The following is a 107,934-nucleotide window of genomic DNA, read 5'->3' as shown; positions in this document are numbered from 1 at the left end:
ACCACGCGGACGCCGACGCGGTCGGATTCGTCCTGCACATGGGCGATGCCCTCGATCTTCTTCTCGCGCACCTGTTCGGCGATGATCTCGATCATCCGGGCCTTGTTGACCTGATAGGGCACCTCGTCGATGATGATCGCGTAGCGGTCCTTGCGGATCTCCTCGATCCGGGTCTTGGCGCGGATGATGACCGAGCCGCGCCCCTCGAGATAGGCCTTCCGCGCGCCGGAGCGGCCGAGGATGGTGGCCCCGGTCGGGAAGTCCGGCGCCGGGATGATCTCCATCAGCGCTTCCATCGAGATGTCGGGGTCTTCGATCATCGCCAGCGTGCCGTCGATCACCTCGCCCAGATTGTGCGGCGGGATGTTGGTCGCCATGCCGACGGCGATGCCACCCGCGCCATTGACCAGCATGTTCGGGAAGCGCGCGGGCAGGACGGTCGGCTCGCGGTCCTTGCCGTCGTAGTTGTCCTGGAAATCGACGGTTTCCTTGTCGATATCGGCCAGCAGGAAGGCCGCGGGCTTGTCCATCCGAACTTCGGTGTAGCGCATGGCCGCCGCGTTGTCGCCGTCCATCGAGCCGAAGTTGCCCTGACCGTCCAAGAGCTTGAGGCTCATCGAGAAGGGCTGCGCCATCCGCACCAGCGCGTCGTAGATCGAGGCGTCGCCATGGGGGTGGTATTTCCCCATGGTGTCGCCGACCGGACGGGCCGACTTGCGGTAGGGCTTGTCATGGGTGTTGTTGGTCTCGTGCATCGCGAAGAGCACGCGCCGATGCACCGGCTTCAGCCCGTCGCGCAGATCGGGGATGGCACGGCTGACGATGACGCTCATCGCATAGTCGAGGTAGGCCGTCTTCATCTCTTCGGCGATGGAGACCTGCGGGCCGAGGACGGGCGCTTTGCCCATTTCTTCATCGTTGTCAGTGTCTTCAGGACGATCTGTCACGTCGGGCGCTCTTTCTGCAACGGCTCAATATCTAGTCGGCGGGACTATAGACCATCGCGGATATAGGGTGCAATGCCGGGTCTTCTCTTGGGCGGGGAGGAGGAATGAGCAGCCGGGGGCGATGAGTGCCAACACGTTGTTCTTGTTGAAATTCTGCGGAACTGGCGCATCATTTTCCCTGCAAGAAACCCCACAGGGAGCCAGAGATGCGCGAGACGGAGCTGATGCTGAAGGGTTACGGGCTGACCACGGCGGAGTTCATCTACCGGATGCCGGATTACCGCAACGTGCTCAACACCTATCTCTGGCAGGAGTATGACGTCGCTCCGGATTACCCCGCGCTGTTCCGCTTCATCGAATTCTGGCAGGAAAAGCTGGAAGGCCCGCTGCATTCGGTCCGCTTCACCCACCGCAAGCTGATCGCGCCGGGCGAATGGCGCAACGTGGTGGGCGAGTTCCGGCTGCACTGAGCCGCCGGAAGCTCGCGGCCCGATCAGCCGAAGCTGCGGGTCGGCCGGTCGAAGACCTTGCGTCCCATGGCCGAGGCCACCAGATCGACCATCAGCCGCGCCGTGCGACCGCGCTCATCGAGGAACGGGTTCAGCTCCACCAGATCGAGCGAGGTCATCAGCCCGCTCTCGTGCAGGAGCTCCATCACCAGATGCGCCTCGCGCACCGTCGTCCCGCCCGGAACCGTGGTGCCGACGGCGGGGGCATGGGCGGGGTCGATGAAATCGACGTCGAGCGAGACATGCAGCAACCCGTCCGCCGCCCGCACCTTGTCGAGGAAGCCGCGCAGCGGGGCGCAGATGCCGAACTCGTCCAGCACCCGCATGTCGTTGATCGCGATGTCATGCAGCAGCAGCGCCGCATGTTCCTCGGGATCGACCGAACGGATGCCGAAGAGGCAGATCTGCTCGGCGGGCAACGGCGCCGGGAAGGGCGGGAAATCGTCGAACCCCTCGCGCCCGGCGATATAGGCCACAGGCGTGCCGTGCAGGTTGCCCGAGGTGGTGGAGAGCGGCGTGTGGAAATCCGAATGTGCGTCGAGCCAGAGCAGGAACAGCGGGCGCCCCTGCGCCTTGGCATGGGCCGCGGCCCCCGAGACCGAGCCGAGCGCCAGCGAATGATCGCCGCCGAGGATGATCGGAAAGCCGCCCGCCGCAAGCGCCGCTTCGGTCGCCTCGTGCAGCGCCGCCGTCCAGCCCAGCGTCTGGGGCAGGGAATGCACCACCGGGTTGGCAGGCCGCGCCTCGGGCAGGGCGCCCAGGGCCAGGTCGCCGCGATCCTGCACCTGGTGGCCGAGATCGGTCAGCACCTGCGGCAGACCCGCGACGCGATAGGCGGCAGGCCCCATCAGGCAGCCGGGACGGCGCTGGCCGGAATCGATCGGCGCGCCGATCAGGATGCAGGTCTTCTTCATCGGTCCCTCCAGTTGCAGGCCCCGCCGTTACAGCATGAAACTCCGCCGACCGCACCCGGCATAACATATTCAAAATCGCATGATGGGCGGAAAGCCCCATTTCACCCGCGCCACTTCGAAGGTAAGGTCTCGCCAAACCGGAGGATTGCCGATGATCGTCGAGCTTGGACATTTTGCGCTGATCCTGGCGCTGGCCGTGGCGCTGGTCCAGTCGACGGCGCCGCTGATCGGCGCGCACAAGCGCTGGTCGGGCTGGATGGCGGTGGCCGAGCCCGCGGCGATGACCCAGCTCCTGCTGATCGGCTTTTCCTTCGCGGCGCTGACCTATGCCTTCGTCACCTCCGACTTCTCGGTGCGGCTGGTGGTGCTGAACTCGCATACGCTGAAGCCCTTGATCTACAAGATCAGCGGCGTCTGGGGCAACCACGAGGGCTCGCTGCTCCTCTGGGTGCTGATCCTCGCCCTGTTCGGCGCCTGTGCCGCGGCCTTCGGGCAGAACCTGCCGCCGACGCTGCGGGCGCGGGTGCTGGCGGTGCAGGGGATGATCGGCGTGGCCTTCCTCGCCTTCCTGCTCTTCACCTCCAACCCCTTCCTGCGTCTGGCCGAACCGCCCTTCGATGGCGAAGACCTGAACCCGCTGCTGCAGGACCCGGGCCTCGCCTTCCACCCGCCCTTCCTCTACCTCGGCTATGTCGGCCTCTCGATGGCCTTTTCCTTCGCCGTGGCCGCGCTGATCGAGGGCAGGGTCGACGCCGCCTGGGGCCGCTGGGTGCGGCCTTGGACGCTGGCCGCCTGGATCTTCCTGACCATCGGCATCGCGCTGGGAAGCTGGTGGGCCTACTACGAACTGGGCTGGGGTGGCTTCTGGTTCTGGGACCCGGTGGAGAACGCCTCCTTCATGCCCTGGCTGATCTCGGCGGCGCTGCTGCACTCGGCCATCGTGGTGGAAAAGCGCGAGGCGCTGAAGAGCTGGACCATCCTGCTCGCCATCCTCGCCTTCGGCTTCTCGCTGATCGGCACCTTCATCGTCCGCTCCGGCGTCATCACCTCGGTGCATGCCTTCGCCAACGACCCCGAGCGCGGCGTCTTCATCCTGCTGATCCTCGGCATCTTCATGGGCGGGGCGCTGACCCTCTTCGCCGCCCGCGCCAGCGCCATGGAGGCGAAGGGCGTCTTCTCGATGGTCAGCCGCGAATCCGCGCTGGTGCTGAACAACCTGCTGCTGGCGGTGGCCTGTTTCGTCGTCTTCATCGGCACGATCTGGCCCTTGGTGGCCGAGCTCGTCTGGGGCCGAAAGCTCTCGGTCGGGGCGCCGTTCTTCAACGCGGCCTTTACCCCCTTCATGGTGGTGATCGCCATGGCCATGCCACTGGGCGCGGTGCTGCCCTGGAAGCGGGCGCAGCTCGGCAAGGGCATGGCCTCGCTCTGGGGCGCGCTGGCTTTGTCGGTCGCGCTCGGCGCCTTGATCTTCGCGCTGCAGACCGGGCGCTCGGCGCTTGGCCCGGTGGGGGCGGCGCTCGGCGCCTGGGTGGTGTTCGGCGCGCTCTCCGAGCTCTGGCTGCGCACCGGGCGCGGCAGCATCGGCGCCCGCATCGGCCGCATCGGCCGGCTGCCGCGCGCTGACTGGGGCAAGGCGGTCTCGCATTCCGGGCTCGGCGTCACGGTCTTCGCCGTGGCCGCGATCAACGCCTGGCAGGTCGAGGATATCCGCGTGGTGCAGGAGGGCGAAAGCTTCCCGCTGGGCAAGTACAGCGTGACCCTCGCCGATGTGCGCGAGATGCAGGGTCCGAACTACATGACCACCATGGCCGCGATGGAGGTCCGCGACGGCGACCGGCTGATCGCCACGCTGCACCCCGAGAAGCGGATCTACCCGGTCGCCGCCATGCCCACCACCGAAGCCGGGATCGACTATGGCATCACCCGCGACCTCTATCTGGTGATCGGCGACCCGCAGGCGAACGGCGGCTGGGCGGTGCGCAGCTACATCAAGCCCTTCGCCAACTGGATCTGGGGCGGGGCGATCCTGATGGCGCTCGGCGGCGCGCTCAGCCTCAGCGACCGGCGCTACCGCGTCGCTGCCGGGGCCCGGCACAAGGTCAGCGCGGTGCCCGCCGAATGAGACTGCGCGCCCTTCTCCTCGCCCTCTGCCTCGCCACCCCGATCTTCGGGACCCCGGTCTTTGCCGTCCAGCCCGACGAGATCCTCTCCGACCCGGCGCTGGAAGCGCGCGCCCGCGACCTGTCGCAGGGCCTGCGCTGCCTCGTCTGCCGCAACGAGAACATCGACGACAGCAATGCCGAGCTTGCCCGCGACCTGCGGCTTCTGGTGCGCGAACGTCTGGTGGCCGGAGACACCGATCAGGAGGCGCTGGATTTCATCGTCGCGCGCTACGGCGAATACGTGCTCCTGAACCCGACCAGCGGCGGCGCCAACCTGATCCTCTGGATCGCCGGTCCGGCGATGCTTCTGGGCGGGCTTGGCCTCGCCGCCGTCTACCTGCGCCGCCGCCGCTCGGCCTCGGATGCCGGCACGGCGAAGCTCACCCCCGAGGAGCAGGCCCGGCTGAACGAGATCCTGAACGACTGACGCACCGTCGCGCTTTCCCGGGGGCACCCGACGGCTATGCTGGCGGGCAAACGGGGGCCCCATGTATCAGACCATTCTCCAGACCGAAGCCGACGGCATCGTCACGCTCACCCTCAACCGGCCCGAGGTGATGAACGCGCTCTCCTCCCGCCTGCGCGAGGAGTTGCTGCAGGCAATCACCCGCCTCCCGGAAACCGCCCGCGTCCTGGTGCTCACCGGGGCCGGGCGCGCCTTCTGCTCGGGCCAGGATCTGGCCGATGCCGCGGCCCTCGGCGCCCCGGATTTCGAGCGCGTGCTGCGCGAGGAATACGAACCGCTCCTGCGCGCGCTCTCCGACTGCCCGCTGCCGACCATCGCCGCGGTGAACGGTGCTGCGGCGGGGGCAGGGGCCAATCTCGCGCTCGCCTGCGACGTGGTGATCGCCGCCGAGAGCGCCAGCTTCATCCAGGCCTTCACCCGCATCGGCCTGATCCCCGACGCGGGCGGCACCTACTGGCTGCCGCGCCAGATCGGCGCCGCGCGGGCGATGGGCGCGGCACTCTTCGCCGAGAAGATCCCGGCGCGGCAGGCCGCCGACTGGGGCATGATCTGGGAAGCGGTGCCCGACGCCGATTTCGCGGCCCACTGGCAGGCTCGCGCCGCGCATCTGGCCAAGGGCCCGACCGCCGCCTATCGCGCGGTGAAACAGGCGCTGCGGGCGAGCCAGTCGAACGACCTCGACGCCCAGCTCGCGCTCGAGGCCCGGCTGCAGGGCCAGTGCGGCGCGACCGACGACTTCCGCGAAGGCGTCGCGGCCTTTCTCGAAAAACGCCCGGCGAGCTTCACCGGGCGCTGAGGCTCACAGCCCGCGGGCCAGCGCAGCCACCCCGGTCCGCGCCATCTCGCGCAGGCCTAGGGGGCGCATCAGGTCGGCCAGCGCGTCGATCTTCTCCGGCGTGCCGGTGATCTCGAAGACGAAGCTCTCCAGCGTCGAATCCACCACATTGGCGCGGAAGATCTCGGCCAGCCGCAGCGCCTCGATCCGCGCCTCGCCCTTGCCCGCCACCTTGAACAGCGCCAGTTCCCGCTGCACCGCCGGCCCGTCCACCGTCAGGTCATGCACCTCATGCACCGGCACCATCCGGCCAAGCTGCGCCTTGATCTGCTCGATCACCTGCGGCGTGCCGGTGGTCACCACGGTGATCCGGCTCAGGTGGCCGGCATGATCCACCTCGGCCACCGTCAGGCTCTCGATGTTGTAGCCCCGGCCCGAGAACAGCCCGATGACCCGGGCTAGAACCCCGCTCTCGTTGTCCACCAGCACCGCCAGCGTATGGGTCTCGATCACCTCGGCATAGGGATCGCGCAGGTCATAGGCCGAATGGCTGGTCGAACCCTGCTTGATGTTGAGCGGCGACATCGGCCCTCTCCTTCATTTTCTGTCGAAAAATATCCCACGGGGGTGCGGGGGTGTGAAACCCCCGCTCCGCGCTCTCACACCAGAACCGCGCCCTTGGCCCCGATCGCCCCCTGCGTATCCGCATCGCCCAGCAGCATCTCGTTATGCGGCCGCCCCGAGGGGATCATCGGGAAGCAGTTCTCGTGCTTCTCGACCAGACAGTCGAAGATCACCGGCCCGTCGTAGCGGATCATCTCCATGATCGCATCGTCGAGATCGGCGGGGTCGTCGCAGCGCAGGCCCTTGGCGCCGAAGGCCTCGGCCAGCTTCACGAAATCGGGCAGGCTCTCCGACCAGCTCTGCGAATAGCGCTCGCCGTGCAGGAGCTCCTGCCACTGCCGCACCATGCCCAGCCGCTCGTTGTTCAGGATGAACTGCTTCACCGGCAGGCGGAACTGGATGGCGGTGCCCATCTCCTGCATGTTCATCAGGAAGGAGGCGTCGCCCGCCACGTTGATCACCAGCGCCTCCGGATGCGCCACCTGCACCCCGATCGAGGCGGGCAGGCCGTAGCCCATGGTCCCGAGCCCGCCCGAGGTCATCCAGCGGTTCGGCCCCTCGAAGCCGAGGTATTGCGCCGCCCACATCTGGTGCTGGCCGACCTCGGTGCTGATGTAGCGGTCCATCCCCTTGGTCAGCGCTTCCAGCCGCTGCAGCGCATGTTGCGGCTTGATCAGCTTGGTGGAGTTCTTGAAGTCGAGGCAGTCGACCGCCTTCCACTCCGCGATCTGCTTCCACCAGACGGCCAGCGCCTCCTTGTTCACCTTGCGCCCGCGCGCCTTCCACAGCCGCAGCGCATCCTCCAGCACGTGACCGACGTCGCCGAGGATCGGCACATCGACCCGGATCACCTTGTTCAGCGAGGAGGCGTCGATGTCGATATGCACCTTCTTCGAGCCGGGCGAGAAATCCTTCACCCGCCCGGTGATCCGGTCGTCGAAGCGCGCGCCGACGTTGATCATCAGGTCGCAGCCATGCATCGCCAGATTGGCCTCGTAGAGCCCGTGCATCCCGAGCATGCCCAGCCAGCCCTTTCCGCTCGCCGGGTAGGCGCCCAGTCCCATCAGCGTCGAGGTGATCGGGAAGCCCGTGGCATCGACCAGCTCGCGCAGCAGCTGGCTCGCCGCGGGGCCCGAGTTGATCACCCCGCCGCCGGTGTAGAACACCGGGCGCTCGGCGGTCTCGATCATCTCGACCAGCTTGGTGATCTGCTCGATGTCGCCCTTCACCTTCGGCTGGTAATGCGACACCCGCGCCTTCTGCGGCCCGGTATAGGTCGCGGTGGCGAATTGCACGTCCTTCGGGATGTCGACCAGCACCGGCCCAGGCCGGCCGCTCATGGCGACGTGGAAGGCCTGATGGATCACCTCCGACAGCTTGGCCGTGTCCTTCACCAGCCAGTTGTGCTTGGTGCAGGGCCGGGTGATGCCGACGGTATCGGCCTCCTGAAAGCCGTCGGTGCCGATCATGAAGGTCGGCACCTGACCCGAGAGCACGACCAGCGGGATCGAATCCATCAGCGCATCGACGAGGCCGGTGACCGCGTTGGTCGCCCCCGGACCGGAAGTCACGATCACCACGCCCGGCTTGCCGGTGGAGCGGGCATAGCCCTCGGCCATGTGCACCGCGCCCTGTTCGTGCCGCACGAGGATGTGGCGGATGTCGTTCTGCTGGAAGATCTCGTCATAGATCGGCAGCACGGCGCCGCCCGGATAGCCGAATACGGTGTCCACGCCCTGATCCTTCAGGGCCTGAACCACCATCCGCGCGCCGCTTATCACATCGTTCATCGTTCTCTCCATCCGTTGCCGCCCCGCCGGCAGCCTGTCGCGCAACAAAAAGCCCCCGGGTTTCAATCGGGGGCGCATGGGAACCTGATGGTCAACCGTTACCGGCCCATGCGCGTCTGTCCTACAAGAATTACGACATCAGCCATCACTGGCCCTTTCCGTTGCGGTCGGGGGCGACACTAGGATGCGCCTCAGGGGGCGTCAATGGCGAAATCATGCAGAAAGTGTCGCGGCGGCTCACTTTGTCGCACATTTCTTTCGTGCATCGGCTGATCGTGGCAACTTCACGAAAACGAACAGCCGGTGTGAGCGGATGCAGGGGCAACGACTCGGCTCGGTGCTGGACGCAAGGCCCGGTCTGAGGGAAAGTTGCCCGCGCGGCGCCTGTATTCGCGCCAACCTTGATCCAAGGAATGTCCATGAAACTCTATTACTCTCCCGGCGTCTGCTCGATGGCGTCGCATATCGTCCTGCACCAGACCGGCAGCACCTTCGAGATCGAGAAGGTGGATCTCGGCACCAAGCAGACCGAGACCGGAACCGACTACCGGACGGTGAACCCCAAGGGTTCGGTCCCGGCGCTGGAGACCGCCGAGGGCATCCTGACCGAGGGCCCGGCGATCCTGCAATTCGTGGCCGACAAGGCCGGCGACACCACGCTGTCGCCGCCCGCCGGCACCATGGCGCGGGCGCGGATGCAGGAGGCGCTGAACTTCGTCGCTTCCGAGCTGCACACGGCCTATTCGCCGCTGTTCAATCCGGCGCTCGACGACGAGCGCCGCAGCGCGGCGCGCGGCGTGGTGGCGAAGAAGCTCGGCTGGATCGAGGGCCTTCTGGCCGATGGCCGCGACTTCCTGACCGGGAGCGCCTTCACCGTGGCCGATGCCTATGCCTTCGTGGTGGTGAACTGGTCCGGCATGGTCGGCGTCGATCTGACGGATTTCCCGAAGATCCGCGCCTTCGCCGCCCGCGTCCAGTCGCGCCCGGCAGTGCAGCAGGCGATGCAGGCCGAAGGTCTGGCCTGAAATGAAAGAGGCGGGCCGAAGCCCGCCTCATCCCCCGGCCCGTTTTACCGGCTCAGGCCATGAGCGACAGATAGCCGCCGTAGATCAGCAGCAGCACCGCTCCCGCCCAGCGGGGCACGCCGGACAGCGCCGCGGCCATCGCGACGAGTAGCACCGAGACGCCCATCACCCAAGGCATGTCCAGCGCGGCGAAGCGCGGCTCGACCTCGGTGATCGGCACGATCAGCGCCGTCAGGCCCAGGATGCCCAGCACGTTGAAGATGTTGGAGCCGATGATGTTGCCCACCGCGATCTCGGAATGCTTGCGCCAGGCCGCGATCAGCGAGGTGGCAAGCTCCGGCAGCGAGGTGCCGACGGCGACCACGGTCAGCCCGATCACCGCCTCGGAGATGCCGAAGGTCCGCGCGATCTGGGTGGAGCTGTCGACCAGCAGACGCGCGCCCACCATCAGCACCACCAGCCCGCCCAGCGTCATCAGTGCCGATTTCCACACCGGCGCCACCGGCGCCGCATCCGCCTCGGGCTCGACCCGGCCGGAGAGGAAGGACATAGCCAGGAAGGCGATCAGCCCGGCGAAGAGGATCGCGCCCTCGATGCGGCCCAGACTGCCGTTCAGCAGCATCACCCAGAGCAGCGCCGTCGCCCCCAGCATCACCGCCAGATCGCGCCAGCTCTGCCGCAGCGACATCACCACCGGCGAGACCAGCGCGGTCAGCCCGAGGATCAGCACGATGTTGGCGAGGTTGGAGCCGAGCACGTTGCCAATGGCAATCGCCGGCGCGCCCTGCACCGCGGCATTGAGCGAAACCAGCAGTTCCGGCGAGGAGGTGCCGAAGCCGACGATGGTCAGGCCGATCACCATCGGGCTGATCCGATAGGCCATCGCCACCCGGCTGGCCCCGCGGACCAGAAACTCGCCGCCGAAGAAGAGGCCCATGAGGCCGAGGATAAAGAGAAAATAAACCACGCCGTGCTCCCGTTGCTTGGCAGCGAGGTGGGTTCTGGATCGGTGATTGCAAGGGCGGGCCGCGAGAATATGCGGCATGTTGCCGCAGCGCCCGAAAACACCCGTCGTCAACCGCCCGGAGGCTCAGTCGCGCAGCAGTTTCGGGTCGGCGGGCCGCGCCTCGGGCAGGTTGATCCGGGCGACCTGTTCGGCGATGGGATCGACGCTCAGCGGATGCAGTTCCGCCCGGTGATCGGAGGGCGCGCCGATATCCTGCCAGCGCCCGCCCTTGTAGATCTCCAACGCGGAATAGCTGGCCTTGTAGCCCATCTTCCGGCTGCCCGGCACCCAGTAGCCGAGATAGACGTAGGGCAACCCCGCCTCGCGGGCGATCTCGATATGGTCGAGGATCAGATAGGTGCCGAGGCTGCGCATCGCGAGATCGGGGTCGTAGAAGGAATAGACCATGCTCAGCCCGTCATCGAAGATGTCGGTCAGGCAGACCGCGGTCAGCGGGCGCTGCCGCTCGGTCTCGGCGGGGCGGGAATATTCGATCACCCGGCTGCGGATCGGCGTTTCCTCGATCATCGCGGCGAATTCGAAGATATCCATGTCCGCCATCCCGCCATCGGCATGCCGGTCGTCGAGATAGCGCCGGAACAGCGCATATTGATCCTCGGTCGCCCAGGGGCTGGTGGCATTGCGGCGCAGGTCGGCGTTCTTCTTCTGCACCCGGCGCTGGGTCCGCGTCGGCTCGAAATCCGCGACGCGGATCCGGGCCGAGAGGCAGGCCGAGCATTCGGCGCAGGAGGGGCGGTAGAGCACGTTCTGCGAGCGGCGGAAGCCCTGTTTCGACAGCGTGTCGTTCAGCTTCTGCGCATGCTCGCCCTGCAGCGCGGTAAACAGCTTCCGCTCCAGCCGCCCGTCGAGATACGGGCAGGACTGGGGGGCCGTCACATAAAACTGCGGCGCAATGGGAAGTGTGTGGCGCATGACCGGATCTTGCCTGAACTGGCCGTTACGTTAGCAAGCCGATTGTCCGGCGCCAAGCGAGAGTTTTCGCGGATAAGCCGCAACTTCGGCGGCATTTGCGCTCAATAGCGGGAGGCGCGGTTCAGCGCCACCGTGCCAAGGACGTAGTCGGTCAGCCCTTGACCCCGCTCGGTTACCAGCATCAGCGCGACCGAGATCACCTGCGGCACCACAAACGCCACCGAAATGCTGTAGCCCAGCGTGTGCAGGAAGGCCTCGCCGAACTCCAGCGGACGCCCCTCGCGGTTGCGCAGCTCGATAGACATCAGCCGCATGCCGGGCGTGGCCGAGGACCGGCTGAGGCTGACCGTGCGGTAGCAGAAGCCGACGCAGAGGAACAGGAACGGCAGGAAGAACAGCGCCGTGAAGGCGGTGAAGGGCACGATGATCGCCGTGATCAGCGCGATCAGCACCATGTCGAAGATCCAGGCCAGCCCGCGCCGGAAGGGCACGCCGTCGTAGAACTCGGCATGCCGGACGGGATCGGGCAGGGGATCGACGCGGTCGGTGGTCCAGGTGTTCGGCGGGGTCTGGGTCATCTGAGGCTCCGGGCGGAAAGGGGGCGGCCCCCGGGGCCGCCCTGTGTCAGATGGCGACCCCCGGCCCTTGATGCAAGGTTCGGGGGCCGCCGGGAACGGTCAGGCGTCTTCGCGCTGGCTTTCCGGCGCGGCCGGCTTGTTGCGGGCGCGGTCGTCCATGAAGGCGTCGAACTCCGACTTGTCCTTGGCTTCGCGCAGGCGCTGCAGGAAGCTCTCGAAGGCCATCTGCTCTTCTTCCAGACGGCGCAGCGTTTCCGACTTGTAGGCGTCGAAGGCCGAATTGCCGCTGGAGTTCCAGGCGACCGAGCGGCTCATCGAGCGTTTGCTTTTGCAGGAACGGCTGAACATGCGTTTGCTCCAGATCATGTAGGCGAGAAGCGCCAGGCCGACCGGCCAGACGAAGATGAAGCCGAGCACCATGGCGGCGATCCAGGCGGGCTTGCCGCGCTCGTCGAGCCAGGCTTCGGCGCGGGCGGGCCAGGAGGTGATGCCGCCGATGCGGACGGAGGCAGGGGCAGGTATCATAGCAGCGGTCTCCCGTGTTGGATGGATGTGAAGCTCTTTCACATTACGCAATATGGGGAGGGCCGGGCCGCTCGCAAGAGGTGATGTTAAAGATCTTCACATTTTTCCGGTCGACAGGGCGGGGGCGTTTGCCGGGACAGGCAGCCGCACCCGCCGCTGCACATTGACCGCGGCACCGGCCCCCGCCATGGTGCGCCGATGACCGCGCCCTTCGCCAGCCGCCTGACCCGCTCGCCGCTCCCGCACGATCCGGCCCCCGCCGCCGAGATCGCCGCGCAGTTTTCCGATCTCGGACCGGAGCTTGCCGGGTTGCTCTCCGCCACCGCCGGATGCAGCCCCTTCCTGCGCGGGCTCATGCTGCGCGAGGCGGGCTGGCTGCGCCCGGCCCTGTCGCTCGCCCCGGAAACCGCGCTCTCCGACGTGCTGACCCCGCTCGGCGATCTGCCGCTGGCCGATCTCGGCGCCGGGCTGCGCATCGCCAAGCGCCGCGTGGCGCTCCTGACCGCGCTCGCCGATCTCGGCGGCGTCTGGCCCTTGGAGACGGTGACCGGCGCGCTCACGGCGCTCGCCGACCGCGCCACCGACCTCAGCCTCAAGCGGCTGGTGGCCGACGAGATCCGCCGCGGCAAGCTGCCGGGCGCCACGCCCGAAGATGCCGAGACCGCGGGCGGCATGGTGGCGCTGGCCATGGGCAAGATGGGCGCGGGTGAGCTGAACTACTCCTCCGACATCGACCTCGTGATCCTGTTCGACGAGACCCGCTACCCGGGTGCCGAGCAGGAGGCCCGCGCCGCGCTGATCCGCGTCACCCGCAAGATGACGGCGCTGCTGTCGGACCTCACCGGCGAGGGCTATGTCTTCCGCACCGACCTGCGGCTGCGCCCCGACGCGGCGGTGACGCCGGTCTGCCTGTCGATGGCGGCGGCGGAAAGCTATTACGAAAGCGTCGGCCGCACCTGGGAGCGCGCCGCCTATATCAAGGCCCGGCCCTGCGCCGGCGATCTCGCGGCGGGGGAGAAGTTTCTCAAGACCCTCACCCCCTTCGTCTGGCGCAAGCACCTCGATTTTGCCGCCATTCAGGACGCGCATGACATGCGCCTGCGCATCCGCGACCACCGCCGACTGCACGGCCCGGTCGTGCTCGAAGGCCACAACATGAAGCTCGGCGTCGGCGGCATCCGCGAGATCGAGTTCTTCACCCAGACCCGCCAGCTGATCGCCGGGGGCCGCGACCCCAGCCTGCGCGACCGCACGACCGTCGGCGGGCTGCGCGCGCTCTCCGCCGCGGGCTGGCTGCCGGGCGAGGTGGCCGAGGATCTGATCGCCCACTACCGCGCCCACCGCGAGGTCGAGCACCGGCTGCAGATGGTGAACGACGCCCAGACCCATGACCTGCCGGTGACGCCCGAGGGCGTGGACCGCATCGCCCATTTCATGGGCGAGCCGCCCGAGAGCTTCCGCGCGGCGCTGCGCACCCGGCTCCTGCGGGTGGAGGAGCTGACCGAGGGCTTCTTCGCGCCCGGCGAGGCCGAGGACGGGCCGGAGCTGTCGGAGACGGCGCGCGGTATCGTCGATGGCTGGAGCCATTACCCCGCGCTGCGCTCCGACCGCGCGGTGTCGATCTTCACCCGGCTGCGCCCGATGATCCTGAAAAGCCTGCGCCGCGCCGGCAATCCCGACGAGGCGCTGGTGGCCTTCGACGGCTTCCTCGCCGGGCTTCCGGCCGGGGTGCAGATCTTCGCGCTCTTCGACGCCAACCCCTCGCTGGTCGATCTGATCGTCGACATCGCCGCCACCTCGCCGATGCTGGCGCGCTATCTCGCGCGCAACGCGGGCGTGCTCGACGCGGTGATCGGCGGCAGCTTCTTCGCCCCCTGGCCCGGCACGGCAGCGCTGACGGCGGAACTGCGCCAGCAGCTCGGCGATCTGCCGGATTACGAGCGCAAGCTCGACACCGCGCGGCGCTGGATGAAGGAATGGCATTTCCGCGTCGGCGTGCATCATTTGCGCGGGCTGATCGACGCCTTCGAGGCGGGCAAGCTCTACGCCGATCTGGCCGAGGCGGTGGTCGCGGGCATCTGGCCCGCCGTCAGCGCCGAATTCACCCGCAAGCACGGCCCGGCGCCGGGGCGCGGCGCGGTGGTGCTGGGGATGGGCAGCCTCGGGGCGGGGCGGCTCAACGCGGGCTCCGACCTCGACCTGATCGTGATCCACGACGCGCAGGGGCAGGAGCAGAGCGAGGGGCCGCGCCCCTTGGCGGCCCGGCCCTATTTCGCGCGGCTGACGCAGGCGCTGGTCACGGCGCTGACCGCGCCGATGGCCGAAGGCCGGCTCTACGAGGTCGACATGCGGCTGCGCCCCTCCGGGCGGCAGGGGCCGGTGGCGACGGCGCTCTCCTCCTTCCGCAGCTACCAGCTGGAAGAGGCCTGGACCTGGGAGCATCTGGCCCTGACCCGCGCCCGGCCGCTCGCGGGCGATGCGAGCCTCGCCGCCGAGGTCGAGGCCTTCCGCCGCGAGGTGCTGGCGGTGAAGGGGCAGGGCCCGAAGGTTCGCTCCGACGTGGCCGAGATGCGCGCCCGGCTGCAGGCGGCGAAACCGGCGACCGCGCCCTGGGATGCCAAGAACGGGCCCGGGCGGCTGATGGATGTGGAGCTTCTGGCCGAAACCTGCGCCCTGCGCGCCGGCGATCCGGCGCGGCGGGTGGAGCAGCAGCTGCGCGCTGGCGTGAAAGGCGGGCAACTGTCGCAATCGGACGAGACGGTGCTGCTCGAAGCCTACAGGCTCTGCTGGCGACTGCAGGCGGGGACCCGCCTGCTGACCGATGGCGCGCTCGACCCCGACCGGCTGGGCGAGGGCGGCTGCGCCTTTCTTCTGCGCGAGCTGGAGGAGGCCTCGCCCGGGGCGCTGACGGCGCGGCTCGGACGGGTGGTGGAGGCGGCGGCGGCACGGGTGACCGCGCTGCTCGGGACGGGAGACGATGGAAATGGGGAGACGGGCCGTGCGGCTGACTGAGGCGGACCCGAAAGGGCTGGTGCGCGAGAGCTACGCGATCGAGGGCATCACGCCCGGCGAATGCCGCTCGATCTTCATGGACTGGGCGCTGAGCCTGCCGGTCGGGCTCTCGACCCCCGACGCGCTGCGCGCACTGATCGCGCATTACGCGCTGGACCTGCCGGACCATCCGATGAGCCAGGTGCTCTCCGACGCGCTCACCGCCCCCGAGCAACCCCGCCGCCGCGGCGGCCGCGCCGCACGGGTGCCCGGCCAGGCCTGAGGCTGGCGGGACGCCCGGGAGTCGCCCCACGCTCACCCGCCGCAAGGGCGGGATCGCGCGGGGCGTCTGGCGCCCGGATCAGCCGTTCAGCGCGGCGGCTTCGCGCGCGAGGGCGGTGATGCCTTCCCAGTCGCCGGCCTGCATCATCGCTTTCGGCGCGACCCAGCTGCCGCCGACGCAGACGGTGTTCGACAGCGAGAGATAGTCGCGCGCATTGTTCAGCCCGATCCCGCCGGTCGGGCAGAAGCTGACCTGCGGCAAGGGCGCGCCGATCGCTTTCAGCGCCGGGGCGCCGCCCGAGGCCTCGGCGGGGAAGAACTTCTGCACGGTATAGCCGCGCTCCAGCAGCGCCATCACCTCCGACGCGGTCGCGGCGCCGGGCAGGAGCGCCAGCCCCTCGTCCTCGCAGGCGTCGAGCAGCCGGTCGGTCGCCCCCGGCGAGACGCCGAACTTTGCCCCCGCCGCCAGCGCCGCCCGCACATCGGCGGGGGTCAGCAGCGTGCCGGCGCCGACGATGCCGCCCGGCACCTCGGACATGATGCGGATCGCTTCCAGCGCGATCGGCGTGCGCAGCGTCACCTCCAGCGCGGGCAGGCCACCGGCCACCAGCGCCTCGGCCAGCGGGCGGGCATGGGCCAGATCGTCGAGCACCAGCACGGGGACGACGGGGGCGCGGCGGCAGATCTCCAGCGCGGCGCGGCTTTGTTCGGCGGGGGTCATGGGCAGTCCTTTCGACGGAGCGCGTGTGGGAAGGGCAGGAGCCTCCGGCGGGGATATTTAAGCGAAGATGAGAGGGGAGGGAAAGGGCGTGTCCTGCCTCGGGCGGCAGAGGGGCCGGAGAGGCAGGACAGCCTCACCTTCGACGGTCATCGGCGTCCCCGCCTGTACCGCCCCCTCTCCCTACGCCCCGACCTCTTTCATCCTGGTTAAGAATATCCGCGCCAAAGGCCGAAATTTTGTCTTCAGACGACGACCGCCGCGCCCTCGGTCGAGGTGCCGACCGTCAGGCGGAAGGCCTCGAAGAGCTCGCGGCCGATGCCGTGGCGGTTGGCCGAAAGATCGGCCTCGACCGGCGTGCGGTCGTCGAAATCCGCGGCCAGCACCTCGAGCCGACCGCTGACCGCATCGACGCGCAGCAGATCGCCGTCGCGCAGCCGAGCGAGCGGGCCACCCATCGCCGCTTCGGGTGCCACATGGATCGCGGCGGGCACCTTGCCCGAGGCGCCCGACATCCGCCCGTCGGTGACCAGCGCCACCTTCAGCCCGCGGTCCTGCAGCACCGAGAGCGTCGGCGTCAGCGAATGCAGCTCCGGCATGCCATTGGCGCGCGGCCCCTGGAAGCGCACGACCACCACCGTGTCGGAGGTGAACTCCCCGGCGCGGAACGCCTGTTTCACCGATTCCTGATCGTGGAAGATGCGGCAGGGCGCCTCGATCACATGCCGGTCGCTGGCCACGGCCGAGACCTTCATCACCCCGCGGCCGAGATTGCCCGAGAGCTGCTTCAGCCCGCCGGTCGGCTGGAACGGATCGGCGGCGGGGCGCAGGATGCGGTCGTTCAGCGTCTCGCCGGCGCCGGGCTGCCACTGGATCGCGCCATCCACCAGCTTCGGCTCCTGCCGATACATCTCCAGCCCGTCGCCGAGGATGGTCTTGGCGTCGCCATGCAAGAGCCCCGCATCGAGCAGCTGGCCGATCATGAAGCCCAGGCCCCCCGCGGCGTGGAAATGGTTCACATCGGCCAGACCGTTCGGATAGACCTTGGCCATCAAGGGCACCACGTCGGAGAGATCGGCGAAATCCTCCAGATCGAGGATCACCCCCGCCGCCCGCGCCATCGCCGGCAGGTGCAAGACGAGGTTGGTCGAGCCGCCCGTCGCCATCAGCCCGACCAGCCCGTTGACGAAGGCCCGCTCGTCGAGGATCTCGGACACCGGGCGGAAATCGTTGCCGAGCGCGGTGATCGAGGCTGCGCGTTCCACCGCCGCCACCGTCAGCGCCTCGCGCAGCGGCGAGCCGGGGTTGACGAAGCTGGCGCCGGGCAGGTGCAGGCCCATGAACTCCATCAGCATCTGGTTGGTGTTGGCCGTGCCGTAGAAGGTGCAGGTGCCCGGGCCGTGATAGCTCGCCATTTCGGCGGCCATCAGCGCGTCGCGCCCGACCTCGCCGGTGGCGAACTGGTTGCGGACGCGGGATTTCTCGTCATTGGGCAGGCCCGAGGTCATCGGCCCCGCCGGAACGAAGACCGCCGGCACATGGCCGAAGGTCGCCGCCGCGATCACCAGACCCGGCACGATCTTGTCGCAGATGCCGAGATACATCGCGGCGTCAAACGTGTTGTGGCTCAGCGCCACGCCTGCCGCCAGCGCGATCACGTCGCGCGAGAAGAGCGACAGCTCCATCCCCGGCTGGCCTTGGGTGACGCCGTCGCACATCGCCGGCACGCCGCCCGCCACCTGCGCCGTGGCGCCGACGCGGCGCGCGGCCTCGCGGATCTTCTGCGGATAGGTCTCGTAGGGCTGATGCGCCGAGAGCATGTCGTTATAGGCGGTGACGATGCCGATGTTCGGGCTCTTGCCCTCGGCCAGCGCTGGCTTGTCCTGATCCATCGCCGCATAGGCATGGGCCTGGTTGCCGCAGGTGAGATGGCCGCGCGCCGGGCCGGCCTGCGCCGCCTGCCGCATCCGCTCGAGATAGCCGTCGCGCGTCGGGCGCGAGCGGGCGCGGATACGGTCGGTGACGCGGTCGATGGTGCTGTTCAGGGTCATGGGTGCCTCTGGCGAAAGCTGGGGAGCATCGGGGCAGGCGCATGCCGCCCCGCGGTCTCGCTGCGTATGTTAGCGGTAACAGCCGCAGATGGAAAGGGTAGGCGGCGGATGATTAGGTCAGCATTGTTGCCGTAGCCTTGCGCGGGGCGCATGGCGGGGTTTCCGTCAGCCCCCCTGATGCCGCAGTGATTTTTCCGCTATCTACCGCTGCAGGGAGGGCATGACCATAGGAGTGGACCCATGACCCAAGTGACTCAATTTAGTGCGATGCCGTCGTCTGTCGATGTTGCCGCGATCGAACGCGAAGCGCGCCGTCTGCGGGCCGAGATGGTCCGCACCGTGGCCGGGCAGTTCGCCGCCTACCTGCGTCGGCGCTTCGCCCGCCAGCCGGGCAAGGTGCAGGCCGCCTGAGCGGCCAACCGGACAGGCCGCTCATGCGGCCAACCCTGCCGAGGCTTTCCACGCCGGGCGGAACCAAGTAGAGGGAGGGCATGACGCCCTCCCTTATTCATGAGCCCCGCCCGATGACCTATCCCGCCGTCCGCCTGAAACCCAAGGCCGAGGCCCGCGCCATCCGGCACGGTTTCCCTTGGGTCTATGCCGACGAGCTGGTGACCGACCGCCGCACGCAGGCGCTGGCCCCGGGCGCGCTCGCCGTGCTGGAAGACGACCTGCGCCGCCCGCTCGGGCTGGTGACGGTGAACACCGCCTCCAAGATCATCGCCCGGATGCTCGACCGCGACCCCGAGGCGGTGATCGACGAGGCCTGGTTCGCCGCCCGTCTGACCCGTGCGCTGGCGATGCGCGAGCGGCTATTCTCCGCCCCCTTCTACCGCCTGATCCATGCCGAGGCCGATGGCCTGCCCGGCGTGGTGATCGACCGCTTCGGCGACACCGCGGTGATCCAGCCCAACGCCGCCTGGGCCGAGGCGCATCTCGACGCGCTGGTGGCGGCGCTGGTCGCCGTCACGGGCGTGACCAATGTCGTGAAGAACGGCACGGGCCGGGCGCGCGGGCTCGAGGGGCTGACGGAGGAGACGGTGATCCTCACCGGCGCCGTCGATGCGCCGATCCCGGTGCCGATGAACGGCGCCACCTACATGGCCGATCTGATGGGCGGGCAGAAGACCGGCCTGTTCTTCGACCAGCGCCCGAACCACGCCTTCGCCGCCGCGCTGGCCAAGGAGGCCCGCGTGCTCGACATGTTCACCCATGTCGGCGGCTTCGCCCTTGCGGCGCTGGCCAATGGCGCGGTCTCGGCGGTCGGCGTCGATGCCTCCGCCCCGGCTCTGGCTCTGGCGGAAGAGGGGGCCAAGGCTTCCGGTCTCGCCGAGCGCTTCTCCACCCGGCAGGGCGATGCCTTCGCCGTGCTGGAAGCGCTGGGGACCGAACAGGCGCAGTTCGAGCTGGTGATCTGCGACCCGCCCGCCTTCGCCCCGAACAAGCCCGCACTGGAGGCCGGCCTGCGCGCCTACGAGCGTCTCGCGCGCCTTGCGGCCCCCTTGGTCGCGCCCGGCGGCTATCTCGTGCTCTGCTCCTGCTCGCATGCGGCCGACCTCTCCGCCTTCCGGAACGCCTCAGCCCGCGGCATCGGGCGCGGCGGGCGGCGGGCGCAGCTCCTGCACACCGGCTTCGCCGGGCCGGACCATCCGGCGCTGCTGCAACTGGCGGAATCGGCCTATCTCAAGGCGCTGTTCTTCCGGCTCGACGGGTGAGGCTCGTCCTCGACGCCTGCGTGCTCTACCCGACCGTGCTGCGCGAGATCCTGATCGGCGCGGCGCGGGCAGGGCTCTACACCCCGCTCTGGTCCGAACGCATCCTCGAGGAATGGGCCCGCGCCACCCGCAAGCTCGGCCCCTTGGCCGAGATCGAGGCGCGCGGCGCCATCGCCCTTCTGCGCGACGGCTTCCCGCAGGCGGTGGTGCATCCCAAGGCGGGGCTCGAATCCCGCCTGCACCTGCCCGACGAGAACGACATCCACGTGCTCGCCACCGCCATCGCCGGCAGCGCCGATGCCATCCTCACCTTCAATTCCGCCGATTTCCCGCGCCACAGCCTCGCCGCCGAAGGGCTGGAACGCCGCGAACCCGACGGCTTCCTCTGGGAGCTCTGGTCCTTCCACCCCGAAGCGGTCAGCGCCATCGTCACCGCCGTCCATGCCGAGGCCGAGCGCATCGCGGATCAGCCGATGTCGCTCAAGGCGCTCCTGAAACGCGCCAAACTGCCGCGTCTCGCCAAGGCGCTTCAGGCCTGATCCCAGCGCGCCTCCCGCGCCTCGATCGCCCTGATCCGCTCCTCGGTCTTCGGGTGGCTCAACAGCCACGCCGGCGCCGCGGCGCCATTCGCCCCGGTCAGCGCATTCAGCTTGCGGAACAGCGACTTCTGCGGCGCCGTTCCGATCCCCGCCTTCACCAGCAGCGCCGAGGCATAGGCATCCGCCTCATGCTCGTCGCGCCGCGACAGATGCGCGGCCAGCGTCCGGGTGATGAGCGAGGCGATCATCGGCCCCAGCCCCGGCAGGAAGCGGTTCAACACGGCCGACAGCATCATCACCCCGGCATTCTGCCCGGTGAAATCGATCATCCGCCGCCGCGCATGGCCCAAGGCCACATGCCCCAGCTCATGCGCGATCACGCTGGCCAGCTCCGCCGCCGTGACCTCGCCCGCCTTGTATTTCCGCAGGAAGCCCCGCGTCAGGAAGATCCGCCCATCCGGCGAAGCAAGCCCGTTCACCGGATCGACATCGAAGACCCGCACCGGGATGCCGGGAATATCCAGCGCCCGCGCCATGCGCGAGGCCAGCGCATTGATCTCGGGCTCGTCCAGCGGGCGCGATTTCTCGTCCAGCATCCGCTTGGTGCGCCAGGCCGAGAAATGATACATCGCAAGGCCGTAGCCGATGGCGAGCAGAAGGGGGAGAAACTTGAGCATGCTGCCAATATGGGCCGTCGCCGCTCAAAGCAAAAGCAGCAATGCGTGATCTCGGCCCTGCAATCTCAACGCCCCAAATCTCAGCGCCCCAGCGCCGCGACGCCGCGGGTGATGCCCTCCAGCGTCATCGGCACCATCTGCCCCTCGAAGATCTCGCGGATCATGCCGATGGTCGGCGTATAGCCCCACTGCGGCTCCGGCACCGGGTTGATCCAGAGCGAATGCGGCCATTGCGCCCGCGCCCGCCGCAGCCAGACCTCGCCCGCTTCGGAATTCCAGTGCTCGTTTGCCCCGCCCGGATGCAGCACCTCATAGGGGCTCATCGAGGCGTCGCCGACGAAGATGCACTTGTACTCCGCCCCATAGGTCCGCAGCACCTCCGCCGTCGCCGTCTGCGCATCCCAGCGCCGGGCGTTGTCGCGCCAGACGCCCTCATAGAGGCAGTTGTGAAAATAGAACGGGATCAGGTGCTTGAACTCCGATCTTGCGGCAGAGAACAGCTCCTCCATCACCCGCACATGCGGATCCATCGAGCCGCCGATGTCGAGGAACAACAGCACCTTCACCGCATTGCGCCGCTCCGGCCGGGTCTGCACGTCGAGCCAGCCGTGCTCCGCCGTCGCGCGGATCGTGCCCTCCAGATCCAGCTCCTCCGCGGCCCCGTCGCGCGCCCATTTCCGCAGCCGCCGCAGCGCCACCTTGATGTTGCGCGTCCCGAGCTCCACCTGATCGTCCAAATTGCGGAACTCGCGCTTGTCCCAGACCTTCACCGCCCGGCGATGGCGGCTGTCCTCCTGCCCGATGCGCACGCCTTCGGGGTTGTAGCCATAGGCGCCGAAGGGCGAGGTGCCCGCCGTGCCGATCCACTTGCTGCCGCCCTGATGCCGGCCCTTCTGCTCCTCCAGCCGCTGCCGCAGCGTCTCCATCAGCTTGTCGAACCCGCCGAGCGCCTCGATCGCCGCGCGCTCCTCGGGCGAGAGGTGCTTTTCCGCCAGCTTCTCCAGCCAGTCGCGCGGCAGATCGACCGCCGCCAGCACCTCGTCTGAAGAGATCCGCTCAAGCCCTTGGAAGGCCTCGGCAAAGGCGCGGTCGAAGCGGTCGATGTGCCGCTCGTCCTTCACCATCGCCGTGCGGGCAAGGTAGTAGAAGCTCTCGACGTCATAGGTGGCGAGACCCGCCGCCATCCCCTCCAGAAACGCCAGATACTCCCGAAGGGAGACCGGAACGCCGACCCGGCGCAGCGTCTCGAAGAAGGGCAGGAACACCGGGCTCAGGCCATGTTTTCGATGAAGATCGTCAGGAACAGGCCGAGGAGCGCGAAGGCGATGCCGTATCCGGCGGCATATTGCAGCTGGTCCAACCCCTTGCCGCCATGTTTGCGCGCCTGATACGCGCCGATGATGATGCCCAGAACGGCTCCGGCCACTACGATCATTCCGCCTCCTCTGCGGACGATGCCGCCTCAGCCCCTGTTGACCGGAGGCGTCAGCACGGCGATCTCGGACAGTCGCGCGCGCACCTCGGCATCCGGGCCGAAGCCATAGCGCGCCCAGCCCAGACTGTCGAGCCGTGCCGCCCGCGCCTCCACCGGCCGCCCCATCAGCCCGAGGACCTCCGACCGGATCATCAGCAGCGTCGCCAGCAGCGCCGCATTCTCGGCCGCACGGACCACCGGGATCGCCCGGTCGCAGAGCTCCATCGCCTCGGGCAGCTGCCCTGAAGACAGCGCGAAAGCCGCCATCTGCATGTCGATATGCGCGGCATGGATCTCGCCTTCCGGCAGGCCGCGATAGATCCGCGCCGCCTCGGTAAAGCCGATCACCGCCTGCTCGACCTCGGAAGCGAGGCTGAGCCGCGCCAGCGCGAAGTAGCTGAAGGCCAGACGGCTGTCGCGCCAGCCTTCTTCCCGCGCGATCCCGAGCGCCTGCGCCGCCGCCTCCCGCCGCCGGTTGCCCGACCCGCTCGGCCCCAGCGCCACCTCGACCGCATCGATCCAGGGCCGCGGCGTGGGCAGGGGCGGCGCCACGCCGCCGCGCCCGCCGCCCGGGTTCAGCCGGGCGAGGATGCCGGGCAGGGCGCGCGCCACCTCCTCCCGCGTCATCCCCGAGCGGAGCTCGGGCGCATAATAGGTCCGCAGGATCAGCATGTCGAAGCCGGTCAGCACCGTGTGGAAATTGTCGTCGTTGAACACCGAATCCGACAGCCGGTAGAGGTCGTTCAACGGCCCCAGCGCCTGCGCCAGCTCCTCGTGCAGGCAATCGCGCACTTCCTGCGGGCTGGTGTCGGACGGCACGAAGATCGCCACCCGCTCGCGCCTGGTCAGCGTCGTCCAGTCCACCAGCGCCTTGCGCCGCGACGCACGGTATTCGGCGAAGGACGAGACCCGCGGCACCACGAAACAGGCCGCCATCGGCACCAGCCCCTGCATCGTGCCCCGCGGCACGAATTCGATCGTCACCGCCGCCGGCCCCTCGACCCGCCTGAGGTCGATCCCCGCCTCGGCCCGCAGCCGCGCCTCGAGCCGGGCCAGATCCGCCGCCGCCGTGGCAGGCACCACCCCGGTCAGCGCCAGCGTCACCGGCTCCTCGAAGCGCGTCAGCACCGGCACCGGCCGTCCGCTCTCCATGGCGAAGGCCAGGTCGAGGAAGTCCCGCGCGATCTCGGCGTTGCTGCGCCGCGTCGAGGGCATCCGCGCGGTGGCAAAGCTCTTCATCCGCGGCAGCGGATCGACCACCAGCGTCGGCGGCGCGCTCTTGCTGACAAGGCTCTCGCCGGAACAGGCGGCGAGCAGGAGGCTCAGGGCGAGGGTCGCGGCGCGCATCAGAGCGGCCTCATGTAGCGCACGAAGGGCGATTTCACCGCCACCTTGTCGTAGAGCGTCCGCGCCGGGTAATTGTCCTCCGCCGTCAGCCACCAGACCCCGGGCGAGCCCTCGGCATCGGCGGCGGCATAGACCGCGCCGATCAGCGCCCGCGCCACGCCCTGACCGCGGGCGGCGGGCGTGGTGAAGAGATCCTGCAGATAGCAGATGTTCTCGATCTTCCAGCAGCTTCGGTGGAAAAGGTAATGCGCGATGCCAACCGCCTCGCCCTCCTTCTCCGCGATCAGCCCGTGGAACTCCCGCGCCTCGCCCGAGGTGAGCCGGGCGAAGGTGCTGGCAAAGACAGCCTCCGGCAGCCGGGTCTTGTAGAAGGCGAGATAGGCCGTCCACAGCGGACGCCACGCCGCCTCGTCGGCCTTGGCCAGCGGACGGATCGTCAGGGCATAGGCGTCGGTCTTGCTCACGGGATGGCCTTCCTCATGCGTCCCCCCATGTCAGGCGCTGCGGCGCATCCTGTCAATCCCACCGGGCGGGCCCATGCATGCACCGCCCGCCGCAAGCGCCGCAAAATCCGTCGAAGGATCTTGCCGCCTAGCGCTGCCCACGCGCCATGAAGGCCAGCCGTTCGAACAGATGCACATCCTGCTCGTTCTTCAGCAATGCCCCGTGCAGCTTCGGCAGCGCCGATTTCCCGTCGCGCCGCAGGTCTTCCGGCCCCAGATCCTCGGCCAGCAGCAGCTTCAGCCAGTCCAGCACCTCCGAGGTCGAGGGCTTCTTCTTCAGCCCCGGCGTCTCGCGCAGCTCGTAGAACTGGGTGAGGGCGGTGGTCAGCAACGCCTCCTTGATGCCGGGAAAGTGAACGCCGACGATGGCGCGCATCGTCTCGGCATCGGGAAAGCGGATGTAGTGGAAGAAGCAGCGGCGCAGGAAGGCGTCGGGCAGCTCCTTCTCGTTGTTCGAGGTGATGATGACGACCGGGCGATGCCGCGCCTGCACGGTCTCGCCGGTCTCGTAGACATGGAACTCCATCCGGTCGAGCTCCTGCAACAGGTCGTTCGGAAACTCGATATCGGCCTTGTCGATCTCGTCGATCAGCAGGACCACCCGCTCCGTCGCCTCGAAAGCCTGCCAGAGCTTGCCCTTGCGGATGTAGTTGCGCACGTCATGCACCCGCGCCTCGCCCAGCTGGCTGTCGCGCAACCGGCTGACGGCATCGTATTCGTAAAGCCCCTGTTGCGCCTTGGTGGTGGATTTCACATGCCACTCGATCAGCGGCATCTCCAGCGCCCGCGACACCTGCCGCGCGAGCTCGGTCTTGCCGGTGCCGGGCTCGCCCTTGACCAGCAGCGGGCGCTGCAGCGTCACGGCGGCGTTCACGGCCACCGTGAGATCCTGCGTGGCGACATAGGAGGCGGTCGAGGAAAATTTCATTTACGCCACGTCATGTTGGGTCGGCTGCGGCGGCGACGATACCACAGGTTGAATCCTCCGCAACCCACGCGCGGTGACTAGTGACATTCCAATTGGCATGGAGTAATGGACGCGCATTAAGGGAGCGCCGGATGACACTAACGCACAGCTCGGAGCCTTCCGGCCTGCAAGAGAGAGCAGCCATGAAAGCAGAGATCTTTCTACCAGACGATTATCGCCCTGCTGAAACCGAACCATTCATGAATGACCGGCAGCTGGAATATTTTCGCCGGAAGCTGATTAACTGGAAACAGGAGCTGATGTCGCAGAGCGCCGAAACGATCGAGGGTCTGCAGGAGTCGGGTCGCAACGTGCCCGACATCGCCGACCGCGCCTCGGAAGAGACCGATCGCGCCCTCGAGCTGCGCACCCGCGACCGTCAGCGCAAGCTGGTCTCCAAGATCGACGCCGCGCTGCGGCGGATCGAGAACGGCGAATACGGCTATTGCGAGGTGTCGGGCGAGCCGATCTCGCTGCGCCGACTCGATGCGCGGCCCATCGCCACGATGACGCTTGAAGCGCAGGAAAAGCACGAACGCCGTGAAAAAGTGCACCGCGACGAGTGACCGCAGCGGCGCATCGCGTCTTGCCTCCGGCAAGACGGGCATGAAACATGACGCCGGGCCCTTGCGCCCGGCGTCTGCATTCAGGGGGAACGGATGAGCCTGGTCGGAACCGAGGTGACGGTGCTGGGGGCAGGCGTCGCCGGGCTCGCCGTGGCGCGGGCGCTGGCGCTGCACGGGGCCGACGTGACGGTGCTCGAGCAGGCCGAGGCGATCCGCGAGGTTGGCGCCGGGCTGCAGATCTCGCCCAATGGCGCGGCGGTGCTGCGCGCGCTGGGGCTGGGCGAGGCGCTGGAAGCCGCCTCGATGCGGGCGCAGGCGGTGCAGCTGCACGATGGCCGGTCGGGCGCCCTGGTGATGAAGCTCGATCTGGCGCGGCTGCGGCCGGGGCAGGGCTATCACCTGATGCACCGCGCCGACCTGATCGACCTTCTTGCCGAAGGCGCCCGGGCGGCGGGCGTGCATATACGCCTCCTGCAGAAGATCGAGACGGTCGATGTCACCGGCCCCGCGCCGCGCATCGTCACGGCGCAGGGCGCGGAATACGCGCCCGCGCTGCTGATCGGCGCCGACGGTCTGCATTCGCTGGTCCGCTCGGCATTGAACGGCCCGTCAGAGCCCTTCTTCACCAATCAGGTCGCCTGGCGCGCGATCATTCCGGCGACGCCGGGCGAGCCGGTGATGGCCGAGGTGCATATGGGCGAGGGGCGGCATCTGGTCAGCTACCCGCTGCGCGGCGGCACCCAGCGCAACATCGTCGCCGTCGAGGAACGCCGCCGCTGGGTGCAGGAGGGCTGGACCCTGCGCGACGATCCGGTGGACCTCCGCCTCGCTTTCTCCCGCTTCAACGGCCGGGTGCGCAACTGGCTGGAGCAGGTGCCCGACGTCTGGCTCTGGGGTCTCTTCCGCCACCCGGTCGCCCCGGTCTGGTATCGCGGCAATGCCTGTATCCTCGGCGACGCCGCCCACCCGACGCTGCCCTTCCTCGCCCAGGGCGCCAACATGGCGCTGGAGGATGCCTGGGTGCTGGCCGACTGCCTCGCCACCTACGGGCTGCAGGCGGGTCTCGCCACCTACGAGGAACGCCGCGCCCCGCGCTGCCGCCGCGTCGTGCAGGCCGCCAACACCAACGCCCGCGCCTACCACCTGCGCAGCCCGCTGAAGGAGGTGGCGCATCTGGGGCTGAAGCTCGGCTCGAAACTGCTGCCCGGCCTGCCGCTGAACCGCTTCGACTGGCTCTACGGCCACGACGTGACGAGGCTCGACATCACCAAACCTTAGGCGTCCAGCTCGATCCAGACCGGCACATGGTCCGAGGGCTTGTCGCCGGCCCGCACCTCCTTGTCGATCCGCGCGTCGAGCAAGAGATCCGCGGCCTGCGGGCTCAACAGCAGATGGTCGATCCGGATGCCGTTGTTCTTCTCCCAGGCGCCCGCCTGATAATCCCAGAACGAGTACTGCCCCGGCGCCGGCTGCCGCGCCCGGAAGGCATCGGTCAGCCCGAGGTTCACCAGCCGCCGGAACGCCGCCCGCGTCTCGGGCAGGAACAGCGCATCCTCGGTCCAGAGCTCCGGCCGCGCCGCATCCTCGGCCTGCGGGATCACGTTGTAATCCCCCGCCAGCACCAGAGGCTCCTCCAGCGCCAGCAAGGCCTCGGCCCGCGCCTGCATCCGCGCCATCCAGGCGAGCTTGTAGTCGTATTTCGGCCCCGGCGCCGGATTGCCGTTCGGCAGGTAGAGCCCGCAGACCCGCACCGCGCGCTTGCCGACCACCGTCGCCTCGATCCAGCGCGCCTGCAGATCCTCATCGTCGCCGGGCAGCCCCCGCACCACATCCTCCAGGGGCAGCCGCGACAGGATCGCCACGCCGTTGAAGCCCTTCTGGCCATGGGTCTCCAGCACCCAGCCCGCATCCTCGAAGACCGCGCGCGGGAAGCTCTCGTCGACCGACTTGATCTCCTGCAGCAGCACCACGTCGGGCTCTGCCGCCGCCAGCCATTCCGGCAGCGCCTCGATCCGGGCCTTGATGCCGTTGATGTTGAATGTCGCGATCTTCATGGGGCGCCTCCGGCTTTGCCCCTGTCTAGGAGGCAACGCGCCCGCGTTCAACCCGCGCCGCCGCGAGCCACAGCGCATCCACCGCGTCGAGTGCCTGCGGATCGAAGCGCGCGGCCTCCTCCCAGTACCGCCCCGAGGGCACCAGATAGCCAAGCGCCGCCTCCAGCGCCAAGGCTTCCGCCGCCCGCCGCTCGTCCACTGCGGGCACCCGCACAGCCCCAAGCCCGCCCGGCGCACAGCGCGGAAACACCAGGCGCGACGGCCCGCCCGACAGGTTCACCATGGCGCAGCCGTGCAGTGCCGCCAGCACCATCAGCCGCGCCGCCTTAGCCTCGAGACAGCGCAGCGTGATGTCATCCCGCAGGGGGTCCGCCGTGCCCGTGCCATAGAAATGCGTCTGCCCCTCTGCCGGATAATGCATGTCGCAACCCAGCATGGCGATCACCCGCGGCTCCTGCGCCAGCGCCCAATAGCCCGCGGTGAAGGCCATCGTGCCCCCGGCATAGACGAAACCGCCATAGCGGTTCTGCGCCGGCACGAAGGCCTCCTGCGTCACCAGCCGCTGCCCCGGCCCGGGCCGGGGCCGGCGCTCCTCGGGGAAATCCCAGGGGTGGATCAGCGCATCCCAGTCGGGCCGCACCCGCCAAGCATTGTTGATCGCCAGCAGCCGGTCAAAGTCGCGCGACCAGTCGCGCGCCGCCACCACCCCCGGACCGGACCCCAGAACCACATATTCCATCGCATCCCCGCATCCCTGCCGAACAGGGATATAGCGGCAGGGGCGGGCAGGGCGAGGGGTAGCCGGATTTTTCCGCGCGGACGGGGGTTTGTCCGGACGGGGGGTGTCAGATCGAGAAGGAGGTGCCGCAGCCGCAGGAGCTCGAGGCGTTCGGGTTCTCGATCACGAAACGCGCGCCGATCAGCTCCTCCGAGAAATCGATCACCGCATTCGACAGGAAGGGCAGCGAGACCTGATCGACCAGCACCTTAAGCCCGTCCTTCTCCAGCACCAGATCGTCCGCCGCCGGATCGTCGAGCTTGATGTCATATTGAAAACCCGAGCAGCCGCCGCCCTCGACAGCGACGCGCAGCGCGCGCGCCTCGCCCGAGGTTTCGGCAATCTCGGCCAGCCGGGCGAAGGCCCGGTCGGTCACGCGGGGGGGCAGGGTGAGGCCGTTCATGCGAAATCCCGTGTCAATCGGTTACCAACCCCATATAGGTTGCACAAAACAGGTCACAAGAACAGGCAGATCAATGTTGGCCCCCTATGCCTGCCAGCCCGGCGCCAGCCGCGGTCGGCTCCACCCCGAGCGCATGTCGAGCTTCCGCTCGCCGTTCCAGCGCGACCGCGACCGGATCATCCATTCCTCCGCCTTCCGGCGGCTGAAACACAAGACCCAGGTCTTCGTGGAACACGAGGGCGATTACTACCGCACCCGTCTCACCCATTCGATCGAAGTGGCCCAGGTCGCCCGCACCATCGCCGGGGTGCTCGGGCTCAACACCGATCTGGCCGAATGCATCGCCCTGGCACATGATCTCGGCCATACCCCCTTCGGCCATACCGGCGAGGATGCCCTCGGCCTCCTGATGCAGCCCTATGGCGGCTTCGACCACAACGCCCAGGCGATCCGCATCGTCACGAGGCTGGAACGGCACTACGCCGATTTCGACGGTCTGAACCTGACCTGGGAATCGCTGGAAGGCATCGCCAAGCACAACGGTCCGCTTGTCCGGCTCGGGCCGGACGGGGGCCCTGTCGAGGCCGAGCTGCCCTATGCCCTGGCCGAGGCCAATGCCGCCTGGGATCTCGAACTCGATACCTATGCCAGCGCCGAGGCGCAGGTCGCGGCCATCGCCGATGACGTGGCCTATTCGCATCACGACCTGCACGACGGGCTGCGCTCGGGCCTCTTCGACGAGAACGACCTGATGCAGCTCCCGGTCACCGGCCCGGCCTTCGCCGAGGTCGACGCGCTCTATCCGGGGCTGGAGCCGATGCGCCGCCGCCACGAGGCGCTGCGCCGGGTCTTCGGCCGCATGGTCGAGGATGTGATCGCCGTGGCGCAGGGCAGGCTCGAAGCCGCCCGCCCGCAATCGGTGGAAGAGATCCGCGGCATGGGCGCCACGGTGATCCGCTTCTCGAAACCGCTCTATCAGGAGCTGAAGGCGATCCGCAGCTTCCTGTTCCACCGGATGTACCGCGCGCCCTCGGTGATGCGGGAGCGCGCCAAGGTGACGCGGGTGGTGAACGACCTCTTCCCGCTGTTCATGGCCCGGCCCGAGCTTCTCCCCGCCGAATGGCGCGCCGACGTGGCCGCCGCCGCAGATGAGGTGACGCTCGCCCGCATCGTCGCCGATTACGTCGCCGGCATGACCGACCGCTTCGCCCTGCAGGAACACACCCGCCTCTGCGGCTGAGTCGAATAGAAGGCAGGCCCGCCTCCCTCTCCGCTTGCCCAAGTATCCCCGGGGGGCAGACAGCCCCCAGCGTCCCCGTCCCCGAGGCGCGCTCGGCGCCAAACGAGGCGGATGAGGTCACCGTTGCCCGCATCGTCGCCGATGAGGTGGCTGGCCTGACCGAGCGCTTTGCCCTGTAGAAGCAAACCCGTCTCTTTGGCTGAGGCCAAAAGAAGGCAGCCCCTCTGCCTTCCCTCTCACCTTGCCCAAATATCCTCGGGGGGCGCCGGACCGCAGGTCCGGCCGGGGGGCAGACAGCCCCCCGTCGCCAGCGCCCCAAGGCGCCGCACCGGCCTCTCCGGGCGAAAAACTTCGCAGAAGTTTTGCCGGACCCGCCGCCGCTTTGCGCCCCGCGCCAAGCGGTTAAGAAACCCCTAACGCCGGAAGAAATCTCGATCAAAACCAGCGGCTTGGCTCAATTTTCACGCGTGAGACGTCACGCCTTGCGCAGCGCCGCAGCAATCCAGATCCCCGCCAGCAGCAGCGAGGCGATGACATTCCACCCCGCCATCGACACCCCCAGCATCTGCCAGGCGATCGCATCGCAGCGCACCACCTGCGCCACATCCACCGCCGGGTTCAGCAGATCCTCCACCGAGACCCCCGCCAGCGACCCGCCGGAACAGGAGGCGAGACCCGCCCACCAGCCCTGCTCGACCCCGACATGGAAGGCCCCGATCCCCGCCGAAACCAGCGCCCCCGCCGCCCCGAGCCAGGCCAGCAGCCGCGACGGCGCCTCGAGCGCGATCAACCCCGCCGCCAGCGCGACAGCATGCGGCCAGCGCTGCCAGATGCAGAGCTGGCAGGGCGGCATCCCGCCGAGATATTGAAAGGCAAAGGCCCCCAGCAGCAACGCCGCCGATCCGGCCCCGGCCAGCACCATCAAACCCTGTCGTGACATCCCGCTCTCCTGCAGCCCCGGCCCGGGTTGCAACACGCAGCCCTTCGCGGGTCAAGGGCCGAAAAAATCCGCTTGGCGGAACCAAAGCCCCGCGGCAGCCTTGAGCCTGCGCAACAGCGAGGGGGCAGCGGATGGATTGGCGGGGCAGGCGGGGCAGCCGCAATATCGAGGACCGCCGCGGCACCTCGATCGGGCGGGCAGGCGGGGTCGGCGGCGTCGGCGTGATCGCCGTGCTGCTGATCGGCTATTTCCTCGGCATCGACGTGACGCCGCTCCTCGACCAGGGCGGCGGCCAGACCGTGACCCAGAACGAGATCACCCCCGCCGACGAGGAAGCCGCCGATTTCGTCTCGGTCACCCTCGCCGATACCGAGGAGGTCTGGGCCGAGGTGTTCCGCGAGCAGGTCGAGGGCGCCTACCGCCCGGTTACGCTCGTGCTCTTCAAGGGCGCCACCCAATCGCCCTGCGGCGGAGCCTCGGGCGCCACCGGGCCGTTCTACTGCCCGACCGATCAGAAGGTCTACCTCGACACCGATTTCTTCACCACGATGGAACGCCAGCTCGGAGCCGGGGGCGATTTCGCCTCGGCCTATGTGGTCGCCCATGAGGTGGCCCACCACGTCCAGGACGAGCTCGGCATCCTCGCCCGGGCCAACGAGGTCCGCGCACAGGCCAGCGAGACCGAGAGCAACCGGATTTCGGTGATGATCGAGCTGCAGGCCGACTGCTATTCCGGCATCTGGGCCCGCCATGCCGAGGCGCAGTTCGGCAGCATCGAGCCCGGCGATCTGGAGGAGGCGGTGAACGCCGCCCGGCAGATCGGCGATGACACGCTGCAGCGCAACGCCGGCCGCCGCCCGATGCCGCATACCTTCACCCACGGCACCTCCGAGCAGCGCGCGCGCTGGTTCGAGCGCGGCTACGAGACCGGCGCGCTCCAGCAGTGCGACACCTTCGCCGCACGGCAGCTCTGAGCCACGCGCAGCCGATTGACCCGCGCCCGCACCCGCGTTACATCAGCGCCCGTGCGGGTGTGGCGGAATGGTAGACGCGAGGGTCTCAAACACCCTTTCCTCACGGAGTGTCGGTTCGAGTCCGACCACCCGCACCAATTGGCGGAAATTTATGCAATGAAACCGGTCGGTTAACTTTTCGCGAGTGATTGGGCCCCACAGATAGCCCCCGAAATTTCATCTGCTGGCCTCTTTTGCTCGCCGGCTCACCAACCACGGTTTGACCCCCGATCTCGCGCATGAGTCTCGCCGTTACCAAGGTCTCGGCTCCTCCCGGGGAAGCGCAGCAGCCCAGAGGTGCGTAGACTTCGCGTATCCCTCTGATTCCGCCAGAAGTCTGCGCTCTTGCCAATTCTTTGCCACTGAGCAGGCACGGCGATATGCGGAAATTTTTGCAGCGGTGACCAATCGCCGCAAGTCGAGCTGTCTCTGTGTGACAGTCACCGTGCAGGATATCTATCAATGCCGAACTTAGCACGGAGCCAATGTAGTGTTTGCCGCCTGACACAAGACACCTAATGACGGCTTTGAGCCCATCACTGACACCTAGGCAGACCGCAGCATGACGTCGATCTTCGCAGCTGCGGCGGAAGGCGCGGCCCTTCACTGCCGTTGGAGCGTCTACGCTGCGCCATCATCATTTCATAGCCAAAGATATGGATTGCATCTACCGAGTAAAATGCGATGTCCATATCTGTTACTTCCAGAAATCTGAGGAGCGCTACGATGGCAATTCACCCATCTCTTACGGCACCAAGGCTTCCCCTCAATCTCCTTGCTCTGAACCCGTCGGAGAAGATGGGCAGAAACGAACAGTGCTGGTGCCTGTCGGGGAAGAAATACAAGTTCTGCCACCTCGACCGGGAAACCCAAGCGAGGAGCAACGTCTTCGACCACGAGCGGGAGATGCTCAACGAAATGCGGCAGGGGTATTGCTCCTTCCCTGGTCCAATTCCGGAATCCCCTTGCAGTTCGACGATTACTAAGGCCCACACGGTTCAAAAGAACGGCGGGATGGCGGCCATTTCCGAAGAAAATCACGTTCTTTCCGTCAAGCCTGTCATGAAGGAAATGATCGCAACGAATGGAAATCCGCAACCTAGGCGAGTGGGAGTGAACTTGGCCTCGGTCTTCCCTGGATTTTGCAGTTACCACGATTCGGAGCTCTTCAAGAAGATCGAGGGCAAGACCGTGCAGCTAGACGCTGAAACGGCCTTTCTATTCTCGTATCGAGCGATTGCATATGAGGCCTTCTCAAAAGCCGCCCAACAGCGTTTCAGCACTCATCTCCGTGACGGGGATAAGGGGATGCCATTCTGGAAGCAAGCGCAATTACAGTCCTTACTCTACCATATGCAGATTGGTATTGAGATCGGACTGCGTGAATTAGGCGATTGGAAGGAGAAATTTGATGCGCAACTTCTATCAGGCCCGCAAGAGACTTTCCATTTCGCGGTCTTCCGGTTTGACAGTGTGCTTCCGGTTGTCGCTTGTGGGGCGTTTCATCCCGAATTCGATCTCGGAGGGGTACGATTGCAGCAACTGGGTCAGGACACGTTCCCTCTCGATCACATAACCCTCACAGTAACTGCCTTTGACGGGTCGACAATTGCGGTGTTTGGCTGGATTGGACCAGTCGACGGTCCGGCGCATGCATTGGTGAACTCCTACCAAAACGTCGATGAAAACCGGAAGGCCGATGCGCTTCTGCGCCTGCTCTTTATACACACCGACAATCTGTTTTTGCGCCCAAGCTGGTGGACACAGTTGCCGGACGATCAGAAGAGGGTACTGAACAATATGACACGTAGTGGATCCCATCTACAGGCTCGAACTGGGAGAGAACTATCGGACGATCGGAAAACATTTCTTGCCGCAAGGGTAATTGAGAGCCGCCTCGGGTGACATCGTCGCACTATCTTCAGCCGGCTTCTCTCATGAGCAGGTCGATCTAGCGGGAACACTTGGTCCGCAGAACGCAGATGCAGCGAACAACCGCTTCGTCCGCATAGCTGACATTTGTCGCTGATTGCGTTTGGCACATCTGAAACTTGAGTCAGACGGCGACACTAGCGTAGCGAAAGGCAAATCGCGGCCGCCGCAAATCGAAACGAGCACTATTTTCCGTCCCCCTTTTCGATCCATGCCGCGACCTCGGCCACCTTTAGCAGGCTCGCTCCGCCGCGCTTGTAGATCGTGATGGCGTCGGCCTTGGCATGGCGACGGATGGTGCTCTCGGAAACTCCGAAGACTCGATGCACGTCTGAGACGCGGATGAACAGGGGTTGTGCTTCGGTCATCGTGCGTCCTTCTTCCTCCTGATCTCGCGATGCGCCGCTTCCACCGCTCACGCGTCGTCCTCAAAAAACTGGCGGTAGCGCCCATGCTCTAGGTCCCGCAGGCGGGCGTAGAGACTGATCCAGTCGGGCAGGGCGCTCGCCGGGATCGTCTGCGACCAAGTGGCCTTAGCCATGTGAACGGAGCTGGCACCGGGCGCGATGGTGACGGCGAGGGCGGTCATGCTGCCACCTCATAATCGCTCGCCCGCTCCAGCCTCTTGCGGCAGGGCGGGATCCACTCGAAGCGTGTCCCGGGTGCGTTGGCCCGCATATCCCAGACTAACCAGCAGTAGGCCGTTGCGGTGCTGCCCCTTGCGGAAAGCTCTCCCTTGTGCATCACGACGCGCTCCGAGAACTGCAGCACCGACGTCGGTGGCGTCTTGCTGAAGAGGTCTCGGTAGCGCCCGACGCCCTCAAGGAAGGCGCTCCGCACGATCACGGCGACACCGTGCGTGCTGGTCGCTCGCGCACGCTCGATGAACCGCTCTGCTAGGCGGAAAGGCGGATTGGTGATCGTCCAGTCGACCGGCTTGGGGTTCGGCCCGAAGAGATAGTCGCGCTGGGTGAAACCCGCGCCATAGTCGAAGATGTCGGAACCTTCGACGCGACCGAAGCACTCGGTCAGCGGGCGCACCATGTGCCCGCGGTTCGCCGCTGGCTCGCGACAGGTCAGGTGGCTGGTCATCTGGCTGCCGAAGATATGCTGGAGCAGCGCCCGCGTCGCCCAAGGCGGCGTCGGAAAATCGTCGAGGCTGTCGTGCGGCTCGGACCGCTGCTGCATCACGGCGGAGGATCGGTTCTGGGTCATGCCGTGCCTTTTCTCGCTGCCCTAGCCCGGTGCTCGAGCTTCGCGATGGCCATGATCGTGGGCTTCAGCTCGGGCAGGGCAGCGTCATAGTCTCGACCGAAACGGCCATTCAGCCTGGGCAGCATCGCTTGCGGGATCGGTTCCCAGTTCGATGGATCCGTGTTGGTCTTGTCGGCGCTCAGGCACTTCAGGACGTGCCCTGCCGGCACAGGTCCATTCGCCTGCTCCCAGAGCCAGCGATGTTTGAATGCCATGTGCGTCGGCGCTCCCGTCCAAGGGTTTGGCTCCGCAACGCAGATCTTGACGTAGCCATCCCGGTCGATCGACTCTTCGCCGACGTCCAGCTTGTTCACCGGACGCTGTCCCTTCTTGAACCGGGTGGCCGCGCTGTTCGGGTGGTAGGCCATCTTCTTGCCCTTGTTCGGCGGGGTCTGCCCCTTCACGAAGCGGCCGGTCTGGCCGTTGCTCCATCCCCTGCGGCCGCACAGGCGTTTCAGGTTTTCCTCCGTGACATCCTGCCGCTGGAAGAGGAAGCAGAAACGCTTGTGCATTTGGTTCCGAGCCAGATCCTTGTTGCGCTCGATCCAAGCCAGCTCCTCGGGATCATAGTGGATCGCGCGGCCCTTCATTCTGCCTTGCCCCCGAGCTGCGGCAGCATGGGCAGCACCTGGGCCCCGTGGTCGGCGTAGAGCTTGGCCGCCTTGAGTTGCAGCTCGGCGTTCTTCGTGACCTGGTCGGCCACTGAGACAATGGCGTCGGCGCGCTTCACCTCCTGCTCAATCTGCTCGGGCGTCAGGTTTTCATCCGCGAGCCGCTCCAGCTGGGCGAAGAGGTGGTTGTTCAGGTCGGACATCTTGTTTTTCATGTCATGCGGCTCTCTTCTGCGTGTGCCAAGTCCCGCATTGGCTCCTGTCGGCCATCTTGGACGTCCTCAGCGCCCGGCTGGTCGCACTGGCCGAGGCAGCCGTTGCAGTGCGCGGCGGGCGCGTCGACCACGGCCATTCCGGCGCGGTCGGAGCCGCCGTGCGGACACTGCCATGCTCCGAGCCATGACAGGCTGCGTGCGGGCCACAGGCGGCCAATATGACGCATAGGAGGGCAGGGCGGGTCATGTGGTGGCGCATGGCATCTGCTCGCGCTCAGCCGCCTGCGCTAGCCCCTCCAGAGCCTGACCCTGCTGGAGCAGGAGCAGCACCTGTGCCTCTTCGCTCGCCGCAGGGATCACGACGAAGGCGATGTACGCCTTGGCCAGCACGTGCGCGATCTCCAGCTGGTCGCGCAACTGGGGCGGCGAGGTGCGGACCGCTGTCATGCTGCACCGCCTTCACTGGTCGCGGATTGTGCGCGCCAGGCAGCGGCGAGCTGCTGCAGGGCCTCGTCGGCGCGGTCGAGCGGGGTGGGGGTGGCGTGAAACATCGATGTCTCCTGTGGCTCTCGGGATGCCAGCCCGCGAAGGGCCCGCGTCCGAAGGGTCATGGGGCGGGAAAAGCCCCCGGCGCGCTGGCCGGGGTAGTTTCCAACGGGGAGGTTGCGCGGGGGCCCCGCCGCGCCCGGGGTGCCGTCAGTGGGCGCGGCCCATGATCACCGGCAGGCCGGTTTCGTCGGATGCGAGCGTGGCGATCTCGGCGAAGTAGGCGCGGCGCTGGTATTCGACGCGGCGCCACTCAAAGCCGAGCTGCAGCCCGGCGCCGGTGGGGCGGAAGCGGAAGGCCGCCTTCAACTCCACAGGGCGTTCGCCGTTGAAGAGCGGGATGTTCAGCATGAACTCGCGCGGCACGACCACGTTGTTTTCGACCCGCGCCTCCGTTTCAAAGCGGAAGGACCGGTCGCCGGTTTCGAGGCGGGTGCTGCTCTTGAAGGACAGTCCCTGTGTCGCCTCCAGATCGCGGCTGATCTCCACCATGGTCGCGGCCTCCGGGAAGGCTATGTCGATCGCGTTCTCCTCGAGGAAGGCGGCGAACTCGGCCTGGCTGTGCATCTTGCCCTCGACGGCGTTCCAGCGCGTGAACTCCTCGGACGGCAGGATCTTCAGCGTGCAGGTGTGGTTCAGCGGTCCTGCGAAGCCATGGTCCTCGTGCTCGTTGTGCGGGTGCCAGTCGACATGCACGGAGATGGTGCCGGCGTCATAGTCGGCGACGATCAGCGAGGCCTCGGTGCGGAAGCGGTTGGCATAGGCGGTGAGCGAGGCGCGATCGTCGACGGTGACGCGCTGCATGGGGCGCGGCGGCACGCGGTGCGGGTCGGTGATGTCCTTCAGCTGGTAGCCGTTGGGCAGCATGACGTGGTTGCGGCCGTCGATGCCGACGATCACCGGGCTTGCGAGGCGCGCGCCGTCGATTGCGGCGTCAAGGGCGCCGCGCGGGTCCACCGCCAGTTCAAGAACGCCGGGCGGCGCTGCGGGGTTCGTCGAGGGTGTCGGGGATTTCATGGGTCACTCCGGTTGTTGAAGAGGTCAGCCGTCGCGGTCCCGGCGGTTGCCGAGTTCGTCGAACATCTCGTGCTGGTTCGGATCGCGGCGGCTCAGGCGGCCATCGTCGGTCGCGTAATAGATGCCGGTGCCGATCGCGCGGCGCGGCTTCTTCACCGTCATGGTAGGCTGGCATTCGAGCTGCCCCGCCTTGTTCATGGCCAGCGGAAGCACCAACGTGATGGCGCCCTTGCCGCCGGTGAGCTTCACCGCGTCGACCAGCTCGTTGAGCAGACTGTCGCCCTCGGCCAGCAATTCGCCGCGGCGGAAGCTCTGGATGAATTCGAGGAAGTTCAGTTCAGCGCCAGCCATGGGCTTCCTTTCGCGCGATGGAGTGTGGAGGGAGGGGACGGCGTTCATCGGGTTCCTTTCGAGAGACGGGTTAGGGCCGCGTCACATCCCGCGCATTGCCATGCCCTGCGCGACGGTCTCCGCCGCGCGGTCCTGGACGTGCGATCCGGCAGCGGTCACGAGGAACAGGGTCAGCATCAGGACCACGGCGCCCGCGAGGAAGCCGGTCAGATCCGCATGGCGGCGCGGTGTCATGGTTGGGCGTGAGATTGACGTGTTTGTGGGCCAGACGGATGCTGCGCGGCGGCGCCGGTTGTCAGCTGCGATGATCGTGCCGACCGCTTCACACTCGGCCACCGTCAAAGGCGGATAACTGCGAGTCTCGATGTCGGGTGTCGACCAGAGCACGTTGCGCTTTTGGCGCACCAACTCGATATCCTCCCAGCGGTGCGAGGCGGCTAGCACATCGCAGCTAGCCGCGATGTGCTCACGGGTGGCGTCGTCGGAGCGAAGTGTGGCCCGCGCGAGAGCAAAGCCATTGTCAGGTAGAACATGTATGGCGGCGGTCATCATGCGGTCTCCATCGAAGTTGGCGCCAGAAACGGCTTCCGATGGCACAAAACATATAGGATGAAAAACCTACGTCAAGCTATATGTAGGATGAAAAACCTAGGCATGCTTCACGGGCGACTTCGCCAGGCTAAGATCTGGGAGCTGGAGCGGCCTCAGCCATCGCTCACTGATCGCGACAATGGGGCAACCGTACCGCGCGCGGGCAGGTTGACCATCAGGCAGGTTGCCCCCTAATGTGAACGAAATGAGAACTTCGGGGGTGGGTATGGCTGGTGGGTCAGCAACTGATTGTGTCAGGGACGTGCTGGCTGCTCTGAGGCTTATTACCGCTCTTCCGCCGAGCGCTGAGCGCGCATCCCTTGTGCTGCAGCTTGCAGAAGGCGCCGCTCTTCCGGCGTTAGTTGCTCGAGAAGAAACAGTATTTCTGAAATTGCAGGATCTCGGCCCACAGACATGAAATCCTCGATCGTCTCGCCGAGAGCGCGGCAAATCTTCAGCGCCGTGTCGATCCGTGGGCTCCGTCGATGCTTGATCATCTGCCGGATGGTGCTGTTGTCCAAGCCGGCGCGCTTCGCGAGCCCAGCTTCGGTCAGGTTAGGGTCGGATTCGATCCGTTTGATCAGGATGTCGACGAAGTCTTGCATAGGAAAATTGTCCTATAGGGCAGACCCCGCTTCAATCGGATAGAAAACCGTTGACGGTGTAGGATGAAAAACCTACGTTGCCGTTCATGGACCAGCTCATCACCGAAATTCAAGAGTATGCTGCGGCGCGAGGAATTAGCCCTTCGACGGTGCTGCAGAAGGCAGCAGGCCTTAGCGGAAGCGCATGGCGCAAGTGGGAGGCCCGCAGGGCTGAATGCTCGATGGGTACGGCTGATAAGATCCGCGCGTTCATGGCAGATAACCCTCCTCAAGCGAGCGAGGCGGCCGAATGACCGCCCCGCTGCACCATCCTCTCTCTGATCGTCATGCGTCCTCACAAGCACATGATGGCTCAGGAGAGACGCAAATGTCCCATACCAAAGTTTTTGACCCGCGCTGTTTTCGCGCGCGCTTCGCCGACCTCTGGGCCGAGTTCTTGCGGGCGAACTACCGGAGCCCTGAGGAGGTCGCGGTCTGCTACGGCGTCCGCTACCAGACCGCCGTCAACTGGTGGCAAGGCGCGAACCGCCCGAGCGGCGACGTCGTGGCGCTGGCCGGACGCAGGTTCACCGACTTTCTCGAGGGGCGGGGTTGATGCGGCTGCTGATGCTCTATCCCGCCTGGGCAGCGGTCACGCTGCTCATCCTGGCGCTGACGAGCGGGGGCGTTGCCCTCCGCATCGCCGCCGAGCGCCTGACCGGCTGGCAAAAGTTTTTGGCCAAGGAAATTGAGAGGAGACGCGCGTGAGCCGTTCGGTACCTGTCCCTGACCCTTTCGTTGCCGATCCCGAGCCGCGGGGCGCCGCGGTCGCGTTCGCCCTCACGCTGGTCTTCTGGCTCGGCGTGGCCTTGGGGGCGTTGCTGTGAGCAGGACGCCACCCCCAGCCTTTTCCGGGGTGCAGCCGTGACGACAGCCGAGTTTCGCAAGCTCTGGCTCGACAGGAGCCTGACCCTCCAGCAGATCGCAGAGCGCATGGGTCTGAGTTACCAGTGCGTCCAGCAGCGCGCCGCAGCCCGGCGTCTTGGCCCCCGCCCGCGGGGCCACAACGAGCACCTGACCTGGAAACCCTGTGCCGACTTTGCGGACATGTGGCGCGCGGGGGTCGGCCTCGCGGCCTTGGTCGAGTTCTACGGCGTCCGCCACAACACCATCCTGCAGGGCGCGGCGCGGCTCGGCTTGAAGAAACGGAACATCAACCGCCACAGCTCGATCAGCGTCGCCGAGTTTCGTCGGCAGCAAGTGGTGGCGGAAATGGCCGCGGCCGCGGCCGAGACGCGCAAGGCAATGTGGACCTGCGAGATGATCGATCGGCCCAGCGGCGGGCGCTGGAAGGTGGCGGCATGACGGCCCCCTTCATGGACGGCCTCCAGGGGCCGGCGAAGCGGCGGAGGGATGCTGCATGAGCGAGATCCTCGAGGACTTCTGGGTCTACCCGCTGCACTGGGGCGACACGCTTTCGAACCACGATTGGGTGCCGCTCTACATCAACAGGCTGCTCACCTCGCGTTTCGTGGCGCGGGCGCTGGCGCAGGGCAGGCGGGCCGACATCGGCACCGCCGTGATCCTGTGGTGCGAGGCCTTCCGCCAGGATCCTGCCGGCACGCTGCCCGACGATGATCTGACGCTGGCGCGGCTCGCCGGCTACGGCTCCGACCTGGATGGCTGGGCCGAGGCTCGGGCAGGTGCGCTCTACGGCTGGTCAGTGGTGCATGTCGAAGGTGAGGCGCCTGCTGGCGACGAGCGGCGGCTCGGTCACCGCATGATCGAGAAGATCGCCGTCGACATGTTCAAGCGAAAGCGCGGGCGCGAGCAGTCACGCGATGCCGCTGCGCTGGCGCTGGCACGGACACGGGTGAAGAAGAAGCTGGTGGACATGGGCAACAGCCGGATGGCGGAGAATGGCACGGTGCTGACCGCGATCACCGCATGGCTCTCGGAGCATGGTCTCTACATCACCGATGACAATGTCCGTGCTGCTCTGGAGGTTGCGGCGGGCGTGCCTCGGGTGGTGCAATCGAAGTGAAATGCGCTGCAATCAGGTGAAATGATTTCACCGGATTTCAGCAAGGATTGCAGGTGTTTTCACCTGCGTTTTCAGGTCTCTCGGTGAAATTGCCCTACAGGACAAGACCATACAGAACCTGACAGAACATCCTTCCTGCAAGGGGAGGCGCGGCGCGGACGGAAACCGGGGTTGGCTTGGGAAAGGGGCGACAGGATGAGCGTGGAGCATGACGATGCCGACAGCGGCAAGGAAGGCAGGGCGAGGGCGCGCGAGTGCTTCGTGCAGCGCCTGACAGACGCGGGGCTGGTCAGGCCGAAGGGCATGCCGGAGGCGGGGTTTGCCGAGATGATGGCGAAGCTCGCGGACTTCCTGTCCTACATGGGCCGGGAGAACCTGATCACGCTGGCCGAGCTGGTGCTGGATCATGCCGAGGGGACGAAGCGCAACGTCTGCCCGTCCGAGGTCGTGATCCGCGGTCTGGCGCGCGGGCTGCAGGAGCGGCCTGTGACGGAGGCCCGGATCGTCACCAGCTGGCTCGCCTCGATCGAAGGGCCGCAGGCCGAGCTCGGCGGCTATCTGGTCGAGCTGCTGCGCTTCCTGCGCGCGCATGGTCGTCCGCCGATGGTGATGGACAAGCGCAAGATCCGCGAGGATGCCGAAGCGAACCAGCGCGCGATGAACCTGATCAGGGGGCGCATCGAGCGTGAGAGCGCGTCTCCAGAGGATCGGGCTTTCCTGCTCGCCTATGAGGATGATCTTCGGCGCGGTCGCGAGATCGTCTCGGCGGAGCAGGACAAGCGGGCACAGGGCGAGAAGGGGCGGGCGGCATGACACATCCGGTGGAAGTGCATGTAGACGGGAATGCATTGAAGAGGCGCACGATGACGAAGAAGAAAAATAACCGGGCAGCTAAGCTGGCTCTGGTAACGCTGAGCGCCGCGCCATGGGATCTCGGCCCGCTGACCCCGCGCCAGATCGCCGGCAAGGTGATCGAGCCGGTGACAACGATCGACCCCAAGACCGGCAAAGCCTCCAACCCGAACGGCGTGATCCGCACCCGGCGCGAGACTTGGATCGGGCGCTACCATCGCAGGGGTAACCTGACCGACGCTCAGGCCAACATCGCGATCGAGCTCTTCGAGGCCGCCGAGGGCCGCCCGGCCCGCGACCCGCTGGCGGCGATCATCCGCGTCGACAATTGCCGCGGCGAGCGCGATCCGGAGGTCGAGCGCGTCGACGCCCGCCGCAAGTTCTTCGCCATGTGGAGGAGGGTGCCCGCCTTCGCCCGCCCAGTGATCCGGCATGTGGTGCTGGAAGACCAGTCGCTGCGCAGCATGCCGGGGTGTCTGAACGGAAAGGGCGAGGCGCGGCATCTGGACCGGTTGCAGCGGGGGCTGGAGGCGTTGACATGAGGCAGCGGCTACACGTCATTGACAGGGCAGTCGCCGCAGCCCATTGCTGACCGTATGAAACTTCTTAATGAAATATCCGCTCTAAGCGAGTTAAAGTATCTAATCGACAATGCCACGCATGCGAAGCTCGCTGTCGCGTTCTGGGGGCGTGGTGCAATAAAACGGCTCGGCCTCGACAGGCCGGGTTTGACCCTAGAGGTTCTTTGTAACCTCGACTCGGGCGCGTGTAACCCATCGGAGTTACGCGAGATGATGGCCATACCGGGCCTTACTCTTAGGTCACATCCATCTCTGCATGCAAAAATCTACTGGACTGCAAAGGGGGCCGTGATCGGTTCCTCAAATGCTTCTGCAAATGGCTTGGCGCTAGAAGGCGCTGTGGCAAGTGGATGGCATGAGGCGAATGTCAGCATTTTGGATTCGGCACTGCTTGGAGAAATCGACACGCTGTTTCGTGAGCTGTTTGAAAACGGGTACGTCGTCGAGGCTGGCGACCTTGAACGGGCCGAATCTCTTTGGGCTTCCAGAAATCGAATGATCCCGACAGGCCAAAAGCTTGCTGCGAGCTTGTTCGAAGCATATGAGCGTGCGCCAGACCGCGCGGTCTGGAAAAAGACGAAAGTTGCATACTGGGCGGAGGATCTGTCTGAAGGCAGTGTGGCCTGGCTCGATGAGAAGATTACTGGAGGCAGCTTCAGTAAGAATACATCTGCATACGAGGGCTGGAATAACCGCATCGCGCCGGGTGACTATGTGATCGATTACAAGCTTGGCGGATCCAGTCCTAAGTATGGCAAGATTTGGCGAGCCACTGAGGGCGACGCAGAGGGTAGGGATCTTCGTGTCGTCCAGAAAATTCGAGAGATTGCAGTTCCGGGAGTTGGCAGCTTCACTTTAAACGCCAGCGAGGTGGCGATCTTGGCGGAGTTCGGAAGCCGACAGGCGTCACGAACGGGCAGCGCTTCAGGAGCGGTTTTCGAGTTCTCCGAGGTAATGAAGGCGATTAAGGATCAACGCACGCAGCCCTCACCCGAGGAGTTTGAGAAGGCATTGCGGCAAAACTACTCCGAGTCAGGCGATATGGGATACCGATCGCCTGTTTTTGAGAAGATGGTCCGTGACCTCGGTGGTGTCGGAGCAGCCAAGCAACTGATCAATCGCAGAACGACTGGTTTCACGAAGCTCTGGGAACTTGAACGCTTGGATCTGACGGTTGAAGCTCTGGTCGTCGATCCCAAATGGCGAGCGCTTTTCTCGGAAAAGGAGGTCAGCAACTCGATGAAGCGGCTGAAGGAGCTTGGGTATAGCTACGATTGACCGGCTGGCCCGGCGGATCCGATGAGTGTCTGTGCTGCCGAGATTGAAGCGTTGGCTAGGCAAATCCCCTCACCACTTGACAGGTCCAGAATTCCGAGGCATCTGGGCATTATCGGAGGAGTGGGCGGGAAGCCTGCCCCGACGCACCGGAACGCCCGCAGGCTTAGCGCCTTGCGGGCGTTCGGCATTCCGGGGGGCGGCATGAGCATATCGTTCGGCCTCGACACCCAAGCCTTCCAAGGTGCGATGGAGCTTGCCGCCCGCGACGCGCGGATCGCGGCAACCTGGGCGCTGAACGACACCGCTGCCGATGTGCTGACGCATGTGCAGGACCGGATGAAGGTGGTCTTCGACCGGCCGACGCGCTTCACGCAGAACGCCTTCATGGTGGTCAGGGCGAGGGGTAACACCCTTGAGGCCGCGGTGCAGGAACGGCCGTCGGTCGCGCCGCGCCACTACCTGAAGGTGCAGGAGGAGGGCGGGCCGCGCGGGCAGACCGGGTTCGAGCGTCTGCTGTCGCGCAGTCTCGCGTTCGAGGGGGTGATCCAATCGATCATCCCGGCGGACAATGCCCGCCTCGACGCCTACGGGAACTGGTCGAGGGGCGAGCGCAACCAGGTGCTGTCGGGGCTGCAGGCTCAGGGCGACAGGGCGGCGAACACGACGGTAATGTCGAAGCGCCGCAACCGGAAGCGCGCCACGTACTTCGTGCCGAAGAGCGGGCTCACCCCCGCGATCTACAAGCGCGAGGCCAGCGGCCAGATCGGCATCATCGCGGTGCTGTCCCCGGTGGTGCCGGTCTATCAGCAAAGGCTCGGCTTCTTCGACGGCGCCGCGCAGGTCTGGCACGAGAAGCTGCCGGGGCATCTGGCCCGGACGCTCGGCAAGATGATCGAGAAGCGGTTCGGATCGAGCGGGTAGGGGCCCCGGGTCCTTCCGGGCCGATCCTGCCACGCGGGTAATTCGCTCCCCGATAGTTTTGCCGCGCTTAACTTGGCGGAAAGCCTTAACCAACCGCAGCTTAACAAAGCCGGCGGTCCTTTACCACTGAACCGGAGGCGGATGTGCAGATGAACGCCACGACGCTGGCTCAGCGCCTCGGCGTGTCGAAGGCGCGCGTGTCGCAATATGTGCGCGAAGGTGTTTTGGCGGGCTGCTATGTCGGCGACGGGCGTCAGCGGCTCTTCGATCTGGATCTTGTGAAGAAGGCGCTGGAGCGCGGCCTCGATCCGGGGCAGATGCTGGGGAACGGTGCGGAGACCAAGGCGGTACTGAAAAAGCTCAGCCCCGAGGACGAGCAGGAAGCGCCGGCGGATCGTCAGGCCGCAAAGCCGAAGGTGGCGCGGTCGGATACGATGCTGGAGCCGCGGGACCCGGATCGCTACGAGCTCGCGCGCATTCAGAACGCCGAAGAGGATGCGCGCCGGAAGCGCCGGGACAACGAGCGTGACGAGGGCCGTTGGGTGCTGGCCGAGGAGGTCGAGCGCAGCGCGGGCAAGTTGATCGCAAGGGAGATGGGCCAGTTCGAAGCCGTGCTGCGGGATGGGGCCCGGGCGATCGCCGATCGGCTGGGTGTCGACTACCGCGAGGCCCGGCAGATCCTCGTGGCCGAGTGGCGGGCTCACCGCGCGCGTCAGTCGGAAGGGCTGGCGGCTGAGGCTGCCGGCGTCGCGCTCTCGGCGGCTGAACATGAGACAGATGTCTGATGGGCTTTTTGTCGTCGGCAGAAGCTGCGGTGCTGAGAGGCATCGCCGCCGCGATGCTGCCGCCGCCCGACATCACCCGGTGGTGCGAGGAGAACATCGAGTTCGACGAGCGCTCGCCGTTTCCGGGCAAGTTCCGGATCGACCGTTTTCCGTTCCTGCGCCGGATCCACGAGGTTCTGTCGCCTGAGCATCCCAGCCGGGAGGTGACGGTGCGCGGCTCGGCGCAATGGGGACGCGGTTTCCTGACGGGACCCAGATCTGCCACATGACGGACGTCGATCTCGGGTCCACGATCAGCGCGGGCGCCGGCACGTTCTCCGATCCCTACCGCACCCCTTCGATTAGCCTGACCTGGCCCGCATCGTTTAGCGGCGCGCCCACAGTAACCCATAGCCTCCGGCTCGCCGGGGATTCCGTCGTGAACCCGCAATCGCGGGCCCTGCTGCTCCTCCCGGCGCTGCCGCCCTCGAACAGTGGCTGGAATTCGGTGGCAGCCATGCGCGCCGCCAACGATGCCACCGCCCGCAACGCTCTCCTGTCCGTCATCGCCATCGGCCGCTGGTCCTGAGGTTCCTCATGCACATCACACTCCACCCCCAACGCCGCGACGACCGGCTGACCCTGCACCGCGAAGGCGACGTGCTGACCATCAACGGCGAGGCCTATGACCTCTCGGGGATCCCGGACGGGGCGACCCTCCCGCGCGCTGCCGTGCCCTGCGACTGGCTGGCGTCCGGCATCGACCGGATCGGGGGCGTCATGCATCTAACCCTGATCCTGCCGCACGGGGCGCAGGCGCCCCAGGAGACGCTCTTTCCCGAGCCGCTGGTCCTCGTCGAGGACGGGCCGGTCGCGCTGCCCGCTTATGAGCTGGAGATCTCCGATGCAGATTGATCTCTCGCAGCTGATCACGGCCGAACAGAAGGCCGCAGCAGATCTGGCCGCCCGCCGCGCCGCCATGACCTGCTCCCGCATGCAGGGCATCCTCGCTCTCGGCGAAGCTCGCTGGGGTTCCGTTTTGGCCTATCGCGACGAGCCGACCACCACCTTCGCCGAGCGGGCCATCATCGACGGCGCGAGCGTCTGGCTCCGCAACAGCCAGAACATCGCCTTCTTCGCCTGGCTGCTGGGATTGGACGATGCGGAGGTGGACACCCTGTTCACGGCAGCGATGGCGATCGAGGCGTAAGAAGCGGCCGCCAAGAGGCCGTGCATGCAACTCGGCGGTCTAACCACTTCGACCAAGCTCAATGCGTCTTGATGGCTGGTGGTAACGCTAGACCCATTTGGGGCTCATGCAAGGGCTAAGACGACCGCGCGCCCTCTGGGACGATTGCACGCGGCCTGACCGCCCGAAGTAGGCCGGATGACGGACGGCTTCGGCGGCCTTATGGAAAGCCGCACCCGAGGTATACGCTTTGGTGGGGACGGCCGCGCGCGTCTAGGGTTTCCGCGCGCGGCCTAACCAATCGAGATCTTGGGGATAACGGGATGGCTGTGGCGACCATACGAAAAGCCGCATGCGAGGTGAAGGCTTTTAAGGCGGCCGCGCGCTAAAGTGCCGAAGGGATGCGCGCGGCCCGGCCGCATGGGAACCATGGGATGCCCAGTGGCCGCGACCATCGTATCAAACGAAGGTCGGGCGAGCAGGTAGCCATTTCGGAGGAGGAGCGGCCGCGTGCCGGGGATCCCTCCCGCACGCGGCCTGACCAGATGACGCATGCTGTCCAGGGCGTGCCGCATCGGGTCCAGACCAGCTGAGCATGCTGCGCTTGATTCGCGCAACAGGGTTGCATTGAGGTGAAAGCTTTCGGGGCGGCCGCGCGCGGGATGTGCCTAAAACAGCGCGCGCGGCCTGACCGAACAAGACGAGCTTGGGGACCTGCCCGGTCCGGTGCTGATCGAGATGAACACCCCAGAGTTGATTCTGGCAATACGCATGTTGATGCACAGGACGTCCGACCGCAGCAATTCTCAGATCGAGCACAGGGACCGCAACGATGAACGATTTCGGGCTGCCAAGCTCGCCCGCTGCAGCCGCGCAGCATGAACCGACCACACCGGAGGCTGAAAGGATGAACAGGCCGATGATCGAAAATTCAGACCGAGGGATTACCCTGAACAAGCCCCTCGCCTGGTCCATGCTTGTTGCCATCGTGGGGCTCGTCTGGTTCGGCGGGTCCACAATCGCCCGGCTTCAGGGTGCCACCGAGAACCTGACCGCCGCGCTGAACCGGACCGAGCAGACGATCGCCGGGGATCGCAACCTCACCTCGTCGATCGAGGCGCGCGTGCGCGTGCTGGAGACCACGACCACCCGGCAAGACGTCAAGTTCGACATGCTGTCCCGATCCCTTGACGAGGTGAAGGGCGCCCAGCGGGAGACCAACGAGCTCCTGCGGCAGATGAAGCGCTCCGGCGGGTAATCGCGAGGCAAGTGCAGTGATCGTTTTCAGCCCGCGGCTGATTTAACAAGAACGTATCCTTTTCGTCGCGCGGTGGTGTTCGGTACCGATGCCATCAAGTCTCTCAAGGACCCGTGCTTGCATCGACTGGCCAAGGAGAAGAGACGTCTCGGCGAAATCTCTGGCACCTTTCAGCAGTGCACAATCCACGATTTTGGCTTCGGCACCGCGCGAGATGTCGCCGCGCAGCTGATCCACGTTGATCAGGAATATCGTGCAGACCTCCAAAAGGATCTCGGTTCGTTCTTTAGTCAGATTGGGTGATGCCAGTCCCGTAGGAACAAGGCGAAGCAGCGCGTCTGCCTCGTCAGAAACTGTTTTCATCTTCTGAAGAATAGAGTCGTTAGTGCACATCAGTTCGCTTTGTCCAAGTCTTACGGATGTGAAATGTGGCTGCCCCAGAGCGGAGTGTCCACCCGACAATTAGTCGGGGAGTGGTATGGATTGGCCTCGTCTACCACCTTCCTGCCTCACCGGAAGAGACAGACATGACGAGTTCCTGCGACAGATGAAACGCTCGGGCGGCGGAGGCATGCCTTCTCAGCCTACCCGTGGTCCTTCTGCGCCTCGTAAAGAACACGGTTCGCGTTGCCGCCGAGGCGCTTCACCTGAAAGATGGCATGCGTCTGAACCGTGGTGCCGAGCCACCTTGAACGATCAGTGAACTCGGCAGCCGCTTCGACCAGCGCCGGGTCCAGACCATTGTCTAGCTGAGCCTCCTCGACGGCACGCCCGAGATGTTCGACGCCGGCAAGGAACCGCGCCGAAATGTCGATGAAGGCCTCTGCCTCCTCAAGGAGCAGGTGCGGTGCGGCGAGTGCCGGCATTGCAACGTCCGCGAGAGCTCCGGCCATCTCACCTGTGATCCTCATCATCTCGAGGATCCTGTCCTTCGTCGTCATGCGGTTCTCCCGGCTGCCGAGGGAAGATCGTCAGCATCTACGGGCAGAGTCCAGAGCCTACAGAGCGGGGGGCGCAAGAAGCCCCCCCATAGACCACACCTGGCCCGCCTCTGGCGGGCTTTTTTATGCCCAAGGAGAGCAAGCAATGCAGATCAGAGACGTCCAGCAGCTGCTGGCGAAGGCCGGGCTATACCCCGGCGCCATCGATGGGGATGCGGGGCCGCAGACCATGCGCGCGGTCTCGGCGGCGCTGCAGGCCGCACGGGTCGCCGAGGTCTGGCCCAAGGGACGGCTGCTGATCGCGGCGGGGCAGGCGGTGCTGGCATCGCTCGGCCACGAGCCGGGCAAGATCGACGGCCTCTGGGGGCACAACACCCGCGAGGCGCTGAACGACTTCCTCACCGCAGCCGCGCAGGGTCACGAGATCCTGCTGCCGCGGGTGCCGGTGCCTGGCGCGGCGGAGGCGAAGGCAGCCCAGCTGCAATGGCCGAGGCAGGCCGAGATGGTGAAGTTCTTCGGCGCCGCCGGGTCCGCCCTGGCAACGGCGGGGCGCGTGCTGCTGCCCTATCCCTTCCGCATCGCCTGGGATCTGGCCGCGACCGTCGCCGGGTTCTCCGCCCACCAGAAGGTCGCGCCGGCGCTGACCTCGATCTTTGCCGAGGCTGTGAAGCATTATGGGCGCGATCAGTTCGATGATCTCGGCCTGTCGCTCTACGGCGGCTGCTACAACAACCGCACCATGCGAGGCGGCCAGGCCAAGTCCACCCACGCATATGGCGCCGCTGTCGATCTCGATCCCGAGAAGAACCAGCTGCGCTGGGGCAGGGACCGCGCCGAGTTCGCCCGTCCGGCCTATGACACCTTCTGGAACATCGTCGAGGCGCACGGAGCGGTGTCGCTCGGCCGGGCCGCGAACATGGACTGGATGCACTTCCAGTTCGCGCGGCTGTGACCGCTCCGCCCCAGATCGAACCGCCCGCGCAATGGGCAGCCCTCATCCTCTTCACCGAAACCCTCGCCGCGATGGTCGCGGCCGAGAAAGCCAAGGCCAAGGAGGCCTGACCATGAACATCGACACGATCCTCGACATCCTCCTCGCAGTCGCGGGCGCGCTGCTGCCGGTCCTCGGCGGCTATGCTATCCTCGCCTTCCGCGCCATCAAGAACGAGCGCGCGCAGAAGCTGGTGCTGATGCTGATCGAGCAGCTGCACAAGGCGCTGATTACTGGCGTCGAGGCCTCGATCGGCAGCGGCCAGACCGTGCCCGAGGCGATCTACCGCGAGGCCATCAGCTACGCGACCAGCTCCAACCCCGACCTGATGAAGCAGATCGCGCCGAAGGGCAAAGCCATGCCGCCGGAAGACGTGCTGACGAAGATCGCCAAGTCGAAGCTGGAGCAGGTCATCGCCTCTCGCGTGGGCAGGTCGCTCGGCAGCGTCGGCGGAGCGGTCTCCGGCGCGGCGGTCGATGCCATCGCCGATCGGCTTCGCAGGTGATCCACCACCGCCGCCACCACTCGCCCGTGCTCCTGCCGTTCCGGCGGCGGGCGCGCGGGGCGTTCGCGTCACTGACCATTCCCGAAAGGACACCACCATGCCGAGACACACGACCATCGCCGACCTGCCTGCTGGCTGGACGCAGGCGACCGACGCCGACGTGACCGCGATCCGCATCCAGCACAACGGCTCCTTCCAGATCCAGGTGCAGCGCGGCGGGGCCACGGCGCCGGCGTCGCGCGATGGCGCGATCACCGTCGCTCCAGGTCAGATCATTTCGGCCGACCTGCTGATCGCCGATCTGTTTCCGGGGATCACGGGCTCGCGCGTTTGGATCTATTCCAGTGTCGCTCAGGGCAGCGTGAGCATCAGCCATGCTTGATTTCATCGGGGATGGGCTCTTCCTGCGGGGGATCGGAAGGCGGCGCCGCGGGTTCAATCCTGCCAGCCTGTTTGCAGGCACGGTGCAGGGCGTGTTCTTCGACCCCAGCGACCGCACGACGCTCTACCAGGATGCGGCCGGGACGACGCCTGCGAACCAGCCGGGGCATCCGGTCGGGCTGATGCTGGACAAGAGCAAGGGGCTGGTGCTGGGGCCGGAACTTCTAACGAACGGTGGGTTTGATGATGCAACGGTTTGGGGCGCTCTGGGAGCATTTTGGGCCATCACCGGCGGAACGGCCGTGCGATCCGGGGCCGACGGGGCGACATCCTCCAACTTCTCTCAGCCAGTTCCAGTGGTTGCTGGTCGGACATACCGCCTCTCTTTCGAGATAAAACAGATCGTAAATCCGGGGGCCTGCCGCATCCAACTCACTGGCGGCACCACAGTCCAGGGACCGCAGCCGTCTACGGTTGGTGTTCACTCGATACTGGTTGCAGCGGCGGCGGGTAACAACCAGCTACAGGTGATTGCGGGAGCAGGCTTCAACGGCACCATCGACAACATCAGCGTCCGCGAACTCCCCGGCTACCACGCCACGCAGCCTGTCGCGGCATCGCGCCCGACGCTGGCGCGGCATCCGAAGGGCGGGCGGCGGAACCAGTTGGTGCAAACGGAAGACTTGGCCAATGCGGCTTGGGCAAAGAACAACGGCGCGACCATAGCGCCTAACGTGGCGCTGGCTCCTGACGGAACCATGACGGCTACCCGCGTGGGGCTTGATGTGCTTGAGACAAGCCGCCTTGAGCAGAACTCCGGGTCCTTGCCAGCGGGCACATATATCAACTCATGGTGGCTGAAATCGGAAGGTTCTGACGTAAAGGTCCGCTTGGGTGGAGCATCTGCGTGGCTAAATGAAGTCACGGTCACAGGCACATGGCAAAGGTTCTATGGCCCTCCCTCTGCCGGTCTTTATCCCCGCATCCAGAACGAGGCCGCAGGGGGTGCTAAGTCCGTTCTGGTTTGGCACCCGCAGTTTGAAATCGGCACCGTCGCCACCCCCTACCAGCGCGTCACCACCGCCTACGACGTGACCGAGGCGGGGGTTGAAGACCTCTGGTATCTCGCCTTCGACGGCGTGGACGACTTCTTTGTGACGCCCGCGATTGACCTGACTGGGACGGATAAGGTCGGGGTGTTCGCTGGGGTGCGGAAGCTGTCGGATGCAGCATTCAATATGATTACTGAATTTAACACAGGTGCAGGTAACGGGGTGTTTTACTTTGGTGTGCCAGCGACAGTAGGCCGCTACGAGTTTAGCTCTAAAGGAAACGCGGCAGTCTTTACGAGCAGTGGCTCGGGGTCTTCTTTCGCTCCTCAGGCGAACATTATCGTTGCGACTAGTGATATCGGCGGCGATGCAGCTGTTATCCGGCTCGATGGCAGTCAGGCCGGTGTAAGCAATGCTGACCAAGGCGCAGGCCCATATGGTAACTGGCCACTCTACATCGGTCGCCGTGGTGGGACGACGCTCCCTCTCAACGGCCACCTCTACGGCCTGATCGTCGCGGGGAAGATGCCGACCGCTGCCGAGATCGCCAACACCGAAGCCTACCTCAACGGCAAGACAGGAGCTTACGCAGCATGAGGGTGACGATCGCTTGTCCCGAGGCTCTGATCCCCGACGCGCAGGATCTCGCCATGGTCTTGGGCTACGGCCCGGCCGACGCTGGCACCTACCAGACCGCGAGCTGGCAGGACGCGGAAGGCAACCGCTATGCCGTGGCCTCGGCCATGGTCTTCGGGGTTTTCCTTGAGACGGCCACCACCGCGCTGGAGCGCCCCGAGTGGGACGTGGAGCCCTACTTGGTGAACATGGCAGGTGCAGCCCGCGCGCAGGCGCAGCTCGTGTTCCTGGCTGATCCCTATGCCGAGGGCGTGGTGACGGCGGCCCGGCCCGACAAGCTGGTGGCGATCCTGCATGACGACCCGCAGGCCGCCTTGGCCCTCCTGGGCGTGACAGCCGTTCCGATGCTGGAGGGATCTTGGGAGGGGTGAGCAACGAGAGCCGCAGACGCTAAAGTTCATGCTGTCGCGCTTCGCGGGCAATCTCAATGTATAGCGTGGCCAATCTTTGAAAATCCCGCTGAAGATCATTGATACAAAGGATCTCGTATCGTTCGGGCCACATGACGCGAAGGAACTTCATGGTGATGTCGGCGGTCCTCATGATCGCCAGGTGTGCCTCGTATCGCCGTCGCACCCCTGCAAGCTGCGTGAAGAGTACGAATCCGCTTTCCGGGTCATCGGGGTTTGTAAAGTAGGAGCTAGATGCCTCGATCGCGCCGACGTTCGGGTGACCGCCGAAATCGATGAACTCTTGGGTAAGCTCCTTTATCCGCTGTTCTAGCGTCGCATCGACGCTCTTTAGCGTGTGCCGCGCAGCCGAAGAACCTTTTTCGCGAAACCTCTTAGCCGCGCTCTTCGAGGAATGGCGGTGTTCCCAGCATTGGCGCCACTCGTCATTCTTCAGGAAAAGGTGAGCATAAAGCAGCGCCTCTAACGCGGGTCTGAGCACGAGCGGTACTTGGTGTGCATTCCCCGTCTGCCCAAGTACCACTGCGGTCCGCCAGTTGCTGTATGCATAGTTGATGAGACCGACAGGCCTGAGTGTGTTTGGCTTGCTCAGGTGCCGGATGAGCGTGCCCATCGCCTTATCCGCGGCGTTGATGAACATCGGGACTGGGCCATTAAGATTTGATCGCACATCATCGAGATACTCGCCGATGCCGGTCCAGACGGGCAAGTCTTCGGGTCGAAGAGGAGGGAAGCTGTTCATCGATCGGCTCACGTTTCCGGCAGCATTTGGTGGATCTGTATGCACCATACCATCCGCAACACTGATGCCCATTGGCCGCTTCGAGCACAAGCAGCCGTCGCGCATCTGATGTTCACGGCGCAACTCATGCCCTTCCAGAATCACCACCCGTTCCGCATATGTTCTACCATGTGGAAGCGCAAACCAACTATCATCGGCGACCGTCCCTGCAAGGACGATTGGTCGATCTACTGGAACGGCAAGGACGTGGGGCGGGTGTTCTACGATCCGCAGTCAGCCATGGGCGACGAGGACTGGCGCTGGGTGGCGACCGGGGCCGGCAAGCACGGGCGCACCTGCACGATGGAGGAGGCGCTGGCGCGGGTGCGGTTCGCGGTGCTCGATCATCATGGCGCGCCGAGGCCGCCGAAGAGGCCGCGACCAACGCTGGGGTAGGGGCCGACAAAAAAGGGGCGCGACCCCGGAGGGTGGCCGCGCCCCTCGAGTGACGATCCGTGCACAGGGAGGCGAACAGGGACCGTGGCCACGAAAGTGACTACTAACCTAACTCGCGCATAAAGTGAAAGTTCCGGCGCGTCACTCGCCCCGAGGGTGATCTACCCTGACAAGATCCGAGGCCTCACCCGTGCTGTGGAAATCCAGCGTCTGCTCGCTCGCCCAGAAGCCATCCTCTCGCTTCTTCTTCGCCTCCTTCATCGTTTCGGCCACTACTGTGCAGACACGGTCGTCGATGAAGCGTTCGGTCCATTCATATCGGGGCATGGGTGCCTCCATCTAGTTCAGGTCGCGCGGGGCAGTGAGGATCGGCACCCTCAGCACAACGGAGGTTCGTGTGGCCCCGCGCGAAGTTTGTAATCGTGAGCGGTGGGGAATGTTCCAGTATGGCGCCCGCCTCGGACTCAGAACTATCCTTCTAGTGCCTCAGAAGCCTTGGTGGAGGTAAAGCATCATGCCCGCAAAGAGCCAAAGCGAGGCAATCAGGATGGCCAGCGCCCACAGCACCATTGTGTCACGCACCCGGCCCTTGTCGACTTTTCTCAGCCGGGTGGCTTCTGCCCGCGACCGAGCTGCGGCACGACGTTCGCGGCGATCTTCAGAGGTCTTCTGAGTCGCCGTTACCATCAAAGTGCGGATGTCCGGGCTCAGCTTTTCATATTCCCGGCGTCGCAGGCCATCAGCGCTGTTGGTCGTATCTCTCGTCATACGTTCTTCCGCAGGCCGTTGTTCAGCGAGGCGCAGGGCGTCATGGATCAGGCATCGCCGTGTTCCTGGGGGCCCCCGCTTCTGAGACGAACATACACGAGCCGGTGCTCAATCCAATAGCTAGCCAAGAGGAGAATTTGCCTGTGGGCTGGGCTCTTGATACGCGGCCTGTCACCGCGCCCTGCGGCAGGAGCCACCAGCTAAATGAAGTAGAGCGCCAACCCCGCACCTGTCCAGGAAAGCGCGATCAGCACAAGAAGGCCAGCGTCAATTCCGGCATCATATGCCTCTGCCTTAGACCAACGCTTTTGTCCTGCCGCCTCTGCGCCGGATCTCGCAGCGGCGAGTCGGCGCGCGCGGCTCATTGACGTGCGCGCGAGGGCCGCTTCCAGGATTGCCTCAACGTCTGGGCTCGAGTCATTGGAGGTGCTCGCCGTCGGCTCGTGATGGTTCACAGGACAGGTCTCCCAAGACAAAGGCAGGGCAGCGGCCTTTGTAATGAACTGCCGACCGGTGATTAGGTTCGGCTGACCCTCTGGCTTTCTGGCAGAGAGGAGCGTGATCGCGAGCGGCCTATCTGACGTCCACGTTTCGCCCTCCGGTGGCAGCGCCTAGGCGCGAGCGAAGGATCGTCAAGATCCTCGGGTGCCTATGCGAGGAGGCACAGTGATCATGATCCAGTCCGAGACTCTCGGTTGTACCCGTGCGAATAGGTCAGGAAGGCACGGTCGCGCGCCGCGTTGCGCTTGACCTCGGCCGCCACTGCCTCGTCCATCAGATCCGCGAACTCAGTGGTCGGTCGATATCTCTGAGGCAGTCCCTCCTCCGGAGGCAGCGGCCGCGCAGCGAAGTCGCTGTCGGGTCTGCGTCTGCGCTCGCTTTCGCGCATCACCGCCATGCATAGCTCGACCATCTGGCTGTCGCTGATGTCGCCAATGTGCTCGATGGCCTTTGCCACCGGGTCGATCGTGACCTGCTGGTCCTGTGGTTGGCAGTCCTCTCCGATCTTCAGAACGGTCATCCGTGCGTTTTCCTATGCTGGGCAACGGGCGCCATATAGCCTACAGGCCGCGTATCGAGCAACTGGCGGGTTGCCCCCGTTTCGCCCTCGGTTGAAGGGATCTGGCGGCGAAATTCGGCGGCCAAAGCTTGAACGAATCTGGGGCAGGCGGTGAACAAACCGAACCGCAGTGTTCTCCGACGGCAGCGGTATAAGCTACTGTTCTGAGGTGGCCGGAACCTTCAGCATGACGCGGCAGTTGAGATTTGAAGGCGGTTTCTGAAATGAAAGTACTGATACTTGAAGACGAGGTCCTGCTGGCGGTGATGCTGGCTGACGAGGTGCGTAAAGCCACACATACGGTGCTAGGGCCTGCCTACAACATCGAAGCCGCGTTGAGACTCGCGGAGGAGTCGCCACCTGACCTTGCCTTGGTAAACCTCATGCTCTCCGATGGCGAAAGCGGCACTGAGGCTGCCGCGATCTTGAGGTCCCGGTGGAGCACGCCGACAGTATACGTTAGCGGCGGCAACCACCTCCCGAACGAGCATCGGTCCGGCGGGATAGGCTTTCTAGATATGCCGCACGGACGAGGGATTATGAGGGAGGCTCTGCTGGTTATAGAACAAATCATCGCGGGCGAGCCGGTCGCGTCAGTCCCTGCAGAGCTGACGATCTACTCATAGCGGGTTTGCGCTTCGTCAGTGGGCGCGGCGTGCAGCTTGGCCCGCACCTCGCGCAACTCCAGGAGCTTTGCGGAGACGCCCTCAAGCCGCCCGTATACTTCGCGGCTCTCGGCTACCAGCGCGGCGTTCTCGGCCTCAGGCTCGATCACGCGAGCCTGTGCTGCGGCGAGGGCTTCGGCTGCCTTCTTCATGGTGGGGAGCATCCATTGCGGCGCCCCATGGTGGGTTGGAGCTTCGGCGAAGCGCAGTGCGTTTCAGATCAGGGACTGGGAGATCATCCGGGCTCCGCGCTTCTCGGCAACCTTATCTGACGTGGCCCTTGGCCGCATAGCTGCCCGAAAGGTGTGAAATCGGGTGTGCTGTCTTTAACGAAGCGCTCCGCGGTTCACTGAACCTGCGCACGCGAGAACAGATGGCGAAAACGACGTTCCGAGGCTTAATAAAAAGCGTTCCCTGCACTAGGTTACAACAGGTTGCGCGGAATACGCTTCGTTCACATGAAATCACCCCCAGTCCAAAGCTGGTCCCGGCAGTGTCCGCTCGCTCCGGCCCATGGTGGCGTGTCATGTCTGCCGACCGCTTTTTGACCTCGTCTGACGAAACCTAGCAACTAGGATCATTGCTCAAAAATATAGTGCAGCGGGGACGGTGAATAACCGAGTGGCAGTGCCTGTCGGAGCGATGCTCAATTTGATTAACGAGAATTTCATCGCCATTACTCTGACCATGATACCTGATCGCCTGAGTATTGACTATGACGACCTAATTTTTATCCCATGCTGGGGAGGTTGATCATCTTGCCAGTTCGGAAGGATGGCAGACCCAGCGAAAAATTTAAAACTAAGTGGGCCACTTGTGACGCTAGCTTCCCGATGAAGAATTAGGAACCACGAAAACCCCTTCATGTTCCATCAGGAAGGGTTCCATCTGTATCGGCAGAGCTTCGACAAACTCAGAAAGGCGCATGTTGTCGTCAGGAAGCTCCGTGAGTACAGGACCAACGGCTCTTTGAGCGAGTTTTCTAGATGCAATAGTCCTATCGCCTCTTTTTTGTTTGGAAGTTGACTCTATTCCGCGCGGCACTGCCTCAACGTGATAGTGGCTTCGCCCCTCTTCAGGGCGCCAATACAAGTTGATGTCGTAATACAGCGAAGTAGTCGTAGATACTGCACAGCAACTCAAGTCATAAAAGCCAACGTATGTCTTCATTGGATCTGGTAGCACGCCTTTGCGCTCGAGAAAGTTGGCATTCTGAGTAACGGCGAGTGCTTCGCCAGCTTCGTGAGCTTGCCCGGGCCCCATCAGGTTAGCCTTTGAAGTCACTGAAAATGCATAAACCCCTGTCTCCTCTATTTGATCGAGCTGAAAATACTGCTCGAGATCCAGAATATGGCTGTTGAATGCCTTCGGATAGACTATCGAGCGACAGTACAGATCAGCGGACATCAGTTAGAAGTGCCTGAAGAAGCTTCGTCGAGAACTGGTCTAAGGGCGGAAAAGAGGCGAGGATAATCAATTGTACCGTCCTCTGATAGCTCCTCCTCACACCTAAGGTCATTCATTTTGCTATGATGGAGCATGTCTACCCCGTCATCAGCAACCGACAGATAATGCTTAACGTCGTCTGCTTCCCAAGTGAAGATGACAGTGTCGTCGTCCTGCCTGATAATCTTGGGAGGACGAGCCCCAGCGGCCCGACCTGCCGCTAAAACGCTCAGGCCCTCTTCCACTATGTTTGTTTTGAGGTGGAAACTGTGATCTTCTGGAAGATGCCGCATTGTCAATAACGCGTTCTCGAGTTCTGTGTACATGTGGACATACCAATTAGAGCGATACCTAGGCGACGGTCCAGTGGACGAAGGATCCCAATGATTGGTTAGACCAAGGTTCGCTTCTGGCAAATCATGCGGTTGGGCAGTACTATCATCAGAAGAAAGAATTCTTCCTGAAGCGCTGCTATTAGAGCTATATGATATGAATACCTGTCGAGACACGGTTAGCCTCCCAGCCCTGCAACCGTCCGATGCGCAGAGAAATTTAAGGCCTCTAATGCCAAGTGCTGCAGGACCTCAAGCGCGGCGTTTTTAGTCAGGACGTATCCCTCGGGGACTGTATTAAAGTCAACAAGGATGGTTGTGGCATTTTGCTGCTTTTCAACAATCGGTTGACCCTGCATTCCGTTTGTTGGGTTATATGGAATGTTTATGATCTGCAAATTCTCCGCTGCATAGCGTACCAATCTATTTATCTTAATCGCTCGCGGCTTATACTCTGATCGTAAATTAACTTGGAATTGCAGGTCCATTTGACCTTCATAAGCGTGGCTTAAACCAACAAGGCTCGTCACCGTCGAAAACGCTTCTTTTGGGTTGCTCGTCGGAAATGCCAAATTCAGGATTACTGAAAGCCTAAGCGCATCAGGCAAATTAAGAAGTTCGGGCTGTAAAACATAGCCAAGAAGCTCTTCTATCGACGGACCAATAGGAATAAGTGAAAGAAGAGGTTTCGGATCAGTCATGCTGTCTGCCGGCGCAAGAATGAAATCGACCCGACCCACCCCAACCTGAACAGTCAAGGCATTACCCTTAACGATGCCCTGTGAAATGCTTAGAAATGGGTTCGCCTGGTTTGGAGACCTATTCCGCTGGACCCTCTCCGGCTCGGTACTCGTCAGGCTACGGAATATTACATCTGCGTAAACGTCCGCCGTCGAAACAGCAAACCATGACGCACAAACTTGTTGGGTTCCCCAAGACACTACGCAAACTTCCCCTATGGCGTCCAGCAGACAACGGTCACACGTCGAGCCGTTGACATGCCGCGATTCTACGCACCTTACACCAAGAAGTAGTCAATGCACCGGTGAGCTTCAACAGGCTCGCGGCGCAGGGCGAAGGTGATGACGGAAATGAACGTCTCTCGGTCGAAAAGCTGCTGCCAGATTTCGCGCCTATCGAACGCGCCTTCCCTTGGCGGCGCCGCAATTGGAAGGAGGCAAGGTAACCCTAGTGAAGACCGATGCTCCCCTGCCCAGAACGCCTGAGCCGCACCACCTTAGCCTCTGCATCGATCACGAACTGTGCCCACTTCTCCATGAGGATACACCGCTGTTCGAGCAAGTCGCTCCTGGCATAGCTGCGCTCTACCTTGTTGCCGACGATGTGCCCCAGCGCCGTTTCGGTCACGTCGAAGCTAGCGGCCTCGTGGTCCTGCACCCAAGTTCGGAAGCTGGTCCGAAGGCCGTGCGGTTTCCCGATCGAGCAGACATTCCGCATACTCTTCTCAATCGCTTCAGCGCTCAGCTTCGCGCCGCGCTTCACGCTCGGGAACAACCGGTCATCGATCCTCATCTCTCGGAGCTCCTCCAGTAGCCGCACCGCCTCCTTGGACAGTGGGACGCGGAATGGCCTGACCTTGCCCTCGCGCCCCTTCACGCGATCCGCCGGCACGGTCCACACATTCCCCTCTATCTCACTGAACAGCGCACCGCGCGCTGCATCGCCCCGGACTGCAGTTAGGATGATCCACCTTAGGCAGTCATAGGAAGCGCCACTGCGCTGGCTAAGGGCGGCATAGATGGCGGGGATCTCCTGCCAAGGTGTCGCCGGGATCGGCACCTCGTCGCGGCGCAAATCGCCCAGCATGTGCTTCGCCGCTTCGACGGTGAAGGGGTCAGCCGGCAGGCCGCTCAGCTTGGCGTGCTTAAAGATCATCGCTAAGCGCCCAACTGCCTTCTCCGCGGTTGCAGTCTTCGCGCGCCACAGGGGCCGCAGAACCGTCGCGAGGTCGGTCTGGTGGATGGTGCTGATCCGGCGAGCTCCGAGCTTCGGCAGGACGTGCGTTTTGATCGGTGACAGCCAACGGCCGCGCTCGCCCTCGCCGCGCAGGCTGGACTTGCGCGCCTCGAAGGTCATCAGGGTGACCTCGGCCAGCGTCGGGTCGCGCTTGTCTAGCTCGGCGCGCTCTGCATCCCGGATCCGGTTCCGCGCACTAATCGGGTCGAGGCCCTGAACGAGCAGCGCCGCCCAACGGTCCCGCGCTTTGCGCGCCTCGGCCAGCGACACATCAGGGAACGATCCGAGCCCCATGTCTCGGCGCGACTTGGCGAAGGAATAGCGCCAGACCCATTTCCCGCTGTCGCCTCGCTTCTCCAGAACCAGCCCCGCGCCATCCGACAGCTTGCCGTCCTCCGCCGTGCGGATGGAGATAGCTGTCAACAGGTTCTTCGTCCGCGCCACTTTTCCAGCCCCACATCTAGCCCCCGGAAACTCTCGCGCTGTGGTGACTGGCGGTGGAGCTTCGTGAAGCAGTTTTACCCTATGGAGCATCGAAGTTACGCGCCTCCGCCTTCCGCGTGAAGGGGCATGAAGCAGCACATTGGTGCCGACCACCCGCACCAGATGGCGCAGGGCCAAGCCTCCGATCTTTCGCGAAAACACCCCTTCGGCGCCTTCCACGGGCACAAACTTGATTCGCCCTGCAGCAGCCTCGGGCCGCGCCGAAAGCGAAATCCGGCGCAGTGCAGAGCATTAGTTCCGCTACCGAAACAGTTCCGCGGCGGTTTGAACGCGGGCGCGGCAAATTTGGCAATTCGTTAATAACACCGCTGTGGTTGAACGAATTTACCAATGGATATTAACGGCGACGAAATCCCCCTCACAGTCATTACCGCAACCTGCGAATTAAGCTCATCTTTCATCCTGCGGTAGAAAACCCTGAATCACACACTCCATTAACTAATGCACCCTGCGCGCGAGCGTTAACCATTTTACACGACAAAATAAGCACTTGGCGCCCTGCGTCACACCGGCCGGACCGCGCTTTTTGCTTCCCGGATGGTTTAAGCGGCGGTAATCAAACCTCAGGCCGTATTGGCTTTGTGTGAAGGTCAGGGGTGAGGCGCTTTCGGGCGCGGGATGGGTGGCGAGATGCTGCTTTTGTCCAAAGACTTTGGTTCGTCTGGCATTAGCCGCGCACGGAGGCGCGACAGCGGATTACGCTTCTTCGCCCTCTCCTTCGGGAGCAGGGGCGTCCAGCGCGAAACGATGACCCCGGACGGACCGCTGCTGCGAAGAGGATGTGACGATGCCGGGCATTGAGGACCACAGGTTTTCCGAGGACGGGGCGGCGGCTGCGTCGGCCTCGGGTCCTGGCTGCGGGCGCGACGGCGTGGTTTCCGGCACCTGCGGGTCCGACCTGATCGACAAACGCTTTATCGACAGCGACGGCGACCGGATCGACGCGGGGGATGCCATCCTCCGCAGCGCCGGGCCGGATGACGATCTGGTCGAAGCCGGGGCCGGCAACGACACGGTGCATGCCGGGGCAGGTGCCGATGAGGTTCTCGGCGGCGACGGCAACGATCTCATCACCACCGACACCGGGGCCGAGGCGCCGGACCGCGGCTATCCCGGGCTCTTCCCGGCGGATGCCGATCCCTGCGACGACCGCGACACCATCGACGGCGGCAATGGCAACGACACGATCCGCAGCGGCGACGATGCCGATGTGCTGCGCGGGGGCGCCGGGCGGGATTCGCTTGACGGCGGTGTCGATGAAGACCGGCTTTACGGCGGCAGCGGCAATGACACTCTGATCGGCGGCGAGGGGGCCGACGTGGTGAAGGGCGGCGCCGATGCCGACCTGATCCTCGGCGGCAGCGCGGGCGATGTGGTCGATGGTGGCGAAGAGGGCTGCGACCACGACCGGCTCGATCTCAGCCACACCGGCCAGTCCTTTGTCATCCATTACGACGTCCACAACCACGAGAACGGCGAGGTGGTCTTCCTCGACGACGCGGGCAAGTCGACCGGCAAGCTGACCTTCCGCAATGTCGAGGAAGTGGTGCCCTGCTTCACCCCCGGCACGCTGATCGCGACGCCGAAGGGGGAGGTGCCGGTGGAATGGCTGAAGCCCGGCGACCGGGTCATCACCCGCGACAACGGCATCCAGGAGATCCGCTGGGTCAGCGCCAAGCCGGTCGATTGGGCGATGCTGACCGCGCATCCGCATCTGAAGCCGATCCTGATCCAGCAGGGCAGCCTTGGCGACGGCCTTCCCGAGCGCGACATGCAGGTGAGCCCCAACCACCGCATGCTCGTCGCCAATGACCGCACCGCGCTCTATTTCGACGAGCACGAGGTTCTAGTGGCGGCCAAGCATCTGGTGGCGGCGCGCGGCGTGCAGGAGATCGAGAGCGTCGGGACGACCTACATCCACTTCATGTTCGACCAGCATCAGGTGGTTTTGTCGAACGGCGCCTGGAGCGAGAGCTTCCAACCCGGTGACCACTCGCTGCGCGGCGTCGGCAATGCGCAGCGCAACGAATTGTTCGAGCTTTTCCCCGAGTTGCGCAGCGAGGAGGGGCTTGCCGCCTATACCTCCGCCCGCCGCACCCTGCGCCGTCACGAGGCGCGGCTGCTGACCCGCTGATGCACGGGTCCTCGCGGCCCGCTCCCGTCTTTACCAGTGCCGATGTTGACGAGTGACAGGCCGTGAGCGTTTCCTTCGGGAGCCCGCTCACGGTTTTTCCCTCTCCGGCCTCCGTGCCCGCCATGCCGCCCAATCCTCGGGCGTGTCGAGATCGGTGGTGGCATGGCAGCCGGGCAGGGTGATCGTCCGCACCCCATGACGCCCGAGGATCGCCCGGGCCCCGGTATCGCCAGAGAGCGTCGCCAGCTCCGGCAGCAGCGCGGGCGGGAACAGGATCGGATGTCCCGGCTGGCCCTCCGCCGAGGTGGCGCGCAGGATCGTCTCCGGCGTCTCGCACCCGGCTGCCAGCATCGCCTGCAGATCCTCGGTGGTGATCTCCGGCAGATCGCCCAAGAGCACCATCAGCGCCCCGCGCACCGCCGCCGCCCCGGCGCGCAGCGAGGCGGCCATGCCTTCGGCCGCCTCCGCCACCGTGATCCGCTCCACCGCCAGCCCCTCCAGCGCCGCCGCGCGCGACGGCCGGTCGGGCGGCAGCGCCACCAGCACCCGCACCCCCGTCGCCAGCGCCCGCTGCGCCAGCAGCCGCAGCAGCGCCACGCCCTCCACCGGCTCCAAGAGCTTGTCCGCCCCCCGCATCCGCGACGAGGCCCCGGCGGCGAGGATCAGGATGCTGGGGGCGGTCTCAGCCATTCACCCCCGCATCCGCGCGCCGTCGGCGTCGAACAGCGGCGTGCTCACCAGCCGGGCCGGGCGACGCTCTCCGAGGATCTCGATCTCCACCGCCAGCCCGTCCTCAACCCGATCGGCCGGCAGGAAGCCCATCGCCACCGACTGCCCGGTGAAATGCGAGAAACCGCCCGAGGTGCAGAAGCCGACCACCGCGCCGTCGAGCCAGATCGGCTCCCAGGCCACCACATCGGCATCCACCGCCTCGACGACGAAACTGCAGAGCCGCCGCTTCGGCCCCTCGGCCTTCTCGGCCAGCGCCGCCGCCTTGCCGATCCACTCCACCGGCTTGTTCCAGCGGATGAAGCGGTCGAGCCCGGTCTCCATCGGCGTGTAGTCCGGCGAATATTCGCGACCCCAGGATCCGAAGAACTTGTCGAGCCGGAGCGACATCATCGCCCGCATGCCGAAGGGCCGCAGCCCAAGATCCTTGCCCGCCGCCGACAGCACCTGCCACAGATGCCGCACCGACATCTGGTCGCAATAGATCTCATAGCCAAGATCGGCGGTGTAGCTCACCCGCTGCACGATGCAGTCGGCCATGCCCACCGTCATCCGCTTCACATCCATGAAGCGGAAAGCCTCGGCGCCGACACCGCTGCGCGTCACCCGCGCCAGCAGATCCCGCGCATGTGGCCCGGCGATCTGGAAGCCCGAACGCGCGTCGGAAATGTTCTCCACCCGCACGCCCTCCTCGGCATGCTGCTCGAACCAGCGCCCGTGCCAGCCCTGCGCGCCATAGCTGGCGGTCAGCTGGAATTCGGTTTCGCTCAGGCAGGAGACGGTGAAATCGCCGATGATCTTGCCGCTCTCGGCCAGCATCGGCGTCAGGCTCAACCGCCCCGGCTTCGGGATCGCCCCCGCCATGATCCGGTCCAGCCAGTCGCGCGCGCCAGTGCCCGTCACCCGGTACTTGCCGAAGTTCTGCAGCTCGTTGATGCCGACGCCCTCGCGTACCGCCATCACCTCCTGACGCGTGGCTTCCCAGGCGTTGGAGCGGCGGAACGAGGGCGTTTCATACAGCGGCTCGCCGGGCAGGGCGTGGTAGTTCACCACCTCCAGCCCGTATTGCTGGCCCCAGACCGCGCGCATCTCGCTGAAGGTGTCATACATCGGCGTGGTGCGGAACGGCCGCGCGGCGGGCTTTTCCTCGTTCGGGAAGGCCACCGAGAAGCGGGTCTGGTAGTTCTCGATCACCTTCGGCACGGTATAGCCCGGCGTCGTCCAGGAGCCGAACCGCGCCACATCGAAGCCGCGCGGGTCGCGCTCCACCTCGCCCTCGATCATCCATTGCGCCAAGGCGAGCCCCATGCCGCCGCCCTGCGAAAAGCCCGCCATCACCGCGCAGGCCGACCAGTAGTTGCGCAACCCCGGCACCGGGCCGATCAGCGGGTTGCCATCGGGGGCGAAGGTGAAGGGCCCGTGGATCACCCGCTTCACCCCGGCGCGCTCCAGCGCGGGGAAGCGGCGATAGGCGAATTCCACCGAATCCGCGATCTTGTCGAACTCTTCGTTGAACAGCTCCTGCCCGAAGCTCCAGGGCGTGCCGTCGACCGACCAGGCCTCGCAGGGCTTCTCGTAGAAGCCGATGCAGAAGCCGCGCCCTTCCTGCCGCAGGTAGCTCTCGCCACCCGGGTCCATCACATGCGGGAACTCTCTGGCGCGGGCGACGATCTCGGGGATGTCCTCGGTCACCAGATACTGATGCGCCATCGGCAAAAGCGGCAGATAGACCCCCGCCATCGCCCCCACTTCCCGCGCCCAGAGCCCGCCCGCGTTCACCAGATGCTCGGCGATGATCGTGCCCTTCTCGGTCACCACCTCCCACGACCCGTCCGGGCGCGGATTGGTCTCCAGCACCCGGTTGTGGGTGACGATCTCGGCCCCGCCCATCCGCGCCGCCTTGGCATAGGCGTGGGTGGTCCCGTAAGGGTCGAGATGCCCGTCCAGGGGATCGTAGAGCGCGCCGAGGATGCCGTCGGTGTTCACCATGCCATCGGTCATCTCGGCCACTTCGGCAGGCGTCAGCAGCGCGGTGTCGAGCCCCATGTAACGGTGCTTGGCCCGCTCGGCCTTCATCATGTCCCAGCGGTCCTGGTTGTCGGCCAGGGTGATGCCGCCGACGTGGTGCAGCCCGCAGCTGAGCCCGGTGATCGCCTCCAGCTCTTTGTACAGCCGGATGGTGTAGCCCTGCAGCGCCGCCATGTTGGTGTCGCCGTTCAGCGTGTGGAAGCCCCCCGCCGCATGCCAGGTGGAGCCGGAGGTCAGCTCCGACCGCTCGACCAGCATGACGTCGGACCAGCCGAGCTTGGTGAGGTGATAGAGCACCGAACAGCCGACGACGCCGCCGCCGATGACCAGAGCTCGGGTATGGGTTTTCATGGGGGCACTCCACAGCCTGTTTGCGCCAGAGTGACGACCCGCCCGCGCCGGATCATGTTTCTTTGCGACAAAATCTGTCGCAACTCGCGACCGACCCCGGCGCAATTCCGCCATGATCGCCCGCTAGCCGCGTTAACCAAAGTTAACGGTTTCGCCCGTCGCGGGGCGGGAGGCTCTCATGCGGATATTCATCGCGGCGCTCGTCGCCGCCAGTGTCGCCACCGGCGCTTTCGCCAGCCGCCCCGACGCGGCGCAGCCGCCGCTTGCGCCGATGGTGCAGCTTCTCGCGCTCGGCAAGGGCGCCGTGGTCACCGCCGATGCCTGCTGCAAGCGCTGCTCCAAAGGCAAGGCCTGCGGCGACAGCTGCATCTCGCGGTCGAAGACCTGCCACAAGGGGCAGGGGTGCGCCTGCGACTGAGGCGCACCCCTTCGTCTCACTTCTCAGGGATCAGCCCGCGCGGGCTGAAGCGCAGCACCAGAAGCAGCACCAGCCCCATGGTGATCAGCCGCATATGCGCCGCCGAATCCTGCAGATGCACCTTCAGCCACGATCCGTCGGCCATCCCGGCGGTCACCGCCGACATCAGCCCCAGCCCGATCGGCTCCACCATGACCCAGAGCCACCAGATCAGGAAGCCGCCCAGCACCGCGCCCCAGTTGTTGCCCGAGCCGCCGACGATCACCATCACCCAGATCAGGAAGGTGAAGCGCAGCGGCGTGTAGGTGCCCGGCGTCAGCTGGCTGTCGAGCGTGGTCATCATCGCCCCGGCGACGCCGATGACCGCCGAGCCGAGGATGAAGACTTGCAGATGCCGGCGGGTGACATGCTTGCCCATCGCCTCGGCGGCCACCTCGTTGTCGCGGATCGCCCGCATCATCCGGCCCCAGGGCGATTTCAGCGCCAGCTCCGACAGCACGACCAGCGCCACCAGCACCGCGCCGAACAGCCCGGCGTAGCAGAGCTTCACCACGATGGAGGAGGCCGTCACCGGGTCCATCCCCCAATCCGCCGCCCAGGCGAGAAAGCCCGGGCTCTGCTGCAGGTCCACCTCGTAAGGCACCGGGCGCGGCAGCGAGATCACGTTCTTCACGCCCCGCGCCAGCCAGTCCTCGTTCTTCATCACCGCCAGCACGATCTCGGCGATGCCCAGCGTGGCGATGGCGAGGTAATCCGACCGCAGCCCCAGCGCCGTCTTGCCGATGGCCCAGGCCGCGGCAGCGGCCAGCAGCCCGCCCAGCGGCCAGGCCAGCAGCACCGGCAGGCCCAGCCCGCCGATATTGCCCTGCACAGCCGGGTTGATCGCCTCGATCGCCGTCACCGCCGGATCGAAGACCGCGCGGAAGGCGAAGAACCCCGCCAGCAGCACCCCGATCAGCACCAGCACCCGCGCCTTGCCCTTGGCCATGCCGCGCCAGACGAGGATCGCCCCGCCGATGGTCAGCGCGCCCAGCATCAGCCCCAGCACGATGCCCATGCCGCCCGCGTTCCACGCCCCCGGCGCCGGCTCGGCCGAGGCCAGCACCACGGCAAGCCCGCCCAGCGCCACGAAGCCCATGACACCGACGTTGAAGAGCCCCGCATAGCCCCATTGCAGGTTCACCCCGAGCGCCATGATCGCCGAGATCAGCGCCATGTTCAGGATGCCCAGAGACGAGTTCCAGCTCTGGAAGAAGCCGGTGCCGATGAACAGAAGCGCCACGAGCGCGAAAAGCGTGAGGTTCTTCCGGTTCATACCGATTTCCCCTTGAAGAGCCCGGTGGGCATGAACAGCAGGACGATGATCAGGATGGCGAAGCTGACCGCGAATTTGTAATCGGTGGACATCAGCTGCAGCAGCCCGTCCGGCGCCATGTCGGCGGGGACCAGATAGGTCACAACCTTCTTCCAGGCATAAGTCACCGTCACCTCGCTAAAGGCGATGACGAAGCCCCCGGCGATGGCGCCCAGGGGGCTGCCCAGACCGCCGACGATGGCCGCCGCGAAGATCGGCAGCAAGAGCTGGAAATAGGTGAAGGCCTTGAAGCTCTTGTCGAGCCCGTAGAGCACCCCGGCGATCGTCGCCAGCGCCGCCGCGATGATCCAGGTCACCTGCACCACCCGCTCGGGGTTGATCCCCGACAGCAGCGCCAGATCCTCGTTGTCGGAAAAGGCCCGCATCGACTTGCCGGTGCGGGTCTTGCCCAGGAACCAGAACAGCGCCACCACCACGATCACCGCCGTGACCACGGTGATGCCCTGCGTCGTGCGGATCGCCAGACCCTCCTTCAGCCCGGTCCAGGCCTTGAAGTCGCCCGCGGTGATCAGGAAGCGCCCGCCATCGGCAAAGGCCTGCTCCTCCACCCCGATGATGAAGCGCACCAGCCCGTTCATCACGAACATCACGCCGAGCGAGACGATCACCAGAATGGTCGGCGCCGCCTTCTGCTTGCGGTAGAAGCGGTAGACCAGCCGGTCGGTCCCCAGCACGAAGAGCGCGGTGACGAGGATGCCGAAGGGCAGGGCGATCAGCGCCGTCGGCAGCACCCCGCCGCTGATCCCCAGCGACTGCAACCCCCAGGTGGCGAGGATCGTCACCATCGTGCCGAAGGCCATGGTGTCGCCATGGGCGAAGTTGGAGAATCGCAGGATGCCGTAGATCAGCGTCACCCCCAGCGCGCCCAGCGCCAGCTGCGCGCCATAGGCGAGGCCCGGGACGAAGACGAAATTCAGGAAGGCCACGAGGGCGTTCAGCATATCCATGGCCTCAACCCCCGAGGAAGGAACGGCGGACCTCCGGATCGGCCATCAGCGCCGCTCCGGTGTCGGTGAAACGGTTGGCGCCCTGCACCAGCACATAGCCCTTGTCGGCGATCATCAGCGCCTGCCGGGCGTTCTGCTCGACCATCAGGATCGAGATGCCCGTCCGCGCCACTTCGATGATCCGGTCGAAAAGCTCGTCCATCACGATGGGCGAGACCCCCGCCGTCGGCTCGTCCAGCATCAGCACCTTCGGCTGCGTCATCAGCGCCCGGCCCACCGCGACCTGCTGGCGCTGCCCGCCCGACAGCTCGCCCGCCGGCTGGTGCCGCTTGTCCTTCAGGATCGGGAACAGCGTGTAGACCTGCTCCATCGTGCCGCGGATGTCGTCGCGGCGCAGGAAGGCGCCCATCTCGAGGTTCTCCTCCACCGTCATCGAGGTGAAGATGTTGTGGGTCTGCGGCACGAAGGCCATGCCCTTGGCGACGCGCGCCTGCGGGGTGAGCCCTGTGATATCCTCGCCCGCGAGCCGCACATGGCCGCCGCGCAGCCGCAGCATGCCGAAGACCGCCTTCATCGCCGTCGATTTCCCGGCACCGTTCGGGCCGACGATCACCGCGATCTGGCCCTTCTCCACCGCCAGCGTGCAGCCGTGCAGGATGTCGGCGGCGCCATAGCCGCCGGTCATGTCCTCGCCAATCAGGAACGGTTCAGACATGGCACGCTTCCTGCTTCATCTTGGCACAAATATCCCCGCCGAAGGCTCCGCCATCGGCCCCGCGCGCAGCGCCTGCACGATCACGCATGGCCCACCACCTTGTTCTTCAGCCCTGTGCCGAGATAGGCCTCGATCACCCGCTCGTCATTCTTCACCTCGTCCACCGTGCCCTGCGCCAGCACCTTGCCCTCGGCCATGCAGATCACCGGATTGCAGAGCCGGGCGATGAACTCCATGTCATGCTCGATGACGCAGAAGGTATAGCCCCGCTCCTGGTTCAGCCGGATGATCGCATCGCCGATGGTGTTCAACAGCGTCCGGTTCACCCCGGCGCCCACCTCGTCGAGAAAGACGATCTTCGCGTCCACCATCATGGTGCGCCCGAGCTCCAGCAGCTTCTTCTGCCCGCCCGAGATATTGGCCGCCCGCTGGTCGGCGAGATGCGAGATCGTCAGGAACTCCAGCACCTCGTCGGCCTTGTCGCGCAGCCGCCGCTCCTCGGCGGCCACGGCGCCGCGGCGGAACCAGGCGTTCCACAGCGTCTCGCCCGATTGCGCGGCGGGGACCATCATCAGGTTCTCCCGCACCGTCATCGAGCCGAATTCATGCGCGATCTGGAAGGTGCGCAACAGCCCCTTGTGGAACAGCTGGTGCGGCGCCAGCCCGGTGATATCCTCGCCGGCCATGGTGACGCGGCCCGAGGTCGGCTGCAGCCGCCCGGCGATCACGTTGAACAGCGTGGTCTTGCCCGCGCCGTTCGGGCCGATCAGCCCGGTGATCGAGCCGGTGCCGATCTCCAGCGAGGCGCCATCCACGGCATGGAATCCGCCGAAATGCTTGTGCAGGTTGTCGACTGCAATCATGGTTTTCCCCTTCAGCCCGCCGTTTCGCGCCCGAAGGCCCGCCGCCGGATTGTCTTTCTTAAAGGCGACGGCCCGGCCGCTTGCGCGCGCCGGGCCGTCGGTGGCTTTAACCGAGGTTTCGGATCAACGGAACCCGTCCGTGACGAAGGCACCGTCGGTGACGGTGTATTCGCGGAACGAACCCGCGCTCTCGCCGGGGCCGATCAGCTCCACATCGGTCGCGCCGACATAGTCGATGTCGGTGCCGGCCTTCAGCAGGTCGATCGCCTTGGCCAGCTCGCCCGGGTAGATCTTCTCGCCCGGCTCGTTGGCGACTTCCTCGATCTTGCCCTTGTAGTCGGCCGGGGATGCGGATTTCGCCGCTTCCATCGCCAGCAGCATCAGCGCCGCCGCGTCATAGGACTCGCCGACATAGGAGGAGGTGCCGTCGAAGCCCGCAGCCGTCGCCAGCTCCAGCATCTTGGCCGCACCTTCGCTGTCGGTGCCCGGCACGGTGCCGAACGACCCTTCCAGCCCCTCGCCGATCGCCGCGATCAGCGACTCGCCATACATCCCGTCCGGCAGCATGAACTGCGAGAAGGCGCCCGAGTCGAGCGCACCCTGGATCACGCCCTTGCCGCCCTGGTCGACATAGCCCGCCACGACCAGCAGATCGCCGCCGGCAGCCGCCAGCGCACCGACTTCGGCCGAATAGTCGGCCTTGCCGTCCTCATGCGCGGCCGAGATCGTCACCGAGCCGCCCGAGGCCTCGAACGCCTGCTGGAAGCTGTCGGCCAGACCCTTGCCGTAGTCGTTGTTGGTGTAGGTCAGGGCGACCGAGGTCACGCCCTTGTCCTTCAGCACATCGGCCATCACCTCGCCCTGACGGGCGTCGGAGGGGGCGGTGCGGAAGAACAGGCCGTCGTCTTCGGCAGCGCTCAGGCCCGGCGAGGTGGCCGAGGGCGAGATCATCACCACGCCGTTCGGGCGCGCGACGTTCTGCAGGATGGCCCCGGTCACGCCCGAGCAATCCGCGCCCATGATCGCATTCACCTTATCCGAGGTCACCAGACGCTCGGCGGCGGCGGTGGCGGCAGCGGCATCGACGCAGGTCGAGTCGGCGCGCACCGAGGTCACGGTGGCGCCGTCCAGCAGCGTGCCCGCGTCGCTCACTTCCTTGATCGCGATCTCGGCCGAGGCGGCCATCGACGGCGTGATCGATTCGAGCGGGCCGGTGAAGCCCAGGATGATGCCGATCTTGACGTCCTGGGCGCTTGCGGCACCCGCCAGCAGCACGGTCGCCGTGCTCGCCAGAAGCAGTTTCTTCATTGGTCACTCCCTTGATGGACCGAAATCCTCGGGCGACCGTAATGGGGCGCGCAGCGAAAGAAAAGGCGCGAAAAGCGCCGATCTGCCGCAATGATAGGTCATTTCGACACGCCGTTGGGTAACAGGTGGATCAGGGGGCGGGGCAGGCGCCGCCTCGGCCCCTCATGGCGGTGCGGGTAGCCCCGAGGCCCGCCCCTCCGGCGCCTCAGATCGACAGCCGCACACCCGTGGGTCCGCCCTGGGTGCCGCGCTCGCGGTAGGGGGTGGTGTTGTAATGCGCCCGGTAGCATTTCGAGAAATGCGACGGGCTCGCAAAGCCGCAGGCCAGCGCCACGTTGATCACGCTCATGTCGGTCTGCATCAGGAGGTTGCGCGCCTTCTGCAGCCGCAGCTCCATGTAATAGCGCTTGGGCGAGCGGTTCAGGTAGCGGCGGAACAGCCGCTCCAGCTGCCGGGTCGACATGCCGACGTCGTCGGCGAGGTCCGCCGGGCTGATCGGGTCCTCGATGTTGCTTTCCATCATCTGGATGACCTGGCTCAGCTTCGGATGCCTGACCCCGATCCGGGTCGGGATCGACAGGCGCTGCGTGTCCTGATCGGTGCGGATCGACGAATAGATCAGCTGGTCGGCCACGGTATTGGCCAGATCGTCGCCATGATCCGCCGCGATCAGCTTCAGCATCATGTCGATCGAGGCCGTGCCCCCCGCCGTGGTCAACCGGTTGCCGTCAACGACGAAGACCGACTTCGTCAGCTTCACATCCTCGAACTCTTCCAGAAACCCGTCCTGGTTCTCCCAGTGGATCGTCGCCTTCTTGCCGTCGAGCAGCCCCGCCTTGGCCAGCGCATAGGCCCCGGTGCAGAGCCCGCCCACCACGACCCCGCGCCGCGCCTCGCGCCGCAGCCAACCGATGATGCCGCGAGTCGTCGCCTTCTGCACGTCGATCCCGCCGCAGACCAGAAGCGTATCCTCGCGCTCGATCTCGTCGAGCCCCATGTCCAGCTTGAAGGCCGCGCCGTTGGAGCAGGTGGCAAAAGCCCCGCCTTCGCCCGCCAGCGCCCAGGAGTAGATCGGCGCTCCGGCCACGCGGTTGGCGATCCGCAACGGCTCGATCGCCCCCGCGAAGGACAGCATGGTGAACCGGTCGAGAAGCAGGAAGACGAAACGCCGCGGGCTCTCGTTCTTCACAAGCTGGGTGGCTTTGCGGGGGGAGGTGGACATCCTGCGACCTCAATGCGTCGTTTATCGCACCACACAACAGGAATCCGCGCCGCCTTCAAGCGCTATCACAGGCATTCACTCTTTGCTTTTGGGCAGGCTTTCCGTATAGGACGCCCGATACCAAGCAGCGATACCGCTAACTTCGGAGAAGACCGATGACCAAGGGCTGGACGAAATCTGACTGGCGCGCAAAACCGCGGGTTCAGATGCCCGACTATACGGATCAGGCCGCGCTGAACGCCGTCGAGGCGCAGCTTGCCAAATATCCGCCCTTGGTCTTTGCCGGCGAAGCGCGCAAGTTGAAGAAGTCCCTCGCCGAAGCGGCGGCGGGCAAGGCGTTCCTGCTGCAGGGCGGAGACTGCGCCGAAAGCTTCGCGGAATTCTCCGCCGACAACATCCGCGACACCTTCCGGGTGATGCTGCAGATGGCGGTCGTGCTCACCTACGGCGCCAAGGTGCCCGTGGTGAAGGTCGGCCGCATGGCGGGCCAGTTCGCCAAGCCGCGCTCGGCCCCGACCGAGGTCATCAACGGCGTGGAGCTGCCGAGCTACCGCGGCGACATCATCAACGGCTTCGAGGCGACGCCCGAATGCCGCATCCCCGATGCCAAGCGCATGCTGCAGGCCTATACCCAGGCCGCAGCCTCGCTGAACCTGCTGCGGGCTTTTTCGACCGGCGGTTTTGCCGATATCCACCGTGTCCACGCCTGGACCCTCGGCTTCTCCGAACAGGACAAGGCCGAGCGCTACCGCGAGCTCTCCAACCGCATCTCCGACGCGCTCGACTTCATGTCGGCGGCGGGTGTGGACGGCAACACCACGCATCACCTTGCGACGGTCGATTTCTATACCTCGCACGAGGCGCTGCTCCTCGAATACGAAGAGGCGCTCTGCCGGATCGACAGCATCACCGGCCTGCCGGTGGCGGGTTCTGGCCACATGATCTGGATCGGCGACCGCACCCGTCAGGTGGATGGCGCCCATGTCGAGTTCTGCCGCGGCGTGCAGAACCCGATCGGCCTGAAATGCGGCCCGACCACCACGGTCGAGGATCTCAAGCAGCTCATCGCCAAGCTGAACCCCGAGAACGAGCCGGGCCGCCTGACGCTGATCGCCCGCTTCGGCGCCGGCAAGGTGGGCGAGAACCTGCCGCGGCTGATCCGCGCCGTGCGCGAGGAAGGCGCCAACGTGCTCTGGAGCTGCGATCCGATGCACGGCAACACGATCAAGGCGGCCTCCGGCTACAAGACCCGGCCCTTCGATTCCGTGCTGCGCGAGGTGCGCGAGTTCTTCGCGATCCACAAGTCCGAGGGCACGATCCCCGGCGGCGTGCATTTCGAGATGACCGGCAAGGACGTGACCGAATGCACCGGCGGCCTGCGCGCCGTCACCGACGAGGATCTGTCCAGCCGCTACCACACCGCCTGCGACCCGCGGCTGAACGCCTCGCAGTCGCTGGAGCTGGCCTTCCTCGTGGCCGAAGAGCTGTCGGCGCTGCGCGATTCCAGCCGCCGCATGGCGCTCTGAGCCGCAAGGCTCAGTCGCTCGACACCAGACGCAGATGCCGCCGTCCCGGAGCCGCCCGGGGCGGCGGTTCGCTTTTCGGCACTCGGCGCGGCTCGGGCCAGCCACTCTGCAGCGCCGGAACCTCCGCCGCGGCACCGCCGCGCGCCCCTGGCAGATGCACCGTCTCGACCACCGCCCGCGCCAGCGAGAAGCGCCGCGGCCCGCGCCCGACCAGCCCGATCGTGGCGAAACAGCCGAAGGCCAGCGGCGCCTCGCGCTCGCCCACCACCGGCAGGATCAGCATCCGCCCCGACAGCGCCGGACGCCCCAGCCCGCGATCCGCCTCCAGCTGCAGCTCCGCGACCCCCGGCACGGCAAAGACCGGCTCCAGCACATCGGCCAGCCGCTGCCGCGCCGTCGCATCGAAAAGCGCCGAGACCGGCATGCCGCGCACATCCATGCCCATCAGATCGCCGAAATAGCTCCCCGCCAGCCGGAATCGCGCCGTGCCCTCGGCGATCCGCTCGATCAGGAAGGCCCGCGCCAGCACGCCCTCGATGCCGCGCGGATCGATCCGTGCCCGCCGCGGCAGGGCGCCATTCTCGCGCAAGCCCTCCCAGTAGCCACGCAGCTGCTGCAGCATGGCCTCGATCCTTCGCTCTTCCGTCATCCCTTCCGTCACCGCGCCCACCATCCTCTGCACACTCCCGCAACCACCACGCCAATCCTCTGCCCGCCTTGCTCCCCGAAACCCGCTCTGCTATCGCCGGGGCGACCGGCGGCAGCGGTTTGGGAAAGCCCGCGAGGAACGAGTTACCTGCGGATTAATCTAGCCCGGACCAAGAGGCTGCGGAGACAAATCTGAATGACTGGTTAACGGCCCGGCCCTCCGCGTCGGCGCCGGAGGAAGGACGCGGATGATCACTTCGATGACCGGATTCGCCGCCCGCAAGGGGCAGGGCGCGGGCTACAGCTGGAGCTGGGACATCCGCTCGGTGAACGGCAAGGGCCTCGACCTGCGCCTGCGCCTGCCCGACTGGATCGAGGGGCTGGAGACGCTGCTGCGTGCCGAGCTCGCCCGCGCGCTCCAGCGCGGCAATGTCAGCCTGACGCTGAAGGTCACGAGCGAGGGCGGCGACACCGCGCTCAGGCTCAACCCGGCGGTGCTGCGCTCGGTGCTGGTCGCCATGGCCGAGGTGGATCACACCGCGCGCGAGACCGGGCTGACGCTGGCTGCTCCCAGCGCCGCCGATGTGCTTTCCCTGCGCGGCGTGCTCGATGCCTCCGCCGCGGCCGAGGAGACCGGCGCCCTGCGCGCGGCGCTGCTGGCCGATCTCGCCCCGCTCCTCGACGAGTTCACCGCCATGCGCCGGGCCGAGGGCGCAGCCCTCCACGCCGTGCTCACCACCCAGCTCGACCGCATCGCCGCCCTGACCGAGGCCGCCGGGGCCGAGGCCGAGGCGAGAAAGCCCGCCGCCGCGGCCACGCTGCGCGACAACCTCGCCAGGCTCCTCGCCAATGCCGAGGGCATCGACGAGACCCGCATCGCGCAGGAGCTGGCGCTGATCGCGGTGAAATCCGATGTCACCGAAGAGATCGACCGCCTCACCGCCCATGTCGCCGCCGCCCGCGCGCTTCTGGCCGAGGAGGGGCAGATCGGCCGCCGCTTCGACTTCCTCGTGCAGGAGTTCATGCGCGAGGCCAACACGCTCTGCTCCAAGGCGCAGGCGGTGGCGCTCACCCGCATCGGTCTTGACCTCAAGGCGGTCATCGACCAGATGCGCGAACAGGTTCAGAACGTGGAGTGACCATGGCGAAGACCCTCAACCGCCGCGGCCTGCTGCTGATCCTCTCCTCGCCCTCCGGCGCCGGGAAGTCCACGCTGGCCAAACGCCTGATGGCTTGGGATCCGACGATCCGCTTCTCGGTCTCGGCCACGACCCGCGCCGCGCGCCCCGGCGAGGTCGATGGCGAGGATTACTATTTCCGCAGCCGCGACGACTTCCGCGCGCTGGTCGAGGACGGCGGCATGCTCGAACATGCCGAGGTCTTCGGCAATTACTACGGCTCGCCCAAGGCCCCCGTCGAACAGGCGATGCGCGAGGGCCGCGATACGCTCTTCGACATCGACTGGCAGGGCGGCCAGCAGATCCGCAACTCCTCGCTCGGCCGCGACGTGGTATCGATCTTCGTCCTGCCGCCCTCGATCGCCGAGCTGGAACGCCGCCTGCGCGGCCGCGCGCAGGACAGCGACGAGGTGATCGCCTCCCGGATGGAGAAGAGCCGCGACGAGATCAGCCACTGGGCCGAATACGACTACGTTCTGGTGAACGAGGACATCGACATCGCCGAGGCCGAGCTGAAGGTGATCCTCTCCGCCGAACGCCTGCGCCGCGACCGCCAGCCCGCGCTGCCCGATTTCGTGCGCGGCCTCAACACGGAGTTCGAGACCCGATGATCTATGCCCTCGACGGAGTGTCCCCGCAGATCGCCGAAGACACATGGGTCGCCCCCGACGCCAACCTGATCGGCAAGGTGGTGCTGGAGACGGGCGCCTCGGTCTGGTTCGGCGCCACGCTGCGCGGCGACAACGAGGAGATCCGGGTGGGGCAGGGCAGCAACGTGCAGGAGAACTGCGTGCTCCACACCGACATGGGCTTTCCGCTGTCCATCGGCGCCGATTGCACCATCGGCCACAAGGCCATGCTGCACGGCTGCAGCATTGGCGCGGGGAGCCTGATCGGCATGGGCGCCACCGTGCTCAACGGCGCGAGGATCGGCCGCGGCTGCCTGATCGGCGCCGGGGCGCTGATCACCGAGGGCAAGGAGATCCCCGACTTCTCGCTGGTGATGGGCGCGCCGGGCAAGGTGGTGCGCGGCCTCACCCCCGAAGATGCCGCCCGCCTCCTGCGCTCCGCCGAAGGCTACCGCGCCAACATGCGCCGCTTCCGCGCGGGCCTGCGGGCAGTCTGAGGCGGAAAAGTTTCCAGGAAAACTTTTCGCAAAATCCTTCTAAGGATTTTGCCCGTCCGGCCCCGACCGTGGGGCAGGGCGGCCAAAGTCTTCGCAGAAGACTTTGCCCCCGTTGACGCCGCGCCCTGCCGCAGATACCTGCCCAGCATGGCACGCATCCCCCTTCTCCAGCTCTCCGGCATCTCGCTGACCTTCGGCGGCGATCCGATTTTCGACAACCTCGACCTCGTGGTCCATCCGCAGGACCGGGTGGCCCTCGTCGGCCGCAACGGCTCGGGCAAGTCCACGCTGCTCAAGATCATGGCCGGTCTCATCGAGCCCGACCGCGGCGAGCGCGTCGTGCCCCCCGGCGTCACCGTCGGCTACATGGAGCAGGATCCCGATCTGTCGGCTTGGGAGACGCTGGGCGATTACGCCGCCTCCGCGCTGGAGGAAGGCGAGGAATACCGCGTCGCCATGGTGGCCGAGGGGCTGAAGTTCACCCCCGAGACGCTGGTCTCCGCGGCCTCGGGCGGCGAGAAGCGCCGCGCCGCGCTGGCCAAGCTCATGGCCCATGCCCCCGATCTCATGCTGCTCGACGAGCCCACCAACCACCTCGACATCCAGGCGATCCAGTGGCTCGAATCCGAGCTGAAAGGCAGCCGCACCGCCTTCGTCCTCATCAGCCACGACCGCGCCTTCCTGCGCGCCCTCACCAAGGCGACCCTCTGGGTCGACCGCGGTCAGGTCCGCCGCCGCGAATCCGGCTTCGACGGTTTCGAGGAATGGCGCGAGACGGTCTGGGCCGAGGAGGACGAGGCCCGCCACAAGCTCGACCGCAAGATCAAGGCCGAGGCCCGCTGGGCGGTGGAGGGCATCTCCGCCCGCCGCAAGCGCAACCAGGGCCGCGTCCGGGCGCTCGCCGCGCTGCGCGAGGAACGCAGCAGCCAGATCCGCCGTCAGGGCACCGCGATGATGGAGCTCGAATCCGGCCCCACCTCGGGCAAGCGGGTGATCGAGGCCAAGGCGATCTCCAAGGCCTTCGGCGACAAGCCGATCCTCGCGAATTTCGACCTGCGCGTGCTGCGCGGCGACCGCGTGGCCTTCGTCGGCCCGAACGGCGTCGGCAAGACCACACTCCTCAAGATGCTGACCGGCGAGATCGCACCCGACGAGGGCACCGTCATCCTCGGCACCAACCTGCAGATCGCCGTCTTCGACCAGACCCGCGCCCAGCTCGACCCCGACGCCAGCCTCTGGGACAACATGACCAGCGACCCGGCGATGCGCGTCTCGGGTCAGCAGGATCAGGTCATGGTGCGCGGCACGCCGCGGCATGTGGTGGGCTATCTCAAGGACTTCCTCTTCGACGAACGCCAGATGCGCGCGCCGGTGCGCTCGCTCTCGGGCGGCGAGAAGGCGCGGCTGCTCCTTGCCCGCATCATGGCGCGCGAATCGAACCTGCTGATCCTCGACGAACCGACCAACGACCTCGACGTCGAGACGCTGGACCTCCTGCAGGACATCCTCGGCGACTATGACGGCACGGTGCTTCTGGTCAGCCACGACCGCGATTTCATCGACCGCGTCGCCACCACCACCATCGCCATGGAGGGCGACGGCCGTGCCACCGCCTATGCCGGCGGCTGGTCCGACTACCAGTCGCAGCGCGGCAGCCTGCCCGCACCTGAGCCGGTGAAGGCGGGCTCCGCACCGCAGCAATCCGCCCCCCGCGCCGAGACCGAGCCGCGCAAGCCCGCGGACAGCCTCTCCTTCACCGAGCGCAAGCGGCTCGAGGCGCTGCCGGGCCTCATCGACCGGCTCGAGGCCGAGATCGCCAAGCTGACCGAATTCCTCTCTGCCCCCGAGCTTTTCGCCCGCGAACCGGCGAAATTCCGCAAGGCGACCGAGGCCATGTCGGAACGGCAGGCACAATTGCAGGCCGCCGAGGAAGAATGGATGGTGCTGGAGGAAAAGGCCGGCAACTGATTGCCGACCGGTCGCGGAAATGCGCTGGAATTGGCCGATGCCGCGGGCGTTAATCACCTCGCTGTGAGGCGGTCTTTCCCTGACCGAAGAACGGGCATAGCTCCGGCGAGACAGGGGATGACCCTGCCAAAGAATGCCGGGCAAGCCGCCGACCCAGGCGGCATCCCGGCGCAACGATGGAGACAGACATGAAACGCATTGCAGCACTCGCCCTCGGTGGCCTTCTGGCCGCCCCTGCCTTCGCCGGCGGGCCGGTCGAAGTCGCTCCCGAGCCGATCGTTGCAGCCCCGGCCCCGGTCGTGGTTGAGCAGTCGGCCGACTGGGGCGGCTTCTATGCTGGTGCCCAGCTTGGCTACGCTGACATCGACTCGAACGACGCCGGCCTCGACGGCGACGGCGCCATCGGCGGCCTGCACGCCGGTTACCGCTACGACTTCGGTCGCGCGGTGGTGGGTGCCGAACTCGACTACGACTTCAGCAACATCGACCTCGGCGACAACGACGAGGGTTCGCTCGACAACGTCGCCCGCGTGAAGCTGATGGCCGGTGCCGACCTCGGTCGCAGCCTGCTCTACGTCACCGCCGGTAAGGCCTATGCCGACGCTTCGGTCGGTGGAACCGACCTCTCCAGCGATGGCGAATTCTACGGCATCGGCATGGACTATGCCGTGAGCGACCGCTGGACCGTGGGCGGCGAACTGCTGCGCCACTCGTTCGACGACTTCGACGACACCGGTGTGGACTTCGACGCCAACACCCTGAAGGCGAAAGTCTCCTACAACTTCTGAGGTCACGACCTCGAAGACCGGGCGGGGCGCAGCGATGCGCCCCGTTCTGCTGTCTGCGCTCCCGAAATCCTGCTTGGCAGACTCGGGAGCGCCTGCTAACACCTCCGGCATGAAGAGCATCTGCATCATTTGCGGCAACATTACCTGCTGACTTCGGTCGCGGGCTGCTCTTTGACGTTTCCAACAAAAGCGTGATGTGAGAAGCCCAGCGGCGCAACCGCTTGCGAGGGCCATGACCATGATCCGCCTGACGAATACCCGGACCCGCCAGAAAGAGCCGTTCACGCCGCTCGACGCGCAGAACGTCCGCCTCTACGTCTGCGGCCCGACGGTCTACGACCGCGCCCATCTCGGCAATGCCCGCCCGGTGGTGGTCTTCGACGTGCTCTACCGGCTGCTGCGCCACGTCTATGGCGCGGGGCATGTGACCTATGTGCGCAACTTCACCGACGTCGACGACAAGATCAACGCGGCCGCTCAAGGGAGGCGCGACGCGGGAGACCCGCGCAGCCTCGAGGCGCTGATCCGCGAGCGCACCGACGAGACGATCGGCTGGTATCATGCCGACATGGACGCGCTCGGCGCGCTGCGGCCGACGCATGAGCCGCGCGCCACCGAATGGATCGGTGCGATGATCGCCATGACCGCCGACCTGATCGCCAAGGGCCATGCCTACGAGGCCGAGGGCCATGTGCTCTTCGACGTGCGCAGCTATGCCGACTATGGCGCGCTCTCGGGCCGCTCGGTCGATGACATGATCGCCGGGGCACGGGTCGAGGTCGCGCCCTACAAGCGCGACCCGATGGATTTCGTGCTGTGGAAGCCGTCCTCCGACGACCTGCCGGGCTGGGACAGCCCCTGGGGCCGCGGCCGCCCCGGCTGGCACATCGAATGCTCGGCCATGGCGCAGGAACTCCTCGGCGCGAGCTTCGACATCCACGCCGGTGGCATCGACCTGCAATTCCCGCACCACGAGAACGAGATCGCCCAGTCCCGCTGCGCCCATCCCGAGGGCGGCTTCGCCAATGTCTGGATGCACAACGAGATGCTGCTGGTCGAGGGCCGGAAGATGTCGAAATCGCTCGGCAACTTCTTCACCGTCCGCGATCTGCTGGATCAGGGCGTGCCCGGCGAGGTGATCCGCCTCGTCTTCCTCGGCACGCATTACGGCAGGCCGATGGACTGGACGACCGAGAAGGCCGAACAGGCCGAAGCGGCGCTGCGCAAGTGGCGTGGTCTCGTCGCGGGCATCGACCCCGCGCCGAACCCGGCTGCCGCGGTCCTCGAGGCGCTGTCGGACGATCTGAACACCGCCGGCGCCATCGCCGCGCTGCACGCGCTGGCCGGGGCCGGCGACGCCGCCGGGCTGAAGGCCTCGGCGGCGCTCTTGGGACTGCTGGAGGATGACATGGGCGACTGGATCAACTCGACCTCGGAGATTTCCGAGCGCATCGACGCGCTGCTGCAGGCCCGCGCCGACGCGCGGCAGGCGCGCGACTTCGCCCGCGCCGACGCCCTGCGCGACGGAATCGCGGCGGCGGGGGTGGTGATCATGGACTCGCCCACCGGCGTCACCTGGCGGCTCGGGCCCGGCTTCGACCCGGCGAAGCTGGAGGGGCTGGCGTGAGCGCGGGCGGAGAGGAAGACGGGGGCATGCCCGAAGCGGAGGCGAAGGACCGCCTCTACCTCTACGACACCACCCTGCGCGACGGGCAGCAGACCCAGGGCGTGCAATTCTCCACCGCCGAGAAGCGGCAAATCGCGCTGGCGCTCGATGCGCTCGGCGTCGATTACGTCGAGGGCGGCTGGCCCGGCGCCAACCCCACCGACAGCGAGTTCTTCGCCCAGGCGCCAGCCCTCACCGCGCGGCTCGCCGCCTTCGGCATGACCAAGCGTGCCGGGCGCTCGGCCGAGAATGACGACGTGCTGGCGGCGGTGCTTGATGCCGGAACCCCCGTCGTCTGCCTCGTCGGCAAGACGCATGAGTTCCACGTCACCACCGCCCTCGGCGTCACGCTCGAGGAGAACCTCGAGGCGATCCGCGCCTCGGTCGCGCATGTCGTCGCCAAGGGCCGCGAGGCGCTGCTCGATGCCGAGCATTTCTTCGACGGCTACCGCGCCAACCCCGCCTATGCGCTCGACTGCCTGCGCGCCGCCGTCGACGAAGGCGCGCGCTGGGTCGTGCTCTGCGACACCAACGGCGGCACGCTGCCCGCCGACATCGGCCGCATCACCGCCGAAGTCATTGCCGCGGGCATCCCCGGCGAGAAGCTCGGCATCCATTGCCATGACGATACCGGCAATGCCGTGGCCGGGTCGCTCGCCGCCATCGACGCGGGCGCCCGGCAGGTGCAGGGCACGCTGAACGGTCTGGGCGAGCGTTGCGGCAATGCCAATCTCACTACGCTGATCCCGACGCTGCTCCTGAAACAGCCCTATGCCACCCGCTTCGACACAGGCGTGACCCGCGAGGCGCTGGAGGGCATCACCCGCCTGAGCCGCATGCTCGACGACATCCTGAACCGGGTGCCGCGTCGCGCCGCCGCCTATGTCGGCGCCTCGGCCTTCGCCCACAAGGCGGGGCTGCATGCCAGCGCCATCCTGAAGGACCCGACCACCTACGAACATATCGAGCCCGGCCTCGTCGGCAACGCCCGCGTCATCCCGATGAGCAATCAGGCCGGCCAGTCGAACCTGCGCGCCCGGCTGACTGCCGCCGGGCTCACCGTCGCCCCCGGCGATCCGCGCCTCGGCCGCATCCTCGAGGTGGTGAAGGCGCGCGAGGATCAGGGCTATGCCTATGATTCCGCCCAGGCCAGCTTCGAGCTGATCGCCCGCGCCGAGCTCGGCCAACTGCCGCAGTTCTTCGAGGTGAAGCGCTACCGCGTCACCGTCGAGCGCCGGCGCAGCGGCGCCGGCATGATGACCCTCTCCGAAGCGGTCGTCGTGGTGCTGATCGACGGCAAGCGCGTGCTCTCGGTCTCCGAGAGCCTCGACGAGGCCGGCACTGACCGCGGCCCGGTCAACGCCCTGGCCAAGGCGCTCGCCAAGGATCTCGGCCCCTGGCAGAGCATCATCGACGACATGCACCTCGTCGATTTCAAGGTCCGCATCACCCAGGGCGGAACCGAGGCTGTGACGCGCGTTATCATAGACAGCGAAGACAGCCAGGGCCGCCGCTGGTCCACCGTGGGTGTTTCGCCCAACATCGTCGATGCCTCCTTCGAGGCGTTGCTCGACGCGATCAACTGGAAGTTGATCCGTGACACAGGAAAGGATGAGACGTGACCCCCGAAGACGCCTTCTTCACCCTGCATTCCGGTCTGGACCGCGAGGGCCCCGGCACCCGTGAAAGCCTCGACTGGGCGATGGCGGCGGCGGAGGTCGCGCGGGATGCGCGGGTGCTCGATGCGGGCTGCGGCCCGGGCGCCGATATCGAGGGTCTGCTCGAGGCTGTGCCCGAAGGTCAGGTCGTGGCGATGGATCTGCACCAGCCCTATATCGACCGGCTGGCCTCGCGCCATGCCGTCGATGCGCGGGTGCTGGCGATTCCGGGCGACATGGCCGACCCCGAAGGCGTCTTCGATCTGATCTGGTCCGCCGGGTCGCTCTATTTCCTCGGCGTCACCGAAGGTCTTCAGGCCTGGCGCCCGCATCTGAAGGAGGGCGGCCGCGTCGCCTTCTCGCAACTCGCCTGGGCGGTCGACAACCCGTCCCCGGAGGCCCGGAGCTTCTGGCAATCCTACCCGGCGATGACCGACCGCGACGGCGTGCTGCAGCAGGTCGCCGCCGCGGGCTACCGGGTGACCGCCAGCCGCTGGCTGCCCGAAGCCGGCTGGGATGCCTATCTCCAGCCGCTCGCCGCCCGGATTGAGGCGCTGCGCAGCGAGGCCGAGCCCGCGCTGCAACTGGCGCTCGACGAGGAGGAGAAGGAGGTTCTGCTGCGCCGCGCGCATGGTGGGGACTACGGCTATCTTCAGGTGGTCTGCGAACCGCTATGACGCTCGACGCCTGCGCCGCTTTGGTCGAACGCGGCGATCCCGACCGTTTCGCCGCCACCATGGCCAGCCCGCCCCCCGCGCGGGCGCGGCTCTTCCCGCTCTACGCCTTCAACCTCGAAGCCGCCCGCGCGCCATGGCTCACCAAGGAGCCGATGATCGCCGAGATGCGGCTGCAGTTCTGGCGCGACGCGGTGGAAGAGGCGGCGGAGGGCAGGGCGCGGGCGCATGAGGTCGCGGCCCCGCTGGCCGAGGTGATCCGCGCTGCGCGCCTGCCGGTTACGGTGCTCGACCGCGTGGTCGAGGCGCGGCGCTGGGACATCTACCGCGAGCCCTTCGCCGACGAGGCCGCCTTCGCCGCGCATCTCGACGCCACGGCGGGCGGGCTGATGTGGCTCTCGGGTCTGGCCTTGGGGGCGGCACCCGATCACGAAGCGGCGCTGCGCGCCATCGGCTGGGCCTCGGGTCTGGTGGCCTGGCTGCGCGCCGTGCCGGAGCTCGAGGCCCGCGGCCGCCTGCCGCTGCCCGACGGGCGGCGCGAGGCGGTGGCGGCGCTGGCGCGGCACGGGCTGACGCTGCTGAACGAGGGCAGGGCGGCGAGGCTTCCCGCAAGCCTGCGCCCGGCGATCCTGCCCGCGTGGCAGGCGGGCGCGCTCCTTCGTCTCGCCGCCGCAGAGCCGGGAAGGGTGGCCGACGGCACGCTGCACCTGTCGGAGTTCGCCCGCCGCGGGCGGCTTTTGTGGTCTGCAGCGACGGGGCGGATCTGAAGGGTTAAGATTTCCTGAACGAGGGAGGGGAAACCGTTCTAAATCAACGGCTTTCCCTGATTTTCACGCGTGAAAATCACGCCTCCTTCGGGCGCAGCGCCAGCCAGATCAGCGCCCCTCCGGCCAGCACGAGGAAGGGCAGCATCGCCAGATTGACCGCCGCCCAGCCCGCCTGAACCGTCCCGCCGGAACAGTTCATCAGCCCGCCCGAGCTGAACGAGGCCAGCGTCACCCCGCCGAAGACGATGAAATCGTTCAACCCCTGCACCCGGCCCCGCTCCTCCGGGGCATGGGCCGAGGCCAGCATGGTGGTCGCCCCGATGAAGCCGAAGTTCCAGCCGAGCCCCAGCAGGATCAGCGCCCCGAAGAAATGCTCGAGCTCCACGCCGGAGAGGGCCACCGCCCCCGATCCCGCCAGAATGACCAGCCCCAGCGCCACCACCTTCTCCACCCCGATCCGGGCGATGATATGCCCGGTGAAGAAGCTTGGCCCATACATCGCCAGAACATGCGCCGTGACCACATTCGCCGCATCCCCGGTCTCGAAGCCGCAGCCCACCACCGCCAGCGGCGAGGAGGTCATCACGAGGTTCATCAGCGCGTAGGAAACGGTGGCGCAGATCATCGCCACCGCGATCCTCGGCTCGCGCAGCAACTCCATCCGCGACCGCCCCAGCGCCGCCCCCGGGGCCGGAGGCCGCGGCTTTGGGATGTCGAGCAGGGCGAAGAGGAAGACGCCGAAGAAGTTCAGCCCGATCGCCGCCAGATAGGTGCCCATGAACGGCACCACCATCGCCTCCGCCGTTAGCTTGACCAGCTGCGGCCCGAGAATGGCCGACAGAAGCCCCCCGGCCATGACATAGGAGATCGCCTTCGGCCGGAACGCCTCCGACGCGGTATCGGCGGCGGCAAAGCGGTAGAACCCCTGCGCCGACATGTAGACCCCGGTGAAGAGCGACCCGATCAGGAAGACCGGAAACGACCCGAGCATCAGCCCGTAGGCCCCGATCGCCGCGCCGATCATCCCCGCCACCGCGCCGATCACGAAGCCCGTCCGCCGCCCGAAGCGCTGCATCACCGCCGAGAGCGGCGTCGCCGCCAGCATCGAGCCGATCACCGTCAGCGAGATCGGCAGCGTCGCCCAGCAGATGTTGGAGGCAAGCGACTGCCCCGCCAGCCCGGCGACGATGAAGACCATCGACATCTGCGAGCCGAGCACCGCCTGCGCGGCGACCAGCACCCAGACATTGCGGCGCGAACGGGGATCGGAGGCGGGGAGGGCGGGGGAAGCGGTCATGGCATTGACCTAGGCCGGGCAAGCGAAGTCCTGCAAGCGGAATCCGCGCGCTCTGGCGGTGGTCGGCAGGGGCGGCTAGCCTGGGGCCGGGAGGAGCGCCATGACCGGCCGCATCATCGAGACCGACGCCTGCGTCGCCGAGGGCGCCGACTGGCTCGCCGCGCGCCACCCGCGGCTGGCCGAGGCCTATGCGCTCACCGGCCCGCTGCCGCTGCGCCGCCGCCCCGACGGCTTTGCCGAACTCCTCTCGGCCATCGTCAGCCAGCAGGTCTCCACCGCCTCCGCCGCCGCGATCTGGGGCCGGATGGCCGCCGCAGGCCTCGTCACCCCCGAGGCCGTCGCCGCCGCCAGCGACGACGATCTGCGCGGCTGCGGCCTCTCCCGCCCGAAGCTGCGCTACGCCCGGGCCTTGGCCGGGGCCACGCTCGACTACAGCGCGCTGCGCAGCCTTCCCGACGAGGCGCTGATCGCCGAGCTGGTGGCGCTGCCCGGCATCGGCCGCTGGACCGCCGAGATCTACGCCCTCTTCGCCCTGGGCCGCGCCGATGTCTTCGCTGCCGGAGATCTGGCGCTGCAAGAGGCCGCGCGGCTCCTCTTCGAGCTCGAGGCGCGCCCCTCGGAACGTGTCCTCGCCACGATGGCAGAGGACTGGCGCCCCTGGCGGGGCGTTGCGGCCCGGCTGCTCTGGGCCTATTACCGGGTGGCAAAGGCACGGGAAGGGATCAGATGACACGCACGCTCACCACCGGCCGGATTCCGGCCGCCTCGGGCAAGGCGAAGAGCCTTGTGGTCTTCCTGCACGGCTATGGCGCGGATGGCGCCGACCTTCTGGGTCTGGCCGAGCCCTTGGCCGTGCATCTGCCCGACACGGTCTTCCTCGCCCCCGACGCGCCTGAGCCCTGCAGGGCCAATGGCTTCGGCCGGCAGTGGTTCCCGATCCCTTGGCTCGACGGCTCCTCCGAGGCGCTCGCCGAAGCGGGGCTGCTGCAGGCCGCCGCCGATCTCGACGCCTTCCTCGACGCGCAGCTGGCCAAGGAAGGCCTCGCCCCCGAGGCGCTGGCCCTTGTCGGCTTTTCGCAGGGCACGATGATGGCGCTGCACGTCGCCCCGCGCCGCGCCGACCCGATCGCAGGCATCGTCGCCTTCTCCGGCCGCCTGCTCGCCCCCGAGCGGCTCGCAACCGAAGCCCGCTCCAGACCGCCGGTCCTGCTGATCCACGGCGACGCCGACGAGGTGGTGCCCTTCGCCGACATGGGGCTCGCAGGCAATGCCCTGACCGCCGCGGGCTTCACCACCTACGGCCATGTCATGAAGGGCACCGGCCACGGCATCTCGCCCGACGGCCTCTCGGTAGCGCTGGCCTTCCTCAAGGAACGTCTCGCCTGATCCCCCGTCTTCCCTGACGAGAATATCCCCGCCGGAGGCTCCGCCCTCCGGCCCCGGCGCGCCGCGCGGCGCCCTGCCATGGCAATGCCGTCCAAGGGGCCTCGATAGCCCCGCGGACGGCTCCCCCGCTCCGGCCCGACGGCGAAAAATGCGTCACATGGCTGTGACAGGCGGCTGGCACAACTGCCGGGACGGGTTACCGCAGATTGCGGGGCTTGCCAGAGGCGGAACGCCATATATAGTTTTCACATGACCGGGGCGGGGCTCCCCGTCTCGGTGCCGATGACCGGCAGACGGGATGAGGACGGAGTCACTCACGGATGGACGGCGATTTCAGAACCAGCTTCGTGCGCGAACCAGCCGCGCTGAAACAATATCCGGCGCTCGTGCTGAATGCCGACTACCGACCCTTGTCCTATTATCCGCTCTCGCTCTGGCCCTGGCAGGAGGCGATCAAGGCCGCTTTCCTCGACCGGGTGACCATCGTCGCGGAATACGACCAGGTGGTCCGCAGCCAGCGCGCCGAGATCCGAATACCTTCCGTCGTCGTGCTGAAGGATTTCGTGAAACCCCAGAAGCGCGTGGCCTTCACGCGCTTCAATCTTTTCCTGCGCGACCAGTTCTGTTGCCAGTATTGCGGCGCGCGGGGCGACCTGACCTTCGACCACGTGCTGCCCCGCGCCCGGGGCGGCATCACCTCCTGGGAAAACGTCGTCGCCGCCTGCTCGCCCTGCAACCTGCGCAAGGGCTCGAAGACGCTTCGGCAATCCGGCCTGCGCCTCGCCCAACCGCCGCGCCGCCCGACCGCAGAAGAGATGCAGAACCTCGGCCGCCGCTTCCCACCGAACCACCTGCACGACAGCTGGCTCGACTACCTCTACTGGGACGCGGAACTCGACGCCTGAGGGCGGCGGCTGTTCGCGCGGATTTGTTGCATCCCGCCCTTTCCTTTGCGCCCCCCGCACCCTAGCTTCCCGCACAGCCTCACCGAGGCGGGGCAGGCGGATCAAGAGGTTACGGGGTGGATCTGCGGCGTGGCGCTCCGTGCTCCGCGCTGCAGCATTCGGGTTTCGGCGACTGCCGGGCAATGCTAGACTCGGACCGTGCTGCAGGCTAAACAAGCCGCGTTAGCGCTAACACCGCACGCCAATTGGGAAGCGAGGCAAGCCATGGTTTCACGAGTCATCCCGGTGGACACCTTCGATCTGGTCATCTTCGGCGGCACCGGCGATCTGGCACGGCGCAAGATCCTGCCCGGTCTCTACCGCCGCTTCCTCGGCGGGCAGATGCCGCCGGAAAGCCGGATCATCGCCGCCGCCCGGTCCGAGATGACCGACGAGGCCTTCCGGGCACAGGCCCGCGCCGCGATCGAGGAATTCGTCGCCGCCGACAAGCGCGATGCCACGGTGATCGAGGATTTCCTCGGCCGGATCTCCTATGTCGCCATCGACGCCACCGGCGAGAGCGGCTGGTCTGAACTGAAGCAGACCATGCGCAGCGGCGTGATCCGCGCCTTCTACTTCTCGGTCGCGCCCTCGCTCTTCGGGGCCATCGCCGAGCGGCTGCACGATCGCGGCATCGCCGAGCCCGACAGCCGGATCGTGGTGGAAAAACCTTTCGGGCGCGATCTCGCCTCGGCCAAGGCGCTGAACGCCGTGCTGGCGCAGCATTTCTCGGAACATCAGATCTACCGGATCGACCATTATCTCGGCAAGGAGACGGTGCAGAACCTGATGGCGGTGCGCTTTGCCAACATCCTGTTCGAGCCGTTGTGGAAGGCACAGTACATCGACCATGTGCAGATCACCGTCGCCGAGACCGTGGGAGTCGAGGGGCGGGGCGCCTATTACGACACCTCGGGCGCGATGCGGGACATGGTGCAGAATCACCTGATGCAGCTTCTCTGCCTGATCGCGATGGAGCCGCCCTATCACTTCGACCCGAATGCGGTGCGCGACGAGAAGCTGAAGGTGATCCGCGCGCTTGATCCGGTGGCGCCCGACGACATCGTGCGGGGGCAATATCTTGCCGGGGCGGGGCAGGAGGGGTATCTCGCCCATTCCGGCAACGCCCACAGCCGCACGGAAAGCTACATCGCGCTCAAGGTGCATGTGTCGAACTGGCGCTGGAAGGGAACCCCCTTCTATTTGCGCACCGGCAAGCGGCTGCGCGCCCGTGCCTCCGAGATCGCCATCACCTTCAAGGAGCCGCCGCATTCGATCTTTGACGATGCTGACGGCTGGCGCGAGAATGTGCTGGTGATCCGGCTGCAGCCGAACGAGGGCATGAACCTCATGGTGATGATCAAGGAGCCCGGCCCGGGCGGGATGCGGCTGACGCAGGTGCCGCTCGACATGTCCTTCGCAGAGGCGCTGGGAGAAGAGGGCGAGGATATCCCCGACGCCTACGAGCGGCTCATCATGGATGTGATCCGCGGCAACCAGACGCTGTTCATGCGTGGCGACGAGGTCGAGGCCGCATGGGCCTGGGCCGACCCGATCATCGAGGGCTGGGAACGGCGCGGCGACCGCCCGCGCGGCTACGAGCCGGGAACCTCAGGGCCCGAGGATGCCTTGATGCTCTTGCACCGCGACGGTCGTCGCTGGAGGGAGATCCGAGAATGAAATTCGTCGAATATCCGGACCGCGAGTTCCTGATGCTGTCGCTGGCCAATACCCTTGCCAGCGAGTTGGGGGATTTTCTGCGGCGAGAGGGCAGGGCGAGTCTCTGCGTGCCGGGGGGCACGACGCCGGGGCCGATCTTCGACACGCTCTCGGGCGTCGATCTGGACTGGTCCTCGGTCAGCGTCTTTCTCAATGACGAGCGCTGGGTCTCCGAGGAGAGCCCGCGCTCCAATACCCGGCTCCTGCGCGAGCGGCTGCTGGTGAACCGCGCCGCGGCTGCCACGCTGCTGCCGCTGCATGCCGATGCCGCGACGCCGGAGGAGAAGCTCGAGGAGCTTGCCGCCGGTATCGCGCCGCATCTGCCGATCTCGGTGCTGCTGCTCGGGATGGGCGAAGACATGCACACCGCCTCTCTCTTTCCCGGCGCCGACCGGCTGGAGGAGGCGCTGTCGGATTCGGCGCCGCTCCTCCTGCCGATGCGGGCCGAGGCGGCGGGCGAGCCGCGCGTCACGCTGACGGCGAAGCCGCTGCGCGAGGCGATGGCGATCCACATCCTCATCACCGGGGCCGCCAAACGCGCGGCGCTGGAAAAGGCACAGAGCCTGACCGCGCTGGAAGCGCCGGTCAAGGTCGTGCTGGCAAACGCAACCGTGCATTGGGCGGAGTAACATGCAGCAAATCTGGACGGCGCTTTCGGCGCATCACGACGGCGTCAAGTCTCGCCCGATCCTCTCCCTGTTCGACGCGGAGCGCGCCGCCGGGTTTTCCGCCCGGCTGGGCGGGATGCTCTTCGACTATTCCAAGACCAACATCGACGCCGAGGCGCGCGGCCTGCTGATCGATCTGGCCGAGGCCGCGGGTCTCGCCGAAAAGCGCGAGGCGATGTTCTCCGGCGCGAAGATCAACGAGACCGAGGGCCGCGCCGTGCTGCACACCGCGCTGCGCAACATGGACCGCCCGGTGATGGTCGACGGCAAGGACGTGACCCCCGCGCTGCGCGAGACCCACGCACGGATGCAGGGCTTCGTGCGCGACGTGCGCGTGGGCCACTTTGCCGGGCAGGGCGGGGCGATCACCGATGTGGTGAACATCGGCATCGGCGGCTCCGACCTCGGCCCGGCGATGGCCTGGCTGGCGCTGCAGCCCTATGCCGACGGGCCGCGCTGCCATTTCGTCTCGAACGTCGATGGCGCGCATATCCATGACACGTTGCGCGGGCTGAACCCGGAAACCACGCTGGTGATCGTCGCCTCCAAGACCTTCACCACCATCGAGACCATGACCAATGCCGAGACCGCGCGGCGCTGGATGGCGGAGAAGGTCTCCGATCCCGCCGCGCAATTCGCCGCCGTCTCCACCGCCGCCGACAAGACCGCCGCCTTCGGCATCGATGCGTCGCGGGTCTTCGGTTTCGAAGATTGGGTCGGCGGGCGCTACTCGATGTGGGGGCCGATCGGGCTTGCGCTGATGCTCGGCGTGGGCCCCGAGGCCTTCGACGGTTTCCTCGCCGGCGGCGCGGCGATGGATGCGCATTTCCGCGAGGCTCCGTTTGCGCAGAACCTGCCGGTGCTCTTGGCGCTGGTCGGGATCTGGCACAACCAGATCTGCGGCCATGCCACCCGCGCCGTGCTGCCCTATGACCAGCGGCTCAGCCGTCTGCCCGCCTATCTCCAGCAGCTGGAGATGGAGAGCAACGGCAAGCGCGTGGCGATGGACGGCAGCGATCTTGCGCTGAACTCCGGTCCGGTGGTCTGGGGCGAGCCCGGCACCAACGGCCAGCACGCTTTCTACCAGCTGATCCATCAGGGCACCCGCACCGTGCCCTGCGAATTCCTCGTGGCGCGCGAGGGGCACGAGCCCGACCTCGCGCATCAGCACCTCTTGCTGGTGGCCAACTGCCTCGCCCAATCCGAGGCTCTGCTGCGCGGCCGCTCGCTGGAAGAAGCTACGGCGATCATGGCGAAGAAGGGGCTCACCGGCGCCGAGCTGGAGCGTCAGGCCCGCCACCGCGTCTTCCCGGGCAACCGGCCCTCGACCACGCTGGCCTATCCGCAGCTGACGCCGCATGTGCTGGGCCAGATCATCGCGCTCTACGAGCACCGGGTCTTCGTGGAGGGCGTGATCCTCGGCATCAACTCCTACGACCAATGGGGTGTGGAGCTGGGCAAGGAGCTGGCCGTGGCGCTGCAGCCGATCCTCGAGGGCAAGGAGAGCGCCGAGGGCAAGGACGGCTCAACCCGCCAACTGGTTGAGTTCCTGACGAGCTGACGCCCCCCATTTTCTGTCCATAAATATCCTCGGGGGGTCCGGGGGGCAGACAGCCCCCCGGCCTCTCCGCCAGCGCTCCGTCAGACAGCCGCGACCACGATCACCTCGACTTTGTATTCCGGCGCCGCCAGCTTCGACTCGCCGGTCGCGCGGGCGGGGGTGTGGCCCTGCGGCACCCATTCGTCCCAGACGGCGTTCATCTCGGCGAAGGTCGAGATATCGGCCAGCCAGATCTGCGTCGAGAGGATGCGGGTCTTGTCGGTGCCCGCCTCGGCGAGGATGCGGTCAACCTCGGCGAGACAGGTGCGGGTCTGATCGGCGACGCTCTCGCCCGGATTGCCGACCTGACCGGCCAGATAGACGATGCCATTGTAGACGACGGCCTCGCTCATGCGGGGGCCGGTGCCGATGCGGGTGATATCAGACATGGGGAGATTCCTTCCGTTACGTCGGGCCTTGCGTAGCGCGTCGGCGAGGCGGGGGGAAGGGAGGGGGATGGAGCGGGTGAAGGGAATCGAACCCTCGTATTCAGCTTGGGAAGCTGCTGCTCTACCATTGAGCTACACCCGCGACAGCGACTGACCTAAGCCAGCGGACGGGCTTCGTCAAGCGGGGAGACGCCGAGAAATTCGCCGGGAGACTTGCACGGGGGCCGCGCGAGAGGCACGGCCCCCTTCTGTCACCGGCCAGGGGACTGATAGGCCGGATCGAGCGGTTGCGGAACGCGGGGCAGGTGTGACCGCCTGCCCGCGCGCTCCGGCCGGTGGGCCCGAGGGATGGGCCTCACATCGCGGGAAGCAGGACCGTGTCGATCACATGGATCACGCCGTTCGACTGCTTCACATCGGCGATGGTCACCGTAGCCACATTGCCCTGACCGTCTTCCAGCATCACCATGCCGTCCTTGGTCATGGCGGTGTATTCGCAGCCGCCGACCGTCGTGACGGTGTGCTTGCCGCCATCGTCGGCCACCATCTTGGTGATCGCATCCGACATCGCATCGGCGGCGACCACATGGCAGGTGAGGATCTTGGTCAGCATTTCCTTGTTCTCGGGCAGCAGCAGGTTGTCCACCGTGCCGGCCGGCAGCTTGGCGAAGGCTTCGTTCGTCGGCGCGAAGACGGTGAAGGGGCCAGCGCCCGAGAGGGTCTCGGCCAGACCGGCGGCCGTGACAGCGGCGACCAGCGTGGTGTGATCGGCGGAATTGGCCGCGTTCTCGACGATGTTCTTGTCCTCGAACATTTCGGCGCCGCCGACCATCGGGTTTGCGGCGAAGGCCGCCCCGGCGAAGAGCGCGGCGGCGGCGGTCAGGGATGCGAAACGGAATGCGTTGGTCATGGGGTTCCTCCGGTGGCTGGCAGGGCCATTCCCTGCCTCACGACGGAGCTACGGAGCCTTTCGGCGCGAAGTTTCACCCCGCGCCGCGCCTCACGCTTTCGTTACGAGGCCGTGACCACGCCCGAGACCAGAACTTCGGTCGGCGCGCCGTCGGGCGAGCCGCCAAGGGGCTCGCGGCTGACCGCCAGCGTCGCGCCGGGCGTAAGCGCGGGCAGGCTGCGCGTCACGGTCTGCGCGTCGATCAGGCCGAGCGAGGCCGGAGCCCCGGTGCCGACGATCACCCAGAGCTCATAGCTGCTGTCCGCCCCGGGGTTCGGTCCGGCGGTGTGGGTGACGGTCAGCTCCTCGGTTGCCGCATCATAGGAGGCGGCGAAGGTCAGCGGCTCCGCCGTGGCGCTGAGCGTCGCGGTGAGGGCAGGGGCCGCCGGTCGCGGCTCGACCGCCATGAAGACCGCCAGCGCCAGCGCCGCCGCCACCCCGGCGCCGCCGAGGAAGCGCAGGAAGGTGAAGCGCCGCCGCGGCGCGGGCAGACCGAAGAGCCGCGCCTCGATCACCGGCAGCAGGTCGGGCGCGGGCACCTCGGGGTAGGCGTCGTTCAGCGGCGCGAAATGCTGCTCCCAATGGGCAACGCGGGCGGCGAAACCCGCGTCGGAGCGGATCAGCGCCTCGGCACGCTGGCGCTCGGCAAGCTCCAGCGTGCCCAGAACGTATTCCGCCGCCAGCGCCTCGCCCTCGTCCCGCTCCTGATCCCGTGCGTCGCTCATCCGTCCAGACAATCCTTCAGCCGCAGCAGGCTGCGGCGCAGCCATGTGCGCATGGTATTCAGCGGCACGTCGAAGCGGCTGGCAAGCTGCTGATAGGACAGCCCGCCGAGATAGGCCCCGCGCACCGCCTCGGCCCGGTCGGGCTCCAGCGTTTCGAGGCATTCCACAACGCGCCGCGCCTCGCCGCGTGCGATCAGCCCCGCCTCGACGCCCGGCCGCTCATCGGCAAGCTGCTCGGTCTCCTCGCCGTCCTCGCGGTCGGGGCGGGCGCGCAGCCGGTCGATCGCGTGGTTGCGGGCGATGGCGATCAGCCATGTCATCGCCCGGCCCCGCTCCGGATCGAAGCGGGCGGCTTTCAGCCAGACACGGGTAAAGACCTCCTGCAGCGCATCCTCCGCTTCGCTCCTGTTTCCGAGGATACGCAGCAGCGTGCCGAAGAGTTTCGCCGAGGCCGCAGAATAGAGCGCGCGAAAGGCGGCGCGGTCCTGGGCGGCGATGCGCGACATGAGCGGGGCCAGCGGATCGTCTGTCATGCCCATCCCGGTGCCTGTGGAGCCTGCCCCCTTGATCGGGGATTGGAGGGCGGATGACAAGCCGTCACCTGCCCTCGGCCGATCACGATCTGCGCCGCCGCGCCCCGGCACCGCCGCCGCCGCCAGTGTTGAAGCTCACCTCGGGCAGGGTGACGATCTTGTGCAGCTCGGGGAAGGCGTCGACCGCATGCGGGATCGCGTTGGCATTGACGAAATGCTCCTGGAAGCGCGGCTCGATGGCGGTCTCGACCTTGTGGATCTCGTGCACGGTGGCCTCGATCGCATCGCGGGCGGCGACGCTGGCCAGCGCGATCCGCGCCCCGGTGCCCGCCGCATTGCCGGCAGAGATCACATGGTCGAGCGGCACATCCGGGATCATCCCCAGCACCATCGCGTGTTTCGGGCTGATATGCGCGCCGAAGGCCCCGGCCAGCACGACCTTCTCGACCTTGTCGATGCCCATCTCGTCCATCAGCAGCCGCGCCCCGGCATAGAGTGCCGATTTCGCCAGCTGGATCGCGCGAATGTCGCCCTGCGTGACCATGATCCGCGGCCCGCCCTCGGCGCTGGCGTCATGCAGCAGGTAGGAATGCGTCCGCCCCGAGGGCAGCATGCGCGCCGTCCCTGTCTGTTCCGCCGAGCCGAGCAGGCCGCCAGCATCGACCAGCCCGGCCAGCCGCAGCTCCGCCACCGCCTCGATGATGCCCGAGCCGCAGATGCCGCTGATGCCCACGGCCTTCGTCGCCTCGGCAAAGCCCGGATCGTCGGACCAGAGATCGGACCCGATGACGCGGAAGCGCGGCTCCTTGGTCACCGGATCGATCTCCACCCGCTCGATGGCGCCCGGCGCGGCGCGCTGGCCGGAGGAGATCTGCGCCCCCTCGAAGGCCGGGCCGGTGGGCGAGGAACAGGCGAGCACCCGGGTCTCGTTGCCGAGCAGCAGTTCGGCGTTGGTGCCGACATCGACGATCAGCACCATGTCCTTCGACTTGCCCGGCTCTTCCGACAGCGCCACCGCCGCGCAATCGGCGCCGACATGGCCGGCAATGCAGGGCAGGATATAGACCTGCGCCGAGGGGTTGACGGCTGTCAACGCGAGATCCCGGGCGGCAAGGCTCATGCTGCCGGAGGTCGCCAGCGCGAAGGGCGCCTGACCCAGCTCCACCGGGTCGATGCCAAGGAGGAGGTGGTGCATCACCGGATTGCAGACGAAGACCGCCTCGTAGATCGACTGGGGGTCGATGCCCGCTTCCTTGGCGATCTCGGAAGCCAGCGTGTTCAGCGCGGCGCGGACGGCGGCGGTCATCTCGACATCGCCGCCGGGGTTCATCATGGCGTAGCTGACGCGGCTCATCAGATCCTCGCCAAAGCGGATCTGCGGGTTCATCACCCCCGAGGAGGCGAGCACCCGCCCGTCGCTAAGATCGCAGAGATGGGCGGCGATGGTGGTGGAGCCGAGGTCGATCGCCAGGCCGTAGAGCCCGCCCTCGTGGAACCCGGGCCAGATGTCCAGGAGCTGCGGCGCGGCATCGTGGTTGCCGCGGTGGACGGCGACGGTCACCTTCCACTCGCCCTTGCGCAGCGCGGGCTGCAGGCGGCGCAAGAGCGCCAGATCGGCCCGCACATCCGTGATGCCCCATTGCTCGCCGAGCGCCTGCGACAGCCGCTCGAAATCGCCGGAGGGTTCCTCCATGTCTGGCTCGGCCACCTCGACGAAGAGCGCGCGGGTCGCCGGGTCCATGACGATGTCGCGCTGGGTCGCGGATTTGCGGATCACCTGCTTGTGCACCTGGCTCTCCGGCGGCACGTCGATCACCACATCGCCCTGCACCTGCGCCTGACAGCCGAGCCGCCGCCCGTCGAGCATGCCACGCTTCGTCCTGTAGCGCTCCTCCACCGCGTTCCAGGGCGAGAGCGCATCGGCGTCCACCGTCACGCCATGCTTGGGAAACTCGCCCACGCCGGGAGAGACCTGACATTTCGAGCAGATGCCGCGGCCGCCGCAGACCGAGTCGAGATCGACGCCCAGCTGCCGCGCCGCCGTCAGCACCGGCGTGCCGAGCGGGAAGCGCCCCCGCTTGCCGGAGGGGGTGAAGATCACAAGCGCGTCGGTCATGGGGGCCTCATCGGAGGGGAGCGGAACAGCCTTCCTTTTAGAAGGCGGGCGGGGCGGCGCAATGCCTGAACGCGGCAGGTCGTGGTCGCCTTGCGCCCGAAGGTGAAGTCTTCTGCGAAGACTTCAAGGGACGATCTTTCTGCGAAAGATCGGAGTTCGTGTTTTCGCAGAAAACACGGGTGAGAGGATTTTCGCAGAAAATCCTCAGAACAGGATCTGCACCGGGCGCGGATCGCAGACGATGACGAACTGGTCGCCCGCCATCAGCAGGTGGAAGCCGCGCCTGCGCACCTCGAACAGGAAACGGTCCCGCCCCACCTCGCGATCGACCCAACTGATGCAGCGGCGGATCACGCCGCCCTTCGCCGCCTTGGCGGCAAAGATCAGCGCGATCCGAGCCCGAAAGCCTGACCGGGGGCAGCGCGCCCGGTCAGGCCGGGCGCCTCACCGGCGCGGGATCGACAGCATCAGCCCCAGCGCGATCATCGCCAGCACCATGACCCCCGTCGCCAGCGGCACCGGCGTGCCGTTGAAGGCCAGCCCCAGCGGCGCCGCCAGCGCCACCGCGAAGACGGTGGAGATCGCGCCGGTCACCGAGGCCGCCATTCCGGCGATATGCCCTACCGGCTCCAGCGCCAGCGCGTTCAGGTTGCCCAGCGTCAGCCCGGCCATGAAGAACACGCTCGTCGTCCAGATGACATAGGCCGGGAAGGCCAGCGACGCCGGCCACAGATCGAAGCCCGTCATCCCCGCCATGACCAGCGCCATGACGATCTGCATGCAGAGCGTCACCGTGATGAGAAAGCGCATCCCCAGCCGCACCACGACCGCGGCGTTGATCAGGCTGGCCGAGCCCGCCATCAGCGCGATGGCCGCGAACCAGAACGGAAAGCTCGCGCTCTTGTCGAAGGTCACGTCGAAGATCTGCTGCGTCGAGGAGATCGTGCCGAACAGGCAGGCAAGCACCAGCGTCTGCACCACGGTGGTGGTGACGATCAGCCGGTGCGACAGCACCTCGCGGAACGCCGCCTTCAGCCGCGCCGCCTCCAGCGGCCGGCGTGCCTCGGCGGGCAGGGTCTCGCCCTGCCGCAGCATCATCCAGACGATCGAGACCACCGAGAACAGCACGAAGGCGAGGAAGATGCCGCGCCAGCCGAGCCCGGCGATGATGAAGGTGCCGATCAGCGGCGCCACCGCGGGCACCAGCGTGAAGATCATCATGGCGAAGCTGACCACCCGCGCCATCTCGCGCCCGCGGTAGAGGTCGCGCACCATGGCGAGCGACACGATGCGCGGTCCGGCGGCGCCCAGCCCCTGCACCACGCGGCACAGCAGCAGCACTTCCAGCGACTGCGCGAAATAGGCGGCGACGGCGGCGACGCAGTAGAGCCCCGCCCCGGCGACGATCACCGACTTGCGGCCGAAGGTGTCGGACAGCGGCCCGGCGAAGAAGGTGCCGAGCCCCATGCCCAAGACGAAGCTGGTGATGATCAGCTGCGCGTGGTTCGGCGCGTCGGGCGTCAGCTCGCGCACGATCTCGGGCAGGGCGGGCAGCATCGCGTCGATGGAGAAGGCGATGGTGGCGAAGAGCATCGCGATCATCGCGATGAACTCGGCCTGCGAAAGGCGTTGGGTGGGCATCTTATGTCTTTCAGGAACGGGAGGCGGCGGCGATCTCGTCGATCACCTGCTGCCAGAGGGAAACGGATTGGGCGCCCGACAGCACATATTGCCGGTCGACGAGGAAGGTCGGCACCGCCGTCACCCCCTTGGACCGCGCATCGGCATCGCGCGCCGCCAGATCGTCGCGGTCGTTGTCGGTGGCGAGCAGCCGCGCGGTCACCGCCCGGTCCATCCCGGCCTGCGCCGCGATCTCGGTCAGCACCTGCGCGTCGCCGATGTCGAGCCCCTCGCGGAAATAGCCGCGGAACAGCGCCGCCACCACCGCGCCCTGCCGCCCCTCGAGCCCGGCCCAATGGATCAGCCGATGCGCGTCGAGCGTGTTCGGCGTGCGCTCGATGCGCGCGAAATCCATCTCGACCCCGGCCTCGCCGGCCATCTTCGCCAGTTCCACATGCGCCTCGACCGCCTTGGTCTTGCTGCCGAAGACCCGCTCCAGATAGGCGCGGCGGTCCATGCCCTCGCGCGGCATCTCGGGGTTCAGCTGGAACGGGTGCCATTCGACCGCGAAGGGATGGTCGGGGCGCGATTCCAGCGCGCGGTCGAGCAGCGCCTTGCCGATGTAGCACCAGGGGCAGATCGGATCGGAGAAGATGTCGAGACGGACCATGCGGCGGCTCCTTCGGCGCGGCGAGGGGAAGGGACGGGGCGAAAGCCCATGCGGCGCAAGGCCCCGAAGGGGCGGCAGCCAAGGCGGACGGAACACACGAGACGTCTGCTACGCCTCTCCCCCCAGCGATGCAAGGTTCGGAGCCGCAAGGGGGGCTGTGCATCGCTGCACGGGGTTTTATGCAGTCTCTGCACCCCGGACCCTTGTCACGCTCCGCTCCGGCCTATCTCCCGAGGCGCAGAGGCAGGGGGTGGGACAGCGACCGCATCTTGACCGCCGACGCGATATGCTGTCTGGATGAATGAACGTTCATTCCCCTCCCGCCGTAATTGCGGCGGCCCTCCCGGAAGATGCCGATGACCGACACGATGCTCGCCCCCCATCCCAGAAGCGCCGAGATCCTCGACGCGGTGCGCAGCAGCTTTGCCGAAAAGGGCTTCGATGGCGCCTCGATGCAGGATCTGGCGCGGGCCGCGGGGATGAGCGTGGGCAACTTCTACCGCTACTTCCCCTCCAAGGCCGCCATCGTCGAGGCGATCGTCGCCCGCGATCTCGACGCGGTGGGGCAGGATTTCGCCCGCATCATCACCTCGCCCGACCCGATGCAGATGCTGCGCTGCGTGCTGCGCGAGCGGATCGAGGTGAAGCTCTGCAAGGAGGACAGCCCGCTCTGGGCCGAGATCACCGCCATCGCCCAGCGCCGCCCCGAGATCGGCGCCGCCTGCGGACGGATGGAAAGCGAGATCCGCCGCTACCTGCTCGCCGTCTTCTCCCACGCCACCGGCCTGCCGATGGCCGAGACGGAACGCCGCTTTGCCGCCCATGCCGCCTTCATCGTCCTGCTGGTCTCCGCCCGCGCGCATCAGGCGCCAGAACGTCGCACCGGCGCGGATGAACTGACGGCGATGGTTCTGCGTACAATCAATGCGACCCTCGACGAGGTCGCCCGGTCCGATGCGAAAGGTTGAGCCCATGCGGGTAACGAGCGCTTCTGTTTTCCTCTCCCTGCTTCTCGGCTCCGCCGCCTTCGCCCAGACCGAGGCCCCCGCCGCAGTGGCCCAGACCCTGCCGGCCATCTCGGTCTCCACCGTCACCCCCCGCCTCATGCGCGAGCGGGTCATCGCCTCGGGTCTCGTCGAGGCGGTGGAGATGGTGCAGGTCCAGCCGCTGATCGAAGGCCAGCCGATCGAGACGCTGGAAGCCGACATCGGCGACATGGTGACCCAAGGCCAGGTGCTCGCCCGCCTCTCGCTCTCCACGCTGGAGCTGCAGCGCAGCCAGTTCAACGCCTCGCTCGCCTCGGCCAAGGCGACCATCGCCCAGGCCGAAGCACAGGTGCTGGAGGCCCGCTCCAGTGCCGACGAGGCCCAGCGCGTCACGCAACGCACCTCGCAGCTCCGCGCCCAGGGCGCCGCCTCGCAGGCCGCTGCCGACACCGCGCAGGCCGCGGCGATCAGCGCCAATGCCCGCGTCATGGTCGCCACCCAGACGCTGGAGGCCGCCCGCGCGCAGGTGGCGCTGGTCGAGGCGCAGCTCGAGAACGTCGAATTGCAGCTCGCCCGCACCAATGTCGTGGCCCCCGTCGCCGGCGAGATCGTCGAGCGCAACGCCCAGGTCGGCGCCATCGCCAGCGCCACCGGCAGCGCGATGTTCGCGCTGATGCGCGACGCGGCGCTGGAACTGCGCGCCGACGTGGCCGAGCGCGACCTGATGCGGCTGAAGCCGGGGCAGGCGGTCCGCATGGCCACTGTCGGCGGCGGCGAGCCCCTGACCGGCAGCATCCGCCTCGTGGAGCCCGCCATCGACACCACCACCCGCCTCGGCCGCGCCCGCATCGCCATCGACCGGCCCGAGGGGGTGAGGCTCGGCATGTTCGTCGATGCCGAGATCCTGCTGGCCGAACGCGAGACGCTGGCCGTCCCGGTCACCGCCGTCGGCTCCGGCGCCGAGGGCAGCACCGTGATGCGCGTGACAGGCGGCGAGGTTGCCCGCGTCGCGGTCGTCACCGGCATCCGCGACGCGGGTTTCGTCGAGATCACCGAGGGTCTGGCCCAGGGCGATCAGGTGGTGACCAAATCCGCCGCCTTCGTGCGCGACGGCGACCGGATCAATCCGGTCCCCGCCGAAGCCACCAACTGAGGGCCGCGCCATGAACTTCTCGGCCTGGTCGATCCGCAACCCCATCGCGCCGCTCCTCGGCTTCCTCATGCTGATGGTGCTGGGATGGTTGTCCTTCAACGCCCTGCCCATCACCCGCTTTCCCAACATCGACGTGCCACTGGTCGCCGTCCGCGTCGCCCAATCCGGCGCCGCCCCTGCCGAGATGGAGACGCAGGTCACCAAAGAGATCGAGGATGCCGTGGCGGGCATCACCGGCGTCAAGAACATCATCTCCACCGTCACCGACGGCATCTCCACCACCGCGGTCGAATTCCGCATGGAGGTGCCGACCGAGAAGGCGGTGCAGGATGTGAAGGACGCCATCGACCAGATCCGCGGCGACCTGCCCGGCGATATCGAGGCGCCCATCGTCACCCGCATCGATGTCGAGGGTCAGGCGATCATGACCTTCGCCGTCACCGCCCCCTCGATGAGCCTCGAGGAGCTGAGCTGGTTCGTCGATGACACCATCACCCGCGCCCTGCAGGGCAAGCCCGGCATCGGCCGGGTGGACCGCTACGGCGGCGCCGAGCGCGAGATCCGCATCGACCTCGATCCGGTGAAGCTCGACAGCTTCGGCATCACCGCGCCCGCGGTCAATGCGCAGATCCGCGCCACCAATGCCAATCTCGGGGCAGGGCGCTCCGAACTCGGGGCGGGCGAACAGGCGATCCGCACCCTGGGCGACGCCCGCACGGTGGAGCGTCTGGCCCAGACCACCATCGCGCTGCCCTCGGGCCGCCACGTCCGCCTGTCGGACCTCGGCGAGATCTCCGACACCTACGAGGAACTCCGCTCCTTCTCGCGCTTCAACGGCGAGCCCGTCGTGACCTTCGCCGTCTTCCGCGCCAAGGGTGCCTCCGAGGTCTCGGTGGCCGAAGTGGTGAACGGCACGCTGGAAGGATTGCGCGCCGATCACCCGCAGGTGACGGTCACGCTGGTCGATGACACGGTCTATTACACCTACGGCAATTACGAGGCCGCGCTGCACACGCTGCTCGAAGGCTCGATCCTCGCCGTGCTCGTGGTGTTCCTCTTCCTCAAGAACTGGCGCGCCACGCTGATCGCCGCCGTCGCCCTGCCGCTCTCGGCGGTGCCGACCTTCTGGGTGATGGATCTCTTGGGCTTCTCGCTCAACCTCGTCAGCTTCCTCGCGATCACCCTCGCCACCGGCATCCTCGTCGATGACGCCATCGTCGAGATCGAGAACATCGCCCGCCACATCCGCATGGGCAAGTCGCCCTACCGTGCCGCCATCGAGGCCGCGGACGAGATCGGCATGGCCGTCATCGCCACCTCGCTGACCATCGTGGCGGTCTTCGTGCCGGTCTCCTTCATGCCCGGAATCCCGGGGCAATACTTCCGACAATTCGGCCTCACGGTGGCCATCGCCGTGCTGTTCTCGCTGCTTGTGGCGCGGCTCATCACGCCGATGATGTCGGCCTATCTCATGCGCACCAAGGACGCCGACGAGAAGGAGCAGCACGACGGCCCGATCATGCGCGGCTATCTTGCCGTGGTCAGCGCCACCATGCGCTTCCGCTATCTCACGCTCCTGGGCGCCATCGGCGTGCTCGCCGTCTCGGTCTTCTTCATGCTGCGCGTGCCGGGCAGCTTCATCCCGCCCGAGGATGTCAGCCGCATCCCGATCAGCGTCGAACTTGCCCCCGGCTCCACGCTGGAGGAAACCGACCGCAGCACGCAGGCGCTGGTCGACGCGATCCGCGACGTGGACGGGGTGAAGGACATCTTCGTGCTCGGCGGCTCGTCACCGACCGGCGATCTCGACGTGCGCCGTGCCAGCGTGACGGTGCTGCTCGACAAGCTCGATCACCGGTTGCTCTTCCGCCTCTCCGATCTGGCGAGCCGCCTGCCGCTGGTCGGTCCGGTGCTGCCGGGCCTCACGCCCGAGGGCCGCACCCGCCCGCAGAACCAGATCGAGGCCGAGATCTTCGGCCTTGCCGCCGGCATCCCCGACATCCGCGCCTTCAAGCTGAACGACCGGGGCGAGCGCGACCTCTCCTTCTCGATCCTGTCGAGCAACGAGGCTGATCTGAACCGCGCCGTGGCGCAATTGGAAGGCGCGCTGCGCGGCGATCCGCTCCTGTCCGACGTGGCCTCCGAAGGCGCGCTGCCGCGCCCCGAGCTGCAGATCACCCCGCGCGCCACCGAAGCCGCGCGGCTCGGCATCACCACCCGTCAGATTGCCGAGATCGTCCGCGTCGCCACCATCGGCGACATCGATGCGGCTCTGGCCAAGCTCTCGATCGACGACCGGCTGGTGCCGGTGCGGGTCCGGCTGAATGACGCCGCCCGCGCCGACCTCAGCCGCCTCTCGGCGCTGCGCATCACCACCGCCAGCGGCGCCACCGTGCCACTCTCCACCGTGGCCGACATCGTCATCGCCGAGGGCCCCAGCATGGTCGACCGGCTGAACCGCGAGCGCCGCGCCACCATCGGCGCCAACCTGCCCGTCGGCGTCGCCCTCGGCACCGCCTCGGCCCGCTTCAAGGAGATCACCGACAGCGTCGACCTGCCGCCCTCGGTCCGGGTCTCCGAATCCGGCGATGCCGAGATCCAGAACGAACTCACCGCCAGCTTCGGCCGCGCCATGGTGCTCGGCCTGATGCTGGTGCTGACCGTGCTGATCCTCCTCTTCCGCTCGGTGATCCAGCCCTTCACCATCCTCTTCTCGCTGCCTCTCGCCATCGGCGGCGTGGCCGCGGCGCTGATCCTCACCGATTCCGCCCTCTCCATGCCGGTGCTGATCGGCATCCTGATGCTGATGGGCATCGTCACGAAGAACGCCATCCTGCTCGTCGATTTCGCAGTCGAGATGCGCGCCCGAGGCATGGCGCGGTTCGAGGCGGTGATGGAGGCCGGGCACAAGCGCGCCCGTCCCATCGTCATGACCTCCATCGCCATGTCGGCAGGCATGCTGCCCTCGGCGCTCGGCGTGGGCGAGGGCGGGTCGTTCCGCGCGCCGATGGCGACGGCGGTGATCGGCGGCATCATCGTCTCCACCGTGCTCAGCCTGGTGATCGTGCCATCCTTCTTCCTGATCATGGACGATCTGTCGAAGGGCCTCGCCTGGGCCTTCGGCGGCCTCGTCGGCAAGAAGGAGGCCGAGCCCGAGGCCCCGCCGCCAGAAGTGCTGGCCGAACGCCTCGCCGCCCGCGAGGCGGAGCTCGCCTCGCTCAACCTCCGCGTGGCCGAGCTCGAGGCGAAGGCGCCCCGCGTGCTGGTCGCCGAATGACGGCGCCGCGGCCGGTCTGGCCGCGGCCTCCGCCCTTCAGGGTCAGTATCCCGGCCCGATCCAGCCGCCGACCCGTTCCGCCCCGCCGGTGATGTCCTGACCGACACCCGCCACCGTGTTGCATCCCGCAAGCGCGGCCAGAACCGCGATCACCATCAGTTTTTTCATCGTCTCGCTCTCAATCCTCGAACCACCAGACATCCGGCTGGAACCCCGGCCAGTCCCCATAGATCGGCAGGCGCGTGGGGTAATGCAGGTGTTTGCCGTGCGCCAGCCGTGAAACCCGAGAATACCACATCGGAATCACATATCTACCCGTGGTCAGGACACGATCGAGTGCCTGTGTCGCCGCGGTGAAATCCGCAACCTCCGTCGAGCCGAGGATCTCCGCGATCATCGCCTCCGCCGCCGGGCTCTCCATCCCCATCAGGTTGCGCGAGCCCGGCTGGTCCTTGCCCGCCGCCGCCCAGTACAGCGTCTGCTCCGCCCCCGGGCTCAGGCTCATTGCGCGGATGAAATGCATCATGTCGAAATCCTGCGCATCAGTCCGCTGCTTCAGCTGCGCCGAATCCACCGTGGTGATCCGCGCCTCGATCCCCAGCCGCTTCAGCGCCTCGACATAGATGCTCGCGACCGAGATCATCTCCCCCGCCCCCTGCGCCAGCAGGATCTCGAAGCGGAAGGGCTGGCCGTCCTTCTGCAACACGCCGTTCTCCACCGACCAGCCGGCGTCCCCGAGCAGCTTCATCGCCACCCGCATGTTCCTGCGGTTGGCCTCCGACCCGTCCGAGACGGGCAGGGCATAGCCCTCCAGCGCCCCCGGCAGCAGCTCCCCGGCATAGGGGTCCAGCAGCGCCTTCACCGCGCCCTCGGCAGGCTCGCCGGGCGCGAAACCCAGCGCCGAATTCGAAAAATACGAGCTGATCCGCGGCTGCGCCCCGCCGGTCAGCGTCCGGTTGATCAGCTCAAAATTGAACGCCTGGATCAGCGCCTCGCGCACCCGCCAGTCGGCGAACATCGGGCGGCGGGTGTTGAACACCAGCCCCTCCATCCCCGAGGGCCGACCATGCGGGATCTCGGCCAGCACCACGTCGCCCGACTGCACCGCCGGGAAAGCGTAGTTCACCGCCCATTTCGCGGCATTGGTCTCGCGGTAGCTGCTCAGCGCGCCCGACTTGAACGCCTCGAACACCACGCCCGCATCGCCGAAATAGTCGTAGCGCACCTCGTCGAAGTTGTGCAGGCCACGGTTGATCGGCAGGTCCTTGCCCCACCAGTCCGGATCGCGCCGATAGCTGATGAAACGCCCCGGCTCGAAGCCGTCCACCACATAGGGCCCCGACCCGATCGGCGCCTCCAGCGTCGAGGCGGTGAAGTCCTTCCCTTCCCACTGCGCCTTCTTCAGGATCGGCCGCAGCCCCAGCACCAGCGGCAGCTCGCGGTCGTTCACGTTGAAGGTGAAGCGCACCGAACGCGGCCCGGTAATCTCGGACTTGGCGATCTTGGTCCAGGCCACGCGATAGCGCGGCATGCCCTCGGTGCCGAGCATCTCGAAAGACCACAACACATCCTCCACCGTCACCGGGCTCCCGTCCGAGAATCGGGCCTCTTCGCGCAGGGTGAATTCCACGAAACTCCGCTCGGAATCGGTCTCGATCGATTCGGCCAACAGCCCGTAAAGCGTGAAAGGTTCGTCCAGGGACCGGGCCATCAGGGTCTCGACGGTGAGCGGCGTGGAGCCGAGCCCCAGCCCGACCGGGGCACGGCCCTTGACGATGTAAGGATTGAGCGAATCGAATCCCCCGGATTCGCCCAGAACGATCCGTCCGCCCTTCGGCGCCTCCGGATTCGCATAGGGAAGCGCCACAAAATCAGGGGGGAGCGCGGGCTCCCCATACATAGCTATGCCATGGCTCCGCTCTGCTTGCGCGGGTAGAGACGCTGCGGCAAGCATCACCAGAGTTGCGGTGCAGCGGATACCCCTCCACAAAATCCGTTTCATTCTGGCAACTATCCCCCCGCAGCACGTTTTCAGAAGGCCGAACCTAAGGCTGGTTGTTAGCCATTTCAAACTTTTAACTTGGCCCCCGGCGGAGATAGGCGTATAACAGACCCACTGCTCGATAGGTTTCTTGCCTGTATGAAACCTGCCTCAATAACTTAACGCCGGCTTCGTGCCGGCGTTTTTTTTGACTCCGGGCCTGCCTTTCTCCCCTCTCCTGCGGCGAACTCCGATCTCGCCTTGCGGCTGTCGCTCGGCTAAGTCTGGCCGGGGAACAGCGGAGGAACAGTATGTCTCTGAAGGGCAGAACGGCAATCGTCACCGGGTCGAACTCGGGCATCGGACTGGGCGCCGCCGAGGAGCTGGCGCGGGCCGGGGCCGATGTCGTCATCAACTCCTTCACCGACCGCCCCGAGGATCACGCGCTGGCCGAAAAACTCGCCGCCGCGCATGGCGTCAGCGTCCG

Annotated in this window: 120 protein-coding genes and 2 tRNA genes (2 of these 122 only partly in view); 61 read left to right on the top strand and 61 right to left on the bottom strand. The window is 66.5% G+C overall.

The features are described from left to right. Window positions 1-947, bottom strand: partial view of a DNA gyrase subunit A gene (gyrA, locus tag AC3A5Z_RS10845; RefSeq protein WP_487519353.1) — the 5' end (the start) only. The gene continues 1,780 nt to the left of window position 1, outside the view; 947 of the gene's 2,727 nt are visible here — the first part of the coding sequence; its start codon is at window positions 945-947; the stop codon falls past the left edge of the window. 206 nt (window positions 948-1,153) lie between these two features. On the opposite strand from gyrA, the gene AC3A5Z_RS10840 reads away from it, so the two are divergent. Beyond that, a complete protein-coding gene (locus AC3A5Z_RS10840; RefSeq protein WP_107664856.1) occupies window positions 1,154-1,417 on the top strand; it encodes an usg protein in 264 nt (87 codons plus the stop codon). 23 nt (window positions 1,418-1,440) lie between these two features. On the opposite strand, the gene rocF is transcribed toward AC3A5Z_RS10840, so the two are convergent. Continuing rightward, window positions 1,441-2,370 carry an arginase gene (gene rocF, locus AC3A5Z_RS10835; protein ID WP_136792435.1) on the bottom strand — a complete coding sequence of 310 codons (930 nt, stop codon included), beginning with the start codon at window positions 2,368-2,370 and terminating at the stop codon, window positions 1,441-1,443. A 151-nt stretch (window positions 2,371-2,521) separates the two neighbouring features. Here rocF and AC3A5Z_RS10830 point away from each other — a divergent pair, with 151 nt between their 5' ends. The 3 genes from AC3A5Z_RS10830 (at window position 2,522) to AC3A5Z_RS10820 (ending at window position 5,794) form a co-directional block, all read left to right on the top strand. After that, a complete protein-coding gene (locus tag AC3A5Z_RS10830) occupies window positions 2,522-4,492 on the top strand; it encodes a heme lyase CcmF/NrfE family subunit (protein ID WP_487519352.1) in 1,971 nt (656 codons plus the stop codon). Next, window positions 4,489-4,959 (top strand): cytochrome c-type biogenesis protein, encoded by a 471-nt coding sequence (locus AC3A5Z_RS10825; RefSeq protein WP_107664859.1) that lies wholly within the window; start codon window positions 4,489-4,491, stop codon window positions 4,957-4,959. The genes AC3A5Z_RS10830 and AC3A5Z_RS10825 overlap by 4 nt, the downstream gene beginning before the upstream one ends. Window positions 4,960-5,020: 61 nt before the next feature. After that, window positions 5,021-5,794 carry an enoyl-CoA hydratase-related protein gene (locus AC3A5Z_RS10820; RefSeq protein ID WP_487519351.1) on the top strand — a complete coding sequence of 258 codons (774 nt, stop codon included), beginning with the start codon at window positions 5,021-5,023 and terminating at the stop codon, window positions 5,792-5,794. A gap of 3 nt (window positions 5,795-5,797) precedes the next feature. On the opposite strand, the gene ilvN is transcribed toward AC3A5Z_RS10820, so the two are convergent. Together ilvN and AC3A5Z_RS10810 are read right to left on the bottom strand one after the other, a co-directional pair. After that, on the bottom strand, window positions 5,798-6,358 hold the full coding sequence (gene ilvN, locus AC3A5Z_RS10815; RefSeq protein ID WP_136792439.1) for an acetolactate synthase small subunit: 561 nt from the start codon (window positions 6,356-6,358) through the stop codon (window positions 5,798-5,800). A 74-nt stretch (window positions 6,359-6,432) separates the two neighbouring features. Then, a complete protein-coding gene (locus AC3A5Z_RS10810; RefSeq protein WP_487519350.1) occupies window positions 6,433-8,199 on the bottom strand; it encodes an acetolactate synthase 3 large subunit in 1,767 nt (588 codons plus the stop codon). Window positions 8,200-8,606: 407 nt separating this feature from the next. On the opposite strand from AC3A5Z_RS10810, the gene gstA reads away from it, so the two are divergent. Further along, window positions 8,607-9,212, top strand: coding sequence for a glutathione transferase GstA (gene gstA, locus AC3A5Z_RS10805; RefSeq protein ID WP_487519349.1), 606 nt, complete (start codon window positions 8,607-8,609; stop codon window positions 9,210-9,212). Between the two features lie 52 nt (window positions 9,213-9,264). Here gstA and AC3A5Z_RS10800 read toward each other — a convergent pair whose 3' ends face one another. The 4 genes from AC3A5Z_RS10800 to AC3A5Z_RS10785 form a co-directional block, all read right to left on the bottom strand. After that, entirely contained in the window at window positions 9,265-10,179 is a 915-nt protein-coding gene (locus AC3A5Z_RS10800; RefSeq protein WP_487519348.1) for a calcium/sodium antiporter, read from the bottom strand. A gap of 123 nt (window positions 10,180-10,302) precedes the next feature. Continuing rightward, window positions 10,303-11,151, bottom strand: a complete 849-nt coding sequence (locus AC3A5Z_RS10795) for an arginyltransferase (RefSeq protein WP_487519347.1) — start codon at window positions 11,149-11,151, stop codon at window positions 10,303-10,305. Between the two features lie 101 nt (window positions 11,152-11,252). Then, window positions 11,253-11,729 carry an RDD family protein gene (locus tag AC3A5Z_RS10790; RefSeq protein WP_487519346.1) on the bottom strand — a complete coding sequence of 159 codons (477 nt, stop codon included), beginning with the start codon at window positions 11,727-11,729 and terminating at the stop codon, window positions 11,253-11,255. Window positions 11,730-11,828: 99 nt separating this feature from the next. Further along, complete coding sequence (locus AC3A5Z_RS10785; RefSeq protein WP_487519345.1) at window positions 11,829-12,254, bottom strand: DUF2852 domain-containing protein; 426 nt, start codon at window positions 12,252-12,254, stop codon at window positions 11,829-11,831. Between the two features lie 198 nt (window positions 12,255-12,452). Between AC3A5Z_RS10785 and AC3A5Z_RS10780 the strand changes: the two genes are divergently transcribed. Then, complete coding sequence (locus AC3A5Z_RS10780) at window positions 12,453-15,266, top strand: bifunctional [glutamine synthetase] adenylyltransferase/[glutamine synthetase]-adenylyl-L-tyrosine phosphorylase (protein ID WP_487519344.1); 2,814 nt, start codon at window positions 12,453-12,455, stop codon at window positions 15,264-15,266. After that, a complete protein-coding gene (locus AC3A5Z_RS10775) occupies window positions 15,253-15,528 on the top strand; it encodes a hypothetical protein (RefSeq protein WP_444665981.1) in 276 nt (91 codons plus the stop codon). The genes AC3A5Z_RS10780 and AC3A5Z_RS10775 overlap by 14 nt, the downstream gene beginning before the upstream one ends. A gap of 78 nt (window positions 15,529-15,606) precedes the next feature. On the opposite strand, the gene AC3A5Z_RS10770 is transcribed toward AC3A5Z_RS10775, so the two are convergent. Together AC3A5Z_RS10770 and edd are read right to left on the bottom strand one after the other, a co-directional pair. Further along, window positions 15,607-16,248: a bifunctional 4-hydroxy-2-oxoglutarate aldolase/2-dehydro-3-deoxy-phosphogluconate aldolase gene (locus AC3A5Z_RS10770; RefSeq protein WP_111467365.1), complete on the bottom strand. Its 642-nt coding sequence runs from the start codon at window positions 16,246-16,248 to the stop codon at window positions 15,607-15,609. A 242-nt stretch (window positions 16,249-16,490) separates the two neighbouring features. Beyond that, on the bottom strand, window positions 16,491-18,296 hold the full coding sequence (gene edd / locus AC3A5Z_RS10765; protein ID WP_107665043.1) for a phosphogluconate dehydratase: 1,806 nt from the start codon (window positions 18,294-18,296) through the stop codon (window positions 16,491-16,493). A 240-nt stretch (window positions 18,297-18,536) separates the two neighbouring features. Here edd and AC3A5Z_RS10760 point away from each other — a divergent pair, with 240 nt between their 5' ends. The 3 genes from AC3A5Z_RS10760 to AC3A5Z_RS10750 all read left to right on the top strand — a co-directional run bounded on the left by AC3A5Z_RS10760 (window position 18,537) and on the right by AC3A5Z_RS10750 (window position 20,550). Next, window positions 18,537-18,707 (top strand): RSP_7527 family protein, encoded by a 171-nt coding sequence (locus tag AC3A5Z_RS10760; protein ID WP_170139623.1) that lies wholly within the window; start codon window positions 18,537-18,539, stop codon window positions 18,705-18,707. A gap of 113 nt (window positions 18,708-18,820) precedes the next feature. Then, window positions 18,821-20,011: an RSP_2647 family RNA methyltransferase gene (locus AC3A5Z_RS10755; RefSeq protein ID WP_487519343.1), complete on the top strand. Its 1,191-nt coding sequence runs from the start codon at window positions 18,821-18,823 to the stop codon at window positions 20,009-20,011. Further along, window positions 20,008-20,550, top strand: coding sequence for an RSP_2648 family PIN domain-containing protein (locus AC3A5Z_RS10750; RefSeq protein ID WP_487519342.1), 543 nt, complete (start codon window positions 20,008-20,010; stop codon window positions 20,548-20,550). The genes AC3A5Z_RS10755 and AC3A5Z_RS10750 overlap by 4 nt, the downstream gene beginning before the upstream one ends. Here the strand turns inward: AC3A5Z_RS10750 and AC3A5Z_RS10745 are convergent. From AC3A5Z_RS10745 to AC3A5Z_RS10720, 6 genes are all read right to left on the bottom strand, one after another. Continuing rightward, entirely contained in the window at window positions 20,541-21,227 is a 687-nt protein-coding gene (locus AC3A5Z_RS10745) for a M48 family metallopeptidase (protein WP_107665046.1), read from the bottom strand. The genes AC3A5Z_RS10750 and AC3A5Z_RS10745 overlap by 10 nt on opposite strands. A gap of 80 nt (window positions 21,228-21,307) precedes the next feature. Then, window positions 21,308-22,492, bottom strand: a complete 1,185-nt coding sequence (locus tag AC3A5Z_RS10740; protein ID WP_487519341.1) for a vWA domain-containing protein — start codon at window positions 22,490-22,492, stop codon at window positions 21,308-21,310. Between the two features lie 5 nt (window positions 22,493-22,497). After that, complete coding sequence (locus tag AC3A5Z_RS10735; RefSeq protein WP_487519340.1) at window positions 22,498-22,662, bottom strand: hypothetical protein; 165 nt, start codon at window positions 22,660-22,662, stop codon at window positions 22,498-22,500. Window positions 22,663-22,689: 27 nt separating this feature from the next. Beyond that, complete coding sequence (locus tag AC3A5Z_RS10730; RefSeq protein ID WP_487519339.1) at window positions 22,690-24,048, bottom strand: DUF2927 domain-containing protein; 1,359 nt, start codon at window positions 24,046-24,048, stop codon at window positions 22,690-22,692. Beyond that, window positions 24,048-24,512 (bottom strand): N-acetyltransferase family protein, encoded by a 465-nt coding sequence (locus AC3A5Z_RS10725; RefSeq protein ID WP_487519338.1) that lies wholly within the window; start codon window positions 24,510-24,512, stop codon window positions 24,048-24,050. Before AC3A5Z_RS10725 ends, AC3A5Z_RS10730 begins: the two co-directional genes overlap by 1 nt. Before the next feature lie 127 nt (window positions 24,513-24,639). Continuing rightward, a complete protein-coding gene (locus AC3A5Z_RS10720; RefSeq protein ID WP_487519337.1) occupies window positions 24,640-25,479 on the bottom strand; it encodes an AAA family ATPase in 840 nt (279 codons plus the stop codon). Window positions 25,480-25,661: 182 nt separating this feature from the next. Here AC3A5Z_RS10720 and dksA point away from each other — a divergent pair, with 182 nt between their 5' ends. Beyond that, entirely contained in the window at window positions 25,662-26,084 is a 423-nt protein-coding gene (dksA, locus tag AC3A5Z_RS10715) for an RNA polymerase-binding protein DksA (protein WP_487519336.1), read from the top strand. 93 nt (window positions 26,085-26,177) lie between these two features. Next, on the top strand, window positions 26,178-27,362 hold the full coding sequence (locus AC3A5Z_RS10710; protein WP_487519335.1) for an FAD-dependent monooxygenase: 1,185 nt from the start codon (window positions 26,178-26,180) through the stop codon (window positions 27,360-27,362). On the opposite strand, the gene xth is transcribed toward AC3A5Z_RS10710, so the two are convergent. From xth to AC3A5Z_RS10695, 3 genes are all read right to left on the bottom strand, one after another. Beyond that, complete coding sequence (xth, locus tag AC3A5Z_RS10705; protein WP_136792807.1) at window positions 27,359-28,138, bottom strand: exodeoxyribonuclease III; 780 nt, start codon at window positions 28,136-28,138, stop codon at window positions 27,359-27,361. The two genes, AC3A5Z_RS10710 and xth, sit on opposite strands and share 4 nt — an antisense overlap. A 25-nt stretch (window positions 28,139-28,163) precedes the next feature. After that, entirely contained in the window at window positions 28,164-28,877 is a 714-nt protein-coding gene (locus AC3A5Z_RS10700; RefSeq protein ID WP_487519334.1) for a hypothetical protein, read from the bottom strand. 106 nt (window positions 28,878-28,983) lie between these two features. Beyond that, window positions 28,984-29,319, bottom strand: a complete 336-nt coding sequence (locus tag AC3A5Z_RS10695; RefSeq protein ID WP_487519333.1) for a HesB/IscA family protein — start codon at window positions 29,317-29,319, stop codon at window positions 28,984-28,986. Between the two features lie 73 nt (window positions 29,320-29,392). Here AC3A5Z_RS10695 and AC3A5Z_RS10690 point away from each other — a divergent pair, with 73 nt between their 5' ends. Beyond that, window positions 29,393-30,559 carry a deoxyguanosinetriphosphate triphosphohydrolase gene (locus AC3A5Z_RS10690; protein WP_487519332.1) on the top strand — a complete coding sequence of 389 codons (1,167 nt, stop codon included), beginning with the start codon at window positions 29,393-29,395 and terminating at the stop codon, window positions 30,557-30,559. Between the two features lie 475 nt (window positions 30,560-31,034). Here the strand turns inward: AC3A5Z_RS10690 and AC3A5Z_RS10685 are convergent, their stop codons facing one another. After that, window positions 31,035-31,499 (bottom strand): disulfide bond formation protein B, encoded by a 465-nt coding sequence (locus tag AC3A5Z_RS10685; RefSeq protein WP_487519331.1) that lies wholly within the window; start codon window positions 31,497-31,499, stop codon window positions 31,035-31,037. Window positions 31,500-31,630: 131 nt separating this feature from the next. Between AC3A5Z_RS10685 and ypfJ the strand changes: the two genes are divergently transcribed. The 3 genes from ypfJ to AC3A5Z_RS10670 all read left to right on the top strand — a co-directional run bounded on the left by ypfJ (window position 31,631) and on the right by AC3A5Z_RS10670 (window position 34,417). After that, window positions 31,631-32,473, top strand: a complete 843-nt coding sequence (gene ypfJ, locus AC3A5Z_RS10680; protein ID WP_487519330.1) for a KPN_02809 family neutral zinc metallopeptidase — start codon at window positions 31,631-31,633, stop codon at window positions 32,471-32,473. Window positions 32,474-32,526: 53 nt separating this feature from the next. After that, window positions 32,527-32,610, top strand: a tRNA-Leu gene (locus AC3A5Z_RS10675). Between the two features lie 628 nt (window positions 32,611-33,238). Continuing rightward, the gene (locus tag AC3A5Z_RS10670) at window positions 33,239-34,417 is read left to right on the top strand and encodes an SEC-C domain-containing protein (protein ID WP_487519329.1); all 1,179 of its coding nucleotides are present in this window, start codon (window positions 33,239-33,241) and stop codon (window positions 34,415-34,417) included. A gap of 212 nt (window positions 34,418-34,629) precedes the next feature. Here the strand turns inward: AC3A5Z_RS10670 and AC3A5Z_RS10665 are convergent, their stop codons facing one another. The 10 genes from AC3A5Z_RS10665 to AC3A5Z_RS10620 form a co-directional block, all read right to left on the bottom strand. Continuing rightward, window positions 34,630-34,812 (bottom strand): helix-turn-helix transcriptional regulator, encoded by a 183-nt coding sequence (locus AC3A5Z_RS10665; protein WP_487519328.1) that lies wholly within the window; start codon window positions 34,810-34,812, stop codon window positions 34,630-34,632. A 47-nt stretch (window positions 34,813-34,859) separates the two neighbouring features. Then, complete coding sequence (locus AC3A5Z_RS10660) at window positions 34,860-35,033, bottom strand: hypothetical protein (RefSeq protein WP_487519327.1); 174 nt, start codon at window positions 35,031-35,033, stop codon at window positions 34,860-34,862. Then, window positions 35,030-35,659 carry a hypothetical protein gene (locus tag AC3A5Z_RS10655; RefSeq protein ID WP_487519326.1) on the bottom strand — a complete coding sequence of 210 codons (630 nt, stop codon included), beginning with the start codon at window positions 35,657-35,659 and terminating at the stop codon, window positions 35,030-35,032. The genes AC3A5Z_RS10660 and AC3A5Z_RS10655 overlap by 4 nt, the downstream gene beginning before the upstream one ends. Beyond that, the gene (locus AC3A5Z_RS10650; protein ID WP_487519325.1) at window positions 35,656-36,288 is read right to left on the bottom strand and encodes an HNH endonuclease; all 633 of its coding nucleotides are present in this window, start codon (window positions 36,286-36,288) and stop codon (window positions 35,656-35,658) included. Before AC3A5Z_RS10650 ends, AC3A5Z_RS10655 begins: the two co-directional genes overlap by 4 nt. After that, window positions 36,285-36,524 carry a hypothetical protein gene (locus AC3A5Z_RS10645; protein ID WP_487519324.1) on the bottom strand — a complete coding sequence of 80 codons (240 nt, stop codon included), beginning with the start codon at window positions 36,522-36,524 and terminating at the stop codon, window positions 36,285-36,287. The genes AC3A5Z_RS10650 and AC3A5Z_RS10645 overlap by 4 nt, the downstream gene beginning before the upstream one ends. Before the next feature lie 243 nt (window positions 36,525-36,767). Then, window positions 36,768-36,971: a DUF1382 family protein gene (locus AC3A5Z_RS10640; protein WP_487519323.1), complete on the bottom strand. Its 204-nt coding sequence runs from the start codon at window positions 36,969-36,971 to the stop codon at window positions 36,768-36,770. A gap of 249 nt (window positions 36,972-37,220) precedes the next feature. Next, the gene (locus tag AC3A5Z_RS10635) at window positions 37,221-38,087 is read right to left on the bottom strand and encodes a DUF2303 family protein (RefSeq protein WP_487519322.1); all 867 of its coding nucleotides are present in this window, start codon (window positions 38,085-38,087) and stop codon (window positions 37,221-37,223) included. A 24-nt stretch (window positions 38,088-38,111) separates the two neighbouring features. Continuing rightward, window positions 38,112-38,438 carry a hypothetical protein gene (locus AC3A5Z_RS10630; RefSeq protein WP_487519321.1) on the bottom strand — a complete coding sequence of 109 codons (327 nt, stop codon included), beginning with the start codon at window positions 38,436-38,438 and terminating at the stop codon, window positions 38,112-38,114. An 81-nt stretch (window positions 38,439-38,519) separates the two neighbouring features. Then, on the bottom strand, window positions 38,520-38,990 hold the full coding sequence (locus AC3A5Z_RS10625) for a hypothetical protein (protein ID WP_487519320.1): 471 nt from the start codon (window positions 38,988-38,990) through the stop codon (window positions 38,520-38,522). 323 nt (window positions 38,991-39,313) lie between these two features. Further along, entirely contained in the window at window positions 39,314-39,634 is a 321-nt protein-coding gene (locus AC3A5Z_RS10620) for a helix-turn-helix transcriptional regulator (RefSeq protein ID WP_487519319.1), read from the bottom strand. A gap of 86 nt (window positions 39,635-39,720) precedes the next feature. On the opposite strand from AC3A5Z_RS10620, the gene AC3A5Z_RS10615 reads away from it, so the two are divergent. The 16 genes from AC3A5Z_RS10615 (at window position 39,721) to AC3A5Z_RS10540 (ending at window position 48,500) form a co-directional block, all read left to right on the top strand. Further along, window positions 39,721-39,927, top strand: a complete 207-nt coding sequence (locus tag AC3A5Z_RS10615) for a helix-turn-helix domain-containing protein (protein ID WP_487519318.1) — start codon at window positions 39,721-39,723, stop codon at window positions 39,925-39,927. A 74-nt stretch (window positions 39,928-40,001) separates the two neighbouring features. Beyond that, window positions 40,002-40,229 (top strand): hypothetical protein, encoded by a 228-nt coding sequence (locus AC3A5Z_RS10610; RefSeq protein WP_487519148.1) that lies wholly within the window; start codon window positions 40,002-40,004, stop codon window positions 40,227-40,229. Continuing rightward, entirely contained in the window at window positions 40,229-40,381 is a 153-nt protein-coding gene (locus tag AC3A5Z_RS10605) for a hypothetical protein (RefSeq protein WP_487519317.1), read from the top strand. The genes AC3A5Z_RS10610 and AC3A5Z_RS10605 overlap by 1 nt, the downstream gene beginning before the upstream one ends. Beyond that, the gene (locus tag AC3A5Z_RS10600) at window positions 40,378-40,500 is read left to right on the top strand and encodes a hypothetical protein (RefSeq protein ID WP_487519316.1); all 123 of its coding nucleotides are present in this window, start codon (window positions 40,378-40,380) and stop codon (window positions 40,498-40,500) included. Before AC3A5Z_RS10605 ends, AC3A5Z_RS10600 begins: the two co-directional genes overlap by 4 nt. A gap of 37 nt (window positions 40,501-40,537) precedes the next feature. Beyond that, window positions 40,538-40,978, top strand: coding sequence for a winged helix-turn-helix domain-containing protein (locus AC3A5Z_RS10595; RefSeq protein ID WP_487519314.1), 441 nt, complete (start codon window positions 40,538-40,540; stop codon window positions 40,976-40,978). Between the two features lie 55 nt (window positions 40,979-41,033). Then, entirely contained in the window at window positions 41,034-41,657 is a 624-nt protein-coding gene (locus AC3A5Z_RS10590) for a DUF1376 domain-containing protein (protein ID WP_487519313.1), read from the top strand. A 195-nt stretch (window positions 41,658-41,852) separates the two neighbouring features. Continuing rightward, window positions 41,853-42,470: a hypothetical protein gene (locus tag AC3A5Z_RS10585; RefSeq protein WP_487519312.1), complete on the top strand. Its 618-nt coding sequence runs from the start codon at window positions 41,853-41,855 to the stop codon at window positions 42,468-42,470. A 50-nt stretch (window positions 42,471-42,520) separates the two neighbouring features. Further along, complete coding sequence (locus tag AC3A5Z_RS10580; protein WP_487519311.1) at window positions 42,521-43,051, top strand: hypothetical protein; 531 nt, start codon at window positions 42,521-42,523, stop codon at window positions 43,049-43,051. A gap of 249 nt (window positions 43,052-43,300) precedes the next feature. After that, the gene (locus AC3A5Z_RS10575) at window positions 43,301-44,368 is read left to right on the top strand and encodes a phospholipase D family protein (RefSeq protein WP_487519310.1); all 1,068 of its coding nucleotides are present in this window, start codon (window positions 43,301-43,303) and stop codon (window positions 44,366-44,368) included. A 201-nt stretch (window positions 44,369-44,569) separates the two neighbouring features. Then, on the top strand, window positions 44,570-45,289 hold the full coding sequence (locus AC3A5Z_RS10570; protein WP_487519309.1) for a hypothetical protein: 720 nt from the start codon (window positions 44,570-44,572) through the stop codon (window positions 45,287-45,289). 149 nt (window positions 45,290-45,438) lie between these two features. Beyond that, the gene (locus AC3A5Z_RS10565) at window positions 45,439-46,074 is read left to right on the top strand and encodes a hypothetical protein (protein ID WP_487519308.1); all 636 of its coding nucleotides are present in this window, start codon (window positions 45,439-45,441) and stop codon (window positions 46,072-46,074) included. Between the two features lie 29 nt (window positions 46,075-46,103). Continuing rightward, window positions 46,104-46,343 carry a hypothetical protein gene (locus AC3A5Z_RS10560; protein WP_487519307.1) on the top strand — a complete coding sequence of 80 codons (240 nt, stop codon included), beginning with the start codon at window positions 46,104-46,106 and terminating at the stop codon, window positions 46,341-46,343. Then, window positions 46,340-46,642: a hypothetical protein gene (locus AC3A5Z_RS10555; protein ID WP_487519306.1), complete on the top strand. Its 303-nt coding sequence runs from the start codon at window positions 46,340-46,342 to the stop codon at window positions 46,640-46,642. The genes AC3A5Z_RS10560 and AC3A5Z_RS10555 overlap by 4 nt, the downstream gene beginning before the upstream one ends. Window positions 46,643-46,650: 8 nt before the next feature. Continuing rightward, window positions 46,651-46,968, top strand: coding sequence for a hypothetical protein (locus AC3A5Z_RS10550; RefSeq protein ID WP_487519305.1), 318 nt, complete (start codon window positions 46,651-46,653; stop codon window positions 46,966-46,968). Beyond that, the gene (locus AC3A5Z_RS10545; protein WP_487519304.1) at window positions 46,958-47,263 is read left to right on the top strand and encodes a hypothetical protein; all 306 of its coding nucleotides are present in this window, start codon (window positions 46,958-46,960) and stop codon (window positions 47,261-47,263) included. The genes AC3A5Z_RS10550 and AC3A5Z_RS10545 overlap by 11 nt, the downstream gene beginning before the upstream one ends. A gap of 811 nt (window positions 47,264-48,074) precedes the next feature. After that, complete coding sequence (locus AC3A5Z_RS10540; RefSeq protein WP_487519303.1) at window positions 48,075-48,500, top strand: hypothetical protein; 426 nt, start codon at window positions 48,075-48,077, stop codon at window positions 48,498-48,500. Window positions 48,501-48,542: 42 nt separating this feature from the next. On the opposite strand, the gene AC3A5Z_RS10535 is transcribed toward AC3A5Z_RS10540, so the two are convergent. Both AC3A5Z_RS10535 and AC3A5Z_RS10530 read right to left on the bottom strand, forming a co-directional pair. Then, window positions 48,543-48,893 carry a hypothetical protein gene (locus AC3A5Z_RS10535; protein WP_487519302.1) on the bottom strand — a complete coding sequence of 117 codons (351 nt, stop codon included), beginning with the start codon at window positions 48,891-48,893 and terminating at the stop codon, window positions 48,543-48,545. Between the two features lie 191 nt (window positions 48,894-49,084). Further along, window positions 49,085-49,441 carry a hypothetical protein gene (locus AC3A5Z_RS10530; RefSeq protein WP_487519301.1) on the bottom strand — a complete coding sequence of 119 codons (357 nt, stop codon included), beginning with the start codon at window positions 49,439-49,441 and terminating at the stop codon, window positions 49,085-49,087. A gap of 145 nt (window positions 49,442-49,586) precedes the next feature. Between AC3A5Z_RS10530 and AC3A5Z_RS10525 the strand changes: the two genes are divergently transcribed. The 5 genes from AC3A5Z_RS10525 to AC3A5Z_RS10505 all read left to right on the top strand — a co-directional run bounded on the left by AC3A5Z_RS10525 (window position 49,587) and on the right by AC3A5Z_RS10505 (window position 53,377). Beyond that, entirely contained in the window at window positions 49,587-50,393 is an 807-nt protein-coding gene (locus tag AC3A5Z_RS10525; RefSeq protein WP_487519300.1) for a peptidoglycan-binding domain-containing protein, read from the top strand. Between the two features lie 112 nt (window positions 50,394-50,505). Next, window positions 50,506-50,937, top strand: coding sequence for a hypothetical protein (locus AC3A5Z_RS10520; protein ID WP_487519299.1), 432 nt, complete (start codon window positions 50,506-50,508; stop codon window positions 50,935-50,937). Window positions 50,938-51,034: 97 nt separating this feature from the next. Then, window positions 51,035-51,319 carry a hypothetical protein gene (locus AC3A5Z_RS10515; RefSeq protein ID WP_487519298.1) on the top strand — a complete coding sequence of 95 codons (285 nt, stop codon included), beginning with the start codon at window positions 51,035-51,037 and terminating at the stop codon, window positions 51,317-51,319. Then, complete coding sequence (locus AC3A5Z_RS10510; protein WP_487519297.1) at window positions 51,312-52,967, top strand: phage head spike fiber domain-containing protein; 1,656 nt, start codon at window positions 51,312-51,314, stop codon at window positions 52,965-52,967. Before AC3A5Z_RS10515 ends, AC3A5Z_RS10510 begins: the two co-directional genes overlap by 8 nt. Next, window positions 52,964-53,377, top strand: coding sequence for a hypothetical protein (locus AC3A5Z_RS10505; protein WP_487519296.1), 414 nt, complete (start codon window positions 52,964-52,966; stop codon window positions 53,375-53,377). The genes AC3A5Z_RS10510 and AC3A5Z_RS10505 overlap by 4 nt, the downstream gene beginning before the upstream one ends. A 19-nt stretch (window positions 53,378-53,396) precedes the next feature. On the opposite strand, the gene AC3A5Z_RS10500 is transcribed toward AC3A5Z_RS10505, so the two are convergent. Continuing rightward, window positions 53,397-54,302 (bottom strand): hypothetical protein, encoded by a 906-nt coding sequence (locus AC3A5Z_RS10500; RefSeq protein WP_487519295.1) that lies wholly within the window; start codon window positions 54,300-54,302, stop codon window positions 53,397-53,399. On the opposite strand from AC3A5Z_RS10500, the gene AC3A5Z_RS10495 reads away from it, so the two are divergent. Next, complete coding sequence (locus AC3A5Z_RS10495) at window positions 54,285-54,593, top strand: hypothetical protein (protein ID WP_487519294.1); 309 nt, start codon at window positions 54,285-54,287, stop codon at window positions 54,591-54,593. The genes AC3A5Z_RS10500 and AC3A5Z_RS10495 overlap by 18 nt on opposite strands. 141 nt (window positions 54,594-54,734) lie before the next feature. Here the strand turns inward: AC3A5Z_RS10495 and AC3A5Z_RS10490 are convergent, their stop codons facing one another. The 3 genes from AC3A5Z_RS10490 to AC3A5Z_RS10480 form a co-directional block, all read right to left on the bottom strand. Then, window positions 54,735-54,920: a hypothetical protein gene (locus tag AC3A5Z_RS10490; protein WP_487519293.1), complete on the bottom strand. Its 186-nt coding sequence runs from the start codon at window positions 54,918-54,920 to the stop codon at window positions 54,735-54,737. Window positions 54,921-55,079: 159 nt separating this feature from the next. Beyond that, window positions 55,080-55,361 carry a hypothetical protein gene (locus AC3A5Z_RS10485; RefSeq protein ID WP_487519292.1) on the bottom strand — a complete coding sequence of 94 codons (282 nt, stop codon included), beginning with the start codon at window positions 55,359-55,361 and terminating at the stop codon, window positions 55,080-55,082. 670 nt (window positions 55,362-56,031) lie between these two features. Next, complete coding sequence (locus tag AC3A5Z_RS10480; protein ID WP_487519291.1) at window positions 56,032-56,382, bottom strand: hypothetical protein; 351 nt, start codon at window positions 56,380-56,382, stop codon at window positions 56,032-56,034. A 263-nt stretch (window positions 56,383-56,645) separates the two neighbouring features. On the opposite strand from AC3A5Z_RS10480, the gene AC3A5Z_RS10475 reads away from it, so the two are divergent. Beyond that, window positions 56,646-57,047, top strand: coding sequence for a response regulator (locus AC3A5Z_RS10475; protein WP_487519290.1), 402 nt, complete (start codon window positions 56,646-56,648; stop codon window positions 57,045-57,047). Here the strand turns inward: AC3A5Z_RS10475 and AC3A5Z_RS10470 are convergent. The 4 genes from AC3A5Z_RS10470 to AC3A5Z_RS10455 form a co-directional block, all read right to left on the bottom strand. Further along, window positions 57,038-57,238 (bottom strand): hypothetical protein, encoded by a 201-nt coding sequence (locus AC3A5Z_RS10470; protein ID WP_487519289.1) that lies wholly within the window; start codon window positions 57,236-57,238, stop codon window positions 57,038-57,040. The two genes, AC3A5Z_RS10475 and AC3A5Z_RS10470, sit on opposite strands and share 10 nt — an antisense overlap. A gap of 670 nt (window positions 57,239-57,908) precedes the next feature. Beyond that, the gene (locus AC3A5Z_RS10465) at window positions 57,909-58,493 is read right to left on the bottom strand and encodes a hypothetical protein (protein ID WP_487519288.1); all 585 of its coding nucleotides are present in this window, start codon (window positions 58,491-58,493) and stop codon (window positions 57,909-57,911) included. A gap of 550 nt (window positions 58,494-59,043) precedes the next feature. After that, the gene (locus AC3A5Z_RS10460) at window positions 59,044-59,622 is read right to left on the bottom strand and encodes a hypothetical protein (protein ID WP_487519287.1); all 579 of its coding nucleotides are present in this window, start codon (window positions 59,620-59,622) and stop codon (window positions 59,044-59,046) included. 430 nt (window positions 59,623-60,052) lie between these two features. Continuing rightward, window positions 60,053-61,264: a tyrosine-type recombinase/integrase gene (locus tag AC3A5Z_RS10455; RefSeq protein WP_487519286.1), complete on the bottom strand. Its 1,212-nt coding sequence runs from the start codon at window positions 61,262-61,264 to the stop codon at window positions 60,053-60,055. 868 nt (window positions 61,265-62,132) lie between these two features. Here AC3A5Z_RS10455 and AC3A5Z_RS10450 point away from each other — a divergent pair. Beyond that, window positions 62,133-63,479 carry a Hint domain-containing protein gene (locus AC3A5Z_RS10450; protein WP_487519285.1) on the top strand — a complete coding sequence of 449 codons (1,347 nt, stop codon included), beginning with the start codon at window positions 62,133-62,135 and terminating at the stop codon, window positions 63,477-63,479. An 87-nt stretch (window positions 63,480-63,566) separates the two neighbouring features. Here AC3A5Z_RS10450 and AC3A5Z_RS10445 read toward each other — a convergent pair whose 3' ends face one another. Continuing rightward, the gene (locus AC3A5Z_RS10445; protein WP_487519284.1) at window positions 63,567-64,169 is read right to left on the bottom strand and encodes a nucleotidyltransferase family protein; all 603 of its coding nucleotides are present in this window, start codon (window positions 64,167-64,169) and stop codon (window positions 63,567-63,569) included. Next, window positions 64,170-66,587 (bottom strand): GcvT family protein, encoded by a 2,418-nt coding sequence (locus AC3A5Z_RS10440; RefSeq protein ID WP_487519283.1) that lies wholly within the window; start codon window positions 66,585-66,587, stop codon window positions 64,170-64,172. It lies immediately after the preceding gene. A gap of 178 nt (window positions 66,588-66,765) precedes the next feature. On the opposite strand from AC3A5Z_RS10440, the gene AC3A5Z_RS10435 reads away from it, so the two are divergent. Then, window positions 66,766-67,005: a hypothetical protein gene (locus tag AC3A5Z_RS10435; RefSeq protein WP_487519282.1), complete on the top strand. Its 240-nt coding sequence runs from the start codon at window positions 66,766-66,768 to the stop codon at window positions 67,003-67,005. Window positions 67,006-67,021: 16 nt separating this feature from the next. Here the strand turns inward: AC3A5Z_RS10435 and AC3A5Z_RS10430 are convergent, their stop codons facing one another. From AC3A5Z_RS10430 to AC3A5Z_RS10405, 6 genes are all read right to left on the bottom strand, one after another. Then, window positions 67,022-68,320 (bottom strand): branched-chain amino acid ABC transporter permease, encoded by a 1,299-nt coding sequence (locus tag AC3A5Z_RS10430; RefSeq protein ID WP_487519281.1) that lies wholly within the window; start codon window positions 68,318-68,320, stop codon window positions 67,022-67,024. Beyond that, window positions 68,317-69,327: a branched-chain amino acid ABC transporter permease gene (locus AC3A5Z_RS10425; protein WP_107662017.1), complete on the bottom strand. Its 1,011-nt coding sequence runs from the start codon at window positions 69,325-69,327 to the stop codon at window positions 68,317-68,319. The genes AC3A5Z_RS10430 and AC3A5Z_RS10425 overlap by 4 nt, the downstream gene beginning before the upstream one ends. Window positions 69,328-69,331: 4 nt before the next feature. Next, window positions 69,332-70,042 (bottom strand): ABC transporter ATP-binding protein, encoded by a 711-nt coding sequence (locus tag AC3A5Z_RS10420; RefSeq protein WP_136793314.1) that lies wholly within the window; start codon window positions 70,040-70,042, stop codon window positions 69,332-69,334. An 80-nt stretch (window positions 70,043-70,122) separates the two neighbouring features. Continuing rightward, a complete protein-coding gene (locus AC3A5Z_RS10415; RefSeq protein ID WP_487519280.1) occupies window positions 70,123-70,905 on the bottom strand; it encodes an ABC transporter ATP-binding protein in 783 nt (260 codons plus the stop codon). Window positions 70,906-71,028: 123 nt separating this feature from the next. Further along, entirely contained in the window at window positions 71,029-72,213 is a 1,185-nt protein-coding gene (locus tag AC3A5Z_RS10410) for an ABC transporter substrate-binding protein (RefSeq protein ID WP_487519279.1), read from the bottom strand. Window positions 72,214-72,418: 205 nt separating this feature from the next. Next, entirely contained in the window at window positions 72,419-73,435 is a 1,017-nt protein-coding gene (locus AC3A5Z_RS10405) for a GlxA family transcriptional regulator (RefSeq protein WP_487519278.1), read from the bottom strand. Between the two features lie 155 nt (window positions 73,436-73,590). Here AC3A5Z_RS10405 and AC3A5Z_RS10400 point away from each other — a divergent pair, with 155 nt between their 5' ends. Beyond that, window positions 73,591-74,961: a class II 3-deoxy-7-phosphoheptulonate synthase gene (locus tag AC3A5Z_RS10400; RefSeq protein WP_487519277.1), complete on the top strand. Its 1,371-nt coding sequence runs from the start codon at window positions 73,591-73,593 to the stop codon at window positions 74,959-74,961. Between the two features lie 10 nt (window positions 74,962-74,971). On the opposite strand, the gene AC3A5Z_RS10395 is transcribed toward AC3A5Z_RS10400, so the two are convergent. Beyond that, window positions 74,972-75,583: a PAS domain-containing protein gene (locus AC3A5Z_RS10395; RefSeq protein ID WP_487519275.1), complete on the bottom strand. Its 612-nt coding sequence runs from the start codon at window positions 75,581-75,583 to the stop codon at window positions 74,972-74,974. 274 nt (window positions 75,584-75,857) lie between these two features. Between AC3A5Z_RS10395 and AC3A5Z_RS10390 the strand changes: the two genes are divergently transcribed. From AC3A5Z_RS10390 to AC3A5Z_RS10350, 9 genes are all read left to right on the top strand, one after another. Further along, a complete protein-coding gene (locus tag AC3A5Z_RS10390) occupies window positions 75,858-76,748 on the top strand; it encodes a YicC/YloC family endoribonuclease (RefSeq protein ID WP_487519274.1) in 891 nt (296 codons plus the stop codon). A 2-nt stretch (window positions 76,749-76,750) separates the two neighbouring features. Further along, window positions 76,751-77,398 carry a guanylate kinase gene (gene gmk / locus AC3A5Z_RS10385; RefSeq protein ID WP_487519273.1) on the top strand — a complete coding sequence of 216 codons (648 nt, stop codon included), beginning with the start codon at window positions 76,751-76,753 and terminating at the stop codon, window positions 77,396-77,398. Next, window positions 77,395-77,913 carry a gamma carbonic anhydrase family protein gene (locus AC3A5Z_RS10380; RefSeq protein ID WP_487519272.1) on the top strand — a complete coding sequence of 173 codons (519 nt, stop codon included), beginning with the start codon at window positions 77,395-77,397 and terminating at the stop codon, window positions 77,911-77,913. The genes gmk and AC3A5Z_RS10380 overlap by 4 nt, the downstream gene beginning before the upstream one ends. Before the next feature lie 147 nt (window positions 77,914-78,060). Next, window positions 78,061-79,881 carry an ABC-F family ATP-binding cassette domain-containing protein gene (locus AC3A5Z_RS10375; protein ID WP_487519271.1) on the top strand — a complete coding sequence of 607 codons (1,821 nt, stop codon included), beginning with the start codon at window positions 78,061-78,063 and terminating at the stop codon, window positions 79,879-79,881. Between the two features lie 188 nt (window positions 79,882-80,069). Further along, the gene (locus tag AC3A5Z_RS10370) at window positions 80,070-80,669 is read left to right on the top strand and encodes an outer membrane protein (protein ID WP_487519270.1); all 600 of its coding nucleotides are present in this window, start codon (window positions 80,070-80,072) and stop codon (window positions 80,667-80,669) included. A gap of 232 nt (window positions 80,670-80,901) precedes the next feature. Then, window positions 80,902-82,296 carry a cysteine--tRNA ligase gene (gene cysS, locus AC3A5Z_RS10365; RefSeq protein WP_487519269.1) on the top strand — a complete coding sequence of 465 codons (1,395 nt, stop codon included), beginning with the start codon at window positions 80,902-80,904 and terminating at the stop codon, window positions 82,294-82,296. Between the two features lie 26 nt (window positions 82,297-82,322). Beyond that, window positions 82,323-83,957, top strand: coding sequence for a citramalate synthase (gene cimA / locus AC3A5Z_RS10360; RefSeq protein ID WP_487519268.1), 1,635 nt, complete (start codon window positions 82,323-82,325; stop codon window positions 83,955-83,957). Further along, a complete protein-coding gene (locus AC3A5Z_RS10355; protein WP_487519267.1) occupies window positions 83,954-84,670 on the top strand; it encodes a class I SAM-dependent methyltransferase in 717 nt (238 codons plus the stop codon). The genes cimA and AC3A5Z_RS10355 overlap by 4 nt, the downstream gene beginning before the upstream one ends. Continuing rightward, complete coding sequence (locus AC3A5Z_RS10350; RefSeq protein ID WP_487519266.1) at window positions 84,667-85,434, top strand: phytoene/squalene synthase family protein; 768 nt, start codon at window positions 84,667-84,669, stop codon at window positions 85,432-85,434. The genes AC3A5Z_RS10355 and AC3A5Z_RS10350 overlap by 4 nt, the downstream gene beginning before the upstream one ends. A 76-nt stretch (window positions 85,435-85,510) precedes the next feature. On the opposite strand, the gene AC3A5Z_RS10345 is transcribed toward AC3A5Z_RS10350, so the two are convergent. Beyond that, window positions 85,511-86,731, bottom strand: coding sequence for an MFS transporter (locus AC3A5Z_RS10345; RefSeq protein WP_107662032.1), 1,221 nt, complete (start codon window positions 86,729-86,731; stop codon window positions 85,511-85,513). Between the two features lie 100 nt (window positions 86,732-86,831). Here AC3A5Z_RS10345 and AC3A5Z_RS10340 point away from each other — a divergent pair, with 100 nt between their 5' ends. From AC3A5Z_RS10340 to pgi, 6 genes are all read left to right on the top strand, one after another. Next, complete coding sequence (locus tag AC3A5Z_RS10340; RefSeq protein ID WP_487519265.1) at window positions 86,832-87,461, top strand: DNA-3-methyladenine glycosylase family protein; 630 nt, start codon at window positions 86,832-86,834, stop codon at window positions 87,459-87,461. Further along, window positions 87,458-88,117, top strand: coding sequence for an alpha/beta hydrolase (locus tag AC3A5Z_RS10335; RefSeq protein ID WP_487519264.1), 660 nt, complete (start codon window positions 87,458-87,460; stop codon window positions 88,115-88,117). The genes AC3A5Z_RS10340 and AC3A5Z_RS10335 overlap by 4 nt, the downstream gene beginning before the upstream one ends. A gap of 320 nt (window positions 88,118-88,437) precedes the next feature. Next, window positions 88,438-89,022: an HNH endonuclease gene (locus AC3A5Z_RS10330; RefSeq protein ID WP_487519263.1), complete on the top strand. Its 585-nt coding sequence runs from the start codon at window positions 88,438-88,440 to the stop codon at window positions 89,020-89,022. 264 nt (window positions 89,023-89,286) lie between these two features. After that, window positions 89,287-90,741 (top strand): glucose-6-phosphate dehydrogenase, encoded by a 1,455-nt coding sequence (gene zwf / locus AC3A5Z_RS10325; RefSeq protein ID WP_487519262.1) that lies wholly within the window; start codon window positions 89,287-89,289, stop codon window positions 90,739-90,741. Continuing rightward, complete coding sequence (gene pgl, locus AC3A5Z_RS10320; protein ID WP_487519261.1) at window positions 90,738-91,409, top strand: 6-phosphogluconolactonase; 672 nt, start codon at window positions 90,738-90,740, stop codon at window positions 91,407-91,409. The genes zwf and pgl overlap by 4 nt, the downstream gene beginning before the upstream one ends. Window position 91,410: 1 nt before the next feature. Then, complete coding sequence (gene pgi, locus AC3A5Z_RS10315) at window positions 91,411-93,009, top strand: glucose-6-phosphate isomerase (protein WP_487519259.1); 1,599 nt, start codon at window positions 91,411-91,413, stop codon at window positions 93,007-93,009. Between the two features lie 80 nt (window positions 93,010-93,089). Here the strand turns inward: pgi and AC3A5Z_RS10310 are convergent, their stop codons facing one another. The 9 genes from AC3A5Z_RS10310 to AC3A5Z_RS10270 form a co-directional block, all read right to left on the bottom strand. Next, window positions 93,090-93,437 carry a RidA family protein gene (locus tag AC3A5Z_RS10310; RefSeq protein ID WP_487519258.1) on the bottom strand — a complete coding sequence of 116 codons (348 nt, stop codon included), beginning with the start codon at window positions 93,435-93,437 and terminating at the stop codon, window positions 93,090-93,092. Window positions 93,438-93,505: 68 nt separating this feature from the next. Then, window positions 93,506-93,579: transfer RNA gene (locus AC3A5Z_RS10305), tRNA-Gly, on the bottom strand. Window positions 93,580-93,792: 213 nt separating this feature from the next. Continuing rightward, window positions 93,793-94,347 (bottom strand): fasciclin domain-containing protein, encoded by a 555-nt coding sequence (locus AC3A5Z_RS10300; protein WP_487519257.1) that lies wholly within the window; start codon window positions 94,345-94,347, stop codon window positions 93,793-93,795. 101 nt (window positions 94,348-94,448) lie between these two features. Further along, window positions 94,449-95,111, bottom strand: coding sequence for an anti-sigma factor (locus tag AC3A5Z_RS10295; RefSeq protein WP_487519256.1), 663 nt, complete (start codon window positions 95,109-95,111; stop codon window positions 94,449-94,451). Then, complete coding sequence (locus AC3A5Z_RS10290) at window positions 95,108-95,644, bottom strand: sigma-70 family RNA polymerase sigma factor (protein WP_107663286.1); 537 nt, start codon at window positions 95,642-95,644, stop codon at window positions 95,108-95,110. The genes AC3A5Z_RS10295 and AC3A5Z_RS10290 overlap by 4 nt, the downstream gene beginning before the upstream one ends. Window positions 95,645-95,726: 82 nt before the next feature. Further along, window positions 95,727-97,760 (bottom strand): ASKHA domain-containing protein, encoded by a 2,034-nt coding sequence (locus AC3A5Z_RS10285; RefSeq protein WP_487519255.1) that lies wholly within the window; start codon window positions 97,758-97,760, stop codon window positions 95,727-95,729. Between the two features lie 204 nt (window positions 97,761-97,964). Next, on the bottom strand, window positions 97,965-98,114 hold the full coding sequence (locus tag AC3A5Z_RS10280; protein ID WP_487519254.1) for a hypothetical protein: 150 nt from the start codon (window positions 98,112-98,114) through the stop codon (window positions 97,965-97,967). Window positions 98,115-98,204: 90 nt separating this feature from the next. Next, entirely contained in the window at window positions 98,205-99,401 is a 1,197-nt protein-coding gene (locus AC3A5Z_RS10275; RefSeq protein WP_111467270.1) for a multidrug effflux MFS transporter, read from the bottom strand. A gap of 10 nt (window positions 99,402-99,411) precedes the next feature. Then, window positions 99,412-100,050, bottom strand: a complete 639-nt coding sequence (locus tag AC3A5Z_RS10270) for a DsbA family oxidoreductase (protein ID WP_487519253.1) — start codon at window positions 100,048-100,050, stop codon at window positions 99,412-99,414. A 356-nt stretch (window positions 100,051-100,406) separates the two neighbouring features. On the opposite strand from AC3A5Z_RS10270, the gene AC3A5Z_RS10265 reads away from it, so the two are divergent. The 3 genes from AC3A5Z_RS10265 to AC3A5Z_RS10255 are packed head-to-tail and all read left to right on the top strand — an operon-like array spanning window position 100,407 to window position 105,466. Further along, window positions 100,407-101,018, top strand: coding sequence for a TetR/AcrR family transcriptional regulator (locus AC3A5Z_RS10265; RefSeq protein WP_487519252.1), 612 nt, complete (start codon window positions 100,407-100,409; stop codon window positions 101,016-101,018). 4 nt (window positions 101,019-101,022) lie between these two features. Beyond that, complete coding sequence (locus AC3A5Z_RS10260; RefSeq protein WP_487519251.1) at window positions 101,023-102,189, top strand: efflux RND transporter periplasmic adaptor subunit; 1,167 nt, start codon at window positions 101,023-101,025, stop codon at window positions 102,187-102,189. Between the two features lie 10 nt (window positions 102,190-102,199). Further along, window positions 102,200-105,466 carry an efflux RND transporter permease subunit gene (locus AC3A5Z_RS10255; RefSeq protein WP_487519250.1) on the top strand — a complete coding sequence of 1,089 codons (3,267 nt, stop codon included), beginning with the start codon at window positions 102,200-102,202 and terminating at the stop codon, window positions 105,464-105,466. Window positions 105,467-105,508: 42 nt separating this feature from the next. Here the strand turns inward: AC3A5Z_RS10255 and AC3A5Z_RS10250 are convergent, their stop codons facing one another. Then, complete coding sequence (locus tag AC3A5Z_RS10250; protein WP_487519249.1) at window positions 105,509-105,634, bottom strand: entericidin; 126 nt, start codon at window positions 105,632-105,634, stop codon at window positions 105,509-105,511. Between the two features lie 10 nt (window positions 105,635-105,644). Beyond that, window positions 105,645-107,420 (bottom strand): extracellular solute-binding protein, encoded by a 1,776-nt coding sequence (locus tag AC3A5Z_RS10245; protein WP_487519603.1) that lies wholly within the window; start codon window positions 107,418-107,420, stop codon window positions 105,645-105,647. 338 nt (window positions 107,421-107,758) lie between these two features. Here AC3A5Z_RS10245 and AC3A5Z_RS10240 point away from each other — a divergent pair, with 338 nt between their 5' ends. Next, window positions 107,759-107,934, top strand: the 5' end (the start) of a protein-coding gene (locus AC3A5Z_RS10240; protein ID WP_487519248.1) for a 3-hydroxybutyrate dehydrogenase. Its footprint extends 598 nt past the window's final position; only the first 176 of its 774 coding nucleotides appear in the window; it begins with the start codon at window positions 107,759-107,761; its stop codon lies off the right edge, out of view.

The organism is Cereibacter sp. Soil_C_27 (assembly GCF_057657095.1).
Note: the sequence above shows the minus strand (reverse complement) of the source record. Positions and strands in the feature narration are given on the sequence as shown.

Coding starts and splice junctions, on each gene's coding strand:
- AC3A5Z_RS10840 (WP_107664856.1), top strand. CDS start 1,154: ATGCGCGAGACGGAGCTGATGCTGAAGGGTTACGGGCTGACCACGGCG.
- rocF (WP_136792435.1), bottom strand. CDS start 2,370: ATGAAGAAGACCTGCATCCTGATCGGCGCGCCGATCGATTCCGGCCAG.
- AC3A5Z_RS10830 (WP_487519352.1), top strand. CDS start 2,522: ATGATCGTCGAGCTTGGACATTTTGCGCTGATCCTGGCGCTGGCCGTG.
- AC3A5Z_RS10825 (WP_107664859.1), top strand. CDS start 4,489: ATGAGACTGCGCGCCCTTCTCCTCGCCCTCTGCCTCGCCACCCCGATC.
- AC3A5Z_RS10820 (WP_487519351.1), top strand. CDS start 5,021: ATGTATCAGACCATTCTCCAGACCGAAGCCGACGGCATCGTCACGCTC.
- ilvN (WP_136792439.1), bottom strand. CDS start 6,358: ATGTCGCCGCTCAACATCAAGCAGGGTTCGACCAGCCATTCGGCCTAT.
- AC3A5Z_RS10810 (WP_487519350.1), bottom strand. CDS start 8,199: ATGGAGAGAACGATGAACGATGTGATAAGCGGCGCGCGGATGGTGGTT.
- gstA (WP_487519349.1), top strand. CDS start 8,607: ATGAAACTCTATTACTCTCCCGGCGTCTGCTCGATGGCGTCGCATATC.
- AC3A5Z_RS10795 (WP_487519347.1), bottom strand. CDS start 11,151: ATGCGCCACACACTTCCCATTGCGCCGCAGTTTTATGTGACGGCCCCC.
- AC3A5Z_RS10790 (WP_487519346.1), bottom strand. CDS start 11,729: ATGACCCAGACCCCGCCGAACACCTGGACCACCGACCGCGTCGATCCC.
- AC3A5Z_RS10785 (WP_487519345.1), bottom strand. CDS start 12,254: ATGATACCTGCCCCTGCCTCCGTCCGCATCGGCGGCATCACCTCCTGG.
- AC3A5Z_RS10780 (WP_487519344.1), top strand. CDS start 12,453: ATGACCGCGCCCTTCGCCAGCCGCCTGACCCGCTCGCCGCTCCCGCAC.
- AC3A5Z_RS10770 (WP_111467365.1), bottom strand. CDS start 16,248: ATGACCCCCGCCGAACAAAGCCGCGCCGCGCTGGAGATCTGCCGCCGC.
- edd (WP_107665043.1), bottom strand. CDS start 18,296: ATGACCCTGAACAGCACCATCGACCGCGTCACCGACCGTATCCGCGCC.
- AC3A5Z_RS10760 (WP_170139623.1), top strand. CDS start 18,537: ATGACCCAAGTGACTCAATTTAGTGCGATGCCGTCGTCTGTCGATGTT.
- AC3A5Z_RS10755 (WP_487519343.1), top strand. CDS start 18,821: ATGACCTATCCCGCCGTCCGCCTGAAACCCAAGGCCGAGGCCCGCGCC.
- AC3A5Z_RS10745 (WP_107665046.1), bottom strand. CDS start 21,227: ATGCTCAAGTTTCTCCCCCTTCTGCTCGCCATCGGCTACGGCCTTGCG.
- AC3A5Z_RS10735 (WP_487519340.1), bottom strand. CDS start 22,662: ATGATCGTAGTGGCCGGAGCCGTTCTGGGCATCATCATCGGCGCGTAT.
- AC3A5Z_RS10730 (WP_487519339.1), bottom strand. CDS start 24,048: ATGCGCGCCGCGACCCTCGCCCTGAGCCTCCTGCTCGCCGCCTGTTCC.
- AC3A5Z_RS10720 (WP_487519337.1), bottom strand. CDS start 25,479: ATGAAATTTTCCTCGACCGCCTCCTATGTCGCCACGCAGGATCTCACG.
- dksA (WP_487519336.1), top strand. CDS start 25,662: ATGAAAGCAGAGATCTTTCTACCAGACGATTATCGCCCTGCTGAAACC.
- AC3A5Z_RS10710 (WP_487519335.1), top strand. CDS start 26,178: ATGAGCCTGGTCGGAACCGAGGTGACGGTGCTGGGGGCAGGCGTCGCC.
- xth (WP_136792807.1), bottom strand. CDS start 28,138: ATGAAGATCGCGACATTCAACATCAACGGCATCAAGGCCCGGATCGAG.
- AC3A5Z_RS10700 (WP_487519334.1), bottom strand. CDS start 28,877: ATGGAATATGTGGTTCTGGGGTCCGGTCCGGGGGTGGTGGCGGCGCGC.
- AC3A5Z_RS10695 (WP_487519333.1), bottom strand. CDS start 29,319: ATGAACGGCCTCACCCTGCCCCCCCGCGTGACCGACCGGGCCTTCGCC.
- AC3A5Z_RS10690 (WP_487519332.1), top strand. CDS start 29,393: ATGTTGGCCCCCTATGCCTGCCAGCCCGGCGCCAGCCGCGGTCGGCTC.
- AC3A5Z_RS10685 (WP_487519331.1), bottom strand. CDS start 31,499: ATGTCACGACAGGGTTTGATGGTGCTGGCCGGGGCCGGATCGGCGGCG.
- ypfJ (WP_487519330.1), top strand. CDS start 31,631: ATGGATTGGCGGGGCAGGCGGGGCAGCCGCAATATCGAGGACCGCCGC.
- AC3A5Z_RS10670 (WP_487519329.1), top strand. CDS start 33,239: ATGGCAATTCACCCATCTCTTACGGCACCAAGGCTTCCCCTCAATCTC.
- AC3A5Z_RS10665 (WP_487519328.1), bottom strand. CDS start 34,812: ATGACCGAAGCACAACCCCTGTTCATCCGCGTCTCAGACGTGCATCGA.
- AC3A5Z_RS10660 (WP_487519327.1), bottom strand. CDS start 35,033: ATGACCGCCCTCGCCGTCACCATCGCGCCCGGTGCCAGCTCCGTTCAC.
- AC3A5Z_RS10655 (WP_487519326.1), bottom strand. CDS start 35,659: ATGACCCAGAACCGATCCTCCGCCGTGATGCAGCAGCGGTCCGAGCCG.
- AC3A5Z_RS10650 (WP_487519325.1), bottom strand. CDS start 36,288: ATGAAGGGCCGCGCGATCCACTATGATCCCGAGGAGCTGGCTTGGATC.
- AC3A5Z_RS10645 (WP_487519324.1), bottom strand. CDS start 36,524: ATGAAAAACAAGATGTCCGACCTGAACAACCACCTCTTCGCCCAGCTG.
- AC3A5Z_RS10640 (WP_487519323.1), bottom strand. CDS start 36,971: ATGACAGCGGTCCGCACCTCGCCGCCCCAGTTGCGCGACCAGCTGGAG.
- AC3A5Z_RS10635 (WP_487519322.1), bottom strand. CDS start 38,087: ATGAAATCCCCGACACCCTCGACGAACCCCGCAGCGCCGCCCGGCGTT.
- AC3A5Z_RS10630 (WP_487519321.1), bottom strand. CDS start 38,438: ATGGCTGGCGCTGAACTGAACTTCCTCGAATTCATCCAGAGCTTCCGC.
- AC3A5Z_RS10625 (WP_487519320.1), bottom strand. CDS start 38,990: ATGATGACCGCCGCCATACATGTTCTACCTGACAATGGCTTTGCTCTC.
- AC3A5Z_RS10620 (WP_487519319.1), bottom strand. CDS start 39,634: ATGCAAGACTTCGTCGACATCCTGATCAAACGGATCGAATCCGACCCT.
- AC3A5Z_RS10615 (WP_487519318.1), top strand. CDS start 39,721: ATGGACCAGCTCATCACCGAAATTCAAGAGTATGCTGCGGCGCGAGGA.
- AC3A5Z_RS10610 (WP_487519148.1), top strand. CDS start 40,002: ATGTCCCATACCAAAGTTTTTGACCCGCGCTGTTTTCGCGCGCGCTTC.
- AC3A5Z_RS10605 (WP_487519317.1), top strand. CDS start 40,229: ATGCGGCTGCTGATGCTCTATCCCGCCTGGGCAGCGGTCACGCTGCTC.
- AC3A5Z_RS10590 (WP_487519313.1), top strand. CDS start 41,034: ATGAGCGAGATCCTCGAGGACTTCTGGGTCTACCCGCTGCACTGGGGC.
- AC3A5Z_RS10585 (WP_487519312.1), top strand. CDS start 41,853: ATGAGCGTGGAGCATGACGATGCCGACAGCGGCAAGGAAGGCAGGGCG.
- AC3A5Z_RS10580 (WP_487519311.1), top strand. CDS start 42,521: ATGACGAAGAAGAAAAATAACCGGGCAGCTAAGCTGGCTCTGGTAACG.
- AC3A5Z_RS10575 (WP_487519310.1), top strand. CDS start 43,301: ATGATGGCCATACCGGGCCTTACTCTTAGGTCACATCCATCTCTGCAT.
- AC3A5Z_RS10570 (WP_487519309.1), top strand. CDS start 44,570: ATGAGCATATCGTTCGGCCTCGACACCCAAGCCTTCCAAGGTGCGATG.
- AC3A5Z_RS10565 (WP_487519308.1), top strand. CDS start 45,439: ATGAACGCCACGACGCTGGCTCAGCGCCTCGGCGTGTCGAAGGCGCGC.
- AC3A5Z_RS10555 (WP_487519306.1), top strand. CDS start 46,340: ATGACGGACGTCGATCTCGGGTCCACGATCAGCGCGGGCGCCGGCACG.
- AC3A5Z_RS10550 (WP_487519305.1), top strand. CDS start 46,651: ATGCACATCACACTCCACCCCCAACGCCGCGACGACCGGCTGACCCTG.
- AC3A5Z_RS10545 (WP_487519304.1), top strand. CDS start 46,958: ATGCAGATTGATCTCTCGCAGCTGATCACGGCCGAACAGAAGGCCGCA.
- AC3A5Z_RS10540 (WP_487519303.1), top strand. CDS start 48,075: ATGAACGATTTCGGGCTGCCAAGCTCGCCCGCTGCAGCCGCGCAGCAT.
- AC3A5Z_RS10535 (WP_487519302.1), bottom strand. CDS start 48,893: ATGTGCACTAACGACTCTATTCTTCAGAAGATGAAAACAGTTTCTGAC.
- AC3A5Z_RS10530 (WP_487519301.1), bottom strand. CDS start 49,441: ATGACGACGAAGGACAGGATCCTCGAGATGATGAGGATCACAGGTGAG.
- AC3A5Z_RS10525 (WP_487519300.1), top strand. CDS start 49,587: ATGCAGATCAGAGACGTCCAGCAGCTGCTGGCGAAGGCCGGGCTATAC.
- AC3A5Z_RS10520 (WP_487519299.1), top strand. CDS start 50,506: ATGAACATCGACACGATCCTCGACATCCTCCTCGCAGTCGCGGGCGCG.
- AC3A5Z_RS10515 (WP_487519298.1), top strand. CDS start 51,035: ATGCCGAGACACACGACCATCGCCGACCTGCCTGCTGGCTGGACGCAG.
- AC3A5Z_RS10510 (WP_487519297.1), top strand. CDS start 51,312: ATGCTTGATTTCATCGGGGATGGGCTCTTCCTGCGGGGGATCGGAAGG.
- AC3A5Z_RS10505 (WP_487519296.1), top strand. CDS start 52,964: ATGAGGGTGACGATCGCTTGTCCCGAGGCTCTGATCCCCGACGCGCAG.
- AC3A5Z_RS10495 (WP_487519294.1), top strand. CDS start 54,285: ATGCCCTTCCAGAATCACCACCCGTTCCGCATATGTTCTACCATGTGG.
- AC3A5Z_RS10490 (WP_487519293.1), bottom strand. CDS start 54,920: ATGCCCCGATATGAATGGACCGAACGCTTCATCGACGACCGTGTCTGC.
- AC3A5Z_RS10485 (WP_487519292.1), bottom strand. CDS start 55,361: ATGACGAGAGATACGACCAACAGCGCTGATGGCCTGCGACGCCGGGAA.
- AC3A5Z_RS10480 (WP_487519291.1), bottom strand. CDS start 56,382: ATGACCGTTCTGAAGATCGGAGAGGACTGCCAACCACAGGACCAGCAG.
- AC3A5Z_RS10475 (WP_487519290.1), top strand. CDS start 56,646: ATGAAAGTACTGATACTTGAAGACGAGGTCCTGCTGGCGGTGATGCTG.
- AC3A5Z_RS10470 (WP_487519289.1), bottom strand. CDS start 57,238: ATGAAGAAGGCAGCCGAAGCCCTCGCCGCAGCACAGGCTCGCGTGATC.
- AC3A5Z_RS10465 (WP_487519288.1), bottom strand. CDS start 58,493: ATGTCCGCTGATCTGTACTGTCGCTCGATAGTCTATCCGAAGGCATTC.
- AC3A5Z_RS10450 (WP_487519285.1), top strand. CDS start 62,133: ATGCCGGGCATTGAGGACCACAGGTTTTCCGAGGACGGGGCGGCGGCT.
- AC3A5Z_RS10445 (WP_487519284.1), bottom strand. CDS start 64,169: ATGGCTGAGACCGCCCCCAGCATCCTGATCCTCGCCGCCGGGGCCTCG.
- AC3A5Z_RS10440 (WP_487519283.1), bottom strand. CDS start 66,587: ATGAAAACCCATACCCGAGCTCTGGTCATCGGCGGCGGCGTCGTCGGC.
- AC3A5Z_RS10435 (WP_487519282.1), top strand. CDS start 66,766: ATGCGGATATTCATCGCGGCGCTCGTCGCCGCCAGTGTCGCCACCGGC.
- AC3A5Z_RS10430 (WP_487519281.1), bottom strand. CDS start 68,320: ATGAACCGGAAGAACCTCACGCTTTTCGCGCTCGTGGCGCTTCTGTTC.
- AC3A5Z_RS10425 (WP_107662017.1), bottom strand. CDS start 69,327: ATGGATATGCTGAACGCCCTCGTGGCCTTCCTGAATTTCGTCTTCGTC.
- AC3A5Z_RS10420 (WP_136793314.1), bottom strand. CDS start 70,042: ATGTCTGAACCGTTCCTGATTGGCGAGGACATGACCGGCGGCTATGGC.
- AC3A5Z_RS10415 (WP_487519280.1), bottom strand. CDS start 70,905: ATGATTGCAGTCGACAACCTGCACAAGCATTTCGGCGGATTCCATGCC.
- AC3A5Z_RS10410 (WP_487519279.1), bottom strand. CDS start 72,213: ATGAAGAAACTGCTTCTGGCGAGCACGGCGACCGTGCTGCTGGCGGGT.
- AC3A5Z_RS10405 (WP_487519278.1), bottom strand. CDS start 73,435: ATGTCCACCTCCCCCCGCAAAGCCACCCAGCTTGTGAAGAACGAGAGC.
- AC3A5Z_RS10400 (WP_487519277.1), top strand. CDS start 73,591: ATGACCAAGGGCTGGACGAAATCTGACTGGCGCGCAAAACCGCGGGTT.
- AC3A5Z_RS10395 (WP_487519275.1), bottom strand. CDS start 75,583: ATGCTGCAGCAGCTGCGTGGCTACTGGGAGGGCTTGCGCGAGAATGGC.
- AC3A5Z_RS10390 (WP_487519274.1), top strand. CDS start 75,858: ATGATCACTTCGATGACCGGATTCGCCGCCCGCAAGGGGCAGGGCGCG.
- gmk (WP_487519273.1), top strand. CDS start 76,751: ATGGCGAAGACCCTCAACCGCCGCGGCCTGCTGCTGATCCTCTCCTCG.
- AC3A5Z_RS10380 (WP_487519272.1), top strand. CDS start 77,395: ATGATCTATGCCCTCGACGGAGTGTCCCCGCAGATCGCCGAAGACACA.
- AC3A5Z_RS10375 (WP_487519271.1), top strand. CDS start 78,061: ATGGCACGCATCCCCCTTCTCCAGCTCTCCGGCATCTCGCTGACCTTC.
- AC3A5Z_RS10370 (WP_487519270.1), top strand. CDS start 80,070: ATGAAACGCATTGCAGCACTCGCCCTCGGTGGCCTTCTGGCCGCCCCT.
- cysS (WP_487519269.1), top strand. CDS start 80,902: ATGACCATGATCCGCCTGACGAATACCCGGACCCGCCAGAAAGAGCCG.
- cimA (WP_487519268.1), top strand. CDS start 82,323: ATGCCCGAAGCGGAGGCGAAGGACCGCCTCTACCTCTACGACACCACC.
- AC3A5Z_RS10350 (WP_487519266.1), top strand. CDS start 84,667: ATGACGCTCGACGCCTGCGCCGCTTTGGTCGAACGCGGCGATCCCGAC.
- AC3A5Z_RS10345 (WP_107662032.1), bottom strand. CDS start 86,731: ATGACCGCTTCCCCCGCCCTCCCCGCCTCCGATCCCCGTTCGCGCCGC.
- AC3A5Z_RS10340 (WP_487519265.1), top strand. CDS start 86,832: ATGACCGGCCGCATCATCGAGACCGACGCCTGCGTCGCCGAGGGCGCC.
- AC3A5Z_RS10335 (WP_487519264.1), top strand. CDS start 87,458: ATGACACGCACGCTCACCACCGGCCGGATTCCGGCCGCCTCGGGCAAG.
- AC3A5Z_RS10330 (WP_487519263.1), top strand. CDS start 88,438: ATGGACGGCGATTTCAGAACCAGCTTCGTGCGCGAACCAGCCGCGCTG.
- zwf (WP_487519262.1), top strand. CDS start 89,287: ATGGTTTCACGAGTCATCCCGGTGGACACCTTCGATCTGGTCATCTTC.
- pgl (WP_487519261.1), top strand. CDS start 90,738: ATGAAATTCGTCGAATATCCGGACCGCGAGTTCCTGATGCTGTCGCTG.
- pgi (WP_487519259.1), top strand. CDS start 91,411: ATGCAGCAAATCTGGACGGCGCTTTCGGCGCATCACGACGGCGTCAAG.
- AC3A5Z_RS10310 (WP_487519258.1), bottom strand. CDS start 93,437: ATGTCTGATATCACCCGCATCGGCACCGGCCCCCGCATGAGCGAGGCC.
- AC3A5Z_RS10300 (WP_487519257.1), bottom strand. CDS start 94,347: ATGACCAACGCATTCCGTTTCGCATCCCTGACCGCCGCCGCCGCGCTC.
- AC3A5Z_RS10295 (WP_487519256.1), bottom strand. CDS start 95,111: ATGAGCGACGCACGGGATCAGGAGCGGGACGAGGGCGAGGCGCTGGCG.
- AC3A5Z_RS10290 (WP_107663286.1), bottom strand. CDS start 95,644: ATGACAGACGATCCGCTGGCCCCGCTCATGTCGCGCATCGCCGCCCAG.
- AC3A5Z_RS10285 (WP_487519255.1), bottom strand. CDS start 97,760: ATGACCGACGCGCTTGTGATCTTCACCCCCTCCGGCAAGCGGGGGCGC.
- AC3A5Z_RS10275 (WP_111467270.1), bottom strand. CDS start 99,401: ATGCCCACCCAACGCCTTTCGCAGGCCGAGTTCATCGCGATGATCGCG.
- AC3A5Z_RS10270 (WP_487519253.1), bottom strand. CDS start 100,050: ATGGTCCGTCTCGACATCTTCTCCGATCCGATCTGCCCCTGGTGCTAC.
- AC3A5Z_RS10265 (WP_487519252.1), top strand. CDS start 100,407: ATGACCGACACGATGCTCGCCCCCCATCCCAGAAGCGCCGAGATCCTC.
- AC3A5Z_RS10260 (WP_487519251.1), top strand. CDS start 101,023: ATGCGGGTAACGAGCGCTTCTGTTTTCCTCTCCCTGCTTCTCGGCTCC.
- AC3A5Z_RS10255 (WP_487519250.1), top strand. CDS start 102,200: ATGAACTTCTCGGCCTGGTCGATCCGCAACCCCATCGCGCCGCTCCTC.
- AC3A5Z_RS10250 (WP_487519249.1), bottom strand. CDS start 105,634: ATGAAAAAACTGATGGTGATCGCGGTTCTGGCCGCGCTTGCGGGATGC.
- AC3A5Z_RS10245 (WP_487519603.1), bottom strand. CDS start 107,420: ATGCTTGCCGCAGCGTCTCTACCCGCGCAAGCAGAGCGGAGCCATGGC.